Source organism: Pseudomonas sp. NFX183, assembly GCF_047943075.1.
GTDB lineage: Bacteria > Pseudomonadota > Gammaproteobacteria > Pseudomonadales > Pseudomonadaceae > Aquipseudomonas.
Genome location: NZ_CP181333.1, coordinates 1,411,276 through 1,526,618, shown reverse-complemented (window position 1 = coordinate 1,526,618; position 115,343 = coordinate 1,411,276). Strand labels below are relative to the sequence as shown.

The 115,343-nt window shown below is 61.7% G+C and carries 95 protein-coding genes, 2 tRNA genes and 4 pseudogenes (2 of these 101 only partly in view); 47 read left to right on the top strand and 54 right to left on the bottom strand.

From position 1 onward, the window contains the following. Positions 1–362, top strand: the 3' end of a protein-coding gene (locus tag ACM530_RS07245; protein WP_262208759.1) for a methyl-accepting chemotaxis protein. The gene continues 1,573 nt to the left of window position 1, outside the view; only the last 362 of its 1,935 coding nucleotides appear in the window; its start codon lies beyond the left edge, outside the window; its stop codon occupies positions 360–362. A 90-nt stretch (positions 363–452) separates the two neighbouring features. On the opposite strand, the gene ACM530_RS07240 is transcribed toward ACM530_RS07245, so the two are convergent. The 4 genes from ACM530_RS07240 to ACM530_RS07225 form a co-directional block, all read right to left on the bottom strand. Next, positions 453–2,018 (bottom strand): ABC transporter permease, encoded by a 1,566-nt coding sequence (locus ACM530_RS07240; protein WP_404486600.1) that lies wholly within the window; start codon positions 2,016–2,018, stop codon positions 453–455. Beyond that, positions 2,018–3,043 (bottom strand): iron ABC transporter substrate-binding protein, encoded by a 1,026-nt coding sequence (locus tag ACM530_RS07235; protein WP_119737913.1) that lies wholly within the window; start codon positions 3,041–3,043, stop codon positions 2,018–2,020. The genes ACM530_RS07240 and ACM530_RS07235 overlap by 1 nt, the downstream gene beginning before the upstream one ends. A gap of 145 nt (positions 3,044–3,188) precedes the next feature. Continuing rightward, positions 3,189–3,275 (bottom strand) — tRNA-Leu (locus tag ACM530_RS07230). Between the two features lie 175 nt (positions 3,276–3,450). Continuing rightward, a tRNA-Leu gene (locus tag ACM530_RS07225) sits at positions 3,451–3,537 on the bottom strand. A gap of 224 nt (positions 3,538–3,761) precedes the next feature. Here ACM530_RS07225 and rnr point away from each other — a divergent pair. From rnr to ACM530_RS07150, 15 genes are all read left to right on the top strand, one after another. Further along, positions 3,762–6,395 (top strand): ribonuclease R, encoded by a 2,634-nt coding sequence (gene rnr, locus ACM530_RS07220; RefSeq protein WP_145160171.1) that lies wholly within the window; start codon positions 3,762–3,764, stop codon positions 6,393–6,395. After that, positions 6,392–7,147 (top strand): 23S rRNA (guanosine(2251)-2'-O)-methyltransferase RlmB, encoded by a 756-nt coding sequence (gene rlmB, locus ACM530_RS07215; protein ID WP_010213600.1) that lies wholly within the window; start codon positions 6,392–6,394, stop codon positions 7,145–7,147. The genes rnr and rlmB overlap by 4 nt, the downstream gene beginning before the upstream one ends. A gap of 307 nt (positions 7,148–7,454) precedes the next feature. Then, on the top strand, positions 7,455–7,877 hold the full coding sequence (gene rpsF, locus ACM530_RS07210; RefSeq protein WP_003217491.1) for a 30S ribosomal protein S6: 423 nt from the start codon (positions 7,455–7,457) through the stop codon (positions 7,875–7,877). A 28-nt stretch (positions 7,878–7,905) separates the two neighbouring features. Then, the gene (gene rpsR, locus ACM530_RS07205) at positions 7,906–8,136 is read left to right on the top strand and encodes a 30S ribosomal protein S18 (RefSeq protein ID WP_002551829.1); all 231 of its coding nucleotides are present in this window, start codon (positions 7,906–7,908) and stop codon (positions 8,134–8,136) included. Between the two features lie 36 nt (positions 8,137–8,172). Continuing rightward, entirely contained in the window at positions 8,173–9,066 is an 894-nt protein-coding gene (locus ACM530_RS07200) for a hypothetical protein (RefSeq protein ID WP_145160173.1), read from the top strand. A gap of 18 nt (positions 9,067–9,084) precedes the next feature. Continuing rightward, entirely contained in the window at positions 9,085–9,531 is a 447-nt protein-coding gene (gene rplI / locus ACM530_RS07195; protein WP_003171376.1) for a 50S ribosomal protein L9, read from the top strand. 109 nt (positions 9,532–9,640) lie between these two features. After that, the gene (dnaB, locus tag ACM530_RS07190) at positions 9,641–11,038 is read left to right on the top strand and encodes a replicative DNA helicase (protein WP_017526410.1); all 1,398 of its coding nucleotides are present in this window, start codon (positions 9,641–9,643) and stop codon (positions 11,036–11,038) included. A 191-nt stretch (positions 11,039–11,229) separates the two neighbouring features. Then, positions 11,230–13,533, top strand: coding sequence for a YgiQ family radical SAM protein (locus ACM530_RS07185; RefSeq protein WP_197625740.1), 2,304 nt, complete (start codon positions 11,230–11,232; stop codon positions 13,531–13,533). Positions 13,534–13,755: 222 nt separating this feature from the next. Beyond that, on the top strand, positions 13,756–14,673 hold the full coding sequence (locus ACM530_RS07180; protein ID WP_145160177.1) for an NAD synthetase: 918 nt from the start codon (positions 13,756–13,758) through the stop codon (positions 14,671–14,673). Next, positions 14,673–15,116, top strand: coding sequence for a hypothetical protein (locus ACM530_RS07175; RefSeq protein ID WP_416364505.1), 444 nt, complete (start codon positions 14,673–14,675; stop codon positions 15,114–15,116). The genes ACM530_RS07180 and ACM530_RS07175 overlap by 1 nt, the downstream gene beginning before the upstream one ends. 370 nt (positions 15,117–15,486) lie before the next feature. Beyond that, complete coding sequence (locus ACM530_RS07170) at positions 15,487–16,413, top strand: NAD synthetase (protein ID WP_119737905.1); 927 nt, start codon at positions 15,487–15,489, stop codon at positions 16,411–16,413. Then, entirely contained in the window at positions 16,413–16,850 is a 438-nt protein-coding gene (locus ACM530_RS07165; RefSeq protein WP_369301561.1) for a hypothetical protein, read from the top strand. Before ACM530_RS07170 ends, ACM530_RS07165 begins: the two co-directional genes overlap by 1 nt. Positions 16,851–17,038: 188 nt before the next feature. Next, the gene (locus ACM530_RS07160; RefSeq protein WP_416364504.1) at positions 17,039–20,329 is read left to right on the top strand and encodes a DUF2126 domain-containing protein; all 3,291 of its coding nucleotides are present in this window, start codon (positions 17,039–17,041) and stop codon (positions 20,327–20,329) included. Positions 20,330–20,477: 148 nt separating this feature from the next. Then, on the top strand, positions 20,478–22,964 hold the full coding sequence (locus ACM530_RS07155) for a circularly permuted type 2 ATP-grasp protein (protein WP_262208773.1): 2,487 nt from the start codon (positions 20,478–20,480) through the stop codon (positions 22,962–22,964). Next, positions 22,964–23,854, top strand: coding sequence for a transglutaminase family protein (locus ACM530_RS07150; RefSeq protein WP_145160189.1), 891 nt, complete (start codon positions 22,964–22,966; stop codon positions 23,852–23,854). The genes ACM530_RS07155 and ACM530_RS07150 overlap by 1 nt, the downstream gene beginning before the upstream one ends. A 46-nt stretch (positions 23,855–23,900) precedes the next feature. Here ACM530_RS07150 and ACM530_RS07145 read toward each other — a convergent pair whose 3' ends face one another. Further along, positions 23,901–24,083 (bottom strand): hypothetical protein, encoded by a 183-nt coding sequence (locus ACM530_RS07145; protein ID WP_106577640.1) that lies wholly within the window; start codon positions 24,081–24,083, stop codon positions 23,901–23,903. A 331-nt stretch (positions 24,084–24,414) separates the two neighbouring features. On the opposite strand from ACM530_RS07145, the gene azu reads away from it, so the two are divergent. Beyond that, positions 24,415–24,861 (top strand): azurin, encoded by a 447-nt coding sequence (gene azu, locus ACM530_RS07140; RefSeq protein WP_119737895.1) that lies wholly within the window; start codon positions 24,415–24,417, stop codon positions 24,859–24,861. 240 nt (positions 24,862–25,101) lie between these two features. Here azu and nadE read toward each other — a convergent pair whose 3' ends face one another. The 3 genes from nadE to ACM530_RS07125 form a co-directional block, all read right to left on the bottom strand. After that, a complete protein-coding gene (nadE, locus tag ACM530_RS07135; RefSeq protein WP_416364503.1) occupies positions 25,102–25,929 on the bottom strand; it encodes an ammonia-dependent NAD(+) synthetase in 828 nt (275 codons plus the stop codon). Between the two features lie 3 nt (positions 25,930–25,932). Continuing rightward, on the bottom strand, positions 25,933–27,147 hold the full coding sequence (gene pncB, locus ACM530_RS07130) for a nicotinate phosphoribosyltransferase (protein ID WP_065900159.1): 1,215 nt from the start codon (positions 27,145–27,147) through the stop codon (positions 25,933–25,935). Positions 27,148–27,361: 214 nt separating this feature from the next. Continuing rightward, positions 27,362–28,249, bottom strand: a complete 888-nt coding sequence (locus ACM530_RS07125) for a LysR family transcriptional regulator (protein WP_145160193.1) — start codon at positions 28,247–28,249, stop codon at positions 27,362–27,364. A 153-nt stretch (positions 28,250–28,402) separates the two neighbouring features. On the opposite strand from ACM530_RS07125, the gene ACM530_RS07120 reads away from it, so the two are divergent. From ACM530_RS07120 to ACM530_RS07080, 9 genes are all read left to right on the top strand, one after another. Next, a complete protein-coding gene (locus tag ACM530_RS07120; protein ID WP_242198994.1) occupies positions 28,403–29,893 on the top strand; it encodes an aldehyde dehydrogenase family protein in 1,491 nt (496 codons plus the stop codon). Between the two features lie 171 nt (positions 29,894–30,064). Next, positions 30,065–31,348 carry an NAD(P)/FAD-dependent oxidoreductase gene (locus tag ACM530_RS07115; RefSeq protein WP_416364502.1) on the top strand — a complete coding sequence of 428 codons (1,284 nt, stop codon included), beginning with the start codon at positions 30,065–30,067 and terminating at the stop codon, positions 31,346–31,348. 386 nt (positions 31,349–31,734) lie between these two features. Further along, positions 31,735–32,871, top strand: coding sequence for a branched-chain amino acid ABC transporter substrate-binding protein (locus ACM530_RS07110; protein ID WP_145160199.1), 1,137 nt, complete (start codon positions 31,735–31,737; stop codon positions 32,869–32,871). A 232-nt stretch (positions 32,872–33,103) separates the two neighbouring features. Further along, positions 33,104–34,018 carry an ABC transporter permease subunit gene (locus tag ACM530_RS07105; RefSeq protein WP_053254074.1) on the top strand — a complete coding sequence of 305 codons (915 nt, stop codon included), beginning with the start codon at positions 33,104–33,106 and terminating at the stop codon, positions 34,016–34,018. 2 nt (positions 34,019–34,020) lie between these two features. Continuing rightward, positions 34,021–35,298, top strand: coding sequence for a high-affinity branched-chain amino acid ABC transporter permease LivM (livM, locus tag ACM530_RS07100; RefSeq protein WP_145160201.1), 1,278 nt, complete (start codon positions 34,021–34,023; stop codon positions 35,296–35,298). Beyond that, a complete protein-coding gene (locus tag ACM530_RS07095; protein ID WP_369301553.1) occupies positions 35,295–36,170 on the top strand; it encodes an ABC transporter ATP-binding protein in 876 nt (291 codons plus the stop codon). The genes livM and ACM530_RS07095 overlap by 4 nt, the downstream gene beginning before the upstream one ends. After that, positions 36,167–36,883: an ABC transporter ATP-binding protein gene (locus tag ACM530_RS07090; RefSeq protein WP_416364501.1), complete on the top strand. Its 717-nt coding sequence runs from the start codon at positions 36,167–36,169 to the stop codon at positions 36,881–36,883. The genes ACM530_RS07095 and ACM530_RS07090 overlap by 4 nt, the downstream gene beginning before the upstream one ends. Before the next feature lie 823 nt (positions 36,884–37,706). Continuing rightward, positions 37,707–38,471 carry an SDR family oxidoreductase gene (locus ACM530_RS07085; protein WP_064450434.1) on the top strand — a complete coding sequence of 255 codons (765 nt, stop codon included), beginning with the start codon at positions 37,707–37,709 and terminating at the stop codon, positions 38,469–38,471. Positions 38,472–38,668: 197 nt separating this feature from the next. Next, positions 38,669–39,574, top strand: coding sequence for a cation diffusion facilitator family transporter (locus ACM530_RS07080; protein WP_416364500.1), 906 nt, complete (start codon positions 38,669–38,671; stop codon positions 39,572–39,574). A gap of 111 nt (positions 39,575–39,685) precedes the next feature. Here ACM530_RS07080 and ACM530_RS07075 read toward each other — a convergent pair whose 3' ends face one another. The 5 genes from ACM530_RS07075 to ureE form a co-directional block, all read right to left on the bottom strand. After that, positions 39,686–40,807 carry an AGE family epimerase/isomerase gene (locus tag ACM530_RS07075; protein ID WP_416364499.1) on the bottom strand — a complete coding sequence of 374 codons (1,122 nt, stop codon included), beginning with the start codon at positions 40,805–40,807 and terminating at the stop codon, positions 39,686–39,688. A 181-nt stretch (positions 40,808–40,988) separates the two neighbouring features. Beyond that, complete coding sequence (locus tag ACM530_RS07070; RefSeq protein WP_145160211.1) at positions 40,989–41,561, bottom strand: HupE/UreJ family protein; 573 nt, start codon at positions 41,559–41,561, stop codon at positions 40,989–40,991. Between the two features lie 25 nt (positions 41,562–41,586). Further along, on the bottom strand, positions 41,587–42,201 hold the full coding sequence (gene ureG / locus ACM530_RS07065) for an urease accessory protein UreG (RefSeq protein WP_017849719.1): 615 nt from the start codon (positions 42,199–42,201) through the stop codon (positions 41,587–41,589). Between the two features lie 26 nt (positions 42,202–42,227). Further along, a complete protein-coding gene (locus ACM530_RS07060) occupies positions 42,228–42,902 on the bottom strand; it encodes an urease accessory protein UreF (protein ID WP_416364498.1) in 675 nt (224 codons plus the stop codon). After that, positions 42,899–43,399, bottom strand: coding sequence for an urease accessory protein UreE (gene ureE, locus ACM530_RS07055; RefSeq protein ID WP_416364497.1), 501 nt, complete (start codon positions 43,397–43,399; stop codon positions 42,899–42,901). The genes ACM530_RS07060 and ureE overlap by 4 nt, the downstream gene beginning before the upstream one ends. A 339-nt stretch (positions 43,400–43,738) precedes the next feature. Here ureE and ACM530_RS07050 point away from each other — a divergent pair, with 339 nt between their 5' ends. Further along, positions 43,739–44,209: a C40 family peptidase gene (locus tag ACM530_RS07050; RefSeq protein ID WP_416364496.1), complete on the top strand. Its 471-nt coding sequence runs from the start codon at positions 43,739–43,741 to the stop codon at positions 44,207–44,209. 5 nt (positions 44,210–44,214) lie between these two features. Here ACM530_RS07050 and ACM530_RS07045 read toward each other — a convergent pair whose 3' ends face one another. Beyond that, on the bottom strand, positions 44,215–44,847 hold the full coding sequence (locus ACM530_RS07045) for a TetR family transcriptional regulator (protein ID WP_416364495.1): 633 nt from the start codon (positions 44,845–44,847) through the stop codon (positions 44,215–44,217). A gap of 151 nt (positions 44,848–44,998) precedes the next feature. Then, entirely contained in the window at positions 44,999–45,370 is a 372-nt protein-coding gene (locus ACM530_RS07040; protein WP_106577655.1) for a hypothetical protein, read from the bottom strand. Positions 45,371–45,738: 368 nt separating this feature from the next. Between ACM530_RS07040 and ACM530_RS07035 the strand changes: the two genes are divergently transcribed. Next, a complete protein-coding gene (locus ACM530_RS07035; RefSeq protein WP_262210658.1) occupies positions 45,739–47,805 on the top strand; it encodes an AsmA family protein in 2,067 nt (688 codons plus the stop codon). 685 nt (positions 47,806–48,490) lie between these two features. Here the strand turns inward: ACM530_RS07035 and ACM530_RS07030 are convergent. Together ACM530_RS07030 and ACM530_RS07025 are read right to left on the bottom strand one after the other, a co-directional pair. Next, positions 48,491–49,021, bottom strand: a complete 531-nt coding sequence (locus tag ACM530_RS07030) for a ferritin-like domain-containing protein (RefSeq protein ID WP_106577657.1) — start codon at positions 49,019–49,021, stop codon at positions 48,491–48,493. Positions 49,022–49,119: 98 nt separating this feature from the next. Then, positions 49,120–49,380: pseudogene (locus ACM530_RS07025) on the bottom strand (LysR family transcriptional regulator); the annotation flags it as partial. Here ACM530_RS07025 and ACM530_RS07020 point away from each other — a divergent pair. Together ACM530_RS07020 and ACM530_RS07015 are read left to right on the top strand one after the other, a co-directional pair. Beyond that, positions 49,369–49,584 (top strand): annotated as a pseudogene (locus tag ACM530_RS07020) (NAD(P)H-dependent oxidoreductase); the annotation flags it as partial. The pseudogenes ACM530_RS07025 and ACM530_RS07020 sit on opposite strands and share 12 nt — an antisense overlap. A gap of 78 nt (positions 49,585–49,662) precedes the next feature. Further along, the gene (locus ACM530_RS07015; protein WP_416364494.1) at positions 49,663–50,553 is read left to right on the top strand and encodes an esterase/lipase family protein; all 891 of its coding nucleotides are present in this window, start codon (positions 49,663–49,665) and stop codon (positions 50,551–50,553) included. A gap of 113 nt (positions 50,554–50,666) precedes the next feature. Here the strand turns inward: ACM530_RS07015 and ACM530_RS07010 are convergent, their stop codons facing one another. Continuing rightward, positions 50,667–51,554, bottom strand: coding sequence for a DMT family transporter (locus ACM530_RS07010; protein WP_145160227.1), 888 nt, complete (start codon positions 51,552–51,554; stop codon positions 50,667–50,669). Positions 51,555–51,651: 97 nt separating this feature from the next. Here ACM530_RS07010 and ACM530_RS07005 point away from each other — a divergent pair, with 97 nt between their 5' ends. From ACM530_RS07005 to ACM530_RS06995, 3 genes are all read left to right on the top strand, one after another. After that, complete coding sequence (locus ACM530_RS07005) at positions 51,652–52,440, top strand: AraC family transcriptional regulator (RefSeq protein WP_369301540.1); 789 nt, start codon at positions 51,652–51,654, stop codon at positions 52,438–52,440. 71 nt (positions 52,441–52,511) lie between these two features. Continuing rightward, positions 52,512–52,820 (top strand): PsiF family protein, encoded by a 309-nt coding sequence (locus tag ACM530_RS07000; protein ID WP_145160232.1) that lies wholly within the window; start codon positions 52,512–52,514, stop codon positions 52,818–52,820. A gap of 205 nt (positions 52,821–53,025) precedes the next feature. Then, complete coding sequence (locus ACM530_RS06995; protein WP_145160234.1) at positions 53,026–54,039, top strand: AI-2E family transporter; 1,014 nt, start codon at positions 53,026–53,028, stop codon at positions 54,037–54,039. 135 nt (positions 54,040–54,174) lie between these two features. Here the strand turns inward: ACM530_RS06995 and ACM530_RS06990 are convergent, their stop codons facing one another. Continuing rightward, positions 54,175–55,443: an Hsp70 family protein gene (locus ACM530_RS06990; RefSeq protein WP_012721959.1), complete on the bottom strand. Its 1,269-nt coding sequence runs from the start codon at positions 55,441–55,443 to the stop codon at positions 54,175–54,177. A gap of 238 nt (positions 55,444–55,681) precedes the next feature. On the opposite strand from ACM530_RS06990, the gene ACM530_RS06985 reads away from it, so the two are divergent. Beyond that, positions 55,682–56,626, top strand: coding sequence for a DnaJ C-terminal domain-containing protein (locus tag ACM530_RS06985; RefSeq protein ID WP_145160238.1), 945 nt, complete (start codon positions 55,682–55,684; stop codon positions 56,624–56,626). Positions 56,627–56,881: 255 nt separating this feature from the next. Here the strand turns inward: ACM530_RS06985 and ureC are convergent, their stop codons facing one another. From ureC to urtA, 11 genes are all read right to left on the bottom strand, one after another. Then, positions 56,882–58,582, bottom strand: coding sequence for an urease subunit alpha (gene ureC, locus ACM530_RS06980; RefSeq protein WP_145160240.1), 1,701 nt, complete (start codon positions 58,580–58,582; stop codon positions 56,882–56,884). A 117-nt stretch (positions 58,583–58,699) separates the two neighbouring features. Continuing rightward, a complete protein-coding gene (locus ACM530_RS06975) occupies positions 58,700–59,005 on the bottom strand; it encodes an urease subunit beta (RefSeq protein ID WP_416364493.1) in 306 nt (101 codons plus the stop codon). After that, a complete protein-coding gene (locus ACM530_RS06970; protein ID WP_145160245.1) occupies positions 59,002–59,535 on the bottom strand; it encodes a GNAT family N-acetyltransferase in 534 nt (177 codons plus the stop codon). Before ACM530_RS06970 ends, ACM530_RS06975 begins: the two co-directional genes overlap by 4 nt. Before the next feature lie 5 nt (positions 59,536–59,540). After that, positions 59,541–60,053, bottom strand: coding sequence for a GNAT family N-acetyltransferase (locus ACM530_RS06965; RefSeq protein ID WP_145160247.1), 513 nt, complete (start codon positions 60,051–60,053; stop codon positions 59,541–59,543). An 8-nt stretch (positions 60,054–60,061) separates the two neighbouring features. Next, positions 60,062–60,364 carry an urease subunit gamma gene (gene ureA, locus ACM530_RS06960; RefSeq protein ID WP_003171437.1) on the bottom strand — a complete coding sequence of 101 codons (303 nt, stop codon included), beginning with the start codon at positions 60,362–60,364 and terminating at the stop codon, positions 60,062–60,064. Between the two features lie 91 nt (positions 60,365–60,455). Next, positions 60,456–61,295 (bottom strand): urease accessory protein UreD, encoded by an 840-nt coding sequence (locus ACM530_RS06955; RefSeq protein ID WP_404486642.1) that lies wholly within the window; start codon positions 61,293–61,295, stop codon positions 60,456–60,458. Positions 61,296–61,326: 31 nt separating this feature from the next. Further along, entirely contained in the window at positions 61,327–62,025 is a 699-nt protein-coding gene (gene urtE, locus ACM530_RS06950) for an urea ABC transporter ATP-binding subunit UrtE (RefSeq protein ID WP_416364492.1), read from the bottom strand. A gap of 163 nt (positions 62,026–62,188) precedes the next feature. Then, positions 62,189–63,049: an urea ABC transporter ATP-binding protein UrtD gene (gene urtD, locus ACM530_RS06945; RefSeq protein ID WP_145160253.1), complete on the bottom strand. Its 861-nt coding sequence runs from the start codon at positions 63,047–63,049 to the stop codon at positions 62,189–62,191. Beyond that, positions 63,046–64,125, bottom strand: coding sequence for an urea ABC transporter permease subunit UrtC (gene urtC / locus ACM530_RS06940; RefSeq protein ID WP_145160255.1), 1,080 nt, complete (start codon positions 64,123–64,125; stop codon positions 63,046–63,048). The genes urtD and urtC overlap by 4 nt, the downstream gene beginning before the upstream one ends. Then, entirely contained in the window at positions 64,125–65,627 is a 1,503-nt protein-coding gene (gene urtB / locus ACM530_RS06935) for an urea ABC transporter permease subunit UrtB (RefSeq protein ID WP_416364491.1), read from the bottom strand. Before urtB ends, urtC begins: the two co-directional genes overlap by 1 nt. A 167-nt stretch (positions 65,628–65,794) precedes the next feature. Next, the gene (gene urtA, locus ACM530_RS06930; RefSeq protein WP_145160259.1) at positions 65,795–67,060 is read right to left on the bottom strand and encodes an urea ABC transporter substrate-binding protein; all 1,266 of its coding nucleotides are present in this window, start codon (positions 67,058–67,060) and stop codon (positions 65,795–65,797) included. Between the two features lie 259 nt (positions 67,061–67,319). Here urtA and ACM530_RS06925 point away from each other — a divergent pair, with 259 nt between their 5' ends. Beyond that, positions 67,320–71,894, top strand: coding sequence for a hypothetical protein (locus tag ACM530_RS06925; RefSeq protein WP_416364490.1), 4,575 nt, complete (start codon positions 67,320–67,322; stop codon positions 71,892–71,894). Positions 71,895–71,901: 7 nt separating this feature from the next. Here the strand turns inward: ACM530_RS06925 and ACM530_RS06920 are convergent. The 9 genes and pseudogenes from ACM530_RS06920 to cbiE form a co-directional block, all read right to left on the bottom strand. Then, positions 71,902–72,234, bottom strand: a pseudogene (locus ACM530_RS06920) (FecCD family ABC transporter permease); the annotation flags it as partial. Continuing rightward, positions 72,221–72,348 (bottom strand): annotated as a pseudogene (locus ACM530_RS06915) (iron ABC transporter substrate-binding protein); the annotation flags it as partial. The pseudogenes ACM530_RS06920 and ACM530_RS06915, both read right to left, overlap by 14 nt. A gap of 14 nt (positions 72,349–72,362) precedes the next feature. Next, positions 72,363–73,745 carry a PepSY-associated TM helix domain-containing protein gene (locus ACM530_RS06910; protein ID WP_416364489.1) on the bottom strand — a complete coding sequence of 461 codons (1,383 nt, stop codon included), beginning with the start codon at positions 73,743–73,745 and terminating at the stop codon, positions 72,363–72,365. A gap of 116 nt (positions 73,746–73,861) precedes the next feature. Further along, positions 73,862–75,922 (bottom strand): TonB-dependent copper receptor, encoded by a 2,061-nt coding sequence (locus ACM530_RS06905; protein ID WP_262210640.1) that lies wholly within the window; start codon positions 75,920–75,922, stop codon positions 73,862–73,864. Positions 75,923–76,015: 93 nt separating this feature from the next. After that, positions 76,016–76,378, bottom strand: coding sequence for a DUF2946 domain-containing protein (locus tag ACM530_RS06900; protein ID WP_416365082.1), 363 nt, complete (start codon positions 76,376–76,378; stop codon positions 76,016–76,018). A 64-nt stretch (positions 76,379–76,442) separates the two neighbouring features. Further along, complete coding sequence (locus ACM530_RS06895) at positions 76,443–76,925, bottom strand: copper chaperone PCu(A)C (RefSeq protein WP_416364488.1); 483 nt, start codon at positions 76,923–76,925, stop codon at positions 76,443–76,445. A gap of 46 nt (positions 76,926–76,971) precedes the next feature. After that, positions 76,972–77,367: a DUF2946 domain-containing protein gene (locus ACM530_RS06890; protein WP_106577683.1), complete on the bottom strand. Its 396-nt coding sequence runs from the start codon at positions 77,365–77,367 to the stop codon at positions 76,972–76,974. Positions 77,368–78,010: 643 nt separating this feature from the next. Beyond that, on the bottom strand, positions 78,011–78,730 hold the full coding sequence (locus ACM530_RS06885; RefSeq protein ID WP_416364487.1) for a cobalt-precorrin-6A reductase: 720 nt from the start codon (positions 78,728–78,730) through the stop codon (positions 78,011–78,013). After that, on the bottom strand, positions 78,727–79,932 hold the full coding sequence (gene cbiE, locus ACM530_RS06880) for a precorrin-6y C5,15-methyltransferase (decarboxylating) subunit CbiE (protein ID WP_416364486.1): 1,206 nt from the start codon (positions 79,930–79,932) through the stop codon (positions 78,727–78,729). Before cbiE ends, ACM530_RS06885 begins: the two co-directional genes overlap by 4 nt. A gap of 38 nt (positions 79,933–79,970) precedes the next feature. On the opposite strand from cbiE, the gene cobG reads away from it, so the two are divergent. From cobG to ACM530_RS06855, 5 genes are all read left to right on the top strand, one after another. Continuing rightward, entirely contained in the window at positions 79,971–81,317 is a 1,347-nt protein-coding gene (gene cobG, locus ACM530_RS06875; protein ID WP_416364485.1) for a precorrin-3B synthase, read from the top strand. Next, positions 81,310–81,936: a precorrin-8X methylmutase gene (locus tag ACM530_RS06870; protein WP_083355479.1), complete on the top strand. Its 627-nt coding sequence runs from the start codon at positions 81,310–81,312 to the stop codon at positions 81,934–81,936. The genes cobG and ACM530_RS06870 overlap by 8 nt, the downstream gene beginning before the upstream one ends. Then, positions 81,936–82,667, top strand: coding sequence for a precorrin-2 C(20)-methyltransferase (locus ACM530_RS06865; RefSeq protein ID WP_145160278.1), 732 nt, complete (start codon positions 81,936–81,938; stop codon positions 82,665–82,667). The genes ACM530_RS06870 and ACM530_RS06865 overlap by 1 nt, the downstream gene beginning before the upstream one ends. Beyond that, positions 82,667–84,304: a precorrin-3B C(17)-methyltransferase gene (cobJ, locus tag ACM530_RS06860; RefSeq protein ID WP_416364484.1), complete on the top strand. Its 1,638-nt coding sequence runs from the start codon at positions 82,667–82,669 to the stop codon at positions 84,302–84,304. The genes ACM530_RS06865 and cobJ overlap by 1 nt, the downstream gene beginning before the upstream one ends. Before the next feature lie 237 nt (positions 84,305–84,541). Further along, positions 84,542–85,321 (top strand): hypothetical protein, encoded by a 780-nt coding sequence (locus ACM530_RS06855; protein ID WP_145160283.1) that lies wholly within the window; start codon positions 84,542–84,544, stop codon positions 85,319–85,321. Here the strand turns inward: ACM530_RS06855 and ACM530_RS06850 are convergent. The 13 genes from ACM530_RS06850 to ACM530_RS06790 all read right to left on the bottom strand — a co-directional run bounded on the left by ACM530_RS06850 (position 85,318) and on the right by ACM530_RS06790 (position 102,439). Then, a complete protein-coding gene (locus ACM530_RS06850; protein WP_017253590.1) occupies positions 85,318–85,914 on the bottom strand; it encodes a MarC family protein in 597 nt (198 codons plus the stop codon). The two genes, ACM530_RS06855 and ACM530_RS06850, sit on opposite strands and share 4 nt — an antisense overlap. A gap of 164 nt (positions 85,915–86,078) precedes the next feature. After that, entirely contained in the window at positions 86,079–88,850 is a 2,772-nt protein-coding gene (locus tag ACM530_RS06845; RefSeq protein WP_145160286.1) for a hybrid sensor histidine kinase/response regulator, read from the bottom strand. Positions 88,851–88,966: 116 nt separating this feature from the next. Then, the gene (purD, locus tag ACM530_RS06840) at positions 88,967–90,259 is read right to left on the bottom strand and encodes a phosphoribosylamine--glycine ligase (RefSeq protein WP_416364483.1); all 1,293 of its coding nucleotides are present in this window, start codon (positions 90,257–90,259) and stop codon (positions 88,967–88,969) included. A 226-nt stretch (positions 90,260–90,485) separates the two neighbouring features. Then, complete coding sequence (gene purH, locus ACM530_RS06835) at positions 90,486–92,093, bottom strand: bifunctional phosphoribosylaminoimidazolecarboxamide formyltransferase/IMP cyclohydrolase (RefSeq protein WP_242199054.1); 1,608 nt, start codon at positions 92,091–92,093, stop codon at positions 90,486–90,488. Between the two features lie 81 nt (positions 92,094–92,174). Next, positions 92,175–92,495 (bottom strand): DNA-binding transcriptional regulator Fis, encoded by a 321-nt coding sequence (fis, locus tag ACM530_RS06830; RefSeq protein WP_002555375.1) that lies wholly within the window; start codon positions 92,493–92,495, stop codon positions 92,175–92,177. Next, positions 92,492–93,505 (bottom strand): tRNA dihydrouridine synthase DusB, encoded by a 1,014-nt coding sequence (gene dusB, locus ACM530_RS06825; RefSeq protein ID WP_119737806.1) that lies wholly within the window; start codon positions 93,503–93,505, stop codon positions 92,492–92,494. Before dusB ends, fis begins: the two co-directional genes overlap by 4 nt. A 185-nt stretch (positions 93,506–93,690) precedes the next feature. Further along, positions 93,691–94,950, bottom strand: a complete 1,260-nt coding sequence (locus ACM530_RS06820; protein WP_416364482.1) for a DUF3426 domain-containing protein — start codon at positions 94,948–94,950, stop codon at positions 93,691–93,693. 30 nt (positions 94,951–94,980) lie between these two features. Continuing rightward, on the bottom strand, positions 94,981–95,859 hold the full coding sequence (gene prmA / locus ACM530_RS06815) for a 50S ribosomal protein L11 methyltransferase (protein WP_106577697.1): 879 nt from the start codon (positions 95,857–95,859) through the stop codon (positions 94,981–94,983). Between the two features lie 277 nt (positions 95,860–96,136). Further along, on the bottom strand, positions 96,137–97,498 hold the full coding sequence (accC, locus tag ACM530_RS06810) for an acetyl-CoA carboxylase biotin carboxylase subunit (protein ID WP_145160297.1): 1,362 nt from the start codon (positions 97,496–97,498) through the stop codon (positions 96,137–96,139). 17 nt (positions 97,499–97,515) lie between these two features. After that, a complete protein-coding gene (accB, locus tag ACM530_RS06805; RefSeq protein WP_017738537.1) occupies positions 97,516–97,977 on the bottom strand; it encodes an acetyl-CoA carboxylase biotin carboxyl carrier protein in 462 nt (153 codons plus the stop codon). Between the two features lie 24 nt (positions 97,978–98,001). Continuing rightward, positions 98,002–98,457, bottom strand: coding sequence for a type II 3-dehydroquinate dehydratase (gene aroQ, locus ACM530_RS06800; RefSeq protein ID WP_016972516.1), 456 nt, complete (start codon positions 98,455–98,457; stop codon positions 98,002–98,004). A gap of 296 nt (positions 98,458–98,753) precedes the next feature. Then, positions 98,754–99,302 (bottom strand): methyl-accepting chemotaxis protein, encoded by a 549-nt coding sequence (locus ACM530_RS06795; protein ID WP_370004716.1) that lies wholly within the window; start codon positions 99,300–99,302, stop codon positions 98,754–98,756. 1,466 nt (positions 99,303–100,768) lie between these two features. Continuing rightward, positions 100,769–102,439, bottom strand: a complete 1,671-nt coding sequence (locus tag ACM530_RS06790; protein WP_416364481.1) for a diguanylate cyclase — start codon at positions 102,437–102,439, stop codon at positions 100,769–100,771. A 299-nt stretch (positions 102,440–102,738) separates the two neighbouring features. On the opposite strand from ACM530_RS06790, the gene ACM530_RS06785 reads away from it, so the two are divergent. From ACM530_RS06785 to ACM530_RS06765, 5 genes are all read left to right on the top strand, one after another. After that, positions 102,739–103,806 (top strand): DUF2333 family protein, encoded by a 1,068-nt coding sequence (locus tag ACM530_RS06785; protein WP_145160303.1) that lies wholly within the window; start codon positions 102,739–102,741, stop codon positions 103,804–103,806. Between the two features lie 2 nt (positions 103,807–103,808). Further along, complete coding sequence (locus ACM530_RS06780; RefSeq protein WP_145160305.1) at positions 103,809–104,345, top strand: NUDIX hydrolase; 537 nt, start codon at positions 103,809–103,811, stop codon at positions 104,343–104,345. Between the two features lie 182 nt (positions 104,346–104,527). After that, positions 104,528–104,899, top strand: coding sequence for a translation initiation factor Sui1 (locus ACM530_RS06775; protein ID WP_005784408.1), 372 nt, complete (start codon positions 104,528–104,530; stop codon positions 104,897–104,899). 213 nt (positions 104,900–105,112) lie between these two features. Next, a complete protein-coding gene (gene speA, locus ACM530_RS06770; RefSeq protein ID WP_145160307.1) occupies positions 105,113–107,026 on the top strand; it encodes an arginine decarboxylase in 1,914 nt (637 codons plus the stop codon). Positions 107,027–107,180: 154 nt separating this feature from the next. Then, a complete protein-coding gene (locus tag ACM530_RS06765; protein WP_416364480.1) occupies positions 107,181–108,074 on the top strand; it encodes an alpha/beta hydrolase in 894 nt (297 codons plus the stop codon). Here ACM530_RS06765 and ACM530_RS06760 read toward each other — a convergent pair. Next, positions 108,019–109,356: an MATE family efflux transporter gene (locus tag ACM530_RS06760; protein WP_416364479.1), complete on the bottom strand. Its 1,338-nt coding sequence runs from the start codon at positions 109,354–109,356 to the stop codon at positions 108,019–108,021. The genes ACM530_RS06765 and ACM530_RS06760 overlap by 56 nt on opposite strands. 202 nt (positions 109,357–109,558) lie before the next feature. Here ACM530_RS06760 and ACM530_RS06755 point away from each other — a divergent pair, with 202 nt between their 5' ends. Beyond that, positions 109,559–114,460, top strand: a complete 4,902-nt coding sequence (locus ACM530_RS06755) for an alpha-2-macroglobulin family protein (protein ID WP_416364478.1) — start codon at positions 109,559–109,561, stop codon at positions 114,458–114,460. 139 nt (positions 114,461–114,599) lie between these two features. On the opposite strand, the gene ACM530_RS06750 is transcribed toward ACM530_RS06755, so the two are convergent. After that, entirely contained in the window at positions 114,600–114,890 is a 291-nt protein-coding gene (locus ACM530_RS06750) for a hypothetical protein (protein ID WP_145160315.1), read from the bottom strand. 190 nt (positions 114,891–115,080) lie between these two features. Here ACM530_RS06750 and pbpC point away from each other — a divergent pair, with 190 nt between their 5' ends. Further along, a protein-coding gene (gene pbpC / locus ACM530_RS06745; RefSeq protein WP_416365081.1) for a peptidoglycan glycosyltransferase PbpC crosses the window boundary here: on the top strand, positions 115,081–115,343 show its start. Its footprint extends 2,050 nt past the window's final position; only the first 263 of its 2,313 coding nucleotides appear in the window; the start codon lies at positions 115,081–115,083; its stop codon lies beyond the right edge, outside the window.

Sequence of the window (115,343 nt, the reverse complement as noted above, 5' to 3'; positions counted from 1 at the left end):
GCTCGACCGGTGATATCCAGGCGCACATCGTGGCGTTGCAGCAAGGCGCGCGCGAGGCGGTGGAAACCATCGGCAAGGCCGGGCGTCAGGCCAATGAAGGTTTGCTGGTGCTGCGCGACAGCGTGCGCTTGCAGCAAACGGTGCAGGCTTCAGTGGAGCAGGTGCACGCAGCAATTGGGTTGGCGACGCGCGCGGCTGAGCATCAGGCGCAGGGTGCGCATGCGGTGCGTGGGCGGGTTGAGGTGATTCATGCCCAGGCCGAGCGTGCCGCTCAAGCGGTGGTGGAAACCACCGCCAGTGGCAAGGTTTTAGATGGATTGGCGGCGCAGTTGAAGGCGAGCCTGGGGCAGTTTCGGGCTTAGCGCCGCCTGTACCGGCGCTATCGCAGGCAAGCCAGCTCCCACATTGGAATGCACTCGAATGTGGGAGCTGGCTTGCCTGCGATAGCGGTCTCAGCGGCTCAAATACATCCGAGTCGTAAGCAGATACACCGGCAACCCTGACACCAAGATCAACAACGCCGCATAAGGCGCCGCCGCCGCGAACTCCACATTCGAGGTATGCGCCCACACGGCCGTCGCCAGCGTGTTCAACCCCGTCGGACTGAGCAGCAACGTCGCCGTCAATTCCTTCATTGCGTCCAGAAACACCAGCGCAAACGCCGCGCCCAATGCCGGGAAAATAATTGGCAAGGTCACCCGGCAAAACGCGCTGAACGACGAGGCGCCCAGCGTGCGCGCTGCCTCTTCCAGTTGCGGCGCCGCCTTGTTCAAGGCCGTACGGATCGGCGCCTGTGCCAGTGGCAAAAACAGCAGCGCATAGGCAATCAAAAGCAGCGCGGAAGTCTGGTACAGCACCGGCACGTAATGCAGGGCGAAATACACCAGCGTCAATGCGATCACCAAGCCGGGCAGGGCATGCAGCAGGTACGGCAGGCGCTCGGCCCAGATCGCCAGTTGGCCTTTGTAGCGCACCACCAGCAGCCCGACCGGTACGGCCAACACCAGGCAAAGCGCCGCGCCGCCCAGTGACAGTGCCAGCGACGACAGCAGTGCCTCACTGATCTCGGCCACGGGAAAGGCTGCCGATGAGCCCACCGCCAGCCAATACCCGAGCATCCCCAGCGGAATACCGCTGCCAATGATCGCCAGCGCCAGGCAATACACCTGACCCAAGGCGGCCCACTTGCCCAGCTTGACCTGTTCGGCATGCCGCGCGGCGCCCTGGCCGATGCGCACGTGCCGGCCCTTTCCGCGCACGCGCAGCTCCAGCCACAGCAGCGTCAGGCACATCACCAGCAACACCGCCGACAGCATCGCGGCGTTGGCATTGCTGAATTCCAGTTCAAATTGTTGGTAGATCGCGGTGGTAAAGGTTTGCAGGCCGATGATCGACAGCGCGCCGAACTCCACCAGCATATGCAAAGCAATCAACAGCGCCCCGGCCAGTAGCGAAGGCCACAGCAAGGGCAGTGTGATACGAAAAAAGACGCCCCAGCGATTCAGCCCCAAGGTGCGGGCCGACTCTTCCAGGGAAGGATCAAGATTGCGCAGCGTCGCCGCCACCGGCAGAAACACCAGCGGGTATTTGGACAGGGTCATCACCAGGATCGCCCCGCCCAAGCCTTCGAAGTTGGCGCTCAGTGACACCCAGGTAAAGCTGCTGACAAACGCCGGCACTGCAAACGGCAGGCACAGGATTACGCCCCATATGCGCCGCCCGGGCAAGTTGCTGCGCTCGAGCAGCCACGCCAGGGACAGGCCGATCACGCCGCAGGCGACCGTCACGCCAATCATCAGCGCCAGGGTGTTGCGCAGCAGGCCGAATACATAGGGGCGCCACAAAAGGTGTATCGCCTCCGCCCAGCCCGCCTGCCATGCTTTGGTCCCGACATAGACCAGCGGCAGCAGGCTCAAGCCAACCAGAAACAGGACGGGGAGCAGCAACCAGATCGACGGGCGCTTGCGTCGCGGGCTCAACCCCCCGCGCAAGGCAGGGGCGGATAGCGATGGGTTCATCAGTTCAAGCCAACGTCACGTTCCAGGTCCAGGGCTTCTTCGGCATTGCCAAGGTCCGCAGGGGTGACTTTCGGCGGTTGCAGCTCGCTGAACGGCTTGAGGCCACGGTTGGATTCCATGCCCTTGCGCAGCGGGTATTCGGCCGAGGTGTTGGTGATCACACGCTGGCCTTCTTCGCTGGCCATGAAGGCGAGCAACTGTTGAGCTTCCTTGGGGTGCTTGCTGGATTTCAGCGCGGCAGCCGAAGACACGGTGATCAGGCCGCCCGCGTCGCCATCGGTGAAGTAATGCAGCTGGGAATCCAGGTTGGTTTTTTCCTTCTTCAGGGCAAACCAGTAGTAGTTATTCACCAGCACGGTGGCGACTTCGCCGTTCTCCACAGCCTTGAGGGCGACCATGTTGTTGCTGTAGACCTTGCCGAACGCGCGCAAGCCGGTCAGCCATTCTTCAGCGGCTTCGCGGCCGTGCAGTTTGATGATCGCCACGGCTTGTTCCTGGAACGCGCCGCTGGTAGGGACGAAGCCGACTTTGCCTTGCCACTCGGGGCCGGCGAAATCCAGAACCGACTTGGGCAGGTCTTTTTCGGCGATCAGTTTGGGGTTGAACGCGACAACGCGGGTGCGTGCGGTGACGCCCATCCAGTCGCCGTTGCTGCCGACATAATCCTTGGGCAACACGTCGAGGGTGCTGGCATCGATCTTGGCCAGCAGGCCTTGTTCGCCAAGTTTGTTCAGTGGCGGCGACTCTTCGGTGTAGATCACGTCGGCAGGGGAGCGGTCGCCTTCTTCCACGACCTGGCTGGCCAGCTGGTTGCTGCTGCCCTTGCGCACATTGACGTGGATGCCGGTCTTGGCTTCGAAGGCTTTGGCGAGTTCATCGCCGACCTCCTTGTGTTGGCCGTTGTACAAGGTCAGTGCAACCTTGTCGGCAGAATAGGCAGCGGGCGAGAGCAGGGTCAGGCCGAGCAGAGTGATGGTCAGGCCACGCAGAAGGGATGTCTTGAGACGGGTATCGCGGATCATCATCCGGGGTTTTCCTCACTTGAGTGCAACAAATCCTTACAAGGATAAACGATAAAACTTCTCAAGTGCGGACAAGCGGGGAAATCGCCAGGCAGGTTTTCAAACCCCGGAAACGAAAAAACCCGCTTTCGCGGGTTTGATCTGAATTTGGTGCCCAGGAGAAGACTCGAACTTCCACGACCTTGCGATCACCAGCACCTGAAGCTGGCGTGTCTACCAATTTCACCACCTGGGCTTATCAACAACGCTTGCGCCGTTGATGGAGCGAACTATACGGAGGGCTTTTTGATCTGTAAACCCCTGATTCAAAAATATAAATCAAGATTCTCGTTAAAAATCAAAGGCCTGAAACGCAAAAACCCGCTTTCGCGGGTTTTTGGAGACTCGAGGCAGAACCTTGAGTTTGAAATTGGTGCCCAGGAGAAGACTCGAACTTCCACGACCTTGCGATCACCAGCACCTGAAGCTGGCGTGTCTACCAATTTCACCACCTGGGCAGCATCAACAACGTTGCTGTCGTCGATGGCGCGCACTATACGGAGGCGATTTTGCGCTGTAAAGCCCTGCTATGAAAAAATCCTGGAAAACTTCGTCAATGGTCGTGCAAGGTGCGTTCCGAGGGCGACAAAGGCCTATAAAACGCTTGTTGATGCCTGAAATTTCCCGTTTCAATACGCGTATGCCAAACTAACCCGCATATAGACAAGGTGAAAACTCTCTAATGGCCGATTGGCAGTCCCTCGATCCCGAGGCCGCTCGTGAAGCGGAAAAATATGAAAACCCTATTCCTAGCCGCGAACTGATCCTGGCGCATCTCGCCGATCGTGGTTCGCCTGCTAGCCGCGAGCAGTTGGTTGAAGAATTCGGTCTGACCACCGAAGACCAGCTCGAAGCCCTGCGCCGCCGTTTGCGTGCCATGGAGCGCGATGCCCAACTGATCTACACCCGCCGAGGCACTTACGCGCCTGTGGACAAGCTCGACCTGATCCTTGGCCGCATCGCCGGCCACCGTGACGGCTTCGGCTTCCTGATCCCGGACGACGGCAGTGACGACCTGTTCATGAGCCCGGCGCAAATGCGTCTGGTGTTCGACGGCGACCGTGCCCTGGCGCGCGTTTCCGGCCTCGACCGTCGTGGTCGCCGTGAAGGCGTGATCGTCGAAGTGGTGTCGCGTGCCCACGAGTCCATCGTCGGCCGTTACTTCGAAGAAGGCGGCATCGGCTTTGTCGTGCCGGATAACCCGAAGGTCCAGCAGGAAGTGCTGATCACCCCGGGCCGCAATGGCGCCGCCAAGGTCGGCCAGTTCGTCGAGGTGAAAATCACCCACTGGCCAACTGCGCGCTTCCAGCCGCAGGGCGACATCGTTGAAGTGGTCGGCAATTACATGGCGCCGGGCATGGAAATCGACGTTGCGTTGCGCACCTACGATATCCCTCACGTCTGGCCAGAGGCTGTGCTCAAAGAAGCCGCCAAGCTCAAGCCGGAAGTGGAAGAGAAAGACAAAGAAAAACGCATCGACCTGCGCCATCTGCCGTTCGTCACCATTGACGGCGAAGATGCCCGCGACTTCGACGATGCGGTCTACTGCGAAGCCAAACCTGGCAAGCTGCGCCTGTTCTCCGGTGGCTGGAAGTTGTTCGTCGCGATTGCCGACGTGTCCAGCTATGTGAAGATCGGTTCGGCCCTGGATAACGAAGCCCAGGTGCGCGGCAACTCCGTGTACTTCCCGGAGCGCGTGATCCCGATGTTGCCTGAGCAGCTGTCCAACGGCCTGTGCTCGCTGAACCCGAAAGTCGACCGTTTGGCCATGGTGTGCGAGATGACCATCTCGAAAACCGGCGAAATGACTGACTACCAGTTCTACGAGGCGGTGATTCACTCCCAGGCGCGCCTGACCTACAACAAGGTCAGCACCATTCTGGAACAGCCGAAAACCAGCGAAGCCAAAGCCTTGCGCGGTGAGTACGGCCATGTTGTGCCGCACCTGAAGCAGCTGTATTCGTTGTACAAGGTATTGCTCGGCGCTCGTCATGTACGTGGCGCGATCGACTTTGAAACCCAGGAAACCCGGATTGTCTTTGGCTCCGAGCGCAAGATCGCCGCAATCACGCCGACCACGCGTAACGATGCTCACAAGCTGATCGAGGAATGCATGCTGGCCGCCAACGTGGCCACTGCCGAGTTCCTGAAAAAGCACGAGATTCCTGCGCTGTACCGCGTGCACGACGGCCCGCCGCCGGAGCGTCTGGAGAAGCTGCGCGCGTTCCTCGGTGAGCTCGGCCTGTCCCTGCACAAAGGCAAGGACGGCCCGACGCCGAAGGACTACCAGGCACTGCTGGCAAGCATTAAGGACCGTCCGGATTACCATGTGATCCAGACCGTGATGCTGCGCTCCCTGAGCCAGGCGGTGTACAGCGCGGATAACCAGGGCCACTTCGGCTTGAATTACGAGGCGTACACCCACTTCACCTCGCCGATTCGCCGTTACCCGGACCTGCTCACGCACCGCGCGATCCGCAGCGTGATCCATTCCAAGCAGAACACCCCGCACGTCAAGCGCGCCGGTGCCATGACCATTCCGAAGGCGCGGATATATCCGTACGACGAAGCGGCCCTGGAACAGTTGGGCGAGCAGTGCTCCATGAGCGAGCGCCGTGCCGACGAAGCCACCCGCGACGTAGTGAACTGGCTCAAGTGCGAGTTCATGAAGGATCGCGTTGGCGAATCGTTCCCGGGTGTGATCACCGCCGTGACCGGCTTTGGCCTGTTCGTCGAGCTGACCGACATCTACGTCGAAGGTCTGGTGCACGTTACCGCGTTGCCGGGCGACTACTACCACTTCGACCCTGTGCATCACCGCCTGGCGGGCGAGCGCACCGGTCGCAGCTTCCGTCTGGGCGACACGGTGGAAGTGCAGGTCATGCGCGTCGACCTCGACGAACGCAAGATCGACTTTGGCATGCCAGATAAACCAGCCGAGCCGACTGGCCGTAAAAAACGTGGCGCTGAGACGACTGCGCCGGCAAGCAAAGGCAAAGGCGCTCCTGCTAAAGCAGCGGTCGCCGAGCCTGCGTCAGCCAAACCTGCTCGTCGTTCGTCTGCCAAGGACAAGGCCCCCGAAGCCTACCGCCCAAGCGATGCTGCGGCGAAAAACGCCGAGCTGCGCAAGAGCCGTGAGTTGAAGCAGCAGTTGCTCAACGAAGCCAAAAGCGGTGGTAAAGCGGCGTCTGGGGGAAAGTCCCGCGAGGCGGAAAAACCGTCGAGCAAGCCGAGCAAACATCGTAAAGGCCCGCCAAAAGCGGGTTCGGCCCCCGCGAAAAACGGCGGGTCGCGCAAACCTAAGGCCAAGTCATGAGTCTGGAAAAAATCTACGGCGTGCACGCCGTAGAAGCACTGCTGCGTCATCACCCTAAGCGCGTCAAACAGGTATGGTTGGCCGAAGGTCGCAGCGAGCCGCGCGTGCAAGCGCTGGTCGAGCTGGCGACCCAGAATAAAGTTGCCATCGGCCAGGCCGAGCGTCGTGAAATGGACGTGTGGGTAGAAGGCGTTCACCAGGGCGTGGTGGCGGACGTCAGTCCGAGCCAGGTTTGGGGCGAGGCGATGCTCGACGAGCTGCTCGACCGTACCGAAGGTGCGCCGCTGCTGCTGGTACTGGACGGCGTGACCGACCCGCACAACCTCGGCGCCTGCCTGCGTTCGGCGGATGCTGCCGGCGCGCTGGCAGTGATCGTGCCCAAAGACAAGTCGGCCACCCTGACGCCAGTTGTGCGTAAAGTGGCCTGCGGCGCGGCGGAAGTGATTCCGCTGGTGGCCGTGACCAACCTGGCGCGCACCCTGGAGAAACTCCAGCAGCGTGGCCTGTGGGTCGTGGGCACGGCAGGCGAGGCTGAGGTCAGCATTTACGACCAGGACCTTACCGGCCCGACCATCCTGATCATGGGTGCCGAAGGCAAAGGCATGCGTCGCCTGACCCGTGAGCATTGCGACTACCTGGTGCACCTGCCGATGGCCGGTAGCGTCAGCAGCCTCAACGTTTCAGTCGCAACGGGCGTCTGCCTGTTCGAAGCCCAGCGCCAGCGCGGCGCGAAGGCCAAAGCCAAGAAATAAGGCTTAAGAGCGACGCAAGACCCTGTGGGAGCCGGGCTTGCCCGCGATGGCGGTGTGTCAGTCAACAGAGAGGTTGACTGTGCCATTGTCATCGCAGGCAAGCCAGCGCCCACTTTTGTTTTGGTGTGTTGGAGATTGTTCAAATAATCACCAATCACCTTGCGCCGTTTCTCCCCCTTCTCTACAATTGCGCCCCTTGCCTTCCTGGCAGGCATTTATGTGCCTCCCTGCGGCAAGATCCATAAGTGTCATTCACTCCTTGTCTGACCGTTTTTGAGCGGCAGGCTACAACCCGTAAGGAGCATTCATGCGTCATTACGAAATCATCTTTTTGGTCCACCCGGATCAAAGCGAGCAAGTCGGCGGCATGGTTGAGCGTTACACCAAGCTGATCGAAGAAGACGGCGGCAAAATCCACCGTCTGGAAGATTGGGGCCGTCGTCAACTGGCCTACGCAATCAACAATGTTCACAAGGCTCACTACGTGATGCTGAACGTTGAGTGCACTGGCAAGGCCCTGGCCGAGCTGGAAGACAACTTCCGCTACAACGATGCAGTGATCCGTAACCTGGTCATCCGTCGCGAAGAAGCCGTTACCGGCCAATCCGAGATGCTCAAGGCTGAAGAAAACCGCAGTGAGCGCCGTGAGCGTCGCGACCGTCCTGAGCACGAAGGCGCCGAAAGCGCTGATAGTGATGACAGCGACAACAGCGATAACGCTGACGAGTAATCCACGGACCTTTTAAGGAGCCTATCAAATGGCACGTTTCTTCCGTCGTCGTAAATTCTGCCGCTTCACCGCTGAAGACGTGAAAGAGATCGATTACAAAGATCTCAACACTCTGAAAGCTTACGTATCCGAGACCGGCAAAATCGTTCCAAGCCGCATCACCGGTACCAAAGCACGTTATCAGCGTCAGCTGGCCACCGCTATCAAGCGCGCCCGCTTCCTGGCCCTGCTGGCCTACACCGACAGCCACGGCCGCTGAGACCGGGCAGTCGACAAGTAGTAAGGGATTGAATGCATGCGCGCCTTAGCTGAGTTCATCATGCGCGGTCGCGTGCAGGCCACTCTGGTAGTGGCTGGATGTGCGGCATTGCCGTTGCTTTATTGGTTGGGTGCTGCCGCAGGTTGCCTTGTGCTCCTGCGGCGCGGTTTGAAGGACGCCCTTGGCGTTCTTGCCCTGGGTTTGTTGCCGGCCTTGATCTGGTGGCTGCAAATGGGTGATCCACGGGTACTTCTGGTACTGCTGGGGTCATCGAGCCTTGCGTTGGTTTTACGCGCAAGTGAGTCCTGGGTCCGCACGCTGCTGGTCAGCGTGGCATTGGGGTTGGTGTACTCAGTGATGCTTGGCGCGGCTTTCCGCCCGCAAATCGAGGCGCTGTCGCAGGAAATCGTCAAGATCCTGCCGTTGGCCCTCGGGGATCTCTACCAGCATTTGTCGGTAGATGAGCGAGCGCGGTTTGTGTCACTGATTGCTCCGGTCCTGACCGGCCTGATTGCGGCATTGTTGCAGGTCGTCAGCGTGCTGAGCCTGATTCTTGGGCGTTATTGGCAGGCGTTGTTGTACAACCCGGGTGGTTTTGGTCGCGAGTTTCGCAGTATCAGAATTCCCGCGGGGCCGGCGATGTTGCTGCTGGCGTGCATGGTTGTCGGACCGAACTTCGGTCCACAGATGGCCTTGCTGGCGCCGATTTGCAGCGTACCGCTGGTGTTTGCCGGACTGGCCCTGATTCATGGGCTGGTTGCGCGAAAGCGCCTGGCCAAGTTTTGGCTGGTGGGGTTGTACGTGACGCTGTTGCTGTTCATGCAGCTGATCTATCCGTTACTCGTGGTTTTGGCCATTGTCGACGGCCTGATTGATTTTCGCGGTCGTCTGGCGTCGAAAGACGCTGATAACGCGAACGGTGAAGGTTAAAAGTTAGAGGATTTTCACATGCAACTGATCCTTCTGGAAAAAGTCGCCAACCTGGGCAACCTGGGCGACAAAGTGAACGTTAAGGCCGGCTACGGTCGTAACTACCTGCTGCCATACGGCAAAGCCACCGCTGCAACCGCTGCCAACCTGGCTGCGTTTGAAGAGCGTCGTGCTGAGCTGGAAAAAGCAGCAGCAGACAAAAAAGCTTCGGCCGAAACTCGCGCTGCCCAACTGGCTGAGCTGGAAGTGACTATCACTGCCACCGCCGGTGACGAAGGCAAGCTGTTCGGCTCGATCGGCACCCACGACATCGCTGATGCACTGACCGCCTCCGGCGTTGAAGTGCAGAAGAGCGAAGTTCGTCTGCCGAACGGCACCATCCGCAACGTAGGCGAATTCGACGTAGCCGTGCACCTGCACGCCGAAGTTGAAGCCACCGTACGCGTTGTCGTGGTAGCAGCTTAAAGCAAGCTAACTGACTGGCACCCCGTGTGCCAGGCGGTTAACATCGGGCACGATCCTGTTTACAGGTCGTGCCTTTTGTTTTTCTACAATCCCCTAATTCCAAGTGGCCATGAACGATATTTCAGCTCCTGAGCAATACGATCTGCAAACCGCTGCCCTGAAGGTGCCGCCGCATTCCATCGAGGCCGAACAGGCCGTGCTCGGTGGCTTGATGCTGGACAACAACGCCTGGGAACGCGTGCTGGATCAAGTCTCGGACGGTGATTTCTATCGCCATGACCACCGGCTGATCTTCCGCGCCATCGCCAAGCTGGCCGACCAGAACTCACCGATCGACGTGGTGACCCTGGCCGAGCAGCTGGACAAGGAAGGCCAGACCTCCCAAGTCGGCGGCCTGGGTTACCTGGGCGAACTGGCGAAAAACACGCCGTCCGTCGCCAACATCAAGGCGTATGCCCAGATCGTTCGCGAGCGGGCCACCCTGCGCCAGTTGATCGGCATCAGCACCGAAATCGCCGACAGCGCCTTCAACCCCGAAGGCCGCACCGCCGCCGAGATCCTCGACGAAGCCGAACGCCAGATCTTCCAGATCGCCGAGGCGCGGCCTAAAACCGGCGGCCCGGTCAGCGTCAACGACCTGTTGACCAAGGCCATCGACCGGATCGACACGCTGTTCAACACCGACAACGCCATCACCGGTATTTCCACCGGTTACACCGACCTCGACGAGAAGACCAGCGGCCTGCAGCCGTCAGACTTGATCATCGTCGCCGGCCGTCCATCCATGGGTAAAACCACCTTTGCGATGAACCTCGTGGAAAACGCCGTGTTGCGCAGCGACAAGACCGTGCTGGTGTACTCCCTCGAGATGCCAGGCGAATCGCTGATCATGCGTATGCTTTCCTCGCTCGGCCGGATCGACCAGACCAAAGTCCGTGCCGGTCGCCTGGAAGACGATGATTGGCCGCGCCTGACCTCGGCGGTCAACCTGCTCAATGACCGCAAGCTGTTCATCGATGACACTGCGGGCATCAGCCCCTCGGAGATGCGTGCGCGTACTCGCCGCCTGGTGCGTGAACACGGTGACATCGCCCTGATCATGATCGACTACCTGCAGCTGATGCAGATTCCGGGTTCCAGTGGCGACAACCGGACCAACGAGATTTCCGAAATCTCCCGGTCCCTCAAAGCCCTGGCCAAGGAATTCAACTGCCCGGTGGTGGCGCTGTCGCAGCTCAACCGTTCCCTGGAACAACGTCCCAACAAGCGCCCGGTGAACTCCGACTTGCGCGAATCCGGAGCGATCGAGCAGGATGCTGACGTGATCATGTTCGTGTATCGGGACGAGGTGTACCACCCCGAGACCGAGCACAAAGGCATTGCCGAGATCATCATCGGCAAGCAGCGGAACGGGCCGATCGGCTTTATCCGCCTGGCATTCATCGGTAAGTACACGCGCTTCGAGAACCTCGCGCCGGGCAGTTACAACTTCGACGACGACGAATAATTCTCCAGCGCCTGTAGAGGCCTCATCGCGGGCAAGCTCGCTCCCACACTTGAACGGTGAACACCTTCAAAAGGGGGAGCGGGCTTGCCCGCGATAGCGTCACCACAATTCCGACCATTACCGTCGGAATTGGTCAAATTTTGTGCTATATTCCGCGCCCGCGATTTTTCATCTCAACACCGGTCACCGTCATGCAAACAGCCAAGCCGTTATTTGACTATCCCAAGTACTGGGCCGAATGTTTCGGTCCTGCGCCATTCCTGCCGATGAGCAGGGAGGAGATGGATCAGCTTGGCTGGGATTCCTGCGACATCATCATCGTCACCGGTGATGCGTACGTGGATCACCCGTCGTTCGGCATGGCCATCATCGGCCGGCTGCTGGAGTCCCAGGGCTTTCGCGTCGGGATCATTGCCCAGCCGAACTGGCAGTCCAAAGACGACTTCATGAAGCTCGGCGAGCCGAACCTGTTCTTCGGCGTCGCGGCCGGCAACATGGACTCGATGATCAACCGCTACACCGCCGACAAGAAAATCCGCTCCGACGACGCCTACACCCCAGGCGGCATGGCCGGCAAACGCCCGGACCGCGCAAGCCTGGTGTATAGCCAGCGTTGCAAGGAAGCCTACAAGAACGTTCCGATTGTGCTCGGCGGCATCGAGGCTTCCCTGCGCCGCATCGCCCACTACGACTACTGGCAGGACCGTGTGCGCAACTCGATCCTGATCGACGCCACTGCCGATATCCTGCTGTACGGCAATGCCGAGCGGGCCATCGTTGAAGTCGCCCAGCGCCTGTCGTGGGGCCACAAGATCGAAGACATCACCGACGTGCGCGGCACTGCGTTCATTCGCCGTGACACGCCGGCGGGCTGGTACGAAGTGGACTCCACGCGTATCGACCGTCCGGGCAAGATCGACAAGATCATCAACCCGTACGTGAACACCCAGGACACCCAGGCCTGCGCCATCGAGCAAGAGAAAGGCCCGGTGGATGACCCGGAAGAAGCCAAGGTCGTGCAGATCCTGGCCAGCCCGAAGATGACCCGCGACAAGACCGTCATCCGCCTGCCATCGGTGGAAAAAGTCCGCGGCGACGCGGTGCTCTATGCCCACGCCAACCGCGTGTTGCACCTGGAAACCAACCCAGGCAACGCCCGCGCCCTGGTGCAGAAGCACGGTGAAGTGGACGTGTGGTTCAACCCGCCGCCCATTCCGATGACCACCGAAGAAATGGACTACGTGTTTGGCATGCCTTACGCACGTGTTCCGCACCCTGTGTACGGCAAGGAAAAGATCCCGGCCTACGACATGATCCGCTTCTCGGTGAACATCATGCGTGGCTGCTTCGGCGGCTGCACCTTCTGCTCGATCACCGAGCACGAAGGCCGCATTATCCAGAACCGTTCCGAAGAGTCGATCATTCGCGAGATCGAAGAGATCCGCGACAAAGTGCCAGGCTTCACCGGGGTGATTTCCGACCTCGGCGGCCCGACCGCGAACATGTACCGCATCGCCTGCAAGAGCCCGGAAATCGAATCCGCGTGCCGCAAGCCGTCGTGCGTGTTCCCAGGCATCTGCCCGAACCTGAACACCGATCACTCGTCGTTGATCCAGCTGTACCGCAGCGCCCGTGCGTTGCCGGGTGTGAAGAAGATTCTGATTGCTTCCGGCCTGCGCTACGACCTCGCGGTCGAGTCGCCGGAATACGTCAAAGAGCTGGTGACCCACCACGTCGGTGGCTACCTCAAGATCGCCCCGGAACACACCGAGGAAGGTCCGCTCAACCAGATGATGAAGCCGGGCATTGGCAGCTATGACAAGTTCAAGCGCATGTTCGAGAAGTACACCAAGGAAGCGGGCAAGGAGCAGTACCTGATTCCTTACTTCATCGCCGCCCACCCGGGCACCACCGATGAAGACATGATGAACCTGGCCCTGTGGCTCAAGGGCAACGGCTTCCGCGCCGACCAGGTGCAGGCGTTCTACCCGTCGCCAATGGCCACCGCCACCGCGATGTACCACTCGGGCAAGAACCCGCTGCGCAAGGTCACCTACAAGAGCGACGCGGTGACCATCGTCAAGAGCGAGGAGCAGCGCCGTCTGCACAAGGCCTTCTTGCGCTACCACGACCCGAAAGGCTGGCCGATGCTGCGTGAAGCATTGACCCGCATGGGCCGTGCCGACCTGATTGGGCCGGGCAAGGACCAGTTGATTCCGCTGCACCAGCCGGCCACCGACAGCTACCAGAGCGCGCGTCGCAAGAACTCGACGCCGGCCGGCAGCCACAAGGTCGCCAAGGAAACCACTACCAGGATCCTCACCCAGCACACCGGTTTGCCACCGCGTGGCAGCGACGGCAGCAACCCGTGGGACAAGCGCGAACAAGCCAAGGCTGCGGCCATGGCGCGCAACAAGCAGGCGGCCAAGGAACGCGCCGACGCGGCCAAGGGCAAGGGCGGCAAGCCTGCGCGCAAGCCGGTCGTGCCGCGTTGATCGCAGCCTGAATATGCAAAACGCCAGCCTCGTGCTGGCGTTTTGCTTTCTAGTCGGTGGGTAGTCTGTTTGTTAAGGTGGCGCGCATTGAATCGCCTTCGCGAGCAAGCCTGCTCCCACATTTGAACGCGTTCTCCATTTGGAATGCGGTCAAATGTGGGAGCCGGGCTTGCCCGCGAAAGCGCCAGTTCAGTCACCGCCTATATCAAGGAAGATCACCCCATGAGCAACCCCTTGCTCAACATCGGCATGGACTCCAGCCGCTCCCAGTTCATGGCGCGCCAGCGCATCGAAAGCCAGATCAACCTGCCACGGCTGTTTGCGGCCATCGATGCAGACCCCGGCATTGTCGGCGCGGGCGTCGTGTACATCGACGCCGACTTCAATGTCGTCACACTGCGCGAATTCAAGCCCATCTGCAGCATCAAGCCCAAGCGCATCATTTTGCGTGAGGCGCAGAAGTACATAGCCCCCGCGCAGTTTGCCGATCAGGTGACCAACAATCCGCGTGAGTCTCGGCTCGTGGGGGAGGCCGTCAATACGACGTTGTCTTGTGCCGGCGCAATTCTGGGTTGGATTGTGGTGTTCAGCGGCACTGTCGCCGTACCGTTCACAGGTGGCGCGAGCCTGGTGGTGGCGGGCCTGGGCGCCACTGCGGCGGCGGCCAGTACCGCGCAGTGCGTGGTGGGAGGCATGAGAACGTTCAACGAACTCAACGACCCGACCGCCAACGACGATATGGACAACGAGGAATGGTATCGCTATGCAATGCCGGTCTTGGACGCGGCCTCGCTGTTGGGCGCCGGCGCCTCTACCCTGACGACTGTTCGACTGCTGCAGGCTCGAAAAGCAACGACCGGTAGAAGCTGGTACGAGTTGTCCAAGGGTTTGACCCGCCAACAACGTAAGGCACTCACCAAAGAGTTGCTAAGCCTGAAAGACCCAAGCCTGAGCAATAAGCTGCTGAAGTTGCGCCAGCGCTCCGGTGAGTTGGTGAAGCGCTATTCGGCGACCGAGATCAATCACGCTACCGTTACGCAGATCAGGGATTCCCTCGGTGCCGCCATTGGTTTCACCGGGAGTGCCTTGTCCGGCAACATTCGAACCATTGCAGTGGGGTTGTACGAGGAGCTTGAGTGATGGTGCGCCAAGTCTCGTTAAAAGCTTTTTTGGCTGAGTATTTCCCTGCGTTTATTTGTGCATTTTTCCTTGCCAGTTTTTCCCTGTCCGCTGCCATTTCATTGGCATCCAGTACCTTTTTTCGCGGTGAACCAGAGCGGGCGCGTTATTCCTTTGTAGCAGCGGTTGTCCTGGGGCTGCTCTTGGCAGTCAGCCACTTTGTCATGATCAGGGGCAGAAGCTGGGGCGTTTGGGCCATCGTCGCCTTCTACGTGGTGTGTTTTTTGATCGTATTACCGACCTATGGCTATCGGCCGCATATGGCTGCCTATGCCATTGGGTTGCTGTTTCCAATGCTGGGACTGTTGTTGCTCAACAGTAAGCGTCATCGGGAAATGCGCCGTCAGCTACGAGAAATCCGCCACCTGCGCGAAGCCATGAGCGCAAAGCACAAGGCCCGCTGACTGGGTAGGTGCGCCACCCAGCCTCGCACGCTCGCCATCAATATGTGCAGCGCGTGCACCATTGGACTGACGACGGCGCCGTTTGGGACTCGACGCCGGCCCGCCGCCACGTGGCCGCGACGGCAGCAACCCGGTCTTGCCGCGTTGATCGCAGTCTGAATATGCAAAACGCCAGCCTCGTGCTGGCGTTTTGCTTTCTAGTCGGTGGGTAGTCTGTTTGTTAAGGTGGCGCGCATTGAATCGCCTTCGCGAGCAAGCCCGCTCCCACATTCGACCGCATTCTCATGCTGGAACTCGGAAAAATGTGGGAGCGGGCTTGCTCGCGAAGGCGTCAGTTCAGTCATCACCCATTTCAAGGAAGATCACCCCCATGGGCAACCCCCTGGCCGGTATCGGCATGGACTCCAACCGCTCCCAATTTATGGCGCGCCAGCGCATCGAAAGCGAACTCAACCTGCCGCGGATATTTGCCGCCATCGACGCCGACCCCAACATCGTTGGCGCAGGCGTGGTGTATATCGACGCCGACTTCAATGTCGTCACCCTGCGTGAGTTCAAGCCCATCTGCAGCATTCAGCCCAAGCGCATCATTGTGCGTGAGGCGCAGAAATACGTCGCGCCAGCGCAGTTTGCTGACCAAGTGATGAATAACGCGCGCGAGTCGCGGTTGATCAGCGAAGCCTTCAACACCACCTTGTCCTGCGGCGGCGCGGTGCTGGGTTGGCTGGTGATGTTAAGCGGCACCATCGCGGTGCCGTTCAGCGGTGGCGCCAGCTCGGTCATCACCGTCATTGGCTACACCAGCGCAACCGCCAGTACGGCGTCCTGTTTGATGGGGGCTTTTCGCACCCGCAATGAGATCGTCAACCCTGGCATGAATGATTATCTGGATAACGAGGAGTGGTACCAGACCGCTACCAAGATCATGGATGGCGCCGCCTTGGTGGGCGTGGGCGCGTCTGCGCTGACCACGGTCAAATTGGTCAATGTGGCCCGTGCATCCACTGGCAAAACCCTGCGCCAAGTGCTCAAGGGCCTGAACGGTCAGGAGCGGGAAAAGCTGACAAAAGAGCTGCTGAAAATCGCCGACCCACAGATGTCGACCAAGATGCGCAAGCTGCTGCAATTGCGCGGCGATTTGCCCAAGCGCTTTACCCACACTCAGCTCAAGCACGCCACCATCGTCCAGCTCGGCGACGCTTTCAGTGCAGGGCTGAGCGTCTGGGGGCTGGTGCGCTCGGACAACCCCAAACAGCTCAAAACCTTGGCGATAGGGTTGTACGAGGAGCTTGAATAATGAATGGCGTCCCGTCATTGAAACCCTTTTTGCTAGAACATTTTCCCTCGTTCATCGGCGTGATTCTCGCCGGTTGCCTTGGCGGTTCCGGCGCAATTTCCCTGGCGGCCGCCACCTATTTTGCCGACGTGCCCATGGCCACCAATGCCACCGTGTCGTGGTTCGTGGTGATCTTCGCGGCCTTGTTTGTGGTCAACAGCAACTTCCTGGTCGTGCGCGGGCACGCTTGGGCGGTGCGGGGCATGGTCGGCTTTTTTGTGGTGTGCTTGCTGGTGGTGCTTCCGACGCTGCAGTTTCACCCTCACTGGTTTATCTACAGCGAAAGCCTGTTCTGGCCATTGCTCGGTTTGTTGCTGATCAACAGCAAGGGCTATCGGTCGATGGTCAGGAAATTGGTTGAGGTACGGCGCCTGCGCAACGCGTCCAAGGCTGCTTGACTGGGTAGATTCACCACCCCAACCGCGCACACACGCCACAAATATGTGCAGCACATGCACCAATGCACTGACGACGGCGCCGTTTTGGTGCTGTACTGCAGCGGGTCTTACGATAAAGCGCAATGACTGCCGCTCTGGCATAAGTCTTGCGCGCGTTGTGTCCATGCCCTGGCTCGCAGGAGGCCGCCGTGTCGATTCATGTCGCGTTGCACCACGTTACGCATTACCGCTACGACCGCGCTGTCGAACTCGGCCCACAGATCGTGCGTTTACGCCCGGCTGCCCATAGCCGCACGCGGATTTTGTCCTACGCACTCAAAGTGCTGCCGGAGCAGCACTTCATCAACTGGCAGCAGGACCCGCAGGGCAACTACCTGGCGCGCCTGGTGTTCCCGGAAAAGACTGACCAGCTGCGCATTGAGGTCGACCTGGTCGCCGAGATGGCGGTATTCAATCCGTTCGACTTTTTCCTTGAGCCCTACGCCGAAAAGATCCCTTTCAGCTACGCCGCCGATGAGCAGCGCGAGCTGGCGCCGTACCTGGAAACCCTGCCGCTGACGCCAAAGTTTGCCGCCTACCTGGCCGGCATCGACCGCACGCCCTTGCCGGCCGTGGACTTTCTGGTCGGCCTCAACCAACGCCTGGCGGCTGATATCGGCTACCTGATCCGCATGGAACCCGGTGTGCAAACCCCGGAGTTCACCCTGGAAAACGCTTCTGGCTCCTGCCGCGATTCGGCCTGGCTGTTGGTGCAGTTGCTGCGCAATCTGGGGTTGGCGGCGCGTTTTGTGTCGGGCTACCTGATCCAACTGACCGCCGACGTCAAAGCCCTCGACGGCCCGTCCGGCACCGACGTCGACTTCACCGACCTGCACGCCTGGTGCGAAGTGTATTTGCCCGGCGCCGGCTGGATCGGCCTGGATGCGACCTCCGGGCTGTTCGCCGGTGAAGGTCATATCCCGTTGGCCTGTAGTCCCGATCCATCGTCCGCTGCGCCGATCAGTGGGCTGGTGGAGCCTTGCGAGTGCGAATTTACCCACGAGATGTCGGTTGAACGCATCTGGGAAGCGCCTCGGGTTACCAAGCCCTACACCGAAGAGCAGTGGCTGGCGATCCAGGCACTGGGCCGGCAGATCGACGGCGACCTGCTCAAGGACGATGTACGCCTGACCATGGGTGGCGAGCCGACCTTCGTCTCGATCGACGACCCCGATGGCGCCGAGTGGAACACCGCTGCGCTGGGGCCGGACAAACGTCGCCTGTCTGCCGAGTTGTTCCAGCGCATGCGCAAACACTACGCGCCCACGGGGCTGGTGCACTTCGGCCAGGGCAAGTGGTACCCCGGCGAGCAACTGCCGCGCTGGTCGCTCAATTGTTATTGGCGCCGCGACGGCGTGCCGATCTGGCACAACAGCGCGCTGATCGCCGATGAACAGGAAGATTACGGCGCCGACGGCGTGATGGCCGGGCGCTTCCTGGCCTGCGTCGCCGAGCGCCTGAAGTTGCCGGCGCGCTTCGTGTTTCCGGCCTTCGAAGACAATTTCTACTACCTGTGGCGCGAAGGTGCGTTGCCACAAAACGTCACCGCCCAAGACCCGCGTCTGAGCGACGACCTGGAGCGTGAACGCCTGCGCAAAGTCTTCAGCCAGGGCCTGGATAAGGTCATCGGCCAAGTGCTGCCGCTGGCGCGCACGGCCGCCAATGACCGCTGGCAGAGTGGGCGCTGGTACCTGCGCGACAACCACTGCCGCCTGGTGCCGGGCGATTCGCCGCTGGGTTATCGCCTGCCGTTGGCCTCGCAGCCTTGGGTGACCGCCGCGGAATACCCGTTCGTGCATCCGACCGACCCGAACCAGGATCAGCCGGAGCTGCCGACCACCGCGCAGTTGCAAAGCCACGGTGAACCCGCGACGAGCGATGAGCGCGTGCCGAAAGTCGACGAATCCGCCGACTGGCTGACCCGCACCGCCTTGTGCGCCGAAGCGCGGGAAGGGCGCCTCTACCTGTTCATGCCGCCGCTGGAGCGCGTCGAGGACTACCTCGAACTGGTGGCCGCCATTGAAGCCACCGCCGAAGAACTGCACTGCCCGGTGTTGCTGGAAGGCTACGAGCCGCCGTTCGACACGCGCCTGAGCAACTTCCGGGTCACGCCGGACCCGGGTGTGATCGAGGTTAACGTGCAGCCGTCCGCCACGTGGGACGAGTTGGTCGAGCGCACCGAATTTCTCTACGAGGAGGCGCGGCAAACGCGCCTCACCACCGAAAAATTCATGATCGACGGCCGCCACACCGGCACCGGCGGTGGGAACCACTTTGTGCTCGGCGGCGCGACGCCCAAGGATTCGCCGTTCCTGCGCCGCCCGGACTTGCTGCGCAGTTTGATCAGCTACTGGCACAACCACCCGTCGCTGTCGTACCTGTTTTCCGGGCTGTTTATCGGCCCGACCTCCCAGGCACCACGGGTGGATGAGGCGCGTAACGACGCGCTGTACGAGCTGGAAATCGCCTTCGCACAAATGCCCGAGCCCGGCGAAGAATGCCCGCCGTGGCTGGTCGACCGCCTGCTGCGTAACTTGCTGATCGACGTGACGGGCAACACCCACCGCGCCGAATTCTGCATCGACAAGCTCTACTCGCCGGACGGTGCCACCGGCCGCCTGGGGTTGCTGGAGCTGCGCGCGTTTGAAATGCCACCGCATGCGCGCATGAGCTTGACCCAGCAATTGCTGCTGCGCGCCTTGGTCGCGCGCTTCTGGCGTGAGCCGTACGCGCCGCCGAAACTGGCGCGCTGGGGCACCGAGCTGCATGACCGCTTCCTGTTGCCGCACTTCATCGAGCAGGATTTCGCCGACGTGATCGTCGAACTGAACGCCGCCGGTTACCCGCTGCGCGCTGAATGGTTTGCTGCGCACCTGGAATTTCGTTTCCCAAAAGTTGGCGACTACGCCGTCAGCGGCATCGAACTGGAGCTGCGCCAGGCTCTGGAGCCTTGGCACGTACTGGGCGAGGAGGGCGCGGTGGGCGGCACGGTGCGTTATGTGGATTCGTCGCTTGAGCGCTTGCAGGTGAAGCTGAGCGGGCTGCCACCACAACGCTATTTGCTGACGTGCAATGGCATTCCGGTGCCCCTGCAGCCCACCGGGCGTGTGGGTGAGTTTGTCGCCGGCGTGCGCTACCGCGCCTGGCAACCGGCCAACTGCCTGCAGCCGACCATCGCGGTGCACGCGCCGCTGGTGTTCGACCTGCTCGACACCTGGATGCAACGCTCGCTGGGCGGCTGCCAGTACCACGTCGCCCACCCGGGAGGGCGCAATTACGACAGCTTGCCGGTGAACGCCAATGAGGCAGAGAGCCGGCGCATGGCGCGGTTTTTCCGCTTGGGGCATAGCCCAGGCAAGTTGCCCGTGCCTCCTTTGGTTATCAATGATGAACTACCGATGACCTTGGATTTGCGGCGTTTCCCCAATAAAAATGACTGAATGCTGTTCAAATGTGAGAGCGGGCTTGCTCGCGAAAGCGGTGAATCAGTCGATATATGAGTTGATTGACCCGCCGTATTCGCGAGCAAGCCCGCTCCCACATTAGACTGTGGTGACTTTGACTTCCCTTGCCTCTGCCGAGCGTTCCATGTCCGACTTGCTCGACCGTTACCCGCTGACTGCGGGCACTTACCACGAACTGCTGGACGACAGCGGCGCGGTGCGTGCCCATTGGCAGCGCTTGCTTGATCACCTGCAACGCAGCGCGCCCGCGCAATTGGCCCAGCGCCAGGCGCTGCTGACCCGGCAGATCCAGGAAAACGGCGTGACCTACAACGTCTACGCCGACCCCAAGGGCGCCGATCGCCCGTGGGAGCTGGATTTACTCCCGCATGTGCTGGCCGCCGATGAGTGGCGGCACTTGTCGGCCGGTATCGCCCAGCGTGCGCGCCTGCTCAATGCCGTGTTGGCCGACCTGTATGGCCCGCAGCTTCTGATCAAAGAAGGCCTGCTGCCGGCTGAGCTGGTGTTCGGGCATAACAACTTCCTCTGGCCGTGCCAGGGCATCCAGCCGCCGGACGGTACGTTTCTGCACCTGTACGCCGTGGACCTGGCGCGCACCCCGGATGGCCGCTGGTGGGTCACCGCCGACCGTACCCAGGCGCCTTCGGGCGCCGGTTATGCGCTGGAAAACCGCACCATCGTGTCCCGCGCCTTTCCGGATTTGTACCGCGACCTGCAGGTTCAGCACCTCACCGGTTTCTTCCGCACGCTGCAGGAAACCCTGGCCCGCCAGGCTTCCTGCGACGACCAGTCGCCGCTGATCGTGTTGCTGACGCCGGGGCGTTTCAACGAGAGCTATTTCGAACACCTGTACCTGGCGCGACAGCTCGGCTACCCGTTGGTGGAAGGCGGCGACCTCACCGTGCGCGACAGCACCGTGTTCCTGAAAACCCTCAGCGGCCTGCGCCGGGTGCACGCGATCATGCGTCGCCTGGACGACGACTTCTGCGACCCGCTGGAACTGCGCACCGACTCTGCCCTGGGCGTGCCCGGCCTGCTGGATGCCGTGCGCCAAGGCAATGTGTTGGTTGCCAATGCCCTGGGCAGTGGCGTGCTGGAGTCGCCGGGCTTGCTCGGCTTTTTGCCGAAGATCAACCAGTTCCTGTTTGGTGAAGAATTGATCCTGCCGTCCATCGCCACCTGGTGGTGCGGTGAGGCGCCGGTGCTCGCCGAGGCCCTGGAGAAACTGCCCGAGCTGCTGATCAAACCGGCGTTTCCATCGCAAAGTTTCGCCCCGGTATTTGGCCGCGACTTGAGCGACGAACAACGCCAGGCGCTGGCCGAACGCATGCGTGCGCGGCCTTATGCGTATGTCGCCCAGGAGTTGGCGCAACTGTCCCAGGCGCCGGTGTGGCATACCGTGGATGACCATTTGCAACACCGCGCCATCGGCATGCGCGTGTACGCGGTGGCCAGCGACGAGGGCTACCGCGTGCTGCCCGGTGGCCTGACCCGTGTGGCGGCCGAGGCCGACGCCGATGTGGTATCGATGCAACGCGGCGGCGCGAGCAAAGACACGTGGGTGCTGGGCGAGCGTACGGCGGGTGGCGAACAGTGGCGCGCGCAGCGGCCAATTGGCGCCCACGATCTGGTGCGCCGCGACCCCTACCTGCCGTCACGCGTGGTGGAAAACCTGTTTTGGTTTGGCCGTTACTGCGAACGCTGTGATGACAGTGCGCGCTGGCTGCGGATTGTGCTGGCGCGGTATGTAGACGGTGACGACCCGCTGGCCTTGCAGGCGGCGGTCGAGCTGGGCGAGACCTTGCGCCTGCTGCCCGAAGAAGGGGAATTGCCCGAGCGGCTGCTTGCCGCCTTGCTTGGCGATGACTGGCCATCAAGCCTGCGCGCCAACCTGCAGCGTCTGCAGTGGGCGGCGTCCCAGGTGCGCGGCAAGCTGTCGCGGGAAAACTGGCAGGCCTTGGTCGAGCTGCAGCGCGAAGCCCTGGAACTGGAAAGCGAGACCCCGGACTTCGGCGAACTGCTGGATTTCCTCAACCGCCTGGTGATGTCCCTGGCGGCGCTGTCCGGCTTTGCCCTGGATGACATGACCCGCGATGAAGGCTGGCGCTTCTTGATGATGGGCCGGCGCATCGAGCGTCTGCAGTTCCTGAGCAGCAGCCTGGCGGCGTTCCTGCGTGGCGTGGCGGTGTTTGATCAGGCCGGGCTTGAGTGGCTGCTGGAGTTGGGTAACAGCAGCATCACCTATCGCTCGCGTTACCTGGCGGTGCCGCAGTTGATCCCGGTACTTGACCTGTTGTTGCTGGATGAGCAGAACCCGCATGCGGTGCTGTTCCAGCTGAAGCTGGTCAGCCGCACGTTACGTCGTCTCAACGATGACTTCGGTGTGCCTCGAGAAACCGGGCTGGCGCCGCTGGTGGAGCGCCTGGCACGTTTCGACCTCGGTTGCCTGGAGAACCCGCTGTTCGGCGAGTCCAGCGTGCGTGCCGCGTTGGGCGGCCTGGCTGACCTGCTGCAAGCGGTGGCCGATGAGAGTGGGCAAGTGTCGGATCGCCTGGCGTTGCGCCATTTTGCCCATGTGGATGATGTCAGCCAGCAGACGGTGTCGGTGTGATGAGTGCGCGCTACCAGATTTTTCACGATACCCACTACCACTACGACAGCCCGGTGTCGCTGGCGCAGCAGCTGGCGCACTTGTGGCCACGGCCGTGTGCGTGGCAGCGTTGCAGTTCGCAGCAACTGGAAATCAGCCCGGAGCCGACGGCGCGTCGCGATGAGCTGGACGTGTTCGGCAACCCGATCACTCGGCTGGCGTTCGAACGGCCCCATGATGAGTTGCTGGTGAATGCAGGGCTGACCGTCGAAGTGCTGGCGCGGCCTGCGCTGGATTTTCAGCAGTCGCCGGCCTGGGATCAAACCCGCGACAGCCTGACTTACAGCAGCCAGCCGCTGTCAGCCGAATTGATCGAAGCCTGCCGCTATCGCTTCGAATCGCCCTACGTGCACCTGAAAAAAACCTTCGTCGAGTTTTCCGAAAGCTGCTTTCCGCCCGGCGAGCCGTTGCTGCTCGGCGTGCAGGCGTTGATGGAGAAGATTTTCAGCGAGTTCACCTTCGATGCCGAAGCCACCCAGGTCGCCACGCCGCTGGTGGAAGTGCTGGAACGCCGACGCGGCGTGTGCCAGGACTTCGCCCACTTGATGCTCGCCTGCCTGCGCTCGCGTGGCCTTGCAGCGCGGTACATCAGTGGCTATCTGCTGACGCAGCCACCGCCCGGCCAGCCACGGCTGATCGGCGCCGATGCATCGCACGCGTGGGTTTCGGTGTATTGCCCGGTGTCGGGCTGGGTGGATTTTGATCCGACCAACAATGTGCAGCCGGCACTGGAGCACATCACCTTGGCCTGGGGCCGGGATTTCTCGGATGTGTCGCCGTTGCGGGGGGTGATTCTGGGAGGAGGGAACCATGACCCGGAGGTGCGGGTGACGGTGATGCCGCTGCAATAGCAGTGGATTGAGGCGAGCAGGGAAAGCCTGCTCACCTCAACAGAATTTATTCAGCCGGGTCTTTCGGTGTCTCGGTTTCGTCGGTTGCCACTTCACCTTCGGCATCCGGGTTCAGTGCACTTGCTTCTTCATCTGCAGCGGCTTTCTTGCGTTGCAGCTTTTCCTCTTTCTTCTGCTCCTTGGCCAAGTCTCTCTGACGTTTGGCGAAGGAGTAATTAGGTTTGGCCATGGGCGATCCTCTAGGGTCGAAGGTGAGGGTGGCGGCGCGCAGCTGCCTTGGGTCGCTATGGTAGCAGCTTAGCGGCGCGGTTGGCCTTCACTTACCGCAGGCATACGCGGCCAGCAAGCCGTTGAACAGTTGATTCAGATGCATGGCGCGGGCTCCAGGGGGGATGAGCCGATCATAAGCAGGTGGTCGAACTTTGGCTGGTAGATTGTGTTGATCAGTCTGATAGCCTAAAGTTGTATACAATCTGTTGATTCAGATCATAAGAATTCAGGCCTGCTTGAGGCACCCTTGTCGCAATACGCGTTTTTTAAACCCTGCCATGGAGATTCACATGTTTGCCAAAATCGTTGCTGTTTCCCTGCTGACACTGGCGAGCGGCCAGTTGCTTGCTGCAGAGTGCGCGGTCACTGTTGATTCCACCGACCAGATGTCCTTCAACACCAAAGAAATCACCATCGACAAGAGCTGCAAGACGTTCACCGTAAACCTGGAACACTCCGGCAGCTTGCCGAAGAACGTCATGGGCCATAACTGGGTGTTGAGCTCCGCCGCCGACATGCCTGGCATCGCCAGCGACGGCATGGCCGCCGGTATCGAAAAGAATTACCTCAAAGACGGCGACACGCGCATCATCGCCCACACCAAGATCATTGGTGCTGGCGAGAAAGATGCCGTGACCTTCGATGTGTCGAAACTGGCCGCGGGTACGGATTACGCGTTCTTCTGCTCGTTCCCAGGCCACATCTCGATGATGAAAGGCACTGTGACCGTCAAGTAAGCCGACCCTGGTCGAAAAAAAGCGCCTTGCGGGGCGCTTTTTTGTGGGCGTTGAATACCTTGTGGCAAGCGGGCTTGCCCCGCGTTGGGCTGCGCAGCGGCCCCAAAACCTGCAACTCAGTGTTACTGAATCACCGCGGTTGGCTTACTGGGGCTGCTGCGCAGCCCAACGCGGGGCAAGCCCGCTCGCCACAACAAGCCCGCTCGCCACAACAGGCCTGCTCGCCAAAAAAAGCACTTATCACGGCGCGAAGGGCATGACCCGCTTGTGCTCGGTCTTGCGATACGTGTCGCAAATGATCTTGAACGCTTCTTCACGCACTGGCTCGCCGTGCAGGAAGGCATCAATCTCGGCGTACGTTACGCCATGGGATGCTTCGTCCGGCTTGCCGGGCGACAAGTCTTCGAGGTCGGCCGTCGGGATCTTCTCCACCAGCGATTCCGGCGCGCCAAAGTGCCGAGCAATCGCACGTACCTGGTTTTTCACCAGCCCGCTCAGCGGCGCCAAATCGCAGGCACCATCACCAAACTTGGTGAAAAAGCCCATGACCGCTTCCGCCGCATGGTCGGTGCCGATCACCAGGCCACCGGCTGCGCCAGCGATGGTGTACTGCGCCACCATGCGCATGCGCGCCTTGGTGTTGCCCAGTACAAAATCACGCGACACCGCCGCCTTGCCTTCAAAGGCCGCCACTTCATTGGCCAGGGATTTGACCGCCGGGCCGATGTTCACAGTGTGGCGCTCGTCCGGTTCGATGAAGTCCACCGAAGCCTGAGCGTCGATTTCGTCGAACTGGGTTTCGTAAGGCAGGCGCACGGCGATGAAACGGTAGGCCGCGTCGCCGCTGCTGGCACGCAGTTCGTGCATCGCACGTTGGGCCAGCAGGCCTGCGGTCAGGGAGTCGACGCCACCGCTGATGCCCAGCACCAAGGTTTTTAGCCCGGAATTGCGCAGGCAATCCTGGATAAAGGTCACGCGGCGGGCAACTTCGGCCTCCAGGGCGGCCTGGTCCTTGAACGGGGCTTGGACCTTGAGCTGCTGCGCAATCTCACGCTGTACGGCTTGCATGATTCACTCCTTGCTGGAAAGGGCAGGTACTTTGAAAACGTGACGCAAATAGGCGACGAAATTCGGATCGGTGCAGTGGGTCTTGCCCGCTTCATCGGAGATTTTCGCGACGGGCTGGCCATTGCAGGCCGTCATTTTAAGCACGATGCTCATCGGCTCAACCCCTGGAATGTCACAGGTCAGGTTGGTGCCGATGCCGAAGCTGACATTAATGCGACCGCGCAACGCGCGGAAAATCTCCAGGGCCTTGGGCAGCGACAGGCTGTCAGAGAACACCAGCGTCTTGCTCATCGGCTCGATGCCGAGCTTGTGGTAATGGGCGATGGCCTTTTCTGCCCACTGCACCGGGTCACCGGAGTCGTGGCGCAAGCCGTCGAACAGCTTGGCGAAGTACAAGTCGAAGTCGCCGAGGAAGGCATCGGTGGTGATGCAATCGGTCAGCGCGATGCCCAGCAGGCCCCGGTATTCGCGGACCCAGCAGTCGAGCGCGGCGATCTGGCTGTCGATCAGGCGCGGGCCGAGTTGCTGGTGGGCCATGATCCATTCGTGGGCCATGGTGCCGAGCGGCTTCATGTCGAATTCGCGAGCCAGGTGCACGTTGCTGGTGCCGACGAAGCGGCCTGGGAAGTCGTGCTTGAGCACGCTGACCACTTCTTCCTGTACCCGGTACGAGAAGCGCCGGCGCGTGCCGAAGTCGGCCACCTGCAGCTCCGACAGCTCGTCGCTGCTGGCGTTGGCGGTCAACCAGTCGAATTTGCGATACAGCTGCTCGCGGGCCTGTTCGAGGATCACGGTCTGGTAGCGGTAGCGGTTACGCACTTCGCTGACGATGGCCAGCATCGGCACTTCAAACAGGATCACATGCAGCCACGGCCCGCGCAGGCGAATGAATAGCTCGCCGTTTTCGATGCCGGTTTGTACATAGCGCAGGTTGAAGCGGAACAGCCCCAGGAAGCGCAAAAAGTCCGGCTTCATGAAGCTGATGCGCTCCAGAAAGCCCAATTGATCCGGGCTCAGGCTCAGCTCGGCGAGGCGCTCGATCTGGTAGCGGATTTCCGCCAGGTACGGGCGCAGGTCTTCGCTGTTGCGGCAACGGAACTCCCATTCAACTTCCACATTCGGGTAGTTGTGCAGCACCGCCTGCATCATGGTCAGCTTGTAGAAGTCGGTGTCGAGCAAGTTCTGCACGATGCGATCGGCAAACACACTCTCGCTCATAACGGGAATCTCCAGACGGGTCGACGATGGGCGCCGACCTTTACGCACTATTAAGGAATGGCGCTAGTGGCGCATAGACCCGTGGGGTTTTGCCAGTGATTTTTTCGGAATGGTCACTGGCCCTATCGCAGGCAAGCCAGCTCCCACACTTGAAATGCATTCCAAATGTGGGAGCTGGCTTGCCTGCGATGGCGGTGGTGCAGCCAAAAAAGCGCTAACCCTGTTCCATCATCCACTTCACAAAATCGCGCACCTTGGGCACCTCCGCCGAATGCTCCGGATACGCCAGGTAATACGCATCCTGGCTGGGCAACGCATGCTGCCAGGGAATCACCAGCTTGCCTTCCGCCAATTCTTCTTCCACCAGAAAACGTGGCAGCAGCGCCACGCCACAGCCCACCTGCGCCGCACGAATACACATATAGAAGGTGTCGAAACGCGGGCCGTGGTAGCTGTGTTCGGTGTGGAAACCCTGGCTGGCGAACCAGTCATGCCAGCCTTGGGGCCGCGAGGCGTTCTGCAGCAGCACCAGGTCGCTGAGTTGCGTGGGGTCAGTGAACGGCTGCGCAGGGAGGCTTTCCGGCGCGCACACCGGCACCAGTTCTTCGCTGAACAATTTCAGGCTCTCGGTGCCGGGCCGTGAGCCCTGGCCGAAGTAGAAGGCCATGTCGGCCTTGCCTTGCAGCAATTCGTCCGGCTCCTGCTCGTTGCACAGGTCCAAATGGATGTGCGGATGGCGCAAACGCCAGCCCTTGAGGCGCGGCACCAGCCAGCGCGCGCCGAAGGTGTAGGGCGTGGACACCCGCAGCACTTCGGTCTCGCCGCCGTAGGAGCGCAGGTAATGGGTGGACATCTCCACCTGTGTGAGGATTTTTCGCACTTCCACCAAGTACAAATCGCCCGCCGGGGTCATCTGCAAGCGGCGGCGCACCCGGCGAAACAGCAGGTGTTGCAGCAACTCTTCCAACTGCGCGACCTGTTTGCTCACCGCGCTTTGCGTGAGGTTCAGTTCCTCGGCGGCGCGGGTGAAGCTCAGGTGGCGGGTGGCGGCTTCGAAACACTGCAGGGCGGTGATCGAGGGCAAATGTCTTTTGTTCAGCACGGCACGCCTCTTTTTATTCTTTGCATGAATAAACGGAATGATATCTCGCCTAATCGTCGTTTGTTGGCAAGTCTTGGGCCAGCTACAAATAAGGCCTGGATCGCCGTGTCTGTGGCGGCGCGAATTTTCTGTTTGAAATTGAAGGAGTGACCCATGGTTGCCGCATTGCTTGATCGTCTCGGGGTGAGCCCGGCGCTATACCAGTCGGGTAAACAACCCGTGCATTCGCCGATCGACGGCAGCCGTATCGGCAGCGTGCACTGGGAAGGCGCCGCCGAGGTGGAGCAACAGGTCAGTCGCGCCGAGCATGCATTCGAGGCTTGGCGCAAGGTGCCGGCACCGCGTCGTGGCGAGCTGGTGCGCCAGTTCGGCGACGTATTGCGCGAATACAAGGCAGACCTCGGCGAGCTGGTGTCCTGGGAAGCCGGCAAGATCACCCAGGAAGGCCTGGGTGAAGTGCAGGAAATGATCGACATCTGCGACTTCGCCGTCGGCCTGTCCCGCCAGTTGTACGGCTTGACCATCGCCTCTGAGCGCCCGGGCCACCATATGCGTGAAACCTGGCACCCGCTGGGCGTGGTCGGCGTGATCAGCGCCTTCAACTTCCCGGTGGCCGTGTGGGCGTGGAACACCACGCTGGCGCTGGTGTGCGGCAACGCCGTGATCTGGAAACCGTCGGAAAAGACCCCGCTCACCGCGCTGGCGTGCCAGGCGCTGTTCGAGCGTGTGCTGAAGACATTCACCGATGCGCCCGAGTACCTGAGCCAGGTGATCATCGGTGGCCGCGACGCCGGCGCCGCGCTGGTCGATGACCCGCGCGTGGCATTGATCAGCGCCACCGGCAGCACCCGCATGGGCCGCGAAGTGGCGCCCAAAGTCGCCGCGCGTTTTGCCCGCAGCATTCTCGAACTGGGCGGCAACAACGCAATGATCCTCGGCCCAAGCGCCGACCTGGACATGGCCGTACGCGCCATCCTGTTCAGCGCCGTCGGCACCGCCGGCCAGCGTTGCACCAGCCTGCGCCGCCTGATCGCGCATGAATCGGTCAAAGAAGAAATCGTCACCCGCCTCAAAGCGGCCTACTCCAAGGTGCGCATCGGCCACCCGCTGGAAGGCAACCTGATCGGTCCGCTGATCGACAAACACGGCTTCGAAAACATGCAGGACGCCCTGGAGCAGGCCTTGAGCGAAGGCGGCAAGGTGTTCGGCGGCAAGCGTCAGCTGGAAGATAAATTCCCGAATGCCTACTACGTGTCGCCCGCGATTGTGGAAATGCCTGAGCAAAGCGACGTGGTGTGCACCGAAACCTTCGCGCCGATTCTGTATGTGATCGGCTACAGCGACTTTGCCGAAGCCCTGCGTTTGAACAACGCCGTGCCGCAAGGCCTGTCGTCGTGCATCTTCACTACCGATGTGCGTGAAGCCGAGCAGTTCATGTCGGCGGTGGGCAGCGACTGCGGCATCGCCAACGTCAACATCGGCCCCAGCGGTGCGGAGATTGGTGGCGCGTTTGGCGGTGAGAAAGAGACTGGCGGCGGGCGCGAGTCGGGTTCGGATGCGTGGCGCGGCTACATGCGTCGCCAGACCAATACCGTGAATTACTCGCTGGAGTTGCCGCTGGCGCAGGGCATTACCTTCGACTAAATCCCTGTCGAAACGCGGTTAAAAATGTGGGAGCGGGCTTGCTCGCGAATGCGGTGGATCAGCTGTATATCTGTTGACTGACACACCGCTTTCGCGAGCAAGCCCGCTCCCACATTTGACCTCATTTGCAGTTCGGAAAAGTGGTTTGTTAGGTCTCATCGGAGTCTGGCAATGGCATTACGCGAAGCATGTTTGTGGGAACACCTTACCCCTGGCCGCCCGGACCGGGCCGCGCTCAAGGGCGAGGTCAAGGTCGATGTGTGCGTGATCGGCGCCGGGATCACCGGGTTGTCGGCAGCCGTGCATTTGCTGGAGCAAGGTAAAAGCGTCGCCGTGCTGGAGGCCCATCGCACCGGCCATGGCGGTTCGGGGCGTAACGTCGGGTTGGTGAATGCCGGTATGTGGATTCCCCCGGACGAGATCGAAGCCGGTTTCGGCGAGGCGGTGGGCAGCCAGCTCAACCGCATGTTGGGCGCAGCGCCGTCACTGGTGTTCAGCCTGATCGACAAGTACGGCATCGATTGCCAACTGCGCCGCGAGGGCACCTTGCACATGGCGCACAACGCCCGTGGCGAGGCGGATTTACGCAGTCGTGAAGCACAATGGAAGCGCCGTGGCGCGCCGGTTGAATTGCTGACCGGGCAAGCCTGCGAACACGCCACCGGCACCAAAAAGATCGCCGCCGCATTGCTGGATCGGCGTGCGGGCACCTTGAACCCGATGGCCTACACCAGTGGTTTGGCGAATGCGGCGGTTGGCCTGGGCGGGCAGCTTTTCGACCATTCCCCGGTCACCCGGCTGGAGCGCCAGGGCGCAACCTGGTCGGTGCAAACCGCGCAGGGCTCGGTGCAGGCTGCACAAGTGGTGATCGCCTCCAATGCCTACACCGAAGGCGAATGGACTGAGCTGCGGCGCAATTTCTTCCCAGGCTATTACTACCAGGTCGCCTCGGCGCCGCTGACGGACGACGCTGCCCAACAGATCCTGCCTGGCGGGCAGGGCTCGTGGGACACACGCCAGGTGTTGAGCAGCATCCGCCGCGATGCGCACGGCCGCCTGTTGCTCGGCAGCCTGGGCAACGGTAATCAGAAACCCGCCTGGTTCCTCAAGGCGTGGGCCGATCGGGTGCAGCAGCATTACTTCCCGTACCTCAAATCGGTGCAGTGGGAATACACCTGGACCGGCTGCATCGCCTTCACCCCGGACCACCTGATGCGTCTTTTCGAGCCCGCGCCGGGCCTGGTGGCGGTGACCGGCTATAACGGGCGCGGCGTGACCACCGGCAGCGTGGTGGGCAAGGCCTTTGCCGACTATTTGTGTCACCAGAATGCCCAAGCCTTGCCGATTCCCTTCGCACCGATGCAACCGCTGGCCGGGGTGGGCTTGCGCAGTTGCCTGTATGAAGCCGGATTTTCGCTGTATCACGCGGGCCAATGCCTGCGGATCGTGATCTGATCAGCGAAATACCTGTCAGAAGCCTGCATTTTCTTAGCAGGCTACTAATCTGTATTGGTGCAAGTCGTAGCAATCACGCACTGTAAATGTGCAGTTCCGTTACGCACATTGTTACAGGCGTAGGAACTGTCGTTTATCCGTCTGGTTGCAGGTGCGACCTGCCAGGGTTGTACTTTTTTGCTCCGTCGGTTGCACCTCTCGGTGCTAGACGGTTGCACGTGCTGGCAAAAGGAGTCGAAACGCCTGTAATAACAATGACACCGTGTCTTTTTGAAGAATAAAAAAGTAATGGCACGCGGCTTGCTCTGGGCTTTCCCTGAAAGTTTCAGTTGACGGTTCGCAGTGAAATCGTAGTGCCAATAAACAAAAACCTCGGAGCACCACTCATGTCCCAGACGTTTTACAAGAAAGGTTTTCTGGCCCTCGCCGTTGCAGCGGCGCTGGGTGTTTCTGCGTTTGTTCAAGCTGATGTGAAGATTGGCGTAGCGGGGCCGATGACGGGCGCCAACGCAGCTTTCGGTGAGCAGTACATGAAGGGTGCCCAAGCGGCAGCCGATGTGATCAACAAGGCCGGCGGGATCAACGGCGAGCAACTCAAGCTGGTGGCCGGCGATGACGCCTGCGAGCCGAAGCAGGCGGTGGCCGTCGCCAACCGTCTGGCAGACCAGGACAAAGTGATCGGCGTGGTCGGGCACTTCTGCTCCTCCAACACCATTCCGGCCTCCGAGGTGTACGACGAAGCCGGCATCATCATGATCACCCCGGGTTCCACCAACCCACAGGTGACCGAACGTGGCCTGGGCGCGGTGTTCCGTATGTGCGGGCGTGACGACCAGCAAGGCATCGTCGCCGGCGACTACATTGTCGATGTGCTCAAAGGCAAGAAAGTCGCGGTGATCAACGATAAAGACACCTACGGCAAAGGTCTGGCTGACGCCACCGCTCAGCAGTTGACCAAACGTGGCGTCAAGCCGGTGCTGGAAGAAGGCCTGACCCGTGGCGAGAAAGACTTCAGCGCCCTGGTCACCAAAATCCGCTCCACCGGTGCTGATGTGGTGTACTTCGGCGGCCTGCACCCTGAAGCCGGTCCACTGGTGCGCCAGATCCGTGAAGCGGGCCTCAAGGACGTCAAGTTCATGTCCGATGACGGCATCGTGACCGACGAACTGGTCGCCACCGCGGGCGGCGCGCAATACGTAGACGGCGTTTACATGACCTTCGGCGCCGACCCGCGCCTGCTGCCAGACAGCAAGACCGTCGTGGAAGAGTTCCGCAAAAACGGCACCGAGCCTGAAGGCTACACCCTGTACGCCTATGCCTCGATCCAGGCCCTGGCCGCCGGTTTCAACGGCGCCAAGTCCAATAAAGGCGAAGACGCCGCCAAGTGGCTGAAATCGCACCCGGTCAAAACCGTGATGGGCGAGAAAAACTGGGACGCCAAGGGCGACCTGAAGATCTCCGACTACGTGGTTTACCAGTGGGATAAAGACGGCAAATACCACCAGCTGGAAAAGCAGAAGTAAGAACAAACACGATCGTTTAAGCGCCTCGATCCCCTGTGGGAGCTGGCTTGCCTGCGATAGCGGTTTCACCTTCAACAAAGGTGTTGGTTGTCAGTCCGTCATCGCGGGCAAGCCCGGCTCCCACAGGGGGTGTGGTTGCTCGCACCATCGTGTCAGGCGACAAGTCTGTCTTTTCCTCCAGAAGCGCCGCACGCCCATCGGTGTGCAGGTGCTCACCGCGTGAGATTGCGTTATGGATGGTATTTTCCTGCAGCAACTGGTCAATGGCCTGACCCTCGGGTCGGTCTATGGCCTGATCGCCATCGGCTACACAATGGTCTACGGCATCATTGGCATGATCAACTTCGCCCACGGCGAGGTTTATATGATTTCCGCTTACCTCGCGGCGATCAGTCTGGCACTGCTGGCTTACTTCGGCATCGAATCCTTCCCGCTGCTCATTCTCGGCACCCTGATATTCACCGTGGTCGTCACCGGCGTTTACGGTTGGGTCATCGAGCGTGTCGCCTACAAACCGCTGCGCAACTCCACCCGACTGGCACCGCTGATCAGCGCCATCGGCATCTCCCTGATCCTGCAAAACTATGCGCAGATCGCTCAGGGCGCGAAACAACAAGGCATTCCAACCCTGCTGGCCGGCGCCTGGCGCGTCGATATCGGCAGCGGTTTCGTGCAGCTGACCTACACCAAGGTGTTCATCCTGGTGGCCGCGTTTCTGGGTATGGGGCTGCTGACCTACATCATCAAGTACACCAAGCTCGGTCGCATGTGCCGCGCGACCCAGCAAGACCGCAAGATGGCCTCGATCCTGGGCATCAACACCGACCGAGTGATCTCTTATGTGTTCGTGATTGGTGCAGCGATGGCGGCCCTGGCCGGCGTGCTGATTACCCTCAACTACGGCACGTTCGACTTCTACGCCGGCTTCATCATCGGCATCAAGGCGTTTACCGCAGCGGTACTCGGCGGCATCGGCTCCCTGCCTGGGGCAATGCTCGGCGGGATCATCCTGGGTATCTCCGAGTCGCTGTTCTCGGGGTTGATCAACTCTGACTACAAAGACGTGTTCAGTTTCTCCCTGCTGGTGGTGATTCTGATTTTCCGTCCTCAGGGCCTGCTTGGTCGTCCGCTCGTGGCGAAGGTGTAAACATGTCTGCTGCCAAATCGATTGATATCAAAAAAAGTGTGGTCGATACGGTCCTCGCCGGGCTGATTTCGTTGATCGTGTTCGGTCCGATCGTCGGCGTGGTCCTCGACGGCTACAGCTTCAACCTGCAACCGGCGCGCGTGGCCGTATTGGTCGCCATTGTGATGGCCGGGCGTTTTGCCTTGAGCCTGTTCCTGCAAACCCCCAAGGGCCTGAAGATTCTGCAGGGTTTTGAGAGCAGTGGTTCTGGCGTGCACGTGCTGCCGCCGGACTACAAGTCGCGGCTGCGCTGGATCATCCCGGCGCTGATCGTGATCGCCATCGTGTTCCCGATCTTCGCCAACAAGTACCTGCTCACGGTGGTCATCCTCGGGTTGATCTATGTGTTGCTCGGCCTGGGCCTGAACATCGTGGTGGGCCTGGCCGGTCTGCTCGACCTGGGTTACGTGGCGTTCTACGCCATCGGTGCCTACGGCCTGGCGCTGGGTTATCAATACCTGGGCCTCGGCTTCTGGACGGTGCTGCCCTTGGCGGCCATCTGTGCGGCGCTGGCGGGGTGCATACTCGGGTTCCCGGTGCTGCGAATGCACGGTGACTACTTGGCCATCGTGACCTTGGGCTTCGGTGAAATCATTCGCCTGGTACTTAATAACTGGCTGTCGTTCACTGGCGGCCCGAACGGCATGCCGGTGCCTTCGCCGACCTTCCTCGGCCTTGAGTTCGGGCGCAAGGCGAAGGACGGTGGAATACCTTTCCATGAGTTCTTCGGCATCGATTACAACCCCAACATCAAGTTCATGTTCATCTACATCGTGCTGTTCCTGGTGGTGCTGGCCGTGCTGTACATCAAGCATCGCCTGACTCGCATGCCGGTCGGCCGCGCCTGGGAAGCCTTGCGCGAAGATGAAATCGCCTGCCGTTCCATGGGCCTGAACCACGTGCTGGTCAAGCTCTCGGCGTTCACCATCGGCGCGTCCACGGCCGGTCTGGCCGGGGTGTTTTTCGCCAGCTACCAGGGCTTCGTCAACCCATCGTCGTTCACCTTCTTCGAGTCGGCACTGATCCTGGCCATCGTGGTGTTGGGCGGCATGGGCTCGACGGTCGGCGTGGTGATTGCGGCGTTCGTATTGACCGTCGCGCCCGAGTTGCTGCGCAGCTTCTCGGAGTACCGCGTGCTGCTGTTTGGCGTGTTGATGGTGGTGATGATGATCTGGCGGCCGCGCGGCCTGATTCGCATCAGCCGTACCGGTGTGACCCCACGTAAAGGAGTGGCGCCATGAGCAAGGAAGTCGTCCTGTCCGTGGAACATTTGATGATGCACTTCGGTGGCATCAAGGCCTTGAGCGATGTGAGCCTCAAGGTCGAACGCAACTCGATCTTCGCCCTGATCGGCCCCAACGGCGCCGGCAAGACCACGGTGTTCAACTGCCTGACCGGTTTCTACAAGGCCAGCGGCGGCAAGATCCAACTCAACATCCGCGGCAAGCAGACCAACGTGATCCAGTTGTTGGGCGAGCGCTTCAAGGTCACCGACTTTGTGTCGCCGAAAAGCTTTTTCAGCCGTGTTTACTACAAGATGTTTGGCGGCACTCACCTGGTCAACCGTGCCGGGCTGGCGCGCACCTTCCAGAACATTCGCCTGTTCAAGGAAATGTCGGTGCTGGAGAACCTGCTGGTGGCCCAGCACATGTGGGTCAACCGCAACATGCTCGCCGGCATCCTCAACACCAAGGGCTACCGTAAGGCCGAAAGCGATGCGCTCGACCACGCCTTCTACTGGCTGGAAGTGGTCGACCTGGTGGACTGCGCCAACCGCCTGGCCGGCGAGCTTTCCTACGGCCAGCAGCGCCGCCTGGAAATCGCCCGTGCCATGTGCACCCGGCCGCAGATCATCTGCCTGGACGAACCGGCAGCCGGCCTTAACCCGCAGGAAACCGAAGCGCTCAGCGCGATGATTCGCCTGCTGCGCGACGAACACGACATCACGGTGGTGCTGATTGAACACGACATGGGCATGGTGATGAGTATTTCCGACCACATCGTGGTGCTCGACCACGGCAACGTGATCGCCGAAGGCGGCCCGGACGCGATCCGCAACGACCCGAAAGTGATTGCCGCCTACCTGGGCGCCGACGAAGAGGAGCTGGTATGAGTGCACCTATCCTCGAAATGAAGGAGCTGGACGTGTTTTACGGCCCGATCCAGGCCCTGAAAAAAGTCTCGCTGCACATCAACGAAGGCGAAACCGTCAGCCTGATCGGCTCCAACGGCGCGGGTAAATCCACGCTGCTGATGTCGATTTTCGGCCAGCCGCGCGCCGAGTCCGGGCAGATCCTCTACAACGGCGTCGACATTACCCACAAGTCGTCCCACTACATTGCCTCCAACGGCATTGCGCAGTCGCCGGAAGGGCGGCGGGTGTTCCCCGACATGACCGTCGAGGAAAACCTGCTGATGGGCACCATCCCGATTGGCGACAAATACGCGCAGGAAGACATGCAGCGCATGTTCGAGTTGTTCCCGCGGCTCAAGGAGCGGCGCACCCAGCGCGCCCTGACCATGTCCGGCGGCGAGCAGCAAATGCTCGCCATCGCCCGCGCGCTGATGAGCCGGCCCAAGCTGTTGCTGCTCGACGAACCAAGCCTGGGCCTGGCGCCGATTGTGGTGAAGCAGATCTTCGCGACCTTGCGTGAGCTGGCGGCGACCGGGATGACCATCTTCCTGGTGGAGCAGAACGCCAACCATGCGCTGCGCTTGTCGGACCGGGCGTATGTGATGGTCAACGGCGAGATTCGCCTGACCGGCACCGGCAAGGAGTTGCTGGTGAACGAGGAAGTGCGCAATGCCTACCTCGGCGGGCACTGATCTGAAGGCTTGATGCAATCACCCATGTGGGAAGCGGCTTTAATGTGGGAGCTGGCTTGCCTGCGATACGAACACCTCGGTCTGTCAGGCAAACCGAGGTGATGCTATCGCGGGCAAGCCCGGCTTCTACATAAAGGCGGTTCCCACATTTGTTTTTGGGTGTCCACAGGCTTCCCGCCAAATTGTGGAAAACAAATCCAGCCACCCTCCAAAGCGCGACATATAGCCGCCGCAAATCCCTGTTTTGTCACAGTTTTGACTTGTCCCCATCCGCTGTGGAACCGGCTGTGGGTAACGTGGGAGTAGCTGGCTGAAAGCCTTTAAAACCGTGGCTTGCAGCGCGGTGGTTGTTTATTGATCAGCGGTTTTTTCGGACCCTGTCGAGCGCTTTGTCAACCTGTTTAAAGACACAGGTATATGACCGATTTATGTCGCCTGGGCCTGTGGATAAGTCTGTGACTAAACTCTGGAAAGACGTCCGCAGAGGCCGGAATGACTGGCCTGGAGCCATCGTTCGAGTTTGCATCTGTCAACCGGGCCTACATACGGCCCGTCCAAGGTCAAGCAAAAAACTTTCTAAAACTGCCTGCAGGCCTTGTACACAGCGGCTTTTGGCTTTTTGCACTTGCCCCCAAAGACTGTGGGCGCAGTTGTGGGTAACCTGCGCGCATAAGGCTGCAGACCACGGTTTATAAGGCCTCGCTCGCTATGGTTAAAAATTGACCAGCTGTACATGAAGGTGTGTGTACAGCGGTTGCCGCAATCGCGGCGTAAGGGCATTCTGCTGGCAACTTTTTTCCCAGATGCCCGCAAGGAGAACACCATGTCCGACACGCTGTTTATTACTGGCGCAACCTCAGGTTTTGGCGAAGCCTGCGCCCGCCGTTTTGCCGACGCCGGTTGGAAACTGGTGCTCACCGGCCGTCGTGCCGACCGTTTGAATGCACTGGTCGAAGAGCTTTCCAAGCAGACCGAAGTGCACGGGCTGGTCGTGGACGTACGTGACCGCAAGGGCATGGAAGACGCCATCGCCAACCTGCCGCCTTCGTTCGCCAAGCTGCGCGGGCTGATCAACAACGCCGGCCTGGCCGTGGGCACTGACCCTGCGCCCAAGTGCAGCCTCGACGATTGGGAAACCATGGTCGACACCAACATCAAAGGCCTGCTGACCACCACCAGCCTGCTGCTGCCGCGCCTGATCGCTCACGGCCGTGGCGCCGGGATCATCAACCTGGGCTCCATCGCCGGCAGCTACCCGTACCCGGGCAGCCACGTGTATGGCGGCTCCAAGGCGTTCGTGAAGCAGTTCTCGCTGAACCTGCGTTGCGACCTGCAAGGCACCGGCGTGCGCGTGACCAACATCGAACCAGGCCTGTGCGAGAGTGAATTCTCGCTGGTGCGCTTTGGCGGCGACCAGGCGCGTTACGACGCGACCTACGCCGGTGCTGAGCCGATCCAGCCGCAGGACATCGCCGACACCATCTTCTGGGTGCTGAACACCCCGGCGCACGTGAATATCAACCGCTTGGAGCTGATGCCGGTGAGCCAGACCTGGGCTGGGTTTGCGATTGAGCGTGGGGCTAAGTAAGGCTTAAGACCGAGTCGCTGCCATCGGGGGCAAGCCCCCTCCCACACTCAACCGAGTTTCAACTTTGAAATGCGGTCAAATGTGGGAGGGGGCTTGCCCCCGATGGCGTCAAATCGGCCAAAACACGACATAAGGTACACTCCACCCCTGAAAACCCCTCCGCACTGTGCGGTTTAAAGGTTTTGACGGGAGGAAATGTGAGTAACCGAGGTGAGCAGGCACTGCTCAAACAATCGACCATCCTGATGTTCGCGGTAGCGATCGCCGGGATTGTCACGGGTGTGATATCTGGCGCCCAATCCATTCTGTTCGACGGCTTTTTCTCGCTGATCGCCACCGCCATCAAGGTGTTGATGCTGATCACGGCCAAGCTGATCGCCAAAAAAAGCAACGAGCGTTTCCAGTTTGGCTATTGGCACCTGGAGCCAATGGTATTGCTGATCGAAGGCAGCTTTTTGCTGCTGATCGCCATCTACGCGTTTCTCAACGGCGTGTTCGGCATTATCAATGGCGGGCGCGAGATCGAGTTGGGGCTGGTGATCGTTTATGCGGCGGTGTTTACCGTCGTCGAATTCGCCTACTTCTTCTACGTGCGCTACCGCAATCGCAAACTGAAATCTTCGCTGATCCAGTTCGACAACATCAGTTGGCTGGTGGACGCGATGCTCTCGGTGGGTTTGCTGATCAGCTTTCTCGCCGCGCTGTTGCTCAAGTCTCAGGGGTATGACGAGTGGGCGGTGTATGTCGACCCGCTGATCTTGATCCTGTTGGCCCTGAGCATGCTGGCGCCGGCGTTCAAGATTCTGCGTCCGGCCTTGCGCGAAGTGCTGGGGATTGCCCCGGATCACTTGGACGACAAGGTGCGCGAAGTGATGGAGGCGGCGCAAGCCAAGCATGGTTTCGACGACTACGAGTCCTACGTGCAAAAGCACGGGCGGGCGCGGTTTATCGAGATTCATGTGGTGCTGCCGGCGGATTACCCGGTGGGCAACGTCACGACCCTCGACGCGCTGCGCGAAGAGATATCCACAGCGCTGGGCACGCCGGATGCGGCGCGCTGGCTGACAATCAGTTTTACCGGGGATCGCAAGTGGATTGCGTGACGGTCAGCTAGACCGCGGTGGGGCCATCGCAGGCAAGCCAGCTCCCACACTTGAATGGGTTCACACATTCAAAATGTGGGAGCGGGCTTGCCCGCGATGCGGCCCTGAAAGTCAGCCTAGATACTGGATCAAACCCTGATAGCAGGTCGCCAAGTGATACGGCGTGGTCGACGGCATGTCCCGTCGGCTCACTACGCCCTGGGCATCCAGACATTCATGCCAGCCCTTGTCATGCAAAAAGTGCTGTTGCAGCGCCAGCAATTGGCGTTGCAGCACTGCCTCGCTGGCGGGCCGCAAGGTCAGCGCGCGCAGGTATTCAGCCTGGGCCCAGATCCGTTGAGTGCCATCGCGCACCGTGCCGTCCAGGGCGAGCATGCCGCTGACCGCGCCGCTCGATTTATCCACACCCTTGAGCTCGGCGTAGGCAAACGCCCGCGTCAACGAGGCATGCAGCGCGGTGCCGCGAAGCACGTCTGAAGACGCCAGCAAAAAGAACCATTCGAACTGATGGCCGGGCTCAAACCAGTTATCCACAGCACCCAGCGGTTTCTCCATCATTACGCCGTGCTCGCGGTCGATGAAGCGCTTCTGCATGGCCGTGGCAAGGTCCAGCAGTGCATCTTGCGTGACGGCGTCTTCACGCACGGCCAGGGTGGCGAGAAAGCCTTCGGCCAAGTGCATCAGCGGGTTTTGCAGGGGGCCGGACTTGAGGGATGACCAGTTGCGCTCCAATACCGCTTCGTACAGGCCGTCGCCTGTGGCGAAACGTTCGGCGACCACGGCCAGCGCCGCATTGAGCACCGATTCCACCAATGGCTCACGCACTTTGGCCCAGTAGTGGGCACAGGCAAAGATGATGAAGGCGTGGGTGTAAAGGTCTTTGCGCTTATCCAGCGGCTTGCCGTGCGCGTCGATGCTGTAGAACCAGCCGCCGTGCTCGGCGTCGTGAAAGTGCCGTTGCAGGGAGCGAAACAGCGCCGCCGCGCGCTCTTCGGCAAAGGCCGCCTGCGGCTCGCCGATCAGGCTGGCGAACAGGTACAGCTGCCGCGCGCAGGCCATGGCCCGATAGCGTTGCGGGGGCAAAGGCTGGTGATTGGCGTCCAGCGCCTCATAGGGCAACGCCAGCTCGGCATTCCAGCCCGGGCCCTGCCACAGCGGCACGATCAGGTCATGGAAGTGCGTGAGCACGGCATTCAACGAAGGCTGGGAGGCGGAACTTGGAGCGGTGGGCATCGGCTGGCGTCGTCACGGCAGGGGTGTAGGCGCGCATGGTAGCAGGCTTGGGATGGATGGTGGTTTTGAGACCGCTTTCGCGAGCAAGCCCGCTCCCACATTCGACCGCTTTCCAACGCTAGGACGCGGTTAAATGTGGGAGCGGGCTTGCTCGCGAAGAGGCCTTCAGCAGCGCCGCAAATCAGCCCGCCAGCAACCAAACCCCCGTGGCCGCCGAAGCCGCCCCGGCCACCCGCACCAATGGCGCAGCCGCCGTCGGCAGAAAACGCACCACCGCGTACCCGGCCGCGTGCAACACCGCCGTCGCGCCGACAAAACCGGCGGCATACGCCCAAGGGCTGGACATGTCCGGCAGCTCCAAGCCGTGCGCCACGCCATGGAACAGTGCAAACAACGCCGTTGCAGCCACCGCGACGAACAGTGGCGGCCGCACCGCCAGCGCCACGGCCAGGCCCAGCGCCAGCACCGAAGCCGCGATCCCGCTTTCCAGCGCCGGCAGCTCCAGGCCTTCAAAGCCCAGCAGGCCGCCAATCAGCATGGTGCCGACAAAGGCGCAAGGCAGCGCCCAGCGTGCGTTGCCTTTTTGCTGCGCCGCCCAGAGGCCGACTGCGACCATGGCCAGTAAGTGATCGATGCCGCCCAGTGGGTGGCTGATGCCGGCGACCAGCCCATTATCGCCATGCCCGGGGTGAGCGAAGGCGAGGGCTGGGGTGAGCAGCAAGGCTGCGGTGGCGAGAAGTTTGTTGAGACCCATGAACAGGCTCCTTTTCAGGGTGGTATCAGGCTGCGGTCAGCAAGCCCTGACGTTCGATAAAGGCGACGATTTCATCCAGGCCGACGCCGGTTTTCTGGTTGCTGAACACAAAGGGCTTACCGTTGCGCATACGCTGGGTGTCACTGTTCATCAATTCCAGCGAGGCGCCGACCAGCGGGGCCAGGTCGATCTTGTTGATCACCAGCAAGTCGGATTTGCAAATACCGGGCCCGCCTTTGCGTGGCAGCTTGTCGCCGGCCGACACATCGATCACGTAGATAGTCAGGTCTGACAGTTCAGGGCTGAAGGTCGCCGACAGGTTGTCGCCGCCGGACTCCACCAGAATCAGGTCCAGGCCGGGAAAGCGGCGGTTGAGCTGGTCCACCGCTTCAAGATTGATCGAGGCGTCTTCACGAATCGCCGTGTGCGGGCAGCCGCCGGTTTCCACGCCGATGATGCGCTCCGGCGCCAGGGCCTGGTTGCGCACCAGGAAGTCGGCGTCTTCGCGGGTGTAGATGTCGTTGGTCACCACGGCCAGGTTGTAGCGATCGCGCAGCGCCAGGCACAGCGCAAGGGTCAGGGCCGTCTTGCCGGAGCCCACCGGGCCGCCGATGCCGACACGCAAGGGTTGTGTGTTCATGTGCTTCTCCACAGAAGTAAAAGGGCTTAGGAACGGAACAGGCGGCTGTACTGGCGCTCGTGGGCCATGCACGCCAGGGACAGGCCGAACGCGGCGCTGCCAAAAGAGTTGAAGTCCAGGCGACTGGCGTCCTGTTGGGCTTGCTGCAGCAACGGCAGCAGCTCACTGGTCAGGCGCTGGGCGGCCTGCTGTCCCAACGGCAACGTTTTCATCAGCACGGCAAGCTGGTTTTCCAGCCAGCTCCACAGCCAGGCGGCGAGGGCGTCATCCGGGCTGATCTGCCACGCGCGGGCCGCCAGCGCCCAGCCCAGGGCCAGGTGCGGTTCGGCGCAGTTTTCTACAAATGCGCGTGCGGCGGCGTCCAGTTCCGGCAAACCATTGAGCAGTTGCTGCAGGGAGTAGCCCATTTGCCGGCTCTCCTGGTACAGCTCGCGGGTTTCGCGGCTGGCGCGGTGTTCTTCACATAACTGTGTCAGGCGCGGCCAGTCCTGGTCCGCCGCCGCGCGGCAATGGGCGAGCAGCAAGGGCGCTTCGAAGCGCGCCAGGTTGAGCAGCAACTGGTCGCTGATCCACCGCCGGGCACTGGCGGCATCATTGACGCGGCCATTTTCCACGGCCATTTCCAGGCCTTGGGAATAGCTGTAGCCACCAATCGGCAATTGCGGACTGGCCAGACGCAACAGCGCCCAGGCTGGGTTCATGGACGTACGCCGAACTGGTGCAGCTTGGGTGGGTAGTTGAAGTCTTCGTCGCCATGGCGCGAATGGTGATGGCCGCCGCCGTAGGCACCGTGTTCCGGCTGGAACGGCGCTTCGAGGGTTTCGGTCTGCGCGCCGAGCTGTTCGAGCATGGCCTTGAGCACGTAGTCATCCAGCAGGCGTAGCCAGCCGTCGCCGACTTGCAGGGCGACGTGGCGGTTGCCGAGGTGGTAAGCGGCGCGGGTCAATTCAAACGCACTGCTGCAGGTGACGTGCAGCAGTTGTTCAGGGCGCGCGACCACGCGTACGACGCGTCCGTCTTCAGCCTGTAGGCACTCACCATCATGCAACGGCGGCTGACCGCGCTCCAGAAACAGGCCGACGTCTTCGCCGTCGGCACTGAAACAGCGCAGCCGGCTTTTGCTGCGTGCTTCGAAATTCAGCAGCAGCTCAGCGGCCCAGAGGGTTTGGGGCGTGATTCGGCGGTGGATCACCAGCATCAGGAGGCTTCCAGCTATGAGCGATAAGAGTGCTAGAGCAAGGGGCTTGCCAATCACGCACGCGCGTGGGAAATCCTTGTAGGCAAGCAGCGGCGTGCCACCGAATAGGGCGTCAGTCGATTCTGACAGTGCCTCCAATTGGTGCGTAGCTGGATTTATAGCACCGGATGTGGGCGTTTTGCGTTGAGATCCGCAGCGCGCCGCATGAAATTTCTTTCATCTGATTCGTGCTGGAATTTTCCAGGAATTGACCTACACGAACGCCGGATAGGGCGTTCAAGAAGCTCGTCGCTGTTTCATTAGGATATTCGCCGTCCTTAATCCACCGCGGCGTCGATCATGTTCAAAGGCTTTACGTGTCTGGTCATTCTCGGTCTGTGGTGCGCCGCAGACACGGTTGCGGCCAATGCCCTGCCTGACGCGTCGATCACGCGTGTTATTGACCGCGCCCATGCGTTGCTCGGTACACCCTATAACGGCAGCGGCACCAGCGTCGGCCAGGGGTTCGATTGCAGCGGCTTGCTGGTCTATTTGTTCAAGACCCAGGCCAATATCCGCCTGCCGCGCACGACAACGCAGATGCGCCGATCAAGCGCCGCGACGGTTCAGAGAGCCGCGCTCAAGCCGGGCGATGCGGTGTTTTTCAAGGGCAATGGCAGCGGGCAGGTCAGCCATGTCGGCCTGTATGTGGGCAAAGGCAAATTCATCCATTCGCCCAGCACCGGCAAACGCGTGCGCATCGATTCATTGAACAGCCGCTATTGGAAAAAGCACTACACCACCGCCAAGCGTTTTCACGCGGCGGGCTGATCGGCTTACTCGGTGCTGCCCAGGCCTTGCCAATGCTTGAGGCCGATGAAGATAAAGCGCAATTGCTGGGTGATTTTCGCCTGGGGCGTGAGGTGGGCGGGCAGGGCATGGGCCGGCGGGTCGATGATGTCGGGCAGGGTGGCGAATACACTTTTGACGATCAGGTCGGCCATCACGTGCAGGCCTTCGGCGTCCAGGTGCTGGAGCTTGGGCATCAGCGTTAGGTCAGCCGCCAGATCACTGGTGATGTCTTCGCGCAAGGCGCCGATGGCTTGGCGCACGGCCAGGCAGCCCCCGTATTGCTCGCGGGCCAGGAACAGGAATTGCGATCGGTTGGCCGACACCACATCCAGAAAAATCCGCACGGACGCGTCGATGATGCCGCCCATCACGAACTCGTTGTGGCGTACCAGGCGAATCGTGGCGCGGAAGGTTTGGCCGACTTCACTTACCAGCACCAGGCCCAGCTGATCCATGTCGTCAAAATGGCGATAGAAGCCGGTTGGCACAATGCCGGCGGTCTTGGCCACTTCGCGCAGGCTCAGGCTGCCGAACCCGCGGCCACACTCCATCAGATGGCGGGCTGCGTCCATCAAGGCGAGGCGGGTCTGTTGCTTCTGTTCAGCGCGGGGCAGCATCGGCGGGCGGACTTTGTCGGCAAGTACAGCGACGCACTCTAGCAAAACAGCTTCGTCGGCGTCGAACTTGGCGGGAGTGAAGCGTGAGGCAGTCTATAAAAAAGCAAAAGCCCGATCGGCTGATCGGGCTTTTTTCTCGGCCACCACGGGCTTAGCTCTGTGCTTGATGCAGTTCTTGCAGACGATCAGCACCGCCTTCGGCAACGCCATCGGTGTAGGCGCGTTTGTTGGCTTGTTCAGCACCGCCTTCTACCAGACCTTTCTGTTCAAGGCGATCACGGCCACCTTCAGCAACGCCTTCGGTGTAAGCACGTTTGTTGGCGTGTTCCGAACCATTTTCTGCGACGGCGCCTTTGGCGTAGTCACGGTTTTCGTCTTCTTGCGAGCCGCTGCGAGCCAGGGTTTGGCTGGATTGAACGGCTTGAGCTTTGTTCTGTGGGGTTGCTTGTTCAGTGGCGGGCAGGGCAAAGGCGCTGGAAGCCAGGACAGACAGCAGAACGGTAGCGAGTATTTGACGTTTCATGAGGGTTGCTCCTTGGGAGGGCGATAAAGTGGGTACAGGGCTAATGCTACTCTCGATAAGTCGATATAAAAGTTCATAAACACAATGGTAATAATCAACAGAATTGATTGTTCCCATCAGAGGCTCTAGAACGCGCCTCTCAAGCCCGCGGTTTTGCACCATGGTGGGTATTTTCGACCCGTTCATGGGTAACACCGGTGCATTGTTGATGGTTTGGTCGATTCGAGCTGTAGGAGGAGTCGCTTTTTTTGCTAGGAATTCGTACTTGGGCTAAACCCCCACGCCATTTGTCAGTCGTAGCCTTATAAGCTGTAGTCAAAAGGTGCGTGGCAACGCGCACCCTCAGTCGTAACCAGGAGTCCTGTGCAATGACGCGCACTCGTAAAATCGTCGCTTGGAGCTGCGCCAGCTTCGTTCTGTTAATCGCCGTGGTGGTCTTGGTGCTGGTGTTCTTTGACTGGAACCGCCTAAAACCGCCGATCAATGCCAAGGTCTCCGAAGAGCTGCATCGCCCCTTTGCCATCAATGGCAACCTGGCGGTGGTATGGGCGCGTGAGCCCGATGAAGGCGGCTGGCGTGCCTGGGTGCCATGGCCGCACGTGATCGCTGAAGACCTGACGCTGGGCAACCCGGATTGGTCGAAAAAGCCGCAGATGGTCACGCTCAAACGCGTAGAACTGCGCATTTCACCGCTGGCGCTGCTGGCGCAGCGTGTGGTGATTCCACGTATCGACCTCACCGAGCCGAGTGCAGACCTGCAGCGCCTGGCCGACGGTCGCGCCAACTGGACCTTCAAGTTCGATCCCAAAGACCCCAACGCCGAGCCGTCCAGCTGGGTGGTGGACATTGGTGCCATCGGCTTCGACAAGGGCCACGTGACCCTGGACGACCAGACACTCAAGAGTCAGTTGGACGTCATCATTGACCCGCTGGGCAAACCGATTCCCTTCGGCGAAATCGTCGGCGACGCCGATGCCAAGAAGGCCCTGGAAAAAGGCTCGGCGCCACAGGACTACGCGTTCGGCCTCAAGGTCAAAGGCCAGTACCACGGCCAGAAACTCGAGGGTACTGGCAAGATCGGCGGCCTGCTCGCCTTGCAGGACGCGGCCAAGCCGTTCCCGCTGCAAGCCCAGGTGAAAATCGCCGACACCAGCATCGCGCTGGCCGGCACCCTGACCGACCCGCTAAACCTTGGCGCCCTGGACCTGCGCCTGAAACTCGCCGGCAGCAGCCTGGGCAACCTGTACCCACTGACCGGCGTGACGCTGCCAGACTCGCCGGCTTATTCCACTGACGGCCACCTGATCGCCAAACTGCATGAAGCCAGCGGCGCGTCATTTCGCTACGAGAACTTCAACGGCAAGATCGGCGACAGCGACATCCATGGCAACCTGGCCTACGTCGCCAGCCAGCCACGGCCCAAGCTCAGTGGCGCGTTGGTTTCCAACCAATTGCTGATGGCGGACCTTGCGCCCTTGATCGGCGCCGACTCCAACGCCAAGCAAAAAGCCCGCGGTGGTGAAAGCAAGCAACCGGCCACCAAAGTGCTGCCGGTGGAAGAGTTCCGCACCGAGCGCTGGCGCGAGATGGACGCTGACGTGGAGTTCACCGGCAAGCGCATCGTGCACAGCGCCGAATTGCCGTTCACCGATCTCTACACCCACTTGGTGCTCAATGACGGTGAACTCAGCCTGGAACCCCTGCGTTTCGGCGTCGCCGGCGGCAAGCTGGATGCGCAGATTCGCTTGAACGGCCGCACCGTACCGATGGAAGGTCGCGCCAAACTCACCGCGCGTAACTTCAAGCTCAAGCAGTTGTTCCCAACCTTCGAACCGATGAAAACCAGCTTCGGTGAACTCAACGGCGACGCGGACATTTCCGGGCGCGGCAATTCCGTGGCGGCGCTGCTGGGCACGTCCAACGGCGACTTGAAAATGCTCATTAACGATGGCGCGATCAGCCGTGGGCTGATGGAAATTGCCGGGCTTAACGTGGGCAACTACGTGGTGGGCCGCCTGTTTGGCGACAAGGAAGTGAAGATCAACTGTGCGGCGGCAGACTTCGGCATCAAGACCGGCCTGGCCACGACTCGCTTGTTTGTGTTCGATACCGAAAACGCGATCATCTACATCGACGGCACTGCGAACATGGCGACCGAACAGCTGGATCTCACCATTACGCCGGAGTCGAAGGGCTTTCGCCTGTTCTCCCTGCGTTCACCGCTGTACGTCAACGGGCCGTTCATCAAGCCCAATGCGGGCGTGAAAGCCATTCCTCTGGCCCTGCGCGGCGCCGGCATGGTCGCACTGGGCGTCATCGCCGGCCCAGCGGCCGGGTTACTGGCATTGGTAGCACCGAGCGGCGATGAGCCGAACCAGTGCGCACCGTTGCTGCAGCAGATGAAAGAAGGTAAAGCACCGAAAACTGTGAAGTAGCTGACAAAACCCAAATGTGGGAGCGGGGTTGCAGGCGATGGCGATGGTTGAGTCGATATCTTTGTTGACTGGTCCACCGCTTTCGCGGGCAAGCCCGCTCCCACAGGTGGGCGGCGGTGTGGCGGGTTACAGGGCTGGCAAAAAACCGCCCCATCAGGCGCTGAAGACAGTGAAAAAGTAACTGCCAAAACCCAAAGCCAAATGTGGGAGCTGGCTTGCCTGCGATAGCGGTAAGTCAGTCGATATCTTCATCAACTGACACAGCGCTTTCGCGAGCAAGCCCGCTCCCACAGGGGTTCGGCGATGTGGCGGGTTACAGGGCTGACAAATATCCGCCCTGCCAGGCCTTGAAAACAGTGAAAAAGTAACTGCCAAAACCCAACCAAATGTGGGAGCTGGCTTGCCTGCGATAGCGGTGGCTCAGTCGATATCTTCATCAACTGACACAGCGCTTTCGCGGGCAAGTCCGCTCCCACAGGGGTTCGGCGGTGTGGCGGGTCACAGGGCTGACAAATATCCTCCCCGTCAGGCCCTGAAGACAGTGAAAAAGTAACTGCCAAAACCCAAAACCAAATGTGGGAGCTGGCTTGCCTGCGATAGCGGTAAGTCAGTCGACATCTTCATCAACTGACACAGCACTATCGCAAGCAAGCCCGCTCCCACAAGGGTTCAGCGGTATGGCGGGTTACAGGTCCTGCAGAATATCCGCCATGTCGTCGGCGTGTTCTTCTTCCTGGGCCAGGATTTCTTCAAAGATGCGACGCGTGGTCGGGTCTTTGTCGCCGATGTACTGGATGATTTCGCGGTAGCTATCCACCGCAATGCGCTCGGCTACCAGGTCTTCGTAGACCATTTCCTTCAGGTTGTTGCCGGCCACGTATTGAGCGTGGGAGTTTTTCGACAGCAGGTCGGGGTTGAATTCCGGCTCGCCGCCCAGTTGCACGATGCGCTCGGCCAGTTTGTCGGCGTGCTCGGCTTCCTGGGTGGCGTGCTCCAGGAACTCGTCGGCCGCGACGCTGGCTTTCAGGCCGGTGGCCATGAAGTAGTGGCGTTTGTAGCGCAGCACGCACACCAGCTCGGTGGCCAGCGACGCGTTGAGCAGGCGAATGATTTCTTCGCGGTCAGCGTCGTAGCCTTCGGTGACGGCGCCGTTTTCGACGTTCTGGCGGGCGCGTGAGCGCAGGGTCGCAACGTCAGTCAAATGTGCTTCAGTCATCTCAATCTCCTGGTGCTAATCCGGTTTTACGCCACGCTCTGCCGGCGTGATCGCTCCAAGTTGTGAGTGCTGCGCGACGCAAAAAGTTTTATCGGATTTTAAAGTGCCTGGCTGGACAGCTTCGCCTGCGCCTGCACCCACTGGAAAAACGCGCGCACCGGCGGATGCCGCTCACGGCCCGGCACGCAGAGCGCACTGTAACCGGCCCCTTGCACGCTGATCAGCGTCGGCACGTCGGCGCTGGCCCACGCGACCACGTCAGGCGCGCCATACACCGCAAAGCACTCATCGAGCAGATACTGGCCGTAAAGGTTCGGGTAGTCGCCGAGGCTGTAGCGAATCACCAGATCGATACCCGCCGCGGCGGCAACGGGTTTGGCCCCGGTGGCGAAAACGAGGCGATGAACCATGCCGACCCGCACTTGCGCACGGCCTTGGGTTACATCGGCATCGATGACATTCGGGTGATCGCCGCCGAAGGTGAAAAGTCGGACAAAAGCGTGTTCCTGCGTGCCTGTGAGGAAGCCGAGCGCCAGCTGCGCGACCTGGCGGGGCATTTCTAAAGCGCCAGCGGTCATGGGGCGGTCATCTCGTGTGGTCTAGGATGACCGTATCGCCTCTCCGATCAGGATATCCGCTGCATGGACGAATCCCTCGCCACGCGTTACCCGCTTGTGTTGGTGCCCGGCATGCTGGGCTTTGTGCGCCTGGGGCTGTTCCCTTACTGGTATGGCATTGTTCCGGCGCTGCGGGCGGGCGGCGCGCAGGTGTTCCCGGTGCAGGTGGCGCCGCTGAACGCCAGTGAGGTGCGCGGTGAGCAATTGCTGGCCCAGATCGAGCGCATTCGCCGGGAAACAGGTGCCGAAAAGGTCAACCTGATCGGGCACAGCCAGGGCTCGCTGACGGCCCGTTATGCGGCGGCCAGGCGCCCGGAGTGGGTGGCGTCGGTGACATCGGTGGCCGGGCCTAACCATGGCTCGGAATTGGCAGACCACTTCCAGGTTCATTACCGCGCAGACCATTGGAAGGGCCGGTTCGTGAGCGCGGTGCTGCATGTGGCGGCCTGGGTGATGGGCGTGCTTGAGACCGGCTACCGCGGGCCGCGTTTCAAGGTGGATGTGCAGGCCTCGCACCAGTCCCTGACCTGCGAAGGCGTGGCGCTGTTCAACCGTCAGTTCCCCCAGGGTTTGCCGTCAACGTGGGGCGGGCAGGGCGCCGAGGTGGTCAACGGCGTGTGTTATTACTCGTGGTCCGGCACCTTGCAGCCTGGCAAGACCGATCGCGGGCGTAACCTGCTGGACGGCACGAACCGCGGTTGTCGGTTGTTTGCGCGCAGTTTTGTGCGCGAAAAGGGCCAGTGCGACGGCATGGTCGGGCGCTACAGCTCACACCTGGGGCTGGTGATTGGCGATGACTACCCGCTGGACCACTTTGACATCGTCAACCAGTCGATGGGGCTGGTGGGCAAGGGGGCGGAGCCGATTCGGTTGTTTGTGGAGCATGCGCAGCGGCTGAAGGCGGCGGGGGTTTAGCAGGCGGACCGCGTTATCGTTCATCGCCGGCAAGCCAGCTCCCACATTCGCCCCCATTCCAAATGTGGAACACGGTCAACTGTGGGAGCTGGCTTGCCTGCGATAGCGGTTAATCAGGCCACACTGACCTCTTGGCGCACCGGCGTAGTCCAGCGCTCCGACAAAATCACCCCGCCCAACGTCAGCAATCCACCCACCAAGTGGTACATCGCCAACTTTTCCTTGAGCACCACCGCCGCAATCATCGCGGTAATCAACGGCAACAGGTTGAAAAACAGCGTGGTGCGGCTTGGCCCCAAGGTCTTCACCGAATGCATCCACGCCAACGGCGCGAGCATCGAGGCGAGCAGGCAGGCATACAGCACCAGCGGAATATTCGCCCAGCCCAGGCCAGCCTTGTTCGAGAACAGGAACAATGGAAACAGCACCACCACCGCCACCAGCACCTGCAAATACAGCAACACCAGGGGCGGCAGGCGCAACTGCCATTTTTTCAGCAGCGTGCTGTAGACCGCATAGGCAAGGGTGGCGATCAGCATCATCGCGTCGCCCAGGTTGAGCCCGTGTTGCAGCAACGCGCCCAGACTGCCGGCCGACACCACCACTACTACGCCGGCAAACGACAGAACAGCACCGGTCAGCGCGCCAAAGGTCAGGCGCTGGCCGAGGCTGATAATGGCGGCGGTCAATGCCATCAACGGCATCAGCGAGAGGATGATACCCATGTTGGTCGCCGAGGTCAGTGCTGCGGCGTAGTAGGCCAGGCTTTGATACACCGCCATGCCCAACACGCCGAGGATGAAGATTTTGCCCAGGTTCGGGCGGATCAGCGCCCAGTTGGCGATCACCGGCTTGAGCATGAACGGGGTAAACAGCAGCGCCGCCAGCAACCAGCGGTAAAAGCCGATTTCTGCCGGAAAGAGGGTGCCGACGGCCAGTTTGTTGACCACGGTATTACCGGCCCAGATAAAGATGGCCAGCAGGGGATACGCGTATTGCATTGAAGGAAACCAGGTGTGTTGATGAGGTGGGATTATCCCCTGTCTGGATCGAAGCCTATACTGCGATCCAGACAACCGACCTTTGTATCCAGACAATATGCCCAGACACACCGTACGCCTGGCCGATTTCCCCAGCCTGCCAAGCCCCGTCTACTTCCGTTACTCCGATTTCGCCCCCGACACCGAGTGCACGCCGCACCGGCATGGCTGGGGTTCGCTGGACTATTCGGCGAGTGGTGTCATGCGTATGGAGGTGGCGGGCAGCCGTTTTATGTCGCCGCCGCAATACGCAGTATGGATCCCGCCAAATACCGAGCACAGTTCCTACAACGCCCAGGCAATTGTCTATCGCTCGGTGGGCCTGGCCCCGCAGCTGTGCGAGCAACTGCCGCAGGCGCCGTGCACCCTGGCGATCAGCGAGATTCTCAAGGCGATTCTCAGCGACTTTGCCCGGCGCGACGTCAATATTGCGCAGACCGAAGCGGATGTGCGCCTGGCGCAGGTGCTGGTGGACCAGCTCAAGCAAGCGCCGATTCACGATTGTTTCTTGCCCTATGCGCGCCACCCTGGCTTGCTTGGTGTGCTTGAGGGCATGCAGGCCGAACCCGGGGACAATCGCCCGTTGGCGCACTGGGCCGAGCACGTGCATGTGAGCGAACGCACCCTGGCGCGGCAATTTGTGCGGGAGTTGGGCATGAGCTTTGGCGAATGGCGCCAGCGCCTGCGCTACCTCGCCGCCATCGAAGCCCTCGACAGCCAGCGCAGCGTGCAACACGTGGCGTTTGACCTCGGTTACAGCACCGCCTCGGCGTTCATCGCGATGTTCCAGCGCCACGCCGGCTGTACGCCGGAGCAGTATCGTCGAACTAATATCCGTGGCCGATGAAGATGTAACGGGCTTTGACTACACTGCTGCGTAGGCCGTGCCCCCCGGCACGGCAACAGGGAGAAAACTCCATGAAGATGCTGCGTATTCCGCTGTTGATGATGGGCCTGCTGTTGTGTTCCCAAGGGTTTGCCGCCACCGCCGCACAGACCGCCCAGCAACAAAAAATGACCACCTGCAACGCCGAAGCCAAAGGCAAGACCGGCGACGAGCGCAAAACATTCATGAGCACTTGCCTGAAGGCCGCTCCCGCAGCCAACGACGCCAAGACCCTGACGCCGCAGCAGCAGAAGATGAAAGACTGCAATGCCACGGCGAAAACCAAGGCGTTGACCGGCGATGCACGCAAGACCTTTATGAGCACTTGCCTCAAAGGCTGATCACGATTTCGCCAACGCTGGAGCTCAATGTGGGAGCTGGCTTGCCTGCGATAGCATCACCTCGGTAAGTTTGCTGCACCGAGGCGCCTGCATCGCGGGCAAGCCCGGCTCCCACAGTTGATCGCATTCACACCCTGGCCTCTCGCTTGATTCCCTCAAGGCTGGCAGACTGCCCATCCTTTAACGCCGTTCGTTTTGAGGCTGTATGCCAACGTTTTCTCAGCGTCACGTGTTGTTGCTGGTCAGTTGCATCATCATTTTCGGTGGATTATTGCTGGTCCTGCCGCTCAAGCTGCTGCCCAGCCTGCTGGCCGGCCTGTTGGTTTATGAACTGGTCAACATGCTCACCCCACAGTTGCAGCGGCTCATCGAAGGTCGGCGCGCGCGCTGGCTCGCTGTGGCGTTGCTCGGCACCTTGATCGTCAGCGTGCTGGCCCTGATCTTCGCCGGCGCCATCAGTTTCCTGCTCCACGAAGCGGAAAATCCCGGGGCCTCCCTCGACAAATTCATGGGCGTGGTCGATCGCGCGCGCGGCCAGCTGCCGCCGTTCCTCGACGCCTACCTGCCCGCCAGCGCCGCCGAGTTTCGCGTGGCCATCGGCGACTGGCTGAGCAAGCACCTGAGCGAACTGCAACTGGTCGGCAAAGACGCTGCCCACATGTTCGTCACCCTGCTCATCGGCATGGTGCTGGGCGCGATCATCGCCCTGCAGCGCGTGCCCGACCTGACCAAACGCAAACCCTTGGCCGCCGCCCTGTTCGACCGCCTGCACCTGCTGGTCCAGGCGTTTCGCAATATCGTCTTCGCCCAGATCAAGATCGCCGCGCTCAACACCGTGTTCACTGCGATCTTCCTCGGGATCGTGCTGCCGCTGTGCGGGATTCACCTGCCGCTGACCAAGACCCTGATCGTGCTGACCTTCCTGGTCGGCCTGCTGCCGGTGATCGGCAACCTGATCTCCAATACGCTGATCACCATCGTCGCGCTGTCGCTGTCGATTTGGGTCGCGGTGGCGGCGCTGGGGTACTTGATCGTGATCCATAAGGTCGAGTACTTCCTCAACGCGCGCATCGTTGGCGGGCAGATCAGTGCCAAGTCGTGGGAATTGTTGCTGGCGATGCTGGTGTTCGAAGCCGCATTCGGCCTGCCGGGTGTGGTGGCGGGGCCGATCTACTATGCGTATTTGAAGAGTGAGCTGAAGCTGGCGGGCATGGTCTAGCGCTTGAGGGGGCCTGGGCTGGCCCCTTCGCGAGCCCGCCCGCTGCCACATTCAAAGGTATCCCAAAGGTAAAACACGCATGAATGTGGGAGCCGGGCTTGCCCGCGATGGGCGCGACGCGGGGCGGGCAGAAACTCAGCTGCCGTAACGCTTGCTGGCCTCGATCGCCAAACCGCTGCCGATACTGCCGAAGATGTTGCCTTCCACGTGCCGCGCATTCGGCAACATCGCCGAAATGCTGTGGCGCAGTGCCGGAATGCCGCTGGAACCCCCGGTAAAGAACACCGTGTCCACCTGCGCGACACTGACCGACGCATCGGTCAGCAGCTGCGTGACGCTGTTGCGCACGCGCTCCAGCAAGCCATCAATCGCCGACTCGAACAGCGCGCGGCTCAACTCCACGCTCAGCCCTGGCTCAACCCGGTCGAGCAGCACGTGGCGGCTGTCCTCGTGGGTCAGCTGGATCTTGGTTTCTTCCACTTCCATGGCCAGCCAGTGCCCGGCGCGCTGTTCGATCAGCTTGAACAGGCGGTCGATGCCGCCGGTGTCTTCGATGTCGTAGCGCATGCTGCCCAGGGCCAGCTGGGATTTTTGCGAGTACACCGAGTTGATGGTGTGCCAGGTGGCCAGGTTCATGTGGTGGCTGGTGGGCATGTAGGCGCCGCTTTTCATGCGGCTGCCGTAGCCGAACAGCGGCATCATGCCTTGCAGGCTGAGCTGTTTGTCGAAGTCGGTACCGCCGATGTGCACGCCGCCGGTGGCAAGGATGTCGTCGTGACGGTTGTCATTGTGACGGCGATCCGGTGACAGGCGCACCAGCGAGAAGTCGGACGTACCACCGCCGATGTCGACGATCAGTACCAACTCTTCCTTCTCAATGGTGGACTCATAGTCGAACGCCGCTGCAATCGGTTCGTACTGGAAGGAGATATCCTTGAAACCGATTTTGCGGGCCACATCGACCAGGGTGTTTTCCGCTTCCTGGTCGGCCATCGGGTCGTCATCGACGAAGAACACCGGGCGGCCCAGGACCACTTCTTCGAATTCACGGCCGGCGTTGGCTTCGGCGCGGCTCTTGAGCTGGCCGATAAACAGCGCCAGCAGGTCGGTGAACGGCATCGCCGTGCCGAGTACGCTGGTGTCGTGCTTGATCAGCTTGGAACCCAGCAGGCTCTTGAGCGAGCGCATCAGCCGGCCTTCGTAGTTTTCCAGGTACTCGTGCAGGGCCAGGCGACCGTACACCGGGCGACGCTCCTCGAAGTTGAAGAACACCACCGACGGCAACGTGATCTTGTCGTCCTCCAGCGCAATAAGCGTTTCCATGCCGGGGCGGATCCAGCCGACGGTGGAGTTGGACGTGCCGAAGTCGATACCGCAGGCACGGGCTGGGGATGGGTTTTTCATGTCTATCGGGTTCCGGTTGAAAAACGGCCGCGCAGTGTATGCCAGTCGGGCACGGATGCGTAGGCCGACCATCCGTTAAATCGTGCTTGAAAGTGCGGGATTTGCCCCCACATCTGTTGCATACGGCTAGCGCCGATAACACTTTGACGCACCCCCAGGCCACATCACTCAACAGGTGCAATGCAGCGCACGTTGTGCCCCGGGCTGTGCGATCTCGATTAAGGATGGTGAACCGCCGATGGATTTCAAAGACTACTACAAGATTCTGGGTGTCGAGCCGAGCGCCGATGACAAGGAAATCAAGGCCGCCTATCGCAAGCTCGCACGCAAATATCACCCGGACGTGAGCAAGGAAAAAGACGCCGAAGAGAAATTCAAGGACGCGTCCGAAGCCTATGAAGCGCTTAAAAGCGCCGATAAGCGCGCGGAATACGACGAACTGCGCAAATACGGCCAACATGGCCAGCCGTTCCAGGGGCCACCGGGCTGGCAGAGCCGTGGCGGCTTTGGTGGCGGCCAGGACGCGGGCGACTTTTCGGACTTCTTCAGTTCGATCTTCGGCTCGCGCGGCGACGCGTTTGGCGGCGGTCAGCGCCGTCCAACCGGGCGCAAGGGCCAGGACGTGGAAATGCAGCTGTCGGTATTCCTTGAAGAGACGCTGTCCACCGAGTCCAAGCAGATCAGCTTCCAGGTGCCGCAATACGACGCCTCGGGTCGTCACGTCAGCAACACCACCAAGAGCCTGAACGTGAAGATCCCCGCCGGCGTGGCCGACGGCGAGCGCATCCGCCTCAAGGGCCAGGGGGCGCCGGGCATTGGCGGCGGTGCCAATGGCGATCTGTACCTGATCATCAAGTTTGCGCCGCACCCACGCTTTGAAGTGGACGGCGAAAACCTGATCATCAACCTGCCCCTGGCGCCGTGGGAATTGGCCTTGGGCACGGAAGTGGCCGTACCGACCCTCACCGGCAAGATCAACCTCAAGGTGCCGGCCGGCAGCCAGAACGGCCAACGCATGCGCGCCAAGGGCCATGGCCTGCTGAACAAGGCCGGGCAGCGCGGATACCTGTTCGTGCAGCTCAAGGCCGTAATGCCGAAAACCAGCGACGATGAGGTCAAGGCGTTGTGGCAGGAGCTGGCGAAAAAGGCCGCGTTCGATCCGCGAGAAAACTGGAACAGCTGACGCCGGGCCGCTCGCGTTCAGGCGCCGAGCACTGCATGGCAGCACTGCATAGATAGGCCCGGCCAATGGCGGGTGGTGAAAAGCTCCAGCGCTTTATCACCGCCCAAGGGAACCCACCATGGGCCTTCACATCACCCTTCCCCCGGCGCTAGCGCTGCCGGGGAATCAGGGGCAGCATCCGCGTTTCTGTCCTCTGTCATTCCCCCGTCTCTGGCAGACGTCCACGCAGAACCCCATGACTAGGTCGCCAAGGCGTCAGAACAGGAAGTAACGCTGCGCCATCGGCAGCACGTCGGCGGGCTCGCACCACAGCAGTACGCCGTCGGCCTTGACCTGATAGGTCTGTGGGTCCACTTCGATATCCGGCAGGTAGTCGTTGTGGATCAGGTCGGTCTTCTGCACGTCGCGACACCCCTTGACCACCGCAATCTGCTTTTTCAGGCCCAGGGCTTCGGGCAATCCGGCTGCCTGCGCGGCCTGGCTGATAAAGGTCAGGCTGGTGGCATGCAATGAACTGCCGAAGCTGGCGAACATGGGGCGGTAGTGCACCGGCTGCGGCGTGGGAATTGACGCATTGGCGTCGCCCATCAGGCTTGAGGCAATCGCGCCGCCTTTGAGAATCAGGGTCGGTTTGATGCCAAAAAATGCGGGGCGCCACAGCACCAGGTCGGCCCACTTGCCGACTTCGATAGAGCCGACAATATGGCTGATGCCGTGGGTGATCGCCGGGTTGATGGTGTACTTGGCGATGTAGCGCTTGGCGCGGAAGTTGTCGTTGCCTTCGCCGTCACCCGGTAACGGGCCGCGCTGTTTTTTCATTTTGTCGGCGGTCTGCCAGGTGCGCGTGATGACTTCACCGACGCGGCCCATGGCCTGGCTGTCCGAGCTGATCATCGAGAACGCGCCGAGGTCGTGCAGGATGTCTTCGGCGGCAATGGTCTCGCGGCGGATGCGGCTTTCGGCGAAGGCCACGTCTTCGGCAATGCTGGGGTCCAGGTGATGGCAGACCATCAGCATGTCCAGGTGCTCGTCGATGGTATTGCGGGTGAACGGCCGGGTCGGGTTGGTGGAACTGGGCAGCACGTTCGGGAAACCGCAGGCCTTGATGATGTCTGGCGCGTGGCCGCCTCCGGCGCCTTCGGTGTGGTAGGTGTGAATGGTGCGACCCTTGAGCGCGGCGAGCGTGGTTTCGACGAAGCCGGATTCATTGAGCGTGTCGCTGTGGATGGCGACCTGCACGTCATACTCGTCGGCCACGCTCAGGCAGTTATCGATGCTCGCAGGCGTGGTGCCCCAGTCTTCGTGCAGTTTCAAACCGATGGCGCCGGCCTTGACCTGTTCGATCAAGGGCTGCGGCAAACTGGCGTTGCCCTTGCCGGTGAAACCAATGTTCATCGGGAACGAGTCGCTGGCCTGAAGCATGCGCGCCAGGTGCCACGGCCCTGACGTACAGGTGGTGGCGTTGGTGCCGGTGGCCGGGCCGGTGCCGCCGCCAATCATGGTGGTGACGCCGCTGGTCAGTGCTTCTTCGATCTGCTGCGGGCAGATGAAATGCACGTGGGAGTCGATGCCGCCGGCGGTGAGGATCATGCCTTCACCGGCGATCACTTCGGTGCTGGCGCCGATGGCCATGGTCACGCCCGGCTGGATGTCCGGGTTGCCGGCTTTGCCGATCGCGTGGATGCGGCCATTCTTCAGGCCGACGTCGGCCTTGACGATGCCCCAATGGTCGATGATCAGCGCGTTGGTGATCAGCGTGTCCACGACCTCATGGGCGAGCAACTGGCTCTGGCCCTGGCCGTCGCGGATGACTTTTCCGCCGCCGAACTTCACTTCCTCGCCATAAACAGTGAAGTCTTTTTCGACTTCGACGAACAGCTCGGTGTCCGCCAGGCGGACCTTGTCACCGACGGTGGGGCCGTACATGTCGGCGTAGGCTTGGCGGCTGATTTTCATGTGTGTGCCCTGAAATATTTGTGTTGAATGTGAAATTGCTATCGGGGGCAAGCCCCCTCCCACCTTTGATGTGTGAACGCATTCAAATGTGGGAGGGGGCTTGCCCCCGATGAGGCCCTAAAGGTCGCCCATGACTCGCCCGGCAAACCCAAACACCCGCCGCCCGCCGCTCAAATCAACCAGCTCGACCTCACGGCTCTGCCCCGGCTCAAACCGCACCGCCGTCCCGGCCGGAATATTCAGGCGCATGCCACGGCTCGCCGCGCGGTCAAACGTCAGCGCGTCATTGGTCTCGAAAAAATGGTAATGCGAGCCCACCTGGATCGGCCGGTCGCCGCTGTTGGCCACGCTGAGGGTGACGGTACGCCGGCCGACATTCAGTTCGATATCGCCAGGCTGGATCTGATATTCACCAGGAATCATGCAGGTTGCCCCAGGGTCTTGAAGTAGATGGCGGTCGGGCTGTAGCGCCCGTCCGGGCTTTGGCAGTAGTCGGGCAATTCACCGATTTTGGTGTAGCGCAGCGACTGGTAGAAGGCTTCGGCACCGGAGCCGGCTTCGGTGTCCAGGTACAGCAGGCCGCGCTTGTGCTGGCGCGCGGCGAGTTCCAGAGTGTTCATCAATTGCTGGCCCAGGCCATGGCGGCGGGCGCTGCTGTGTACCAACAGTTTTTGCACTTCGGCGCGGTTGAGGCCATTGGCTTTCTGGCACAGCGCCAATTGCACGCTGGCGATTACCTGTTCATCGCGCACCACCACCCACAGCAGCAGGCTGGCGTCTTCGATACTGGCTTGTACGCCCTTCAGATAGTCGCGGGCCTGGGCTTCATCGAAGTCCGCCATGAAGCCGACCGACGCACCATGCTTCACCGCGTCCAGCAACAGCTCGATCAAGCCCAGGCGGTAATGGGCAAAACTTTCAGCATTCACTCGACGCAGTTGAGCCGTGTTCATCGATCTCACTCCTTGGGCGGTTCGGCGCCCGGATTCAATGTCAGTTGCATAAAGGTCAGGTCCAGCCAGCGGCCGAACTTGATGCCCACTTGCGGCATTTGCCCAGTGATGATGAAACCCTGGCGCTCATGCAGGCGAACAGACGCCTGGTTGCCGCTTTCGATGGCCGCGACCATCACGTGTTTGCCGGCGCTGCGGGCACGCTCGATCAGCGCTTGCATCAGGCGCTGGCCGAGGCCTTTGCCGCGCTGGTCATTGCGCACATACACCGAGTGCTCGACGCTGTAGCGAAAGCCTTCGAAGGGTCGCCAGTCGCCGAACGAGGCGTAGCCGGTGACTTCATCGTTTTCCACCGCCACCAGAATCGGGTACGCCTGGGCCTGGCGCGCCGTGAACCAGGCCTGACGGTTGGCCAGGTCGACGGGTTGTTCGTTCCAGATCGCGGTGGTGTTGAGCACCGCGTCGTTGTAGATGGCGCGAATGGCCGGCAGGTCTTGCTCGGTTGCATCACGAATCATGATCGGCCTCACGCGATAGGCTGGTGGACGGTGACCAGCTTGGTGCCGTCGGGAAAGGTGGCTTCCACCTGGATATCCGGGATCATTTCCGGGATGCCTTCCATCACTTGCTCACGGCTGAGCAGGGTGGTGCCGTAGTGCATCAAATCGGCGACGGTGCGGCCATCGCGGGCACCTTCCATCAAGGCGGCGGAAATGTAGGCGATGGTTTCCGGGTAGTTAAGCTTCACGCCACGTGCCAGGCGGCGTTCGGCGACCAGGCCTGCGGTGAAGATCAGCAGTTTGTCTTTTTCCCGTGGGGTCAAATCCATGGTTCAAGGTCCTTCATAAACAACATTCTTAAAAACACTGAAGATCAATGTGGGAAAGGGCTTGTGTGGGAGCTGGTTCCACTTCAGATCTTCATGTGCTCCAGATTCTCGGTGAAACAGCTTCTCGCCCCAGTACCGCCGGGCGCAACAGACGCCATAAATCAATCAACCAGCCCCGTGCCAGCAGCGCTTCACTGGCCAGGCAGCGGGCCACCAGCAACCCGGGCAGTTGGGTCAGGTCGCCGCGCACCGCATGGGGCAGGGCGCGGCAGCTTTCCAGTAACTCAGGCTCGATATCGCCAGTGAGCAACAGCGTGGCGAACACCGGTTGCCCGTCCAGCCCGATGGGCGAGTCGAGCAACCCATCGGCGCCTACAATGCGCTGGCGCTCATGCCAGAGCAACTGACCGTCGCGGCGGATATCCAGGTGCGATTGAAAGTGCCCCAGGTCAAAACGCTCGCCACTGGCGGGGCGGCCGAGGGCGACTACATCCCAGTAGAACAGCCGGGCATCGCCTTGCAGGTCAATGCGGGTGGTGAGTTCGGCCTGGGCGGCGCTGAACACGATGGTTTCCTGGGGCAGCCATTCCAGCGTGGCGCCCGCTTCCACGGTCAATTCAAGCTGTTGAAAGGCCGGGCCGCTGGCGCGGTACCACTTGGCTGCGCCGGGGCTGGTCAATTGCGCCCAGGCACCGGCGCCAACATGGGCGCGGATGTCCAGGCGATCACCGCCGGCAATCCCGCCGGGCGGGTGCACGATGATGTGCTGGCACACCTGGGGGCCTTCGGCGTACAGGTGCTTTTGCACGCGCAGCGGGCCGAGGTGGCGGCGCATCACCGGGCGCGTGGTGTCGCCGAAACGCGCGTAGCCGAGGTCCAGCTCGGCATGCCAGCTGGGGGTGAACAGGGCAGGGGAAACGGGCAGGTTCATGGTTGAGTGCTTATCGTCAGGACGCTACAGATTAGATGGTAACCAGCCCGCGTACACCTTCACTTTCCATATTTTCACCGCGGCCTTGCTGGACGATTTCGCCGCGTGACATCACCAGGTACTGATCCGCCAGCTCGGCGGCGAAGTCATAGAACTGCTCCACCAGCAGGATCGCCATATCGCCGCGGGCGGCGAGCTTCTTGATCACCATGCCGATTTCCTTGATCACCGACGGCTGGATGCCTTCGGTGGGTTCATCCAGAATCAACAAGCGTGGGCGGCTGGCCAGGGCGCGGCCGATTGCCAGCTGTTGCTGCTGGCCACCGGACAAATCGCCGCCGCGCCGATGTTTCATTTGCAGCAAGACCGGGAACAATTCGTAGATAAATGCCGGCACTTCCTTGGACTCGGAGCCCGGAAACCGCGACAGGCCCATCAGGAGGTTTTCTTCCACGGTGAGCCGCCCGAAAATCTCGCGGCCCTGAGGCACATAGGCGATACCTGCGTGCACGCGTTGATGTGGCTTGAACCCGGTGATGGCCTTGCCTTCCCAGTTCACCGCGCCCTCTTTGGCCGGCAGCAAGCCCATCAGGCACTTGAGCAGCGTGGTCTTGCCCACACCGTTACGGCCGAGCAGGCAGGTGACTTCGCCGATCTTCACGTCAAAGGACAGCCCGCGCAGGATGTGGCTACCGCCGTAGTACTGATGCAGCGTGTCGACTTGCAGCATGTTCAAATTCTCCTCAATTCCCTTGTAGGCACCGGATCAACTGTGGGAGCTGGCTTGCCTGCGATGCAGGCAACTCGGTATGCCTGATGGACCCAGGTGATGCCATCGCAGGCAAGCCAGCTCCCACATTGATGCGGTTCCCACAGTAAGCGCTCTGTCTGGCTCAGCGACCGAGGTAAACCTCGATCACCCGCTCGTTTTCCTGCACCTGTGCCAGCGAGCCTTCAGCCAGCACGCTGCCCTGGTGCAGCACAGTGACGTGGTCGGCAATCGAGCCGACAAAGCCCATGTCGTGCTCCACCACCATCAGCGAATGTTTGCCTGCCAGGCGCTTGAACAGTTCGGCGGTGAACTCGGTTTCGGCGTCGGTCATGCCCGCCACGGGTTCATCCAGCAGCAACAGCTGCGGGTCTTGCATGAGCAGCATGCCGATTTCCAGGAACTGCTTTTGCCCGTGTGACAGCAAGCCCGCCGGGCGCTGCGCCGAGGCGCTCAGGCGGAGGGTGTCGAGCACTTCATCGATGCGGTCTTTTTGCTCGCCGCTCAAGCGGGCGCGCAGGCTGGCCCACACGGATTTGTCGGTTTTCTGCGCCAGCTCCAGGTTTTCGAACACGCTGAGGGCTTCGAACACCGTGGGTTTCTGGAACTTGCGGCCGATGCCGGCCTGGGCGATCTGCACTTCGCTCATGCCTGTCAGGTCGAGGGTTTCGCCGAACCAGGCCTTGCCGTGGCTGGGGCGGGTCTTGCCGGTGATCACGTCCATCAGCGTGGTCTTGCCCGCGCCGTTGGGGCCGATGATGCAGCGCAACTCGCCGACGCCGATGTAGAGGTTCAAGTCGTTGAGCGCCTTGAAACCGTCGAAGCTGACGCTGATGTCTTCCAGGGTCAGGATGGTGCCGTGGCGGGTGTTCAGGCCCTTGCCGGCGGCCTGGCCGAGGCCGATTGCATCGCGGCTGCTGCCCGCGTCTTTGTTTGGCTCAAGAATGGGTTCGAGCATAAATTCCGCCGTCGCTGTGACTCTCATTGTTCACCCCGTTTCTTCAACAGGCCGATCACGCCCTTGGGCAAATACAAGGTGACGAGGATGAACAGCGCCCCCAGAAAGAACAGCCAGTATTCCGGAAAGGCCACCGTGAACCAGCTCTTCATGCCGTTCACCACACCGGCGCCGAGCAATGGCCCGATCAGCGTGCCGCGCCCACCCAAGGCCACCCACACGGCGGCTTCGATGGAGTTGGTCGGCGACATTTCACTGGGATTGATGATGCCCACTTGCGGCACATACAACGCGCCTGCCAGGCCGCACAACACCGCACTCAACACCCATACGAACAGCTTGAAGCCACGTGGGTCATAGCCGCAGAACATCAGGCGATTTTCGGCATCGCGTAACGCTGTCAGCACGCGGCCGAACTTGCTCTGCGCCAGGCGCCAGCCGGTGTACAGGCTCGCGACCAGCAACACGACCGTGGCCAAAAATAGCACTGCCCGTGTGCCGGGCTCGGTAATCCCGAAGCCCAGAATGCTGCGGAAATTGGTGAAGCCGTTATTGCCACCAAATCCGGTCTCGTTGCGGAAAAACAGCAGCATCCCGGCGAAGGTCAGGGCCTGGGTCATGATCGAGAAATACACGCCCTTGATCCGCGAGCGGAAGGCGAAAAAGCCGAACACCAGCGCCAGCAACCCCGGCGCCAGCACCACCAGGCACATGGCCCAAAGGAAATGCTCGGTGCCGACCCAATACCAGGGCAGTTCGGTCCACGACAAAAAGGTCATGAACGCCGGCAGCTCATCGCCGGACGCCTGGCGCATCAGGTACATGCCCATCGCATAACCGCCGAGGGCAAAGAACAAACCGTGGCCGAGGGACAGCATCCCCGCATAGCCCCACACCAGGTCCAGGGCCAGGGCGACGATGGCGTAGCAGAGGATTTTGCCCACCAGCGTGAGGGTGTAGGCCGACACGTGCAGCGGGTTTTCCGGCGCCAGCAGCGAACACAAAGGCAACGCCAGCAGCAGGATCAGGATCACCGCGCCGACGGCTATCGTCAGCGTGGGGCCGGCCTTTTGCGTGGCCGTAAGCATCAATGGCTGGTTCATCAGTCGATCACCCGTCCTTTCAGTGCGAAGAGTCCTTGCGGGCGTTTCTGGATAAACAGAATGATCAGCGCGAGGATCAGGATCTTGCCGAGCACGGCGCCGATCTGCGGTTCGAGAATCTTGTTGGCGATGCCCAGCCCGAAGGCGGCCATCACGCTACCGGCCAACTGGCCGACACCGCCGAGCACCACCACCAGGAACGAGTCGATGATGTAGCTCTGGCCCAGGTCCGGGCCGACGTTGCCGATCTGGCTCAGGGCCACGCCACCCAGGCCGGCGATGCCGGAACCCAGGCCAAAGGCGAGCATGTCCACACGCCCGGTGGGCACGCCGCAGCAGGCGGCCATGTTGCGGTTCTGGGTGACGGCGCGCACGTTGAGGCCCAGGCGCGTCTTGTTCAGCAGCAGCCAGGTCAGCACCACCACGCACAGCGCGAAGGCGATGATCACGATGCGGTTGTACGGCAGCACCAGGTTGGGCAGCACTTGAATGCCACCGGACAGCCACTGCGGGTTGGAGACTTCGACGTTCTGCGCACCGAACACCAGGCGCACCAACTGGATCAGCATCAGGCTGATGCCCCAGGTGGCGAGCAGGGTTTCCAGCGGGCGGCCGTAGAGGTGACGAATCACTGTGCGTTCCAGGGCCATGCCGATGGCGGCGGTGACAAAAAACGCCACCGGCAGCGCGATCAACGGGTAGAACTCGATGGCCGCAGGCACGTAGCGCTGCATCATCAGTTGCACCACGTAAGTCGAATAGGCGCCGAGCATCAGCATTTCGCCGTGGGCCATGTTGATCACGCCGAGCAGGCCGAAGGTGATCGCCAGGCCCAGGGCCGCGAGCAGCAGGATCGAGCCCAGGGACATGCCGCTGAAGGCCTGACCGAGGATCTCGCCAACCATCAGTTTGCGTTTGACCTGCGCCAGGCTGGTTTCGGCGGCGGTGTGCACGCCGGCGTCGGTTTCGACCCCAGGCGCCAGCAAGGCTTCGAGGCGCGTGCGCGCCAACGGGTCGCCGGTGCTGCCGAGCAAACGCACGGCGGCAAGGCGCACGACGGGGTCGGTATCAACCAATTGCAGATTGGCCAGGGCCAGGCTGAGGGCGGTGTGCACGTCCTCATTGGTTTCGGCGGCCACTTGCTGGTCGAGGAATTTGAGCTGCGCAGGCTGCGCGGTTTTTTGCAGGGTTTGCGCGGCACCCAGGCGTACCTTGGGGTCGGCGGCGAGCAACTGCTGACTGGCCTGCACGTTGTCGAGCAGGCCGCGCAGGCGGTTGTTCAGGCGCACGGTTTTGGTTTCGCCGTTGAGCGTGAGTTGACCGTGTTGCAGGGCGTCCACCAGCTCGATGCGCGCCGGGTCAGGCTGGGCGGCCCAGTCCTGCAGCAGCTTGGCTTGTTGCATCGGGTTGGCGTTGAGGAAGTCTTCGGCGTCGCTGGCGTGTGCGGCAAAAGGCAGCAACAGCAGCAAGGCCAGGAAATAGCGGTAGAGGGCAGTGGGCATAAACAAATGTCCTGATCATGCATGGACAGTGTGGGCGCGGGCTTTGTGTAGGAGCTGGCTTGCCTGCGATGGCATCGCTGCGGTGTAACGGGTACACCGAGTTATTGGCATCGCAGGCAGGCCAGCTCCCACACTGACCGCGCCCGACAGCTAATCTGTGGTGCGGCTTAGTTGCTCTTCACCGCGTAGTCCGGCTTCTTGTCATTGCCGGGGATGTACGGGCTCCACGGCTGCGCCCGAATCGGCTCTTCGGTCTGCCACACCACCGAGAACTGCCCGTCAGACTGAATCTCGCCGATCATCACCGGCTTGTGCAGGTGATGGTTGGTTTTATCCATGGTCAGGGTGAAGCCCGACGGCGCGGCGAAGGTCTGGCCGGCCATGGCTTCGCGCACCTTGTCGACGTCGGTGGACTTGGCTTTCTCAACCGCCTGCGCCCACATATGGATACCGACGTAAGTGGCCTCCATCGGGTCGTTGGTCACCGCTTTATCCGCGCCCGGCAGGTTGTGGGCCTTGGCGTAGGCCTTCCAGTCCGCGACGAATTTCTTGTTCACCGGGTTCTCCACCGACTGGAAGTAGTTCCAGGCGGCGAGGTTGCCCACCAGTGGCTTGGTGTCGATGCCGCGCAGTTCTTCTTCACCCACGGAGAAGGCCACCACCGGTACGTCGGTGGCTTTCAAACCCTGGTTGGCCAGCTCTTTGTAGAACGGCACGTTGGAATCGCCATTCACGGTTGAGACCACCGCGGTCTTGCCGCCGGCGGAGAACTTCTTGATGTTGGCCACGATGGTCTGGTAATCGGCGTGGCCGAACGGGGTGTAGACCTCTTCGATATCTTTGTCGGCGACGCCTTTGGAATGCAGGAACGAGCGCAGGATTTTGTTGGTGGTGCGCGGGTACACGTAGTCGGTGCCGAGCAGGAAGAAGCGCTTGGCGCCGCCGCCTTCTTCGCTCATCAGGTATTCCACCGCCGGGATCGCCTGTTGGTTGGGCGCCGCACCGGTATAGAACACGTTCGGCGACATCTCTTCGCCTTCGTACTGCACGGGGTAGAACAGCAAACCGTTGAGTTCTTCGAACACCGGCAGCACGGATTTGCGCGACACCGAGGTCCAGCAGCCGAACACCACGGCGACTTTGTCCTGAGTCAGCAGCTGACGGCCTTTTTCAGCGAACAGCGGCCAGTTCGATGCAGGGTCGACCACCACCGGCTCGAGCATCTTGCCGTTCACACCGCCCTTGGCGTTGATCTCGTCAATGGTCATCAACGCCATGTCTTTTAGCGAGGTCTCGGAGATTGCCATGGTCCCGGACAGCGAGTGCAGGATGCCGACCTTGATGGTCTCGGCGGCCTGCACGGTCCAGGTCAGCCCCATGGCGGCAATGGAGGCGGACAGGGTGAAAGCCTTGATCAAGCTGCGACGCTTCATGGTGCGATCTCCAGGAACTCAAGTTGTTATGAGGGCATTGCACAGGCTTTTGCAAAGGCTGTGCCGAGGTGCATGCGGGCGCTTGTTTGTGCGGCAGACGGACGCTGCCGGGCCGGTCGTGCGCACCAGATCGGCGCGCTGGTGGGGTGTGGGTGCACGGGGTGCGCTGAAGTGGTGCTGTGGTCGACAACTATCTAGCGCCGCCTGGAATCTCGTTGGTGCAACAGTGAGCGCTCCTCACTTTCCAAGGACTGAATGTATGCCACGTATCCCCCGAGTCGCTGCGCCGCAGCCGACCCTGCCGGTCTTGAGCCCGCCGTTTATCAGCGCGGACGATGCCGCGCGTTGGGCCTACGAACAGACCGATTACGCATCGGCCGACAAGGAATTCGGTGGCGCGATCCTCAAGCAGGGCCACCACTGGTTTGCCACAACGCCCATGGCCGACCAGCACGTCACCTTCGATCATCGGATCGTGCTGGCCTCCGACGCCGACGATAATTTCATCGCCCCCGAGGGCTATACCTGCGAGGCGCTCTATCACTCCCACCCGCCGGACATGGCACAGGTGAAGCTGCACAACCCCGGCATGAGCGATGAGCAGGCCTCGGTGTTCGTCAGTTTTTTCTCGCCTGCCGATCTGCGTTTTATCATCGAACACCGCCGTTCAGTGGCGGCGCACTATCTGTGCGGCCCCGAAGGCTCATTGCTCAAATACCTGAGCAGTGGCTCGGCGGCCGAAGTGCTATTGAGAAAGCGCATTGTCGGTGAGGAGCCGTTCGCGCCCTCTGCGGACTTCGAGTCGTTGATCTGGCAAGCCGCGCAAGCCGGCGATCTGCGCGTGGTGGTGGCCAATGCTCACTGGGGAGGCGTGCGCGGACGGGTCAAGCACGGCTGGCGGATCAACACGGCCGTCACCCAGGTGACAGAGGAACAGCCGTTCTGCACGCCGGTCTTCGAGCGCGCAGAACTGGCGCTGATGGCCGCGCGCGCGTTGTTCCCTGAAGGCTCAGCCCAGGGCTTTGTGCTGAAGCACACGCGCGGCGAAGCGTATGTGGCCACTTACCCCGAGGCCCTTGGCACGCCGTTGTTCTCTCCTGCTGCACGGTTCCCGTTGCGCGCCGATGGCCAGTTACGCCTGCCCTCCAACTTTCGACTGGAGGCTATCTACTACCGCGCCACGCCCTTGGCCGCTGACATTCCCGCACGTGAACCCTGGCTGTATTCCACCTTCTTTACCCCGGCCGAAGTGGCTGCCGCTATCACCCAGTCACGCGCGACCCTGGCGCTGCAGGACAAGACGCGTGGGCTGCATCTGTATCAGCAGGCGTCGGATGGCGCGCTGCTCAAGCTGCAAGTGCCCGGTTCTGCGACCGACTTGGCTGGCGCCGATGGTGACGACAACGGCGCCCAGGCCGCGCTGCTGGCCGGCACGCTGAGCCCGCGTGGCTATGTGCGCCGGGTGATTGCCTCAACGACGGTGTCGGTAGTGGCGGCGGGTTTGCTTTGGCGAACCCTCGGCCCGGTGGACAGCCGGTCGGCGGTGCTGGACGGTTCATATCGGGCCGTGTTGAGCCGCGCCTTTATTTCGGCTCACGATGCAGCGGTGTATGCGCACGAGCAGATAGGGCAGCGACGCGAGCGTGCCTATGGCGGCTATGTGCTCAAAGACGATAAAGGCCGTTTCTTTATCACCGAGCCTGAGGCAAGTGATGCCAACCCGTTTGCCCAGCTGCTGTTTTTTCCTGCGGATGGGCAAGGCCCGTTGATTGCGCCTGAGCCCTATCAGGTATTTGGGCGTTACGGCTCGCACCCTGCGCTGTCGATGGTCGACCCCGGTTGGGTGGCGCAACGACGCTGGAGCCGTGAAGACGCGCTGATCAACCTGCAGGTTTTTTCCGCCGATGAGATCCACGATGTGATCAGTCACGGGCAGCCGGCCTATCTGTCGGCCGCCGAGGATTGTTTACTGGCGTACACGCCCAGTTCTTCCAGCGCCGAGCAACGGCTGCTGACCCATACTGCGCCGCAACCGGGTGGCAGTTCCGCTCAGCAACGGCTGGACAGCGGGCAGGTCAAGCCTGCGCAATGGGTCATCGTGCTGGCCGAAGCCGGTGATTTGCGGGTGATCCTGGGCAACGCGTTGTGGGGCCCGCGCTCACCGGTCTATGACGACTGGACGGCGTATTTTGACTATGCGCCAAGAGTCGGCGCGCCTGACTACGCGACCTACGGCGCGCTGTTTGACAGCGCTGATGCGGCCGCTCGCAACCTTCACGCACGGGTTCATGGGCGCAACCTCGCCGAGCAGGCCTACTTCGGTTTTATTCTCAAGCACAAGGACACCGAGCAGTACCTGGCGAGCGAGGTTGCAGGCGTCGGCGACCAGAGTGCCCTGTTCAAGCTCAACCGTGTGTTTACCCCGATTGCGGGCGGCGATTTCCAGTTTCCGGACGGGTTCGTTCTGTGCGCATTGTTTCGTTCGCAGCAGTGGCAACCGGCGGGCGTGCCGGCCTCGACAGCCTGGCTGACCCGCTACTTCGTGATGCCCAAGGTGCTGTACGTCGCCCTCTATGACACCAAGCGTGCAGGCGAGAAATACAACAATGGCACCACCCTGCCGGCGTACTTCTCGACCCAGGAGGGCGCCTTGCTGCGGTACGTGTCGCTGCCGTTCAACGTGGGAAGTGGCGGCCCGGTGGACAGGCTCCTTGAGGATGACGAACGCTTATTGGCCTCGGGCCAGAAAACGGCGCAAGCCTTTGTCCGGGACTGGGCCGACCGAGGTGAACTCAAGGTGATTCACACCAGCCAGTGCTGGGACACTCCGGGAGTGGTATCGCGTACCTGGGCCGGCTACGAGCACCTGGCTCGACGCCGATTGAGCCCGGCCTTCGCCGACGCGGATGATGCGGCACGTTATGCCGCCGACATTATCGGCGAGGGACGCCGCCGCACCTATGGCGGGGTGCTACTGCGGCAGGCGGATGGCATGTACTTGGCGACCGACCCATTGGCCGTGCCGCCCCAGGGTTTTGCGCTGAACTGGGTGTACCCCGATGTCGCCGTCACTGGCGGGCTTTATCCCCATGGCAGCACCATCGTTGCGCGCTACCGCTCGGTGCTTGGCGAGGAGACGCAAATGCTGGTGGCCGCCGACCAAAAGGCTATCTACCAGAGCATGCTGCCCACCGCAGTGCTGTCGAACCTGTTGCACCGTGATCCTCGAATACAGCGCGAATACCTGTTCGGGCCCCAAGGCACGATCCTGCGTTACCAGTTGACCGGCTCGGTGGAGGAAGCGGCGCTCAAAGCGCGTCTGGTGCCACTGAACCCACTGAACGGCAACCAAGTAGACACCGAGGTCGAACGCCAACTGCGCGCCGGTACCCTGCTGCCGGGTGACTTCGTCGGCCAGGTCGCCAAGGCCGGCGACCTGCGCGTCGTCAAGGGCAATGCGTTGTGGGGGTTTGCCCGGCGCTTGAGCGCGCCCTTCGTGGCGAATCTGGCGACACTGCCGGCCCTGGAGATCAAGCAGGTATTCGCCGATGCGCCGTGCAGCCCGATCTTTGCCCGCGCCGACGACGCCGTACGTTATGCACAACGATTGGCATCGCCCCGGCCAGAGGTACAGTTCGGTTACGTGCTCAAGTCCGTCAATAAAAATGCCTACATGACTACTTTGCCGCTGGTACGCGGGAATTACACGCGGCTCGAACAGGTTTTTGCCGACGGCTTGCTGCCCCAGGGCTATGGCTTGGATGGCCTGTATTTGTGCGCCTCTACCGTTGCGATTGCGCCGTCCAGCGATGCCATGGCCACCAGTTTCTTCACTCCCCAGGCGTTGGCCGGTGGCGTCGGCTTCCTCGGCAGTCTGTCCAGAAGCCGAGGCTTGCCGCTTTACCTGCTGTGTGCCGACGGTGCGCTGCTCAGCTATGTGGTCGATAAAAACGGTCGGCAGTTGGCGTACGCAATGCTCAGCCAAGCGGGCGCCATCGGCCGGCGTCTGCTTGAGGGCGGCTCGACCGTCGCAAGTTTTGTCAAAGAACTGGCTGCCAAGGGCGCGCTGGAGGTGCGGGTGCGCAGCACCGTGTGGGGCAAGGAGCAGACCGTAACGGCGCAGTGGGAGCCGAATGCCGAACCCTGGCCGTTCGAACACAACCCTCACTTGCTGTCGTTTTGCGGGCCGCTGTTCAGCCATGCCGATGACGCGGCGCGCTGGGCTCGCAAACAGGTGGGCCCATTCAAGGGCGTCGAATACCTGGGCGCGGTGCTGACCTGTCCCGGGATTACCGGGTTTGTGCCACTTGAACCCGTAGAGGACCGCCACGCCTGGCTGCAGGACACGATTGTGAAACTGTTCCGGTTCGAGCGCGCCGGGCTTGAGGTCACGGTCGCGCACCCTCTGTTCGGCTACGCCGTTAACGCCGTGCAGGCCTTCTACAAAGGCATGGCTGCTGTGCCGGACCTGCAAGCGCAGGAAGTGAAGCTGCTGAACAATTTTGTCTCCGGCAACGAGCTGAGGTCGTACCTGGATATCGTCAAGATCAACCGCCCGGTCGCCGAGAGTGTGTACTTGACGTGCCGGGGCGGCGCACTGCTCAAGTATGTGCCCGGTTTCACGGCGGCCGAGACGCAACTGCTGAGTGCCAGTGCGTCGGTCTTGCCCAGCGCGCTGGTCAGCGGTTTGTGGGCGGCCGGCCAGCTGGCGGTGCTGGAAACCGACGCCTTCTGGACCCGCGCAGGGGTGTTGGGCAAGGCGTGGCAAGCCAACCTGCAGGCTGAACCTGATCCGCTGGACGTCGAGTACGGCCGGGACAAGGACGAACTCTGAGGTGTTATCAGCGCTTGCGCATCAGCCCGATAAAAAACAGCCCGCCAATCGCCGCCGTGGCCACGTCGACCCACACCAGGAGCACACTGCCCAGCAGCACGCACACCGGCAATAGACGCCGATGCTCGGCGCCGACCAAACGCCGGGCAATGTGCGGCACCATCAGCCCGACGAAGCCGATGGAGCCGCTGATCGACACCAGCACTGCGGTCATCAACGAGGCGACCAGGAACACCTTCAATCGCACAGTGCGTGCGTTGAGGCCGAGGGTCACGGCGGTCTGTTCGCCGGCCATCAAGGCATTGAGCGGGCGCGCCATGCTCAGCAGCAACAACAGCCCTTTGCACCTGGGCAACTTGCGCTTGCATTTGCGCGATCAACGCGTTGGTGCGTCCTGCACGTCGAAGATCCTGCCCAGGTTGCGCAGGTCGTTGTAGGTGTCGTCCAGGGTGGCGCATCTCGCCTGCCTCATGCAGAACCTGAGGTGGATTCACGTTGGTTGAAAAAGCGCGCCAACACCAGCCGATCCAATGCCCACACCGCGATCAATGAAGCGCCGACCAAGGGGAAAATGATCGCCAGCGCGAGCATGATCACCATCGCGGTTTTCCACTTCGGCACGTCATGGCGCAGCGGCGGCACACCCAGGCCACCGGCAGGCCGGCGTTTCCACCAGATCACCACGCCACTCAGCGCGCTGAGCAAAATCATCAGGCAGATCAGCAGCACGATGAGTTGGTTGACCCAACCGAACATCTTGCCTTCGTGCAGCATCACACCCGTCTCGGTGGCGCGCGCCAGCGCGTTGTAGTGTTCCCAGCGCACATCGGCGAGCACCTTGCCGGTGTATTGGTCCACGTGCAGGGTGGCGTCGTTGCGTGGGTCGTTGGCGAACACCGCGACGGTGAACACGCCGTCGGCGGTGCTTGGAAAGGTGATGCTGTAACCGGGCTCAACCTTGCGTGAATTGGCCAGATCGACCACCTGCTGCAAGCGCACGGTCGGCGCGGCCGGGCCCGACTGCATGGCACCGTGGTTCATGTGTTCGGCGTGGTCGCCGGACATCGGCATCGGCGTGTTTTCCATCGCCCACGGCACGGTTTGCTGGCTGGCGGTATTGAGGCTGCGCGCCTGCTGATCCGACTGCGGCACGTTGTTCCACATTGCCGCCGGAAAGCGATTCCACAACGCGGCGTATTGCTTGCCCCAGAAGCCGGTCCAGGTCATGCCGCTGAGCAGCATCACCAGTAAAAACGCCGCCCCCCAGAAACCGGCGACGGCGTGCATGTCGCGCCAGAACACGCGCCCACGCGCGTTGAACCGTGGCCACAACACCCCGGCCGACGACTTGCCGCGCGGCCACCACAGGTACAGGCCGGACACCACCAGCATCACGCCCCAACCGGCGGCGAGTTCCACCAGGCGGTCGCCGACGGTGCCGATCATCAGCTCACCGTGGAGTGCGCGGGCGATGGCTTGCAGGTTGTAGTTGGCATCCTGTTCGCCAAGCACAGTGCCGCGGTACGGGTCCACGAATACGGTCACTTCGCGGCCGTTGTCACGCATCACGAACTGCGCGCTGCTGGTGGCGTCGGCCGGTGGCAGGTATTTACTGATTTTGCCTTGGGGAAAGGCTGCCTGCGCTCGCTGTAATTGCTCGTCGGCACTCAGGGCGTGTTCGGCGCTTTGCACGGTGAGCAGCTCGCCGTACATCAGCGGGTCGAGCTGGGGTTTGAACAGGTAGATGATGCCGGTGAGGGCCAGCAGCACCATGAACGGCGCGACGAAAAGCCCGGCGTAGAAGTGCCAGCGCCAGGCCAGGTTGTAGAAGGAAATCTTTTGAGTGGTCATCGGGTGCTCCGCAAAGGCTTTAAAAATTTTTGTCGGTTATGCCGCCTTCGCGAGCAAGCCCGCTCCCACATTTGAAATGCATTCCAAGTGTGGGAGCGGGCTTGCTCGCGAAGCTTTTAGAAGCTCATGTCCACCTTGGTCCAGAGCGTGCGCCCCGGTTCCTTGATGGCTTGCGGGTCGCTGGCCGGGTAGCCGAAACCGGCGTTGCCGGCCAGGTTCAAGTGCTCGGCGTAGGCCTTGCCGAACAGGTTGTCGACGCCGGTGCTGACCTTGAAGTGCTTATTGATGCGGTACGCCGCGTTCAGCGAGAACACGCCAAAGCCGCCGCTTTTATCGAAGTCCTTGCCGACCACGTTGCCCTTGTTTTGGTCGATGCGGTTTTGCGCTGCAACCACGCGCCACAAGGCACCGGCGCTCCAGTCGTCTTCGCTGTAGGTCAGGCCGAAACGCGCGTCCAGCGGCGGCATTTGCGGCAGGGCCTTGCCGTCGCTGGTGTTCTTGCCCCAGGCATAGGCGAGGCTGGCATCGGCTTTCCAGTGACGGGTCAACTTGTAGGCCGCGCCGAGTTCGCCGCCCATGATCCGTGCATCGACGTTACGCGCCTGGGAGGTGGTGCCCATCATGCCGGGCTTGTAGTCGAACAGGATGAAGTCGCGCACCTGGCCGACATAAGCCGAGGCCCAGGCTTCTACGTCAGCGGTTTTGTACTGCGCGCCGAAGTCGAGTTGGGTGGTCTTTTCCGGCTTCACACCCTCGAAGGCATTCACTGAACCGACCGCGCCGGTCTTAGGGGAAAACAGCTCCCAGTAATCCGGGAAACGTTCCGAATGGCCCAGCCCGGCGTAGACGGTGGTGGGGCTGTCGGCCAAGTCGTGCTCATAGCGCACAAAGCCCGACGGCAGCGTATCGGCGCGGGTGTCGTCGGCGGTCGGGTTGGGGCGGGACATCATTCCTGAACCGGTCCTCTGGCGAAAATCCTTGGCCGAGGCGCGGTCCAGGCGCGCGCCGGTGATCAGGCGATCACGGTCGGCGGCGTACCAGGTCAGTTCGCCGAACACGCCATAGTTGTGGAAGTTGGCGTCCTTGTTGCGTGGCAGATCCTTGTAGGTGTCGATGCCCATGCTGCTGCGCTGGCGGTGTTCGTTGGTCTGCGCGTCCAGGCCGCTGATCAGTTGCACGTCGGCCCAACGCCAGGTGGCCTTGATCCGCGCGCCGAGGGTGCGGCGGTCGACGTTGGAGGCCATGGGACCTGCCATCATGCCGGTGCCGGACGGCGTGCGCAGGCTGTAGTTGTCCATCACATGATCGGCGTAGTTGTAGTAGACCTGGGCTTCGACCTTATCCAGCACCTCGCCGATGTTGGATTTTTCGAAGCGCAGGCCCAGGCTTTCGCGCAGGAACTGCGAGCCGTCCATGCCGCGCCCGGCGTAACGCGCTTCGCCATCGCCACGGCCGGCGGTAAGTTCCAGCAGGGTGTCGGCGTCGGGGGTAAAACCGACGGCGACGTCGCCGTTCCACTTGTCGTAGCGCGAGGCAACCGTGTCGTTGTTGCCGTCCTTGTAGTCATCGGCGTGTGCCTGGTTGCCGATCACGCGCACGTAGCCCAGCGGCCCGCCGGCGGCGGCATCGATGACTTTGTCGAAGCGCCCGTTGGAGCCGGCCAGCACGCTGGCGTTGACCCGCGTGCCCAGCTCGCCGAACTGCTCCGGCTCACGCTCGAACAGGATGGTGCCGGCCGACGCGCCCGGGCCCCAGAGCACGGTTTGCGGGCCTTTGATCACGGTGAGCTTGTCGTAGGTTTCCGGCGAAATGTAGGAGGTCGGTGCGTCCATCCGGCCTGGGCAGGCGCCGAGCATCATGCCGCCGTTGGTGAGGATATTCAGGCGCGAACCGAACATGCCGCGCAGCACCGGGTCGCCGTTGGTGCCGCCGTTGCGCACCAGCGCGAAGCCTGGGATGGTCTTGAGGTAGTCGCCGCCATCGCTGGCCGGCACCGGTTGGCGTGGGTCTTTGGGGTTGGTGATCACGGTCAGCGGCGAGCTGGGAGCAATCGCGGTGATCACCGTGGGGCTTAACTCATGATCATCGGCGTGTACCTGTGGCACCAACAGCGCGCCACACAGAACAGCGAAAACGGGGGTACATCCCATACGGGTGTCAGCAGAAAACCTGGACATGAAAAATTCCATCAATCATTCGTAAACAACACGGCCAGCAGCCTGCGGCTGTCTGTCTAAAGTCGGCCGGTGTGAAGTAACGCAGTGAAATGCTTACGCGGTGATGGGGGGCGCGCGGCTGCGCGCGCCGGGGAAAATGCTCTGCCGGGCATGGCCCAGGCGTGGGGCGGGGGTGAGGGCGTTGGCCGGCGGCGCGGTGCCGAGGGTGACGTAAGACACGCTGCCGGGCAGGGCCGGGCAACTGAAGAGCAGGCTGCAATAGCCGCACTTTTCCCAAAGCACGTGGTGTTCGTCAGGCGCTTTGCTGTGTTGCGGTGCATCGCCATGGCAGTTGGGCATGTCCATGGACATGTCCATCGACATACCGGCGTGATGATCCATCGGCATCGCTTGGGAAATCAGCGGACCGATAAAGATCATCAGCATGGCGAACAGGCTGATCCAGCTGGCGCGCATCAAACCCAGGGGCTTGCGGCGTTGCACGGATAACCTGGCGCGAGGGGCGCCCATCGAGGTTGGCCTATTGCGCGTGCATAGACTCGTGGCCAGCCGCTGGCGGCGTTTTCTGAACCGAAACTTCCACTTCAACCTTGCCGGCTTTTTCGAACGTCAGGGTCAGTGGGAATTGCTTGCCGTCGGCCAGCCGGCTGCGGTCTTTGAGGCCCAGCAGCATCACGTGATAGGCCATTGGCGCGAAGGTCAGATCCCCCTTGGCCGGCACGGCAACGCTGGGCACTTGTTGCATCTTCATCAGGTCGCCCTGCATCACATGCTCGTGCAGCTCGGCCTTATCCGCTACCGGCGTCTCGACGCCAAGTAAGCGGTCCGGCGTTTCGCCGGCGTTATGAACCACGAAATACGCAGCGACAGTCGGCGCATTCGGTGGCAGCTCCTGTGACCAGGGATCGCTGACCAGCAGATCGCCGGCCTTGTAGTCATCGGCATTCGCAGCAACACACACCGGCAGCAACAACGCAGCCAGAAGCAGGGAAGATTTGAGCATGGCAGTTCTCCAGAACGGTTCTAAACGCAGTTCACTTGCGAAGAAATCAGACCGTTGGAGACGCGCGCGGGTTGAGGCTCGGCCATTGCTGGCGCGGGGTAGGGGCTTGCAATGAAGGCGGCGGCAGACTCTGCGCCGCCGCAAAACGCGTGAGATACAACTGCGGCACATGCCCCGGCAAGGCCACCAAAGGCGGTGAGCCCGAGCAACACCAGCAGTGCTGCATGGTGGAGTGGTCGTCCTGCTGCGGCGCCGGAATGTCCAGCTTGCCCAGGGCAATGGTCTTCAGGCTGGCGCCATTGGAGGAGCAAAAACTGCCCCACAGCAATTGCTGAACAGGGTCGCTGGACTGTTGCATCGCACTGGCCATCGGCATGGCAAAGGCGTTGAACAGCACTGCAAAGCAGGCGATCCATACAATTGCAAAGCGTTGACGGGCCATGGCGGACAATCCGTAGGGTTAAGCGATCAGGTGCGTATTTAGCCTGATCGGTGGGGATAAGTAAAAAAGGCTGGTGTGGTTTGGTGTCGCAGTGGTTGCCTTTATGATAGTCGGGAACCACAGATTGCCAATCTTAACCCTGTGGGAGCGGGCTTGCTCGCGAAGGCGGTGTATCAGTAACGGCCAGGCTGACTGACCCACCGCCATCGCAGGCAAGCCAGCTCCCACACTTATTTGTGCCTGACCAAAATTTTGCGCCCGCCACAAACCAAATGTGGGAGCGGGCTTGCTCGCGAAGGCGGTGAATCAGTAACGGCCAGGCTGACTGACCCACCGCCATCGCAGGCAAGCCAGCTCCCACACCTATTTGTGCCTGACCAACATTTTGCGCCCGCCACAAACCAAAAGTGGGAGCGGGCTTGCTCGCGAAGGCGGTGAATCAGTAACGGCCAGGCTGACTGACCCACCGCCATCGCAGGCAAGCCAGCTCCCACACCTATTTGTGCCTGACCAACATTTTGTGCCCGCCACACTCCAACTGTGGGAGCCGGGCTTGCCCGCGATAACGGTGGGTCAGCCAATGAATTATTAACTGACCCATCGCCTTCGCGAGCAAGCCGCTCCCACATTGGAAAGGGGGGGTTTAGAGCGTGTTGACTGCCTGTAGCACCGCGGCCACGGTGGTGAATTCTCGATATACCTCAGCCAACACGGGACGCTTCAAGACAAGCACCGGTAGTCCCAGCTCCCGCGCCACTTCCAGCTTCGGCTCAGTGGCCGCACTGCCGCTGTTCTTACTGATCAACACATCAATCCCACGCCGCTCAAACAACGCACGCTCGTCCTCAATCAGAAACGGCCCACGTGCACCGATGACTTCACAGCGTGCATTGCCGGGATACACATCCAGGGCGCGCAGCGTCCAGAACTGATCGGCGGGGATTTCATCGAGGTGCTGCAACGGCTCGCGCCCCAGCGTGAACAACGGGCGCTGGAAGGGTTTCAACGCTTCAATCAGCTCGGCCCAATCACTGACCTCACGCCAGTCATCCCCGGCTTGCGGCTGCCACGCGGGCCGCCGCAACGCCCAGCAAGGAATGTCGCACAACTGCGCAGCCAGGGCGGCGTTGCCACTGATCTGAGCCGCATAGGGATGCGTGGCGTCGAGGATCAAGCTGATATTTTCATCGCGAACAAACTGCGCCAGGCCTTCAGCCCCGCCATACCCACCGACGCGCACGTGGCAGGGGAGATCGGTAGGCACACGGCCCACACCGGCCAAACTGTAGATATGCTGCGGCCCCAGCGTGCGGGCGATGGCCAACGCTTCCGTTACGCCACCCAACAGCAGGATGCGTTTCATAGCGGCTTGACCACTTCCAACAGGGTTATCGGCAACGCCTGGCGCCAGGTGTCGAACTCGCCCAGCGGCTGGGCCTGGGCCACGTGAATGCGGGTCAGCTCGCCGCCGTGCTCTGCGCGCCAGGCCATCAGGGTCATTTCGCTTTGCAGGGTCACGGCATTGGCGACCAAACGGCCGCCGGGGCGCAGGTGCTGCCAGCACATGTCGAGCACGCCATCACGGGTGACGCCGCCACCGATGAAGATTGCGTCCGGTGCTTCCAGTCCGGGCAGCACGTCCGGCGCCTTTCCACGAATCAATTGCAGACCGGGCACGCCAAGGGCGTCGCGGTTATGTTCGATCAGGCCTTGGCGGCCTGCGTCGGCTTCAATCGCCAGCGCGCGGCAGCTGGGATGGGCACGCATCCATTCGATGCCGATGGAGCCACTGCCCGCGCCTACGTCCCAGAGCAACTCGCCGGGCATCGGTGCGAGGCGGGCAAGCGTCATGGCGCGCACGTCACGCTTGGTCAGTTGGCCGTCGTGTTTGAAGGCTGAGTCCGGCAGGCCGGCGAGGCGCGACAGGCGCGGCGTGTTGGCGTCGGCCACGCAGTCAATGGCGACGAGATTCAAATCCGCAACCGAGGCGTGTGGCCAATCAACCGCCAGCCCGTCAATGCGCTGTTCATCCGCGCCGCCCAAGTGTTCAAACACACTGACACGGCTGGCCCCAAACCCGGACTCAACCAACAGCGAAGCAATCGCCGCAGGGCTGCGGCCATCGTTGCTCAACACCAGCAACCGCACGCCGCTGGCCAGCTGCGCATGCAGCGCCGCCAGCGGCCGCGCAACCACTGACAACGTCACCACGTCCTGCAATGGCCAGCCCAACCGCGCCGCCGCCAGCGACACCGACGACGGCGCCGGTAAAACCAGCAACTCTTCAGCCGCCACCTGGCGCGCCAGACTGGCGCCCACGCCATAGAACATCGGGTCGCCGCTGGCCAGCACGCACACAGGCTCGCCGCGTCGCGCCAACACGGGCGCCAGGGAAAACGGGCTTGGCCACAACTGCCGCTCACCACGAATACACACCGGCAACAGGTCCAACTGACGCTGGCCGCCTATAATCCGGGAGGCGCGCAACAGGGCGTGCCGGGCGTTTCTGCCCAGCCCCTTGAAGCCGTCTTCACCGATGCCTACTACCGTCAGCCAGGGCGACATATCAATTCCTTGAACGACATCCGACGGGCAGGCTTTTCATGCCGCCGGACAAAGCAGGCATAATACCGCGCCTTTACCCGTCAACCGGAAGCCCCGTGAACCCAACACCTGCTCTGAACACCTTGCGCCCCTCGGCTTGTCCGGGGTTGCTGCGTATTGTCCAGGCGTTGGATGGCGGCATTTGCCGGATCAAGCTGGCCGGTGGCGCCATCACTGCCGCCCAAGCGATGGCCGTGGCGGACGCGGCCCAGGCCTACGCCGGTGGAGTGATCGAGGCCACCAACCGTGCCAATCTGCAGATTCGCGGGATCGGTGCCGAGCAGCAGGCCTTGATCGCCGCGCTGCTGGCCGCAGGCCTTGGCCCGAACAACGCTGCTGGCGATGATGTGCGCAACCTGATGCTCAGCCCCAGCGCGGGTATCGACACGCAGATGTTGTTCGACACCCGACCGTTGGCCGGGCAGATCCTCGCCACCTTGCAAAACCATCCACGGTTCCATGAGTTGTCGGCCAAGTTCGCCGTGCAGCTCGATGGCGGTGAAGCCCTGGCGATGCTGGAGCATCACCACGACCTGTGGTTGTCGGCGTTTGAGCGCGATGGCGAAACATTATTGGCCTTCGGCCTGGCCGGTTGCCCTGGGTTGGATGCGCCATTGGCGGCCGTGCCCCTGGAGCAAGGTCATGCTCTGGTCGTTGCAGTGCTGGAGCTGTTTCTCGACGTGGCGACACCCACGCAAACGCGCATGCGTCATCTGGCTGTGGATAACTTACTGGCCCGTCTGAGCCTGCCGCTGCTGCCGGTGGAGGGCTTCAAGCGCCCGGCCAGTGGGGCTTTACTGCACTTGGGCAGTTATCCACAGCGGCAAAAAGATCAGTTCTACGTCGCCGCCGTTGCACCGCTGGGTCGCCTGGATTCAAGCATGCTCAAAGGCGCCGCGCAGTTGGCCTTGGAGTTCGGCGACGGCACTTTACGTTTCACGCCATGGCAGGGCGTGCTACTGCCCAACATTAAAAGCCACGGCACAGTGACTGAACGTCTGGCGCACCTGGGCTTTCTCTGCTCAGTCGACCAACCCCTGGCGCGCCTGATTGCCTGCACCGGCTCAAGCGGCTGTGGCAAAGGCCTGGCCGACACCAAGGCCGACGCCCTGCAATTGGCCGCGTTGCAACCTGGCGTTGAGGTGCACCTGTCCGGCTGCCCACGCTCCTGCGCGGCCGCACACACCGCGCCGGTCACGTTGCTGGCAGTGAGCCCCGGCCACTACGACGTCTATTTTCGCGATGCAGCCCAGCCAGGTTTCGGCCGGCTGCACGCGCGCACTCTTTCCATTGAAGCGGCGGGCGCCCTGTTACGCGCACGCTCACGGAGCAACACCGATGATTGATTACATCCGCGACGGTCAGGAGATCTATCGCAACTCCTTCGCCATTATTCGCGCGGAAGCCAAGTTGGACCGCATCCCGGCTGATTTGGAAAAACTCGCGGTGCGGGTGATCCATGCCTGCGGCATGGTCGAGGCCATCGATGGCCTGCAGTTTTCCGAAGGCGCAGGCAAGGCCGGGCGCGATGCGCTGGCCGCCGGTGCGCCGATTCTGTGCGATGCGCGGATGGTCTCCGAAGGCGTAACCCGTGCGCGCCTGCCGGCCAACAATGAGGTGATCTGCACCCTGCGCGACGACAGCGTGCCGGAACTGGCGCGCGCGCTGGGTAACACCCGTTCCGCTGCCGCGCTGGAGCTGTGGCGCCCGCACCTGGAAGGCAGCGTGGTGGTGATCGGCAACGCGCCGACCGCGCTGTTCTACCTGCTGGAGATGCTCGATGCCGGCGCGCCAAAACCTGCATTGATCCTGGGCTTCCCGGTCGGGTTTGTCGGCGCTGCCGAGTCCAAGGCCATGCTGGCGGCCGACAGCCGTGGCGTGCCGTTCGTGATCATGCAAGGGCGTCTGGGCGGCAGTGCGATGGCGGCCGCTGCGGTCAACGCCTTGGCCACGGAGGTCGAGTAATGCAGGCACGTGGACGTTTGATCGGCCTGGGCGTGGGCCCCGGCGACCCGGAACTGATCACCCTCAAGGCCCTGCGCCTGCTGCGCGAATCGCCGGTGGTGGCGTACTTCGTGGCCAAGGGCAAGAAGGGCAATGCGTTCGGCATCATCGAAGACCACCTGGTCGCGCAGCAGACCCTGATGCCGCTGGTGTACCCGGTGACCACCGAAGTGTTGCCGGCGCCGCTGTCCTACGAGCAAGTCATCAGCGACTTCTACGACACGGCCAGCCTGGACGTGGCCGCGCACCTGGACGCCGGCCGCGACGTGGCGGTGATCTGCGAAGGTGATCCGTTCTTCTACGGGTCCTACATGTACCTGCATGATCGCCTGGCCGAGCGCTATGACGCCCAGGTGATTCCCGGCGTGTGTTCGATGCTCGGCGGCGCCTCGGTACTCGGCGCGCCGCTGGTGTATCGCAATCAGAGCCTGTCGGTGCTCTCGGGCGTGCTGCCCCATGACGACCTCAAGCGTCGCCTGGCGGATGCCGATGCGGCGGTGATCATGAAGCTGGGGCGTAACTTCCCCAAGGTGCGTCAGGTGCTGGAAGAACTCGGCCTGGCCGAGCGCGCGCTGTACGTAGAGCGCGCGACCATGGCCAACCAGAAAATCGTGCCGCTGGATCAGGTCGACCCGGCGTCTTCGCCGTACTTCTCGCTGATCATCGTGCCCGGCGAAAGGTGGCAAGGTTGATGCGCCCGGCGATTGTCATTCTGGGCCAGGGCAGCCTGGCCACGGCGCGCAGGATTGCGCAGGTTTACCCCGGCGCGCTGATCCACGGCTTGGCCGGGCGCGTTGAAGGCGCCGACCAGACCTACAGCGAGTTCGGCGCGACCCTGCGCCAGCTGTATCAACAGGGCACGCCGCTGATTGCGCTGTGCGCTGCCGGCATCGTGATCCGCACCCTGGCGCCGCTGCTGCTGGAAAAGGGCGAGGAACCCGCCGTGCTGGCCGTGGCGGAGGACGGCAGCGCCGTGGTGCCGTTGCTCGGCGGTCTCGGTGGCGTGAACGTGATGGCGCGCGACATTGCCGCCGCGTTGGACGTGCCTGCCGCGATCACCACCAGTGGCGAGTTGCGGTTCGGCACCTGCCTGCTCAACCCGCCGGCCGGTTATCAGCTGGCGGATCTGGAGCTGGGCAAGCGTTTTGTCTCGGACCTGCTGGCCGGCGAAAGCGTGCGCATCGAAGGCACGGCGCCCTGGCTGGCTCAGGCCAATCTGCCGCAGGATCAGCAAGCGCGTCTGGCGATTCATGTGGGCAGCGCCGAGCGCGTGCCTGCCGCCAACGAGTTGCTGATTTATTCGCAGAACGTGTGCGTCACCTGCAAGCCCGGCGCGCACTTGGCTGAGCGTGTGCGGGCGGCATTGCACGACGCGGGTATTGCCGTTCAATCCCTGGCCTGCGTGTTGGCCAGCGATACACAGATGGCCGAACCTTCGCTGCACGAGGCTGCGCTGGCGTTGAATGTGCCGCTGTTGTTTTCCGGCGTCACGCAAGAGGCGGACATTGTCATCAGCGTCGCCGAGCAGCCCCTGGACCTGGCGCATGTCGGGCGCCCGCGCGGCCGTCTGGCGGTGATTGGCCTGGGCCCTGGCGCCGCCGAGTTGATGGTGCCGGCGGTCAAGGCTGAACTGGCGCGCTGCACCGATGTGCTCGGTTACGAAACCTATGTGCGCATGGCCGGGCCATTTCGTGACGACCAAGTGCAGCACTGCACCGATAACCGCGAAGAAATGCAGCGTGCGCGCCATGCCTTCGAGTTGGCCGCGCAAGGGCGTTCAGTTGTGGTGGTATCGTCCGGTGACCCCGGCGTATTCGCCATGGCGGCTGCGGTGATCGAGGCCTTGCATGAGTCGAGTGACCCGGCCTGGCATCAGGTTGACCTGCAGATTCTGCCAGGCGTCTCGGCGTCGCTTGCCACCGCTGCGCAGGCGGGTGCGCCGCTGGGGCATGACTTTTGTGTGATGTCGCTGTCGGACAACCTCAAGCCCTGGTCGATCATCGAAAAGCGCCTGGACCTTGCGTCCCAGGCCGACTTGGCGCTGGCGTTCTACAACCCGATCTCGCGTTCGCGGCCGTGGCAATTGGGGCGCGCGCTGGAAATCGTTGCGCTGCACCGCACGCCTGAAACGCCGGTGGTGCTGGGGCGCGATATCGGTCGTCCAGGCCAGACACTGCGTGTCACCACGCTTGGGCAACTGACGCCTGAACAGGTCGATATGCGCACCATGGTGCTGATCGGCTCGTCGACCACGTGCGTATTCCCGCGCGCCGGTGGCGGTGCGTGGGTGTACACGCCGCGCTGGTATGGCGAAAAACCCGCCTCCTGAAAACGGCCTGTCGCACGCCGGAAAGCTCCGAGTAACGCTGGGTCAACGCCCGCCGTTATTCGGGGCTTTTTCTTTTTTTATCGACGAAATCCGGAAGGGCTCAAGGGCCGCCCAGCAATCGTTGGGTGGCGTAGCTCGCCGCATCCCGGCAAGTGATGTTTGTGGTCTGGAAAGCGCGCTCGCGGCTGGACTAGTGTGAACACACGCCCCATGTGGGGTGCCTGTGGAGAACTGAAAATGGAGCGACAGCACCGAAGGATCAACAGCGTAAAGAGGCGCAAGTTGATTGCCGCCTACAAGTTGCCGGGAGCGCCGGGTGTACAGACCTCTGCGCCGATGGGCACGGACGATGACAGCAACGCGGCGGTGGTGAACAACGGCGTGATCTCGTTTATCGAGGGGATGTCCGCCCCGAACCGCGAATACGTTCGCAAGAGCTATTTGCTTGCGAGCAGCTACGTCAGCGATGTGTTGAAGGTTCAACGCGGCACCGAAGCCTGGTACGACGAATTTATCAAGGTGATGGTCAGTCTGGGCTGGCTGCCGGTGCGCAGCCGCTTCGAGCGGGTCACGCGCTCGGGCAAAGGCCTGACCGTGCAACTGGCGGCACTGAACATCATTGCGGCGATGCTGGCCTCGACGTCGCTGGCAGGACCTTTGCTCACCGCACTGCCCAAGCTGGCGGCGGATGCGTTGGAGGCGTTGAAGCAGCAACCCGCGACGTTCGACCTGTTCAAACGCAATAGCACGGTGCATCAGGGCGGTGATTTCGGCCTGGCCTCCTGCGCCGAAACCGAGGGAGAAGTGATGATGGTGCTGGTGACCTACAGCAGTCACGGCGTGAGCAAGCAGGTCGGCTTGCCCTTTCTGGAATGGGACAGCGCCTCGTTCGAGGCCTTCAGCGGGCAAACCTGCCTGGTGCTCAATACCGCGGTGGTCAACGAAACGACGCTCCAGCTGATGCGTGAGAGCGCCGGTGACAAGGTCCAGCTGGCCATCGCCAAGTACCGTATCTAGGGCACCAGATAACCGCGTACGCCGGTAAAGATGATCTGCGCGGCGAGGGCGCACACGAACAACCCCATCAACCGGCTGACAATCTGCAAGCCCTGGTCGCCCAGAATGCGTTCGATGCGGTTGGACAGGTACAGCACCACGCCCACCGTGAGGCTGGCCAGGGCAATGCTGAGGATGGCCATGATCTTGTCATCCCAGTGCGGCTGGCTCACGCCCATCACCAGCAGCGCACCGATGGTGCCCGGGCCGACGGTGAGCGGGATGGTCAGCGGCACAATGGTCACGTCCTGCTGCACGTTGTCGGTCTGTACCGCCGACTTGCCCTGGGCCATGCCCAGCGCCGAGATGAACAGCACGCTGCCGGCGCCGATGCGAAAAGCGTCCACGGTGATGCCGAACACGCTGAAAATCACCCGCCCGAACAGGTACAGCAACACGCTCGACACCAGCGTTGCCAGCGCTACTTTCCAGGCCAGTCGCCGCCGCTCCTTGCTGGAGTAACCACGGGTCAGGCTGATAAAACAGGACAGCACGAAGAACGGGCTGTAGAGCACCAGCATCTTCAGGTAAACGCTGAATAACACGTGGAGCATGAGGGCGGCTCGCGGGCGGGGAAAGTGGGCAGAGTCTATCAGGCGACACAGGTCAAATGTGGGAGCTGGCTTGCCGGCGATAGCGGTGGATCAGACAAAAAGTGTGTGATTGACACACCGCCATCGCCGGCAAGCCAGCTCCCACAGGAGACTGCATTTCACGGTCAGGACGGCGCGTGTTCCGGTCGTTGCTGACGCTGCGCCACCCAGAACTCCACCAGCTCGCGCAACTGCGACAACTCCACCGGTTTGGCCATATGCCCATCCATCCCGGCCTGGCGCGCGCGCTCTTTATGTTCCGAAAGGATATGCGCGGTCAGTGCGACCACCGGCGTTCGAATGCGTTGGTGGCTGACTTCCCACGCGCGCAATTGCTGGGTGGCGGAAAAACCATCGAGGATCGGCATTTCACAGTCCATCAGCACCAGGTCGTAACGCTGAGCCTTCATCGCCTCGAGGGCTTCCTCGCCGTTGCTGGCGGTGTCCGGGTTGAGGTTGAGCTTGCCGAGCATGCCGCGAATCACTTTGGTGGAGATGCTGTTGTCTTCGGCCACCAGAATGCGGAAGTCGGCCGGCACGGTCACCGCTGCCGGCGCGCTGATGGCCGCGCGCGGCTGCACCACGCCTTTGCTGCGCTGAGTCAGTTCATCGGCCAGCGTGGTCTTGAGCGTGTAGCCGGCCACCGGCTTGGCGAGGATGCGCTTGATCCCGCAGTTGCGCGCGATGATCTTGCTCGGCGCGTTGCTGATACCGGTGAGCATGATCAGCAGGATGTCGTGGTTCAGGCTCGGGTCTTCCTTGATCTTGGCGGCCAGTTGCATACCGGTCATGCCGGGCATGTTCTGGTCCAGCAGGACCACGTCGAAGTAGTCGCGCAGGTGCGCCTTGGTGCGCAGCAACGCCAGGGCTTCTTTGCCGGACGGTACGGCGCTGACGTTCAAGCCCCAGGCCGTGCATTGCTGCACCAGCACTTTGCGGCAGGTGTCGTTGTCGTCGACCACCAGCACCCGTGCGCCTTTGAGCGGGCCGTCGAGGTCGGAGGTCGGATGTTCCAGGCGTTCCGGGTCCAGCGGCAGGGTCAACCACAAGGTGCTGCCCTGATGGCTGCCGCTCTTGATGCCGAACTCGCCATTCATCAACAGGATCAGTTGTCGCGCGATCACCAGGCCCAGGTGACCGCTCAAGCGCGTGGCCGAGAGGAAGTTCTTGCTGTGCAGTTCGCTGTGCAGCAACGCGTCACGCTCGGCGGCTTCCATCGGCAGGCCGCTGTCTTGCACGGCAATGCGCAGGCGCGGCTTGGTACTGCGTTCGTCGAGGGCAACGACGATCAGCACTTCACCTTCGTCGGTCTTTTGCAGGGCATTTTCCAGCAGGCTCAACAACGCCTGGCGCAGACGCGTCGGGTCACCGCTGATCACGCGTGGCACCTGAGGCTGGATAAAGCTGATCAGTTCGACGTTCTGTTGCTCGGCCTTGGCGCGGAAGATACTCAGGCAGTCTTCGATCAATGCGTTGAGGTCGAACTGCACGTCGTCCAGCTCGATCTGCCCGGACTCCAGCTTGGAGATGTCGAGGATCTCGTTGATCAACGTCAGCAGTTCGTTCCCGGCGCTGTGGATGGTCTGCACGTAGTCACGCTGCTTGACCGACAGCGGCGTGCCCAGCAGCAGCTCGGTCATGCCCAGCACGCCGTTCATGGGGGTGCGGATTTCGTGGCTGATCTTCGCCAGGAACTCGGCTTTGGCGGCGATCTCGGCATTGCTGGCCGCCAAATCGCGGCTGAGGCTGAAGCGCGCTTCGACAATTGCGCGCTGGCGTTCGCCCAGGGCCAGGCTCATCAGCAGGCCGCTGAGGCAGATAAAACCGAGCAGCGTGACGATCAAGCCTTGCGGTGCCACCAGCGTCAGGCCGAGCAGGGCAGGCAGGATGATCAGTGTGCCGATGTTGAACACCACCATGCCCGCCACGAACAAACGTGCTGGCCGGTAGCCTTTCTGCCAGTGGTAGGCCGAGACAAACAGCATGCTCAGACCGGCCAGGGCCACCAGGGCGTAAGTGATGATGTTCAGCGGCAAGGTGTTGACGAACAACAGCAGCAGGCCGCACAGCACGATCAGCAGGATGTCGGCCATCAACAGTTTGTTCAGCAGGTGCGGGCCCAGCGGCATGAAGAACCGATAGGCGAACATCAGCCCGCACGGCGCGGTCAGCAGCAGGGCGAGGTAGGCGCCCGGGGTCTGGACAGCATGCCAGTTCGGCAGCCACGGCCCCACCAGGTTGAGCAACAGTGCCAGGCTCAACATCAAGAGCAACTCGCAGGCCGCCAGCCACAGGCTGCTGCGCGAGCGGTGGTAGGCGAAGCGCGTGAGGTTGTGCAGGATCAGCATCAGCAGGCAGCCGAACAACAGGCCGTAGATCAGCGTCTGGTTCTGGTCGGCGGCAGCCAGTACGGCCGGTTCCAGGGTGATGTAGGGGCGCAGTTCGTGTTCCGACACCAGACGCAGGTACACCTCGAGGGGTTTCTGGCTCTGGGGCATCGGCAGCATGAAATCACTGCTGGGCAGCGGGCGTTCCGCCTGCGGCTGGCGGGTGCCGGTACTTTGTTGCTCCACCAGGGTGTCGCCGTCCAGTACATAGAGGCTCAGGTGGGACAGGTCGGGGGCAAATACCCGCAGCACTTGCTCGTGCTTGCCAGGTTGCAGCTTGAAACGTACCCACAACGCACCGTCCGGCTCGGCGGCGGTAATCCGGTCCAGTTCGATGGGGCTAAATTGATTGGTGTAACGGGCGGAGCGGATATCGCTCAGTTGCAGGTCGGCCTGTTCATCAAGCAATACTGCCCATCCACTGCCTTGCGCGGCGGCCTGGGCCGGGAACAAGCAGAGCAGGGTCAGCAGACTGACTGTGAAACCTATGGCGATCCTGAGCCAGCGCACGGCGAAATCCCTTCGTAGGTTGATTGCACGGGTTAACTATGCGCGGGGCGACGTGGGTACGGCAAGGGCCAAAGGCCCTTGCCTAACCGAACGGATAGCGACTGGAGGGCAGCTGCTTATTGGTTCTCGCCACGTTCACGGGCAATGGCGCGGTAGCCGATGTCCGTGCGGTAGAAGCAACCTTTCCAGTCGATTTTCGCGGCCAGCTTGTACGCTTGTTGCTGCGCGGCGTCGACACTGGCACCCATTGCGGTGGCGCACAATACACGGCCACCTGCGGTTACAACCTTGCCGTCCTTGAGCGCGGTGCCCGCATGGAACACCTTGCCTTCCAGCGTAGCAGCTGCGTCGAGGCCTTCAATCACATCGCCCTTGGCGTAGTCGCCAGGGTAACCACCGGCCGCCAGCACAATGCCAACGCTCGGACGCGGGTCCCATTGCGCTTCAACCTTGTCCAGCGCCTCGGCCAGGGCCGCTTCCACCAGCAGCACCAGGCTCGATTGCAGACGCAGCATCACCGGTTGGGTTTCCGGATCACCAAAACGGCAGTTGAACTCGATGACTTTCGGGTTACCGGCTTTGTCGATCATCAGGCCGGCGTACAGGAAGCCGGTGTACACATTGCCTTCGTCGGCCATGCCGCGCACGGTCGGCCAGATCACCAGGTCCATCACGCGCTTGTGTACCTCGGCGGTGACCACTGGGGCAGGGGAGTAAGCACCCATGCCGCCGGTGTTCGGGCCGCTATCGCCGTCGCCGACGCGTTTGTGGTCCTGGCTGGTGGCCATCGGCAGGACGTTCTTGCCGTCGACCATCACGATAAAGCTGGCTTCTTCGCCGTCGAGGAACTCCTCGATGACCACGCGCGAACCGGCATCACCAAATGCGTTGCCGGCGAGCATGTCGCGCACCGCCTCTTCGGCTTCTTGCAGGGTCATCGCCACGATCACGCCTTTACCGGCGGCCAGGCCGTCGGCCTTGATGACGATCGGTGCACCTTTTTCACGCAGGTAAGCCAGGGCCGGCTCGATCTCGGTGAAGTTCTGGTAGTCGGCAGTCGGAATCTTGTGGCGTGCCAAAAAGTCCTTGGTGAAGGCTTTCGAGCCTTCCAGTTGGGCTGCGCCGGCGGTCGGGCCGAAGCAGTCCAGGCCGCGGCTGCGGAACAGGTCGACGACGCCGGCCACCAATGGTACTTCCGGACCGACGATGGTCAGGGACACGTTCTTCTCGGCGAAATCAGCCAGCTGCTCAAGGGCCAACACGTCGATGGCGACGTTTTCGCACTTGGCTTCAATGGCGGTGCCGGCGTTGCCGGGTGCGACGAATACTTTCTGGACGCGCGGGTCCTGGGCAACTTTCCAGGCCAGGGCGTGTTCACGGCCACCGCTGCCAATGATCAAAACATTCATTTCAAAAACCTCAAATTCTGTAGGCGCTGCACGAGCGCTTAAATGTGGAGCCGATCTGATGTGGCGAGCGGGCTTGTCCCGCGTTGGGCTGCAAAGCGGCCCCAAAACCAAACACCGCAGATTGCCTGATGCACCGTGTTCTTCTTGATGGGGCTGCTGCGCAGCCCAACGCGGGACAAGCCCGCTCACCACAAAAGGCCCGCTCCCACATTTCGATCGAGTTGGATCAGTGGCGGAAGTGGCGCATGCCGGTGAAGACCATGGCGATGCCAGCCTCATCAGCGGCGGCGATCACTTCGGCGTCACGCATCGAACCCCCCGGTTGAATCACCGCCGTCACGCCAGCCTTGGCCGCATTGTCCAGGCCGTCACGGAACGGGAAGAACGCGTCGGAAGCCATCACCGAACCGGCTACCTGCAAACCAGCGTGCTCAGCCTTGATCGCAGCGATACGCGCCGAGTTCACGCGGCTCATCTGGCCGGCGCCGACACCGATGGTCTGGCGGTTCTTGGCGTAGACAATGGCGTTGGATTTAACGTACTTGGCGACTTTCCAGGCAAAGATCAGGTCGTTGATTTCCTGCTCGGTCGGGGCGCGCTTGGTCACCACTTTGAGGTCGGCGCTGCCGATCATGCCGATGTCGCGGCTCTGTACCAGCAAGCCGCCGTTGACGCGTTTGTAGTCCCAGGCAGCGGCGCGGTCCGCCGACCACTCGCCACAGGCCAGCAGGCGCACGTTGGCCTTGGCGGCAACGATGGCGCGGGCTTCTTCGCTCACGGACGGGGCGATGATCACTTCAACGAACTGACGTTCGACGATGGCTTTTGCGGTTTCAGCATCCAGCTCGCGGTTGAAGGCGATGATGCCGCCGAAGGCGGATTCGGTGTCGGTGGCGTAGGCCAGTTCGTACGCCTGGCGGATACCGCCTTCAGCGTCCGGGCTTACGGCCACGCCGCACGGGTTGGCGTGCTTGACGATCACGCAGGCCGGCTTGACGAAGCTCTTCACGCATTCCAGCGCAGCGTCGGTGTCGGCCACGTTGTTGTAGGACAGCTCTTTGCCTTGCAGTTGGGTCGCGGTGGCGATGCCGACTTCAGCAGGTTTGGCCTCAACGTAGAACGCCGCGCTCTGGTGCGGGTTCTCGCCGTAGCGCATTTCCTGGGCCTTGATGAACTGGCTGTTGAAGGTGCGCGGGAACTGGCTGCGGCCCTCTGTGCTCAGGGTCTCGGCGGCCTGGTTCACGGTGCCCATGTAGTTGGCGATCATGCCGTCGTAGGCGGCGGTGTGTTCGAACGCCTTGAGCATCAGGTCGAAACGCTGGGCGTAAGTCAGGCCGCCGGCTTTCAGGCTTTCCAACACGTTGGCGTAGTCGCTGGCGTTAACCACGATGGCCACGTCTTTGTGGTTCTTGGCTGCCGAGCGAACCATGGTCGGGCCGCCGATATCGATGTTTTCGATGGCGGTCGGCAGGTCGCAACCTGGCTTGTTGATGGTGGCTTCGAACGGATAAAGGTTAACGGCCACCAGGTCGATCGGCTTGATGCCGTGCTCGGTCATGATGGCGTCGTCGATACCGCGACGACCGAGGATCCCGCCGTGGATTTTCGGGTGCAGGGTCTTGACCCGACCGTCCATCATTTCTGCGAAACCGGTGTAGTCCGCGACTTCTACTGCGGCCACGCCGTTGTCCTGCAGCAGTTTGAAGGTCCCGCCCGTGGAGAGGATTTCCACACCCAGGGCTTCCAGCTCCCGGGCAAATTCGAGGATCCCGGTCTTGTCGGAAACACTGATCAAGGCGCGGCGGATCGGCAGGCGGGTAGTCTGGTCGGTCATTTCAATTTCCATCAAAAGCAAAGGAGTCAGCAAAAAAGGCGACCGGTTTTACGCGGGCGCCTTTCTGGTTTGATTGAATGCTTACAGCAAATCGTACTGCTTGAGCTTTTTGCGCAAGGTGCCACGGTTGAGGCCCAGCAGCTCACTGGCTTTGGTCTGGTTGCCCTTGACGTAGTTCATCACGCTTTCGAGCAAGGGCGCCTCGACTTCGGAGAGCACCAGGTTGTACACGTCCGTGACGGAAGCGCCCTCTAGGTGGGCGAAATAATTGTGCAGCGCCTTCTCGACACTCCCGCGAAGGGTCTGGCCTTCTTCGCTCGGCGTGTTGAGGTGCTGTTTCAAATTGACGTTGTCGCTCACGGGTGTTGTTCCACTCACTAAAGTCTCGGTCATCATCGTCATGCGGCCACCCCCTCTCCGTCCCCTGTCCCCAGGCTCTTGTAACGCTCGCTGAAGAACTCACGAACGTTGGCGCACTGTGCTTCCGTATCATCCAAACGATTGAAGTGGGCGCGAAACTCCCTGGCGCCCGGCAAGGTTGCGAGATACCAGCCGACATGCTTGCGAGCAATGCGTACTCCCATCACGTCTCCATAGAAGGCGTGCAGGGCGGCCAGATGCTCTAGCAGAATACGTTCCACCTCGATCAGCTCCGGTGCCGGCATGACTTCGCCAGTACGCAGAAAGTGCTCGATCTCACGAAAAATCCATGGCCGCCCCTGGGCGGCCCGGCCAATCAACAAGCCATCGGCGCCGGTTGCGTGCAGCACGCGCCGGGCTTTCTCGGCTGAGTCGATGTCGCCATTGGCAAAGACCGGGATCGACACCGCCTGCTTGATCGCGGCAATGGTGTCGTACTCGGCTTCACCGGTGTAAAGGTCGGCGCGGGTGCGGCCATGCACCGCCAGCGCTGTAATGCCTGCCTGTTCGGCGATCTTCGCCACCGTCAGGCCGTTCTTGTTGTCCCGGTCCCAGCCGGTACGAATCTTCAGGGTGACCGGCACATCCACTGCGGCGACAACGGCCTGCAGGATCTCGGCTACCAATTGCTCATCTTTCAACAGCGCGGAACCGGCGGCCTTGTTGCAGACCTTCTTGGCCGGGCAGCCCATGTTGATGTCGATGATCTGTGCGCCCAACTCCACGTTGGCCCGGGCCGCGTCCGCGAGCATCTGTGCATCGCCACCGGCGATCTGTACCGAGCGCGGCTCGGGATCACCTTCGTGGATCATGCGCATCCGCGATTTGCGGGTGTTCCACAAGCTCATGTCGCTGGTGACCATTTCAGAGACTACTAGACCCGCGCCCAAACGCTTGCACAGCTGACGAAAGGGCTGGTCGGTGACGCCCGCCATCGGGGCGAGGATCAAGCCGTTTTGCAATGTGTATGGGCCGATGCGTACCGCCGACATAGGACTTCCCTGTTGTGGGGCCGGATCATTAGAGTTCGAAAAAGGGTTGGCATGATACCCGCTCTCGATGACTGGATAAAGGCTGAATTGGATAAAATCTGAACAGTTATTTCTTTATCGCGGTCGGTTTGGTTGCGCAGCGCCCAGTCAATTATCTGCCGTCAAACCTCGGCGTGCGCGGCGCCTCACTCGGGCGAGTGGAAACTCAGGCTGTAATTCACGGCTTTATTGCCTGGGTCGAGGATATCCAGGGAAATATGGATGGGTGTCTGCGAAGGCATTTCGCTCACCCCGGCCAGCTCACCACTGAGGTATTCGGCCGGTTTGAAGCGACGACTGGCAATCAGGCCGCCGTTCAAATCGGCAAAGCGCAGCTCCAGCAGCGGGAAGGGCTGTGAGAACGTCGCGCGGTTATAGATGATTGCATCCACCACCAGCGCCCCGGCGAACTCGGGATTGCTGCGCACCACCAGGTTGCTGCTCTTGATGTGGGCAATATCGACCCGTGATGGCACGGTGCAACCGAGGGTTGGGCACAGTTGCTGGAACCACGGGCGATAAGCGTCCTGACGAGCCAGGTCGTCGAATTGATAGGCGATGTACTGGCCCGCCAGGCCCGCGGCGGCCAGCAGCACCAGGAGTATCCAGATGAGGCGACGGCCCCAGCTCGTCGGACGTTTCTGCGCATACAGGTGCAGCGGGTCGTCTTCCAGGTCCTGAAGTACATCGTCGTGAACGCTGGTTTCCGTGCGCGCACGCTTGCGCCGCGGTTGCAGGCGGTCTTCGGGTTCCGGCGCGTCCGCTGCTGCCGTCAGCGGCGTGAACGGCGGGTCGAGGTCGTCATCGTCGTCGTCAGGCGGAGAACGCAGCGGGGGCTCATCGTCGATATCGTCGATGTTGAACGACATCGATGGCTCGGTGCGCTGCTTGGTCGCAGGCGTCCTGGCCGGTTCAGGCGCGTCTTCGCTTGGTTGGGTGCGCTCTTCGGGCGGCTCGCTGAACAGGCTGGCGGCCCATTTTTCTTCTTCGGCCTTGACGGTGTCGCGGCTGGCGCTGAGGGCATCTTCCTTTTGCCGGCGCTCGCTGCTCGCCTGGCGACGCTCCGCGCCGGGCGGTTGCGTGTGTTGAATCTCGCGGCGTTCAAGCTTGGCCAGTTCTTCGTCCAGGTCCAGGTTGTCCAGGTCCAGCTCTTCGGCGGTCCACTGTTTCTGGCTGATGGCCCGCGGTGCCTGGGGCACTGGCTCAACGGCGTGTTCGGCGACGCCTGGCTGCTCGGGTTCCGGCGCCGAGGTGCTGGCGCGCTGCTCCAGCAATTGGCGCGCGGCATTGAACACTTGCAGGCACGAGCCGCAGCGAACCACGCCACGGGCCACACTCAATTGAGCGTGGCTGACGCGAAAGCGCGCTTGGCAATGCGGGCACTGGGTGACGAAACTGTCGGTCATGCGGCCATCCGATTCAGGCAAGCGCTCATTCTAGCGCCGACGACCGCTGATGCGTACCCAGCCATCACGGTTGGCGATCGGATCCAGATCGAAATCCGCGGCATAGGCCGCAGCCACGTCTTCACCTTGTTCGGCAAGAATGCCCGACAGCGCCAGGCGACCTCCTGGCTTGACCAGGCTCGACAGTTGCGGAGCCAGGGAAACCAAAGGGCCGGCGAGGATATTCGCCACCAGCACATCGGCCTGCACCTGGGGCAATTGTTCCGGCAGGTAGAGGGGGAATTTGCCCTCAGGAATGTTGTTGCGCCCGGCGTTATCGCGGGAGGCTTCCAGGGCTTGTACGTCGATGTCGGTGCCGACGGCTTCCTTGGCGCCCAGCAGCAGGGCGGCAATTGCCAGGATCCCCGAGCCGCAGCCGAAGTCCAGCACGTTGCAGTCGGTCAGGTCCTGGCCGTCCAGCCATTCCAGGCACAGGGCGGTGGTCGGGTGGGTGCCGGTGCCGAACGCCAGGCCCGGGTCGAGCAACAGGTTGACGGCATCCGGCTCAGGTGCGGCGTGCCAGCTCGGTACGATCCACAGACGCTGGCCAAAGCGCATCGGCTGGAAGTTGTCCATCCAGCTGCGTTCCCAGTCCTGGTCTTCGATCACTTCGCTGTGGTGCTCGGGCAGCGGGCCGCCGGTGAGCAACTCCATATGGGCCAGCACGGCGGCGGCATCGGTGCCGTCTTCGAACAGGGCCAGCAAGTGGGTGTGCGACCACAGCGGCGTGGTGTTGAGTTCGGGTTCGAAGATCGGTTGGTCTTCGGCGTCCATGAACGTCACCGAGACGGCGCCGACTTCAAGAAAAGCGTCTTCGTAGGTTTCGGCTTGTTCTGGGCTGATGGCGAGACGGACTTGCAGCCAAGGCATGGCGGGCACCTTTGAAAAAAATGAGTGTGCGACGGCGGGGTCGCGAAAGCGCGCAAGTTTACGCGAGCGAACAGCAGAAGACGACTGTGCTGAATGAACACGGACCGAATGTGGGAGGGGGCCTGCCCCCGATTGCGGTGTGTCAGTCTCAGTATCTGTAACTGATCCACCGCTATCGGGGGCAAGCCCCCTCCCACATTTGGACTATGGACATCTTCAGAATAGAGGGCTCAGAAACAACAAAGCCGCCCTAAGGCGGCTTTGTTGGGTGGAGCACTTACTGGTTGGCCAGTTTGTGTTCCAGGTAGTGAATGTTCACACCACCTTCGCAGAAGCCTTCATCACGCACCAGGTCCCGATGCAGCGGGATGTTGGTCTTGATGCCGTCTACCACGATTTCGTCCAGGGCGTTACGCATGCGGGCCATGGCCTCGTCGCGAGTGGCGCCCCAGGTGATCAGCTTGCCGATCAGCGAGTCGTAGTTGGACGGAACCTTGTAGCCGCTGTACAGGTGCGAATCGACGCGAACGCCGTTGCCGCCCGGAGCATGGAAATGCTTGACCAGGCCTGGACTTGGGATAAAGGTTTTCGGGTCTTCGGCGTTGATCCGGCACTCCAGGGAGTGGCCGTGGATCTTCACGTCGTCCTGGGTAAACGACAGCGTGTTGCCAGCGGCGATGCTCAGCATCTCCTTGACGATGTCGATACCGGTGACCATCTCCGACACCGGGTGCTCTACCTGCACACGAGTGTTCATCTCGATGAAGTAGAAGCGGCCGTTCTCGTAGAGGAACTCGAACGTACCGGCGCCACGGTAGTTGATGTCGATGCACGCCTTGACGCAACGAGCCAGTACTTCCTGGCGCGCGGTTTCGTCCAGGCCGGGTGCCGGCGCTTCTTCCAGTACCTTCTGGTGACGGCGCTGCAGCGAGCAATCGCGGTCGCCCAGGTGGATGGCGTGGCCCTGGCCGTCGGACAGTACCTGCACTTCCACGTGACGTGGGTTGGTCAGGTACTTCTCCAGGTAGACCATCGGGTTGCCGAACCAGGCAGCCGCCTCGGAGCGGGTCTGCTTAGCGGCTTCGATCAGGTCTTCTTCCTTGTGCACCACGCGCATGCCGCGACCACCACCGCCACCGGCGGCCTTGATGATCACCGGGTAACCGACTTCGCGACCAATGCGCAGCGCGGTTGCCTCGTCTTCAGGCAGTGGGCCATCGGAGCCTGGAACGGTTGGCACGCCGGCAGCGATCATGGCGTCCTTGGCCGATACCTTGTCGCCCATCAGGCGAATGGTTTCGGCTTTCGGGCCAATGAAGGCAAACCCGGATTTTTCCACTTGTTCGGCGAAGTCGGCGTTTTCCGCAAGGAAGCCGTAGCCTGGGTGGATGCCATCAGCGCCGGTCACTTCAGCGGCCGCGATGATGTTGGAGACCTTCAGGTACGAGTTGGTCGCCAGTGGCGGGCCGATGCAGATGCTCTCGTCCGCCAGTTTCACGTGCATCAATTCGGTATCGGCCGTCGAGTAAACAGCGACGGTCTTGATGCCCTCTTCCTTACAGGCGCGCAGGATACGCAGCGCGATCTCGCCGCGGTTGGCGATCAGGACTTTTTGCAGTTTCTTCGCAGGTTTCAACATCGAAGGCGCTCCGCGGTTCAAACGATGGTGAACAGCGGCTGGTCGTACTCAACCGGCTGACCGTTTTCTACCAGGATGGATTCGATGACGCCGGCTTTTTCAGCAGTGATGTGGTTCATCATCTTCATCGCTTCAACGATGCAGATGGTGTCGCCCACTTTCACGGTTGCGCCGACTTCAACGAAGGCTGGCGAGGTCGGTGCCGGGGTGCGGTAGAACGTACCGACCATTGGCGACTTGACCACGAAGCCGTTCAGTACAGGCGCGGCAGGTGCGGCTGGAGCAGCGGCAGCAGGTGCGGCGGCTGGCGCAGCAGCGGCCGGAGCCGGTGCTTGCATCTGAGGTGCGTAGAACTGTTGAGCCGGGGTCTTGCTGTGCCGGCTGATCCGTACGGACTCTTCGCCTTCCTTGATTTCCAGCTCGTCGATACCGGATTCTTCCAGCAGTTCGATCAGTTTCTTAACTTTACGGATATCCATGAATCATCAACTCCCAAGGGTCGGTCAGGGGCGCTTGGCCGGTTGTTCAATGTGTTCCAGGGCGGCCTCCAGGGCCAGTCGGTAACCGCTGGCGCCAAGGCCGCAGATCACGCCTACCGCTACGTCGGAGAAGTAGGAGTGATGGCGGAAAGCTTCGCGTTTGTGCACGTTGGACAAATGCACTTCGATGAATGGGATGCTCACCGCCAGCAGCGCGTCACGTAATGCAACACTCGTGTGCGTAAAAGCGGCGGGATTGATCAGGATAAAGTCCACGCCTTCGCCGCGCGCGGCATGGATGCGATCAATCAATTCGTACTCGGCATTGCTTTGCAGGTAGAGCAAATGGTGGCCGGCCTCACGCGCCCGTCGTTCAAGATCAAGGTTGATCTGATCGAGGGTGACTGCCCCGTAGACGCCCGGTTCGCGGGTGCCGAGCAGGTTCAGGTTGGGTCCGTGAAGAACCAGTAAGGTCGCCATCGGCTGTTCCTTGTTATTGAAGTGGGTACGTCAGAACCCGGCGACTATGCCGCAAAGCCTTTGTGACTGTCCAGTTCTATGCAGTAGGCAGCACGATTAGCGATGATTGCGCAAAATTTGTGACTGGGGTGCAGTATCCAGTCATTGGCAACACTGTCTTGAAGACTGTGGATGTCAAATGTGGGAGGGGGCTTGCCCCCGATGCGCTGCATCAGGCAACACATGCAGTGAGTGACACACTGTCATCGGGGGCAAGCCCCCTCCCACTTTTTGCTCTCCATATGGCAGGAGATGGCTCAAACCCGGAACGCCTGAACCGCCGTATTGAGCTGCCCACCCAGCACCAGCAGGTGTTCGCCCTGGCGGCGGCCCTGGCCGATGCGCAGCAGATTATCCTCCCCCAACTGGTGAATCCGCTCGCTGTTGTCGCGAATCTCACTGACGGCGCCACTCTGCTGCGCGGTCACATCGGCGATGCGCACCGACGTGTCGGAAATGGTCTGGATTGCCCCGACGATTTCATCCAGCGCGCCATCCGCTGCCTGGGCTTGCTGGGCGGTGGCCTCGGCGTGCTCGACCTGAGTGCGCATGCCTTGCACCGATTGGTGGGCGGCGGTTTGCAGGCCGGCGATCAGGCTCTGGATTTCGGCCGTGGCGCCGGCGGTGCGTTGCGCCAGCGAGCGCACCTCATCGGCAACCACGGCAAACCCGCGTCCAGCCTCACCGGCCCGTGCAGCCTCGATGGCGGCATTGAGCGCGAGCAGGTTGGTCTGGTCGGCAATCGCGCGAATCACCGTCAGCACGCCGCCGATGGTGGCGGATTCTTCGGCGAGTTTTTCGATCATCTGCGCGTTTTGCTGCACCTCGCCCACCAGGGCGTGCAGCCCGGTCAGGCTCAGGCCGATCACCCGCTGGCCCTGTTCCACCGCCTGGCCCGCACTGCGGCTGGCGCCGGCCGCCTGACTGGCATCGCCGGCGACTTGCTGGATGGTCGCCTCCAGTTCACCCAGCGAATCACGGATCTGCGCCGTATCGCCGGCCTGGCGCTCGGCGCCGTCGTGCAGCCCGCTGCTCAGTTCGGCGAGGGCGCGGCTGCTGCCGGCGACTTCTTCGGCATTGCCGCGAATGGTGCCCACCAAGTCCACCAGGTAAGCGCGCAAGCGGTTAAGCGAGGCCTCGATGTCGTGCAGTTCGCGGTTGGTCTTGCCCAAGGCGATCGACTGGCTGAAGTCGCCTTCGGCCCAGGTGGACAAGGCCGGTGCCAGGTTGGTCAGTACCCTTGCCAGCCGTCGTTGCAGCGTGTCGATCAGCAGTGCGATGAGCAAAATCAGCCCGATCATCACGCCTTGCATCAGGCGCACTTCGCCCTGGATTCTGGCGTGTTGCGCGCGAACAACGGGTTCCAGGCCGGCGATGGCTTGCTGCACGGCAGCAATCTTCACATGCGTGCTGTCGGCCAGTGCAGTGCGCAGCTGGATCTGATCGCGAGTGCGTTTGAGCTCGGCAGGGTAGCGGGTCAGCAGGCTGTTGAGTTCACGTTTGAGGTCCACGCCGGTGTCTTGCGCTTCGGCTTTTTCGCTGCTTTCCAGGCCCAGCATGGCGGAGAAATCATCCGCGCTGGACGCGGCGCTGGCCTTTACGCCCAGCAGCGGTAACTGCGCCAACAGGTCGGCCTGCGTGCGGATGCTGGCAACTTCGCGCTCCACCTCATCGGCCAGCTCTGCGCGCCCGCTGCTCACCAGCTTGTCGCGGGCCAGAGACAGTTTGCCCAGGTGCTGGGACGCGGCCATCAGCGGCGGCAAGTAGCGTGCAGCGTCGGGTGAAGTGACGCCCGTGGCGTACTGGCTCAATTGCTCCAGGTTCGCGCCCAGCTCACGTTCGGCTTGCAGCAGCAGGGCTTGCGGGTCGCCGGCCAGTTTGCCGGCAGCCAGCAGGTCGGTTTTGCTGAACGTGTCCAACTCGACCAGGCTGGGGCGCAGGTTCTGCGCGAGGTCTGCCGGCAGTTCGTCGAGGTGCTGCAGGAGGTTTTCCAGGCTCTGGCCGGCACTGCTCAAACGCAACGCGTCGCCGCTGGCCAGGTAGTCGTCGATATTGCGCGCGGCCTGATTCTGAAATGTCTGCGACAGGCCAAGGTAGCGCTCCATCAGCAAATAAGGCCGTTCCAGTGCCCGTTGCGACCACCATAGCGTCGCGCCAAGGGCCAGGCACACGGCCACCAGCAGAAGGGTATTCAAATTGGTCAGCAGCTTCAGGCGCATGCGTGGTTTCAACCGACAGCAAAAGATAAGTGCCTGAAGTTATTGCGTTTCCATTACAGAGTTATGACGGAATCGGTGGATTCCGGTGAAAAGATGGCACTTTGCTTTGATGTGCGCGCAGCGTGTACGCGGTTGCGTCCGGTGTCCTTGGCGCGGTACAGCGCCTCGTCTGCCTGAGCGGCCATCATCAAGCTGTCGGAACCGTCGCACAGCTCCACCAGCCCGGCGCTGAAGGTGCACCACAAATCCTGCGGCTGGGCCGGGTAGTGAATTTCGGCAAACCGCCCACGGATTTCATCCAGCACTTTGCGGGCCGATTCCAGGTCGGTGTCGGGCATCACGATGGCAAATTCTTCACCGCCGTAGCGGCCGATGTAGTCGGTCTTGCGCAAGCGCTGCTTGAGAAACAGCGCCAGGCTCTTGATCACGCGGTCGCCCATCGGGTGGCCGTGGCTGTCGTTGACCCGCTTGAAGTGGTCAATGTCGAGCATGGCAAAGCTCAGCGGCTTGTTCTCGCGGCGCGCGCGGAAGCTGCAGTCTTCGAGCAGTTGCAGAATATGGGTGTGGTTGTACAGCCCGGTCAGGCTGTCACGCACCATCCGCGCCTTGAGGTTGCGCGCGCGGGCGGCGCGGTTGCGCACGGTGGTGATCAGGTGGCGCGGCTTGATCGGCTTGGTGAGGAAGTCGTCACCGCCTTCGCTCATGGCGTCCAGTTGCTTGTCCAGGTCGTCTTCGGCCGACAGGTAGATGATCGGCACGCTGACGTAACGGTCATTGTGGCGGATCACCTTGGCCAGTTCGGTACCGGTACAGGCGGGCATGTACATGTCGAGGATGATCAAATCCGGCTGGAAGTCTGCCAGTTCGGCCATCGCCTGGATCGGCTCGATCAAGGTGCGGGTGACGATGCCGGCGCTGTTGAGCAGGCGCTCGGTGTGCAGCGCCTGAGCGCGTGAGTCGTCGATGATCAGCACCTTATAGGGCTCGTACTGCGCGACGCAGGTCAGCACCTCGATCTTTTCCAAAAGGCTTGAGGCCTCAAGCGTGCCAGTGAGAAATTCCTGGCCGCCGGCGCGCACGGCGGCCAGGCGCGTCGGGGTGTCGGTTTCGTGCAGGCTGAAAAACAGCAGCGGCAGCTTTTGCTCCAGGCCTTCCTGGGCTTCGGCGGCGAGCTTGAGGCCCAGGCCGGCACCGCAGAAATCCACATCCATCACGATGGCCGACGGCAGGCGCTCGGCCAGCGACGCGCGAAAGGCTGCCACGCTGTCCAGCGACTGGGCGCTCATGCCAAAAAATTCAAGCTGCTTGGCCAGGCGCTCGGCGCGGTCGTGATCGGCCAGCATCACGTAGATCGGCTTGCGCATGGGGGGCAGGAAGGTTTGTTCCAGCTGGTCGCCCTGGCGCAGGCCGGTGCGGGACAGGCGCTGCATCAGGCGGTTGAGTTCGGTGATCACCTGGCTGCTCAGGCGGCCGCGATTTTCATCCACCGCCTTGAGGGACTCGCCAATTTGCCGCGCCAGCTGGCCGTGTTCCGGCTGCTCGAAACGCTCGGCAAAGCGCAGCAGGCGCAGGTTGGCTTCGCTGAGTTCGGATAAATCGGTGTTCGACCATTCGCTGCGTTGCAGGCGTTGCCAGATCTCAAGAATTTGACGTGCCTGATGAATTACCCGCTGGGCAAAATGGTGCTTGAGACGCTCACGGCTGGGGTCTTCTGGCTCGGTCATATCCTGACTACTAGTTAGGGTGCATGCAGAGGTCGACTGATGGCTCTATGCTAGCACCTCTTTTCTCTAACATGAGTGTCTTGCGTCAATTAAGTAGCGGTCTGGGCCATTCAGTTTTTGACCTGATGGTCGCGCTGCGTAAAAAGCGTGCTTCATTTATAGTCGAACATCCCCTGCGCGCCACTTTCGGTTAAAAGCCCCGCGCCGATGGGCACGATGGGGTAGGGTTGTGGTCGGAGTGTTTGAACGCACCCGGACAAATGACGTGCATGAACTCAAGTGATTGAAAGGATATCGCCATGCTGGACTGGAAAAACCGCGCAGGCAGTGCCAAAGGCCCCGCCCCTGAGCCCAAGTCGGCCAACCGTAGTTACTTTCGCAACCTGCTGATGAGCAAAGCCTTGCTCAGCGTGCTGGGTTTGTACCTGTTGGTGACCGGCGCCCTGGGTTGGTACTGGAGCGAAGAGCCGGCGCTGTTCCCGGTCCAGCAAAATGCCCAGCTTGCCGCCGAGAAGGAAGGCAAGCAGATGGTGGTGGGCTACACCACCGTCGAAACCCTCAAGACCGTGGTTGGCACCTTGCTGAACAAGCCCGGTGGCTACATTTCCAACGACCGTTTCCCGCCGGGCCTGTGGATGGACAACATGCCGAGCTGGGAATATGGCGTGCTGGTGCAAGTGCGTGACCTGACCCGTGCCCTGCGTAAAGACTTCGCCCGCTCCCAGTCGCAGTCGGCCGAAGACGCTGACTTGGCCAAGGCCGAGCCGCGTTTCAACTTCGATAACAAGAGCTGGGTGCTGCCCTCCAGCGAGTCGGAGTACCAGGAAGGCATCAACTCCCTGAGCCGCTATGAAGCGCGCCTGTCGGACCCGAACCAGCGCGGCGCACTGTTCTATGCGCGTGCCGACAACCTGAACAACTGGCTGGGTGACGTCGCGACCCGCTTGGGTTCGCTGTCGCAACGCCTGTCGGCCAGTGTTGGCCGGGTGAAACTGAACACCGCACTGAAAACCGAAGCCCTGGCGCCGGGTGAAGTGCCGCAGGTCGACGAAGAAGTGGTGGAAACCCCATGGATGCAGATCGACAACGTGTTCTACGAGGCCCGCGGCCAGGCCTGGGCCTTGTCCCACTTGCTGCGCGCCATTGAAGTCGACTTTGCCGACGTGCTGGCCAAGAAAAACGCCACCGTCAGCGTGCGCCAGATCATTCGTGAGCTGGAGGCCTCGCAGGAGCCGGTGTGGAGCCCTATGATTCTGAACGGCAGTGGCTTTGGCGTCCTCGCCAACCACTCGCTGGTCATGGCCAACTATATTTCCCGGGCAAACGCTGCAGTTATAGATTTGCGTCAGCTCCTCAACCAGGGGTGATGATGGACGCTTCTCAAAAGGAGGCCGCGCATCGCGCGGCCTCCGACGCTGAACTGATCGACTGGGTCGACGAGCAGGACAACCTGCTCGGTACCCTGGTGCGATCCGACCTGCGCCAACGTGGCCTGATCGGCCGTTGCACCTTTATCTTCCTGTTCAATGCTGCCGGTGAGTTGTGTGTGCATCGGCGCACCCTGAGCAAAGCCATGTACCCGGGTTTCTGGGACACCGCGGCGGGCGGCATGGTGGCGGCCGGCGAGAGCTACGCCGATTCGGCGGCCCGTGAGCTGGAAGAAGAGCTTGGCGTTGCGGGCGTGGAACTGGTCGAGCATGACCATTTCTACTTTGAGGATGGCGACAGCCGGCTGTGGTGCAAATCCTACTCCGCTGTCTGGGATGGCCCGTTGCGCCTGCAGCCGGAAGAGGTGATGGAAGCACGGTTTTTGCCCATTGAAATTGTCCTGCAGGAAGCCGAACAAAAGCCTTACTGCCCGGACGCTCAAGAGGGCTTGCGGCGCTATCTGGCCTTGCGTCGCTAAAGTTGCATAAATTAGCGCTATTTGGCTCTTAGCAAGTCGGCTTTTTGCCGTTACACTGCGCGACTTTTCACCCGAACCACCTTTACGGTTCGGTAGCGCTGCCCCTGCCTGAGTGGGGCTTCGCGGTCGGTAATGCTCCTGGGGAGCGCCGATCAGTCTTTGTCCTCCCAAGAGGATTGCCGGTGGCCAAAAAAGCCGCATCCTTCGCCGCCCTTGGTGGCCTGGTATTTTCCACCGACGCAGGTCGACACTGTCCGGACTGTCGTCAGCCCGTGGATTCGTGCACCTGCAAACAGACCCTGATCCCTGAAGGCGACGGTATTGCGCGCGTGCGACGCGAGAGCAAAGGCCGTGGCGGCAAGACGGTGACCACCATCACCGGCGTGCCGCTGGCCGAAGATGCCCTGAAGGAACTGGCTACCACGCTGAAAAAGCGCTGTGGCACCGGTGGCGCGTTGAAAGACGGCGTTATCGAGATCCAGGGCGATCACGTCGAGTTGCTGTTGGCCGAGCTGATCAAGCTGGGTTACAAGGCGAAGAAGTCCGGCGGCTAGCAGCCTCTGTGAAACCCACCCCGATCGCCGGTTTGCTGAACGCGAACTGTCGTCTCCATGGTTTTCACAGAGCCTGTTCCTGACCGGTGTCTAAACTCTGTCCTGCGAGTGGGGTCTACCTTCCTTACAGGCAAATCGTCATTTTCATTCTTTAGACTTCGCCAGCCTTACAAGAAGGGTGTGGTGATCTTCGACTTTATATAGGGGACTTCGATGTCCGTACGACGCACACGCAAAGACGATGGCAGCCAATGGACAGTTGCGGACAGCCGCAGTGTTTACGGGATTCGCCATTGGGGGGCCGGGTATTTCGCGATCAATGAAGCCGGTCGCGTTGAAGTCCGTCCGAACGGCCCGAACAGCACGCCTGTCGATCTGTACGAACAAGTTGACGAGCTGCGCAAAAGCGGCCTGTCCTTGCCGCTGCTGGTGCGCTTCCCCGACATCCTGCAAGACCGCGTGCGCCAGCTGACCGGTGCGTTCGACGCGAACATCGAGCGCCTGGAATACCAGAGCAAGTACACCGCGCTGTACCCGATCAAGGTGAACCAGCAGGAAGCGGTGATCGAGAACATCATCGCCACCCAGAACGTTTCCATCGGCCTGGAAGCCGGCTCCAAGCCTGAGCTGCTGGCCGTGCTGGCCCTGGCACCGAAAGGCGGCACCATCGTCTGCAACGGTTACAAAGACCGTGAGTTCATCCGCCTCGCGCTGATGGGCCAGAAGCTGGGCCACAACGTGTTCATCGTGATCGAGAAAGAATCCGAAGTGGCGCTGGTGATCGAAGAGGCGGCCAACCTCAAGGTCAAGCCACAGGTTGGCCTGCGCGTGCGGTTGTCGTCCCTGGCGTCGAGCAAATGGGCAGACACCGGTGGTGAGAAGTCCAAGTTCGGTTTGTCGGCCGCGCAATTGCTGTCGGTGGTCGAGCGCTTCCGCGCTGCCGGCCTGGATCAGGGCATCCGCCTGCTGCACTTTCACATGGGTTCGCAGATCGCCAACCTGGCCGACTACCAGCACGGGTTCAAGGAAGCCATTCGTTACTACGGCGAACTGCGCAACCTCGGTTTGCCGGTGGACCACATCGACGTCGGCGGCGGCCTGGGCGTGGACTACGACGGTACGCACTCGCGTAACGCCAGCTCGATCAACTACGACATGGACGACTACGCCGGCGTGGTCGTGGGCATGCTCAAGGAATTCTGTGACGCGCAGAGCCTGCCGCACCCGCATATCTTCTCCGAAAGCGGCCGTTCCCTGACCGCGCACCACGCCATGCTGGTGGTGCAAGTCACCGACGTCGAGAAACACAACGACGAAATCCCCCTGATCGAGAACAAGGAAAACCTGCCGGAAACCGTGCAGTGGCTGGTGGACCTGCTGGGCCCGACCGACATTGAGATGGTCACCGAAACTTACTGGCGCGCTACGCACTACATGAGCGACGTGGCCACCCAGTACGCCGACGGCAAACTGACCCTGGCCGAAAAAGCCCTGGCCGAACAGTGCTACTTCGCCGTGTGCCGTCGCCTGCACAACTCCTTGAAAGCCCGCCAGCGTTCGCACCGCCAAGTGCTCGACGAACTCAACGACAAGCTGGCCGACAAGTACATCTGCAACTTCTCGGTGTTCCAGAGCCTGCCGGACACCTGGGCGATCGGCCAGGTCCTGCCGATTCTGCCCCTGCACCGTCTCGACGAAGAGCCGCTGCGCCGCGCCGTGCTGCAAGACCTGACCTGCGACTCCGACGGCAAGATCAAGCAATACGTCGACGAGCAGAGCATCGAAACCAGCCTGCCGGTGCACGCCTTGAACGAAGGTGAAGACTACTTGCTGGGCATTTTCCTGGTGGGCGCTTACCAGGAAATCCTGGGCGACATGCACAACCTGTTCGGCGACACCGACTCGGTGAACATCTACCAGCGTGAGGACGGTTCGGTGTACAGCGCCGGGATCGAGACCCACGACACCATCGAAGACATGCTGCGCTATGTGCACTTGTCGCCGGAGGAGTTGATGACGCACTACCGTGACAAGTGCGCGAGCGCGAAGATTAGTGCGTCGGAGCGTACGCAATTCCTCGACGCGTTGCGTCTTGGTTTGACGCGTTCTTCGTACCTGTCGTCGTGATCTAAGCTGATAGCAATCTAATGTGGGAGCGGGCTTGCTCGCGAAGGCGGTACATCAGTCACATATGTGTTAACTGACCCACCGCTTTCGCGAGCAAGCTCGCTCCCACATTTGGATCTTCATTTGGCAGCACCTTCCGTGTGGGGTCTGAACGATGTCGAGCAAATGGCTGCAAGCCTTCACCCTGGCATTCGCCGCATTCCTGTCGGCCTGCTCCCCCATCAAAGTGCTCAACGCACTCACGCCCTCCAGCACCTTCACCAAAACCTCCTCCATTGCCTACGGCGATGACCCGCGCCAAACACTCGATGTCTACCGTCCGATCAAGGCATCGCCCAATACCCCGGTCGTGGTGTTTTTCTACGGCGGCAGCTGGAACAGCGGCGCCAAGGATGACTACGGTTTTGTGGGCGAAGCCCTGGCTTCCCGCGGCATCGTGGTGGTGATCGCCGACTACCGGCTCTACCCGCAAGTGCGCTACCCCTCGTTTTTGCAGGACAACGCCCAGGCCGTCGCCTGGACCTATCAACACATCGCCGACTACGGCGCCGACCCCAGGCAGCTGTACCTGATGGGGCACAGCTCCGGCGCCTACAACGCGTCGATGCTGGCGCTGGATCCACGCTGGCTTAAAGAAGTGAACCTGTCGCCCACAATGCTCAAAGGCTGGATAGGCCTGGCCGGGCCGTACGACTTCCTGCCGATTGAAAACCCTGACGTGAAGCCGGTGTTTTTCTTTCCTGACTCGCCGCCGGATTCCCAGCCGATCAACCATGTCAGCCACGCTGCGCCGCCGAGTCTGTTGATCGCGTCGGTGAGCGACACGCTGGTCAACCCCACGCGCAATACCGGTGGGTTGGCGAAAAAACTGCGCGCAGCGGATGTACCGGTTGAAGCGTTTTACTTCACCAAGACCAGCCACGCGACACTGGTAGCGTCTATAGCTCGGCCCTTACGCTGGCTGGCGCCGGTACTGGACCGCGTCACGGCCTTTATCCAAGCCACTGATTCTGCCGATTCAAGCGCCAGGCAATCGCCCACAAAGTAAGGCTGCGCAGGGCCATGAACAGCAGGAAAGTAAGCCACAGGCCGTGGTTGCCGTACGGCTGCAGTGCCCAGGCGAAGGGCAGCAGCATCGCCACGGTGAGCAGCATGCCGTTGCGCATTTCCCGCGCGCGGGTGGCGCCGATAAACAGGCCGTCGAGCAAGTAGCTCCACACCGCAATCAACGGCAGCACCGCCAGATACGGCAGGTAAATGTCGGCGGTTTCGCGCACGCTGGGGATGTCGGTTTGCATGGCGATAAACAGATGGCCGGCAAAGGTGAACAGCAGCGCGAATCCGGCACTGGCGATCAGTGACCAGCCGCAGGCAACCACCAGCGAACGGCGCAGCGCCTGCCGATCATGGGCGCCGATGGCATGCCCGCACAGGGCTTCGACCGCGTGGGCCAGACCGTCCAGGGCATGCGCGGTCAGCAGCAGGCCATTGAGCAGCAGCGCGTTGGCTGCCACGGTGGCGTCGCCCAGGCGTGCGCCTTGCACCGTGATCATGAAAAACACCGATTGCAGGGCGAGGCTGCGGATGAAAATGTCGCGGTTCACCGCCAGCAACGGGCGCCAGCTTTGCCAGACCTTGAGCGCGGCCCAGGCGATATGCCCGGGGTAGGCGCGCAAGGCGTTTTGCGTCAGGGCCAGGCCGAGCAGGGCGCCGGTCCATTCGGCGATGACCGACGCACGTGCGGAGCCAACCACGCCCCACTCCAGGCCAAGGACGAACCACAGGTTCAAGGCGATGTTGACCAGGTTGGTGGTCAACAGAATCGCCAGCGGCGCGCGGGCGTTTTGCGTGCCCAGGAACCAGCCGACCAAGGCGTAGCTGGCCAGGGCCGCGGGCAGGCCGAACAGGCGCGTGTGGAAAAACTCGCGGGTCAGCTGATTGAGTTCGGGAGAGGGTTGCATCCACTCCAACGCCAGGTGGCTCAGCGGAATGCCGACGGTGCCCAGCAACGTCGCCAACCCCAATGCCAGCAGCAGGCCTTGCAGCAGGATTTGCCGCAGCGCCGCGCCGTCATTGCGCCCGGCGGCTTGGGCGGCGAACCCGGTGGAGCCCATGCGCAAAAAACCCATGGCCCAGGCGAGGAAGGTGTACAGGCTTGCACCGACGGCCACGGCGCCCAACTGGTGGGCGTGGGGCAGGTGGCCGATGACCATGCTGTCGACCAGGGCCACCAGCGGCACCGAAATATTTGACAGGATCATCGGCGCGGCCAGCGCCCAGACGCGACGGTGGGTGGGGCGGTGGCGCCAGTCGGTGAGCAGGGAAGTCATGGAGGCTCCTTTGGGGGAACGGCATTGTAACTGGCCCCCAGCCGCACCATAGAACCAATGTGGGAGCTGTGGGATTTGGCTGGGATAAGCGAGGATCAAGAACCAAAGCACCCTCCGTCGGTCAATGTGACCAGCACCTCATCGGCCCCTCGCAGGCTGATATATAGTTCACCCCTCGGACCCCTCTCACGACGAGTGCCCCATGCTTAACAAAGGACTGTTCCTGGCCTGCGCGCTGGCCCTGCTGAGCGCCTGCGATTCCTCCGATAAACCGGCTGCCCCGGCCTCTCCTGCGGCGGCGACGGTTGCACCCAAACCGGCGAAAGCGGCGGTGGATGTGGCAGCGCTGAAACAGCGTTATGCCGGCCGTGAGTTGAGCGTGGTGGATGTGTCCGAAGTCCAGTTGGACGGGGCCAGCACGCTGTCGGTGAGCTTTTCCATCCCGTTGGACCCCGAGCAGAAATTCGCCGACAAAGTCCACTTGGTGGACAGCAAGTCCGGCAAGGTCGATGGCGCCTGGGAGCTGTCCGATAACCTGATGGAGTTGCGCCTGCGTCACTTGGAGCCGCAGCGCAAACTGGTGCTGACGGTTGACGCTGGCGTGAAGGCGGTCAACGACAACAAGCTCGCTGCCGAGTACAGCGCACGCCTGGAAACCCGTGACCTGCAAGCCACGGTCGGCTTCGCCAGCCGCGGCACCTTGCTGCCGACCCGTCTGGCTGAAGGCCTGCCGGTGATAGCGCTGAATGTCGACAAGATCGACGTCGAATTCTTCCGCATCAAACCCGAATCCCTGCCGTCGTTCCTGGCGCAGTGGGGGCGCAATACCAGCCTGCAAAGTTACGAGTCCCGCGAACTGCTACCGATGGCCGACCTGGTCTACGGCGGCCGCTTCGACCTGAACCCGGCGCGCAATACGCGCGAAACCCTGTTGCTGCCGATCGCCGGCCTCAAGCAGTTGCAACAGCCGGGCGTGTACCTGGCGGTGATGCGCGCCTCGGGCACCTACAACTATTCGCAACCGGCCACGCTGTTCACGTTGAGTGATATCGGCCTGTCGGTGCACCGCTATGCCAATCGCCTGGATGTGTTTACCCAAGCGCTCGAAGGCGGCAAGGCGCTGGAGGGCGTGGACCTCGAAGTGCTGGATGCCGAAGGCCGCGTGCTGGGCCAGGGCAAGACCGAAAAGGGTGGCCATGCCGAGTTGCCGTTGCCGAAAAAAGCCCAGGTGTTGCTGGCCAAGCTTGGCGAACAAACCAGCCTGCTGCGCCTGGACAGCGCCGCGCTGGACCTGGCCGAGTTCGATATCGGCGGCCAGCCGGCGCACCCGCTGCAGTTTTTTGTGTTCGGCCCACGTGACCTGTATCGCCCCGGTGAAACCGTGCTGCTCAACGCCTTGTTGCGCGACAAGGATGGCAATGCCGTCAAGCCGCAACCGGTGAGCGTGGAGGTGCGCCGGCCGGATGAGCAGGTCAGCCGCAAGTTCGTGTGGGATGCCGATGCGTCGGGCCTCTATCAGTACCAGCTGCAATTGGCCGGTGAAGCGCCGACCGGGCGCTGGCAACTGGTGTTCGACCTCGGCGACGGCAAGCCGCAGCTGTATGAGTTTCTCGTCGAGGACTTCTTGCCCGAGCGCCTGGCGCTGGAACTCAAGGGCAGTGACACAGCCTTGAGCCCGGCGGATAACCCGGTGATTCACGTCAATGGTCGCTACCTCTACGGCGCACCGGCATCGGGCAACCGCGTCAGCGGGCAAGTGTATGTGCGCCCGTTGCGCGAGGCGGTCAAATCGCTGCCGGGCTACCAGTTCGGCTCGGTCACCGAAGAAGAACTGAGTCAGGATTTCGAGCTGGACGAAAGCGTGCTCGACGCCAAGGGTCAGGAAGACCTGACGCTGGAAAGCAAATGGGCCGAGGCCAAATCACCCCTGCAATTAATCGTGCAGGCCAGCCTTCAAGAGTCAGGTGGGCGCCCGATCACTCGGCGTCTGGTGCAGCCGATCTGGCCGGCCGAGCAACTGCCGGGGCTGCGTGGCTTGTTCGACGGCAAGGAAACCAACGGCGATGGCCCAGCAGAATTCGAAGTGCTGCTGGCCAACCAGGACGGGCAGAAACTCGCCGCGCAAAACCTCAAGGTGCGCCTGGTGCGTGAGCGCCGCGACTACTACTGGAACTACTCGGAGAGCGACGGCTGGAGTTACCACTTCAACGAGAAATTCCTCAACCTCGACGAACAGACCCTGAACATCAAGGCGGGCGACACCGCCAAGGTCAGCTTCCAGGTCGAGTGGGGCCCGTACCGTGTCGAGGTCGAAGACCCGCAAACCGGGCTGGTCAGCAGCCTGCGGTTTTGGGCCGGCTACCAGGCCCAGGACAACACCGAAGGCGGCGCCGTGCGCCCGGACCAAGTCAAATTGGCGCTGGATAAACCGGCGTATGGCGATGGCGATACCGCCAATGTCACCGTTACGCCACCGGCGGCCGGTAAAGGCTACCTGCTGGTGGAATCCAGTGAAGGGCCGCTGTGGTGGCAGGAAATCGATGTGCCGGCCGAAGGCAAAAGCTTCGCCGTGAAGCTTGACCCGAAATGGTCGCGCCATGACCTGTACGTCAGCGCGCTGGTGATTCGTCCGGGTGAGCGCAAAGCCAATATCACGCCTAAACGAGCCGTGGGTTTGCTGCACCTGCCATTGGATCGCACCCAGCGCAAACTCGGCCTGACCCTTACCGCGCCGGAAAAAATGCGCCCCAAACAACCGCTGACGGTGAAGATCGCCGCCAAGAACGCCGACGGCAGCGTGCCCAAACAGGTGCATGTGCTGCTGGCGGCCGTGGACGTGGGCATCCTCAATATCACCGAATACCCGACGCCGGACCCGTACTCCAGCCTGTTTGGTCGCAAGGCCTATGGCGTGGACCAGTTCGACATCTACGGCCAGTTGATCGAGGCCGGCCAGGGGCGTTTGGCCAGCCTGGCGTTCGGTGGTGATGCGGCGCTGGCCAAGGGCGGCAAACGCCCGGACACCAGCGTGACCATTGTGGCGTTGCAGAGCGCGCCCGTGACTTTGAATGAACAGGGCGAGGGCGAAGTCAGCGTCAATATCCCCGACTTCAATGGCGAATTGCGCCTGATGGCGCAAGCCTGGAGCGATGATCGGTATGGCATGGCCGAAGGCAAGACGGTGATTGCCGCGCCGCTGATTGCCGAGCTGTCGGCGCCGCGCTTTCTCGCCGGTGGTGACCAGACCACGTTAGCGCTGGACCTGTCCAACCTGTCGGGCAACGCGCAGAAACTCGATGTGCAATTGAGCACCGAAGGCCAGCTGGAGTTGGTCAACAGCGGCGCGCAGTCTGTTGAACTCAAGCAAGGCCAGCGCACCACCTTGCGCATCCCGGTCAAAGCCTGGGGCGGGTTAGGGCAGGGCAAAGTCAAGGTCACGGTAAATGGCCTGGACCTGCCGGGGGAAAACCTGCCGCCGTTCAGCCGCGAGTGGACCCTGGGTGTGCGCCCGGCCTACCCGGCGCTGCTCAAGCATTACCGCGCGGTGCTCAAGGATCAGCCGTGGAGCTTGCCGGTCGGCAGTCTGGATCAGTTCGATACCTCGGGGCGCGAAGCGCTGCTGAGCCTGTCGAGCCGGCCGCCGCTGAACCTCGGCGCGCAGATCAGTGCGCTCAAGGCGTACCCCTATGGCTGCCTGGAGCAGACGGCCAGCGGCCTGTATCCGTCGCTGTATGCCGACGCTGCCCTGCTCAAGCGCCTGGGCATCAAGGGCGAGTCGGACAGCGAACGCAAACGCAAGATCGAGCTCGGCATCGAGCGCCTGCTGGGCATGCAGCGCTACAACGGCAGCTTTGGTTTGTGGGGCGCCGACGGCGAAGAGGAATATTGGCTGACTGCTTACGTCACCGACTTCCTGCTGCGCGCCCGCGACCAGGGCTTTGCCGTGCCGCCTGAAGCGCTGAAGAAAGCCAGCGAGCGCCTGCTGCGTTATGTGCAGGAACGCAACCTGATCGAAGTGGATTACAGCGACAACGCCGACCACACCCGCTTTGCCGTGCAGGCCTACGCCGGCATGGTGCTGGCGCGCAGTCAGCAAGCGCCGTTGGGCGCGTTGCGCAGTATCTTCGAGCGCCGCAGCGAGGCGCGCTCGGGGTTGCCGTTGGTGCAGTTGTCCATTGCCTTGCAAAAAATGGGCGACCAGCCACGTGCCGATCAAGCCTTGCTTGCCGGCCTGGCGGCGCAACGCAATGCCAACGAGTGGCTGGCCGACTACGGCAGCCCGCTGCGTGACCAGGCGATGATCCTGGCTTTGCTTGAAGAAAACGACTTGGCCAAGGGCAAACGCGAGGAGCGTTTGTTTACGCTCTCGGACCAGTTGGCCGCCAGCCCTTATCTCTCGACCCAGGAACGTAATGCACTGTTCCTGGCCGGGCGCCTCGGGTTCTCACAGCCGGAGTCGAACTGGCAGGTGTCGCTGACCGGCAGTGGCGGTGTGCAAACGTTGAACAACCAACAATCGACGCTGGCGCTGGATGGCAAGCAGCTGTCCAGCGACCTGACCCTGAGCAATCAGGGCGAGGCGCCGGTTTACCAGCAACTGACGATCTCGGGTTACCCCCAAGTGCCACCGGCACCGGGCGGCGACAACCTGAGTATCCGCCGCGAATACCTGGGCATGAATGGCCAGCCGTTGAACCTGCATAACGTCAACAGTGGCGACCTGGTGCTGGTGCATGTGGCGGTCAGCGCCAAGCAGCGGGTGCCGGACGCGTTGGTGGTTGACCTGTTGCCGGCTGGGCTGGAGCTGGAAAACCAGAACCTGGCACAAAGTGCAGCCAGCCTGGAAAACGCCAGCAGCCAGGTGAAGGAGTGGCGCGAGTCGATGCAGAACGCGTCGCTCAAGCACCAGGAGTTCCGCGATGACCGCTATGTGGCGGCGATGAACCTTGAGGGTTATGGCGCCACCACGCACTTGTTGTACCTGGCGCGGGCGGTGACGCCGGGGACTTATCGCGTGCCGCCGCCGCAGGTGGAGTCGATGTATCGGCCGAACTGGCAGGCGGTGGGGGAGACGCCGGCGGATTTGGTGATCAAGGGGCGCTGATACCTGGCGGTAGGAATGGGGTTCAAATGTGGGGGCTGGCTTGCCTGCGATGGCGGTGGGTCAGCCGGCACGTTTGGTGGCTGATAGATCGCTATCGCAGGCAAGCCAGCTCCCACAGGGGATTGGGGGGGCTTGGGGTTTAGTGCACAACCCAGCTGAGTAGCCAGAGGCCGAGCATTAGCCAGATGACGCCCAGGATGATCGAGGCGCGCATGAAGGCGCGAACGGCCGAATACAGGAAGAGCAGGCCGATGATCAGGGTGATGATGCTGATGATCGAGGTGTCCATGCCCAGTGCGCGGGACATGCCATTGACGAAGTCGCCACCGGCATGGGTGAGCATATTGAACAGCCCACTGAAGAATTCGACGATGTAGTGGATGATCAGGCCAATCGTGTTACCCAACCATCCGAAAAAGTCTGCTTGCATAGGTGTGTCTCGATGAATAAGTGGACGAAATTGCCAGCACTGGGCCTTTGGTCGCGAAGGGTCGCGGCTAGTTCCGTGAAGCATAGAGGTTTGCGCGGTTGAATTTGCGATTTGTTGTGGGTGGGGTGGGGCGGTTGTGAGTGAGCTGACTGACAAATCGCTTTCGCGAGCAAGCCCGCTCCCACATTTACTGGGCTGGGCATTTGGATGTGTGTTGGCAGTCATTGCCCTCTTGTGGCTGGCGGATCGTATTTGGCCGTTGCCGCTGCCCAAGGATGATTTGGCCCGGGTGGTGCTGGCCGAGGATGGCACGCCGTTGTGGCGCTTTGCCGATGCCAATGGCGTGTGGCGGTATCCGGTGCAGACCCGTGAGGTGTCGCCATATTACCTGGACGCGCTGCTCACCTACGAAGATCGCTGGTTTTACGAGCACCCCGGCGTGAACCCGCTGGC

Bases quoted from the DNA above. Each gene is read 5' to 3' on its own strand.
- ACM530_RS07240 (WP_404486600.1), bottom strand. From the start codon at position 2,018: ATGAACCCATCGCTATCCGCCCCTGCCTTGCGCGGGGGGTTGAGCCCG.
- ACM530_RS07235 (WP_119737913.1), bottom strand. From the start codon at position 3,043: ATGATGATCCGCGATACCCGTCTCAAGACATCCCTTCTGCGTGGCCTG.
- rnr (WP_145160171.1), top strand. From the start codon at position 3,762: ATGGCCGATTGGCAGTCCCTCGATCCCGAGGCCGCTCGTGAAGCGGAA.
- rlmB (WP_010213600.1), top strand. From the start codon at position 6,392: ATGAGTCTGGAAAAAATCTACGGCGTGCACGCCGTAGAAGCACTGCTG.
- rpsF (WP_003217491.1), top strand. From the start codon at position 7,455: ATGCGTCATTACGAAATCATCTTTTTGGTCCACCCGGATCAAAGCGAG.
- rpsR (WP_002551829.1), top strand. From the start codon at position 7,906: ATGGCACGTTTCTTCCGTCGTCGTAAATTCTGCCGCTTCACCGCTGAA.
- ACM530_RS07200 (WP_145160173.1), top strand. From the start codon at position 8,173: ATGCGCGCCTTAGCTGAGTTCATCATGCGCGGTCGCGTGCAGGCCACT.
- rplI (WP_003171376.1), top strand. From the start codon at position 9,085: ATGCAACTGATCCTTCTGGAAAAAGTCGCCAACCTGGGCAACCTGGGC.
- dnaB (WP_017526410.1), top strand. From the start codon at position 9,641: ATGAACGATATTTCAGCTCCTGAGCAATACGATCTGCAAACCGCTGCC.
- ACM530_RS07185 (WP_197625740.1), top strand. From the start codon at position 11,230: ATGCAAACAGCCAAGCCGTTATTTGACTATCCCAAGTACTGGGCCGAA.
- ACM530_RS07180 (WP_145160177.1), top strand. From the start codon at position 13,756: ATGAGCAACCCCTTGCTCAACATCGGCATGGACTCCAGCCGCTCCCAG.
- ACM530_RS07175 (WP_416364505.1), top strand. From the start codon at position 14,673: ATGGTGCGCCAAGTCTCGTTAAAAGCTTTTTTGGCTGAGTATTTCCCT.
- ACM530_RS07170 (WP_119737905.1), top strand. From the start codon at position 15,487: ATGGGCAACCCCCTGGCCGGTATCGGCATGGACTCCAACCGCTCCCAA.
- ACM530_RS07165 (WP_369301561.1), top strand. From the start codon at position 16,413: ATGAATGGCGTCCCGTCATTGAAACCCTTTTTGCTAGAACATTTTCCC.
- ACM530_RS07155 (WP_262208773.1), top strand. From the start codon at position 20,478: ATGTCCGACTTGCTCGACCGTTACCCGCTGACTGCGGGCACTTACCAC.
- ACM530_RS07150 (WP_145160189.1), top strand. From the start codon at position 22,964: ATGAGTGCGCGCTACCAGATTTTTCACGATACCCACTACCACTACGAC.
- ACM530_RS07145 (WP_106577640.1), bottom strand. From the start codon at position 24,083: ATGGCCAAACCTAATTACTCCTTCGCCAAACGTCAGAGAGACTTGGCC.
- azu (WP_119737895.1), top strand. From the start codon at position 24,415: ATGTTTGCCAAAATCGTTGCTGTTTCCCTGCTGACACTGGCGAGCGGC.
- nadE (WP_416364503.1), bottom strand. From the start codon at position 25,929: ATGCAAGCCGTACAGCGTGAGATTGCGCAGCAGCTCAAGGTCCAAGCC.
- pncB (WP_065900159.1), bottom strand. From the start codon at position 27,147: ATGAGCGAGAGTGTGTTTGCCGATCGCATCGTGCAGAACTTGCTCGAC.
- ACM530_RS07120 (WP_242198994.1), top strand. From the start codon at position 28,403: ATGGTTGCCGCATTGCTTGATCGTCTCGGGGTGAGCCCGGCGCTATAC.
- ACM530_RS07115 (WP_416364502.1), top strand. From the start codon at position 30,065: ATGGCATTACGCGAAGCATGTTTGTGGGAACACCTTACCCCTGGCCGC.
- ACM530_RS07110 (WP_145160199.1), top strand. From the start codon at position 31,735: ATGTCCCAGACGTTTTACAAGAAAGGTTTTCTGGCCCTCGCCGTTGCA.
- ACM530_RS07105 (WP_053254074.1), top strand. From the start codon at position 33,104: ATGGATGGTATTTTCCTGCAGCAACTGGTCAATGGCCTGACCCTCGGG.
- livM (WP_145160201.1), top strand. From the start codon at position 34,021: ATGTCTGCTGCCAAATCGATTGATATCAAAAAAAGTGTGGTCGATACG.
- ACM530_RS07095 (WP_369301553.1), top strand. From the start codon at position 35,295: ATGAGCAAGGAAGTCGTCCTGTCCGTGGAACATTTGATGATGCACTTC.
- ACM530_RS07090 (WP_416364501.1), top strand. From the start codon at position 36,167: ATGAGTGCACCTATCCTCGAAATGAAGGAGCTGGACGTGTTTTACGGC.
- ACM530_RS07085 (WP_064450434.1), top strand. From the start codon at position 37,707: ATGTCCGACACGCTGTTTATTACTGGCGCAACCTCAGGTTTTGGCGAA.
- ACM530_RS07075 (WP_416364499.1), bottom strand. From the start codon at position 40,807: ATGCCCACCGCTCCAAGTTCCGCCTCCCAGCCTTCGTTGAATGCCGTG.
- ACM530_RS07070 (WP_145160211.1), bottom strand. From the start codon at position 41,561: ATGGGTCTCAACAAACTTCTCGCCACCGCAGCCTTGCTGCTCACCCCA.
- ureG (WP_017849719.1), bottom strand. From the start codon at position 42,201: ATGAACACACAACCCTTGCGTGTCGGCATCGGCGGCCCGGTGGGCTCC.
- ACM530_RS07060 (WP_416364498.1), bottom strand. From the start codon at position 42,902: ATGAACCCAGCCTGGGCGCTGTTGCGTCTGGCCAGTCCGCAATTGCCG.
- ureE (WP_416364497.1), bottom strand. From the start codon at position 43,399: ATGCTGGTGATCCACCGCCGAATCACGCCCCAAACCCTCTGGGCCGCT.
- ACM530_RS07050 (WP_416364496.1), top strand. From the start codon at position 43,739: ATGTTCAAAGGCTTTACGTGTCTGGTCATTCTCGGTCTGTGGTGCGCC.
- ACM530_RS07045 (WP_416364495.1), bottom strand. From the start codon at position 44,847: ATGCTGCCCCGCGCTGAACAGAAGCAACAGACCCGCCTCGCCTTGATG.
- ACM530_RS07040 (WP_106577655.1), bottom strand. From the start codon at position 45,370: ATGAAACGTCAAATACTCGCTACCGTTCTGCTGTCTGTCCTGGCTTCC.
- ACM530_RS07035 (WP_262210658.1), top strand. From the start codon at position 45,739: ATGACGCGCACTCGTAAAATCGTCGCTTGGAGCTGCGCCAGCTTCGTT.
- ACM530_RS07030 (WP_106577657.1), bottom strand. From the start codon at position 49,021: ATGACTGAAGCACATTTGACTGACGTTGCGACCCTGCGCTCACGCGCC.
- ACM530_RS07015 (WP_416364494.1), top strand. From the start codon at position 49,663: ATGGACGAATCCCTCGCCACGCGTTACCCGCTTGTGTTGGTGCCCGGC.
- ACM530_RS07010 (WP_145160227.1), bottom strand. From the start codon at position 51,554: ATGCAATACGCGTATCCCCTGCTGGCCATCTTTATCTGGGCCGGTAAT.
- ACM530_RS07005 (WP_369301540.1), top strand. From the start codon at position 51,652: ATGCCCAGACACACCGTACGCCTGGCCGATTTCCCCAGCCTGCCAAGC.
- ACM530_RS07000 (WP_145160232.1), top strand. From the start codon at position 52,512: ATGAAGATGCTGCGTATTCCGCTGTTGATGATGGGCCTGCTGTTGTGT.
- ACM530_RS06995 (WP_145160234.1), top strand. From the start codon at position 53,026: ATGCCAACGTTTTCTCAGCGTCACGTGTTGTTGCTGGTCAGTTGCATC.
- ACM530_RS06990 (WP_012721959.1), bottom strand. From the start codon at position 55,443: ATGAAAAACCCATCCCCAGCCCGTGCCTGCGGTATCGACTTCGGCACG.
- ACM530_RS06985 (WP_145160238.1), top strand. From the start codon at position 55,682: ATGGATTTCAAAGACTACTACAAGATTCTGGGTGTCGAGCCGAGCGCC.
- ureC (WP_145160240.1), bottom strand. From the start codon at position 58,582: ATGAAAATCAGCCGCCAAGCCTACGCCGACATGTACGGCCCCACCGTC.
- ACM530_RS06975 (WP_416364493.1), bottom strand. From the start codon at position 59,005: ATGATTCCTGGTGAATATCAGATCCAGCCTGGCGATATCGAACTGAAT.
- ACM530_RS06970 (WP_145160245.1), bottom strand. From the start codon at position 59,535: ATGAACACGGCTCAACTGCGTCGAGTGAATGCTGAAAGTTTTGCCCAT.
- ACM530_RS06965 (WP_145160247.1), bottom strand. From the start codon at position 60,053: ATGATTCGTGATGCAACCGAGCAAGACCTGCCGGCCATTCGCGCCATC.
- ureA (WP_003171437.1), bottom strand. From the start codon at position 60,364: ATGGATTTGACCCCACGGGAAAAAGACAAACTGCTGATCTTCACCGCA.
- ACM530_RS06955 (WP_404486642.1), bottom strand. From the start codon at position 61,295: ATGAACCTGCCCGTTTCCCCTGCCCTGTTCACCCCCAGCTGGCATGCC.
- urtE (WP_416364492.1), bottom strand. From the start codon at position 62,025: ATGCTGCAAGTCGACACGCTGCATCAGTACTACGGCGGTAGCCACATC.
- urtD (WP_145160253.1), bottom strand. From the start codon at position 63,049: ATGAGAGTCACAGCGACGGCGGAATTTATGCTCGAACCCATTCTTGAG.
- urtC (WP_145160255.1), bottom strand. From the start codon at position 64,125: ATGAACCAGCCATTGATGCTTACGGCCACGCAAAAGGCCGGCCCCACG.
- urtB (WP_416364491.1), bottom strand. From the start codon at position 65,627: ATGCCCACTGCCCTCTACCGCTATTTCCTGGCCTTGCTGCTGTTGCTG.
- urtA (WP_145160259.1), bottom strand. From the start codon at position 67,060: ATGAAGCGTCGCAGCTTGATCAAGGCTTTCACCCTGTCCGCCTCCATT.
- ACM530_RS06925 (WP_416364490.1), top strand. From the start codon at position 67,320: ATGCCACGTATCCCCCGAGTCGCTGCGCCGCAGCCGACCCTGCCGGTC.
- ACM530_RS06910 (WP_416364489.1), bottom strand. From the start codon at position 73,745: ATGACCACTCAAAAGATTTCCTTCTACAACCTGGCCTGGCGCTGGCAC.
- ACM530_RS06905 (WP_262210640.1), bottom strand. From the start codon at position 75,922: ATGTCCAGGTTTTCTGCTGACACCCGTATGGGATGTACCCCCGTTTTC.
- ACM530_RS06900 (WP_416365082.1), bottom strand. From the start codon at position 76,378: ATGCGCGCCAGCTGGATCAGCCTGTTCGCCATGCTGATGATCTTTATC.
- ACM530_RS06895 (WP_416364488.1), bottom strand. From the start codon at position 76,925: ATGCTCAAATCTTCCCTGCTTCTGGCTGCGTTGTTGCTGCCGGTGTGT.
- ACM530_RS06890 (WP_106577683.1), bottom strand. From the start codon at position 77,367: ATGGCCCGTCAACGCTTTGCAATTGTATGGATCGCCTGCTTTGCAGTG.
- ACM530_RS06885 (WP_416364487.1), bottom strand. From the start codon at position 78,730: ATGAAACGCATCCTGCTGTTGGGTGGCGTAACGGAAGCGTTGGCCATC.
- cbiE (WP_416364486.1), bottom strand. From the start codon at position 79,932: ATGTCGCCCTGGCTGACGGTAGTAGGCATCGGTGAAGACGGCTTCAAG.
- cobG (WP_416364485.1), top strand. From the start codon at position 79,971: ATGCCGCCGGACAAAGCAGGCATAATACCGCGCCTTTACCCGTCAACC.
- ACM530_RS06870 (WP_083355479.1), top strand. From the start codon at position 81,310: ATGATTGATTACATCCGCGACGGTCAGGAGATCTATCGCAACTCCTTC.
- ACM530_RS06865 (WP_145160278.1), top strand. From the start codon at position 81,936: ATGCAGGCACGTGGACGTTTGATCGGCCTGGGCGTGGGCCCCGGCGAC.
- cobJ (WP_416364484.1), top strand. From the start codon at position 82,667: ATGCGCCCGGCGATTGTCATTCTGGGCCAGGGCAGCCTGGCCACGGCG.
- ACM530_RS06855 (WP_145160283.1), top strand. From the start codon at position 84,542: ATGGAGCGACAGCACCGAAGGATCAACAGCGTAAAGAGGCGCAAGTTG.
- ACM530_RS06850 (WP_017253590.1), bottom strand. From the start codon at position 85,914: ATGCTCCACGTGTTATTCAGCGTTTACCTGAAGATGCTGGTGCTCTAC.
- purD (WP_416364483.1), bottom strand. From the start codon at position 90,259: ATGAATGTTTTGATCATTGGCAGCGGTGGCCGTGAACACGCCCTGGCC.
- purH (WP_242199054.1), bottom strand. From the start codon at position 92,093: ATGACCGACCAGACTACCCGCCTGCCGATCCGCCGCGCCTTGATCAGT.
- fis (WP_002555375.1), bottom strand. From the start codon at position 92,495: ATGACGATGATGACCGAGACTTTAGTGAGTGGAACAACACCCGTGAGC.
- dusB (WP_119737806.1), bottom strand. From the start codon at position 93,505: ATGTCGGCGGTACGCATCGGCCCATACACATTGCAAAACGGCTTGATC.
- ACM530_RS06820 (WP_416364482.1), bottom strand. From the start codon at position 94,950: ATGACCGACAGTTTCGTCACCCAGTGCCCGCATTGCCAAGCGCGCTTT.
- prmA (WP_106577697.1), bottom strand. From the start codon at position 95,859: ATGCCTTGGCTGCAAGTCCGTCTCGCCATCAGCCCAGAACAAGCCGAA.
- accC (WP_145160297.1), bottom strand. From the start codon at position 97,498: ATGTTGAAACCTGCGAAGAAACTGCAAAAAGTCCTGATCGCCAACCGC.
- accB (WP_017738537.1), bottom strand. From the start codon at position 97,977: ATGGATATCCGTAAAGTTAAGAAACTGATCGAACTGCTGGAAGAATCC.
- aroQ (WP_016972516.1), bottom strand. From the start codon at position 98,457: ATGGCGACCTTACTGGTTCTTCACGGACCCAACCTGAACCTGCTCGGC.
- ACM530_RS06795 (WP_370004716.1), bottom strand. From the start codon at position 99,302: ATGATCGAAAAACTCGCCGAAGAATCCGCCACCATCGGCGGCGTGCTG.
- ACM530_RS06790 (WP_416364481.1), bottom strand. From the start codon at position 102,439: ATGACCGAGCCAGAAGACCCCAGCCGTGAGCGTCTCAAGCACCATTTT.
- ACM530_RS06785 (WP_145160303.1), top strand. From the start codon at position 102,739: ATGCTGGACTGGAAAAACCGCGCAGGCAGTGCCAAAGGCCCCGCCCCT.
- ACM530_RS06780 (WP_145160305.1), top strand. From the start codon at position 103,809: ATGGACGCTTCTCAAAAGGAGGCCGCGCATCGCGCGGCCTCCGACGCT.
- speA (WP_145160307.1), top strand. From the start codon at position 105,113: ATGTCCGTACGACGCACACGCAAAGACGATGGCAGCCAATGGACAGTT.
- ACM530_RS06765 (WP_416364480.1), top strand. From the start codon at position 107,181: ATGTCGAGCAAATGGCTGCAAGCCTTCACCCTGGCATTCGCCGCATTC.
- ACM530_RS06760 (WP_416364479.1), bottom strand. From the start codon at position 109,356: ATGACTTCCCTGCTCACCGACTGGCGCCACCGCCCCACCCACCGTCGC.
- ACM530_RS06755 (WP_416364478.1), top strand. From the start codon at position 109,559: ATGCTTAACAAAGGACTGTTCCTGGCCTGCGCGCTGGCCCTGCTGAGC.
- ACM530_RS06750 (WP_145160315.1), bottom strand. From the start codon at position 114,890: ATGCAAGCAGACTTTTTCGGATGGTTGGGTAACACGATTGGCCTGATC.